At 35.0% G+C, this 115,343-nt stretch carries 104 protein-coding genes (2 of these 104 running past the window's edge); 45 read left to right on the plus strand and 59 right to left on the minus strand.

The genetic code is table 11. The features are described 5' to 3' along the window. The 3 genes in view from Q0L65_RS09085 to Q0L65_RS09095 are tightly spaced (at most 4 nt apart) and all read left to right on the plus strand, a layout consistent with a single transcriptional unit that may run on beyond the window. Positions 1-1,162, plus strand: the 3' portion of a protein-coding gene (locus Q0L65_RS09085) for a dihydroorotase (protein WP_296685519.1). 95 nt of this gene lie to the left of the window's left edge; only the last 1,162 of its 1,257 coding nucleotides appear in the window; its start codon lies beyond the left edge, outside the window; its stop codon occupies positions 1,160-1,162. A gap of 3 nt (positions 1,163-1,165) precedes the next feature. Continuing rightward, positions 1,166-1,495 (plus strand): hypothetical protein, encoded by a 330-nt coding sequence (locus tag Q0L65_RS09090; protein WP_296685520.1) that lies wholly within the window; start codon positions 1,166-1,168, stop codon positions 1,493-1,495. A 4-nt stretch (positions 1,496-1,499) separates the two neighbouring features. After that, positions 1,500-2,150: a phospholipase gene (locus Q0L65_RS09095; protein WP_296685522.1), complete on the plus strand. Its 651-nt coding sequence runs from the start codon at positions 1,500-1,502 to the stop codon at positions 2,148-2,150. An 11-nt stretch (positions 2,151-2,161) separates the two neighbouring features. Here the strand turns inward: Q0L65_RS09095 and Q0L65_RS09100 are convergent, their stop codons facing one another. Both Q0L65_RS09100 and Q0L65_RS09105 read right to left on the minus strand, forming a co-directional pair. Then, positions 2,162-2,662 (minus strand): hypothetical protein, encoded by a 501-nt coding sequence (locus Q0L65_RS09100; protein ID WP_296685524.1) that lies wholly within the window; start codon positions 2,660-2,662, stop codon positions 2,162-2,164. Between the two features lie 8 nt (positions 2,663-2,670). Beyond that, positions 2,671-3,435, minus strand: a complete 765-nt coding sequence (locus tag Q0L65_RS09105; protein ID WP_296685526.1) for an MBL fold metallo-hydrolase — start codon at positions 3,433-3,435, stop codon at positions 2,671-2,673. A 229-nt stretch (positions 3,436-3,664) separates the two neighbouring features. Between Q0L65_RS09105 and Q0L65_RS09110 the strand changes: the two genes are divergently transcribed. After that, positions 3,665-5,125: a TonB-dependent receptor gene (locus Q0L65_RS09110; RefSeq protein ID WP_296685528.1), complete on the plus strand. Its 1,461-nt coding sequence runs from the start codon at positions 3,665-3,667 to the stop codon at positions 5,123-5,125. Positions 5,126-5,186: 61 nt separating this feature from the next. Here Q0L65_RS09110 and bcp read toward each other — a convergent pair whose 3' ends face one another. Beyond that, entirely contained in the window at positions 5,187-5,639 is a 453-nt protein-coding gene (bcp, locus tag Q0L65_RS09115; protein WP_296685529.1) for a thioredoxin-dependent thiol peroxidase, read from the minus strand. Positions 5,640-5,697: 58 nt separating this feature from the next. Between bcp and nth the strand changes: the two genes are divergently transcribed. Further along, positions 5,698-6,348 carry an endonuclease III gene (nth, locus tag Q0L65_RS09120; protein WP_296685531.1) on the plus strand — a complete coding sequence of 217 codons (651 nt, stop codon included), beginning with the start codon at positions 5,698-5,700 and terminating at the stop codon, positions 6,346-6,348. Positions 6,349-6,419: 71 nt separating this feature from the next. On the opposite strand, the gene Q0L65_RS09125 is transcribed toward nth, so the two are convergent. Next, positions 6,420-6,563, minus strand: coding sequence for a hypothetical protein (locus Q0L65_RS09125; protein WP_296685533.1), 144 nt, complete (start codon positions 6,561-6,563; stop codon positions 6,420-6,422). Between the two features lie 50 nt (positions 6,564-6,613). Further along, positions 6,614-7,198 carry a sigma-70 family RNA polymerase sigma factor gene (locus tag Q0L65_RS09130; protein ID WP_296685535.1) on the minus strand — a complete coding sequence of 195 codons (585 nt, stop codon included), beginning with the start codon at positions 7,196-7,198 and terminating at the stop codon, positions 6,614-6,616. A 259-nt stretch (positions 7,199-7,457) separates the two neighbouring features. Here Q0L65_RS09130 and uvrA point away from each other — a divergent pair, with 259 nt between their 5' ends. Further along, positions 7,458-10,241: an excinuclease ABC subunit UvrA gene (uvrA, locus tag Q0L65_RS09135; protein ID WP_296685537.1), complete on the plus strand. Its 2,784-nt coding sequence runs from the start codon at positions 7,458-7,460 to the stop codon at positions 10,239-10,241. Between the two features lie 9 nt (positions 10,242-10,250). On the opposite strand, the gene Q0L65_RS09140 is transcribed toward uvrA, so the two are convergent. The 7 genes from Q0L65_RS09140 to Q0L65_RS09170 form a co-directional block, all read right to left on the minus strand. Next, complete coding sequence (locus Q0L65_RS09140) at positions 10,251-10,544, minus strand: hypothetical protein (RefSeq protein ID WP_296685539.1); 294 nt, start codon at positions 10,542-10,544, stop codon at positions 10,251-10,253. A gap of 116 nt (positions 10,545-10,660) precedes the next feature. Continuing rightward, positions 10,661-12,130, minus strand: coding sequence for an oligosaccharide flippase family protein (locus Q0L65_RS09145; RefSeq protein ID WP_296685541.1), 1,470 nt, complete (start codon positions 12,128-12,130; stop codon positions 10,661-10,663). Positions 12,131-12,151: 21 nt separating this feature from the next. Beyond that, positions 12,152-13,444: a glycosyltransferase family 4 protein gene (locus tag Q0L65_RS09150; protein WP_296685543.1), complete on the minus strand. Its 1,293-nt coding sequence runs from the start codon at positions 13,442-13,444 to the stop codon at positions 12,152-12,154. 2 nt (positions 13,445-13,446) lie between these two features. Further along, on the minus strand, positions 13,447-13,914 hold the full coding sequence (locus Q0L65_RS09155; RefSeq protein ID WP_296685545.1) for a DUF6036 family nucleotidyltransferase: 468 nt from the start codon (positions 13,912-13,914) through the stop codon (positions 13,447-13,449). Positions 13,915-13,918: 4 nt separating this feature from the next. After that, positions 13,919-14,077 carry a hypothetical protein gene (locus Q0L65_RS09160; RefSeq protein WP_296685546.1) on the minus strand — a complete coding sequence of 53 codons (159 nt, stop codon included), beginning with the start codon at positions 14,075-14,077 and terminating at the stop codon, positions 13,919-13,921. Positions 14,078-14,119: 42 nt separating this feature from the next. Next, positions 14,120-16,531 carry a YfhO family protein gene (locus Q0L65_RS09165; RefSeq protein WP_296685547.1) on the minus strand — a complete coding sequence of 804 codons (2,412 nt, stop codon included), beginning with the start codon at positions 16,529-16,531 and terminating at the stop codon, positions 14,120-14,122. A 48-nt stretch (positions 16,532-16,579) separates the two neighbouring features. After that, a complete protein-coding gene (locus Q0L65_RS09170) occupies positions 16,580-16,861 on the minus strand; it encodes a DUF4834 family protein (RefSeq protein ID WP_296685548.1) in 282 nt (93 codons plus the stop codon). Between the two features lie 124 nt (positions 16,862-16,985). Here Q0L65_RS09170 and Q0L65_RS09175 point away from each other — a divergent pair, with 124 nt between their 5' ends. Together Q0L65_RS09175 and Q0L65_RS09180 are read left to right on the plus strand one after the other, a co-directional pair. Continuing rightward, a complete protein-coding gene (locus Q0L65_RS09175; RefSeq protein WP_296685550.1) occupies positions 16,986-17,936 on the plus strand; it encodes a transporter in 951 nt (316 codons plus the stop codon). A 10-nt stretch (positions 17,937-17,946) separates the two neighbouring features. After that, positions 17,947-19,065: a GTP cyclohydrolase gene (locus Q0L65_RS09180; RefSeq protein ID WP_296685552.1), complete on the plus strand. Its 1,119-nt coding sequence runs from the start codon at positions 17,947-17,949 to the stop codon at positions 19,063-19,065. A gap of 61 nt (positions 19,066-19,126) precedes the next feature. Here the strand turns inward: Q0L65_RS09180 and Q0L65_RS09185 are convergent, their stop codons facing one another. The 3 genes from Q0L65_RS09185 to Q0L65_RS09195 form a co-directional block, all read right to left on the minus strand. Next, a complete protein-coding gene (locus tag Q0L65_RS09185) occupies positions 19,127-20,386 on the minus strand; it encodes an aminotransferase class I/II-fold pyridoxal phosphate-dependent enzyme (protein ID WP_296685554.1) in 1,260 nt (419 codons plus the stop codon). 117 nt (positions 20,387-20,503) lie between these two features. Next, positions 20,504-22,108: a DUF1501 domain-containing protein gene (locus tag Q0L65_RS09190; protein WP_296685556.1), complete on the minus strand. Its 1,605-nt coding sequence runs from the start codon at positions 22,106-22,108 to the stop codon at positions 20,504-20,506. 5 nt (positions 22,109-22,113) lie between these two features. Further along, positions 22,114-23,913: a DUF1800 family protein gene (locus tag Q0L65_RS09195; RefSeq protein WP_296685559.1), complete on the minus strand. Its 1,800-nt coding sequence runs from the start codon at positions 23,911-23,913 to the stop codon at positions 22,114-22,116. A 387-nt stretch (positions 23,914-24,300) separates the two neighbouring features. On the opposite strand from Q0L65_RS09195, the gene Q0L65_RS09200 reads away from it, so the two are divergent. Next, the gene (locus tag Q0L65_RS09200) at positions 24,301-24,882 is read left to right on the plus strand and encodes a non-canonical purine NTP diphosphatase (protein WP_296685561.1); all 582 of its coding nucleotides are present in this window, start codon (positions 24,301-24,303) and stop codon (positions 24,880-24,882) included. Here Q0L65_RS09200 and Q0L65_RS09205 read toward each other — a convergent pair. Continuing rightward, positions 24,854-25,465 (minus strand): trimeric intracellular cation channel family protein, encoded by a 612-nt coding sequence (locus tag Q0L65_RS09205; RefSeq protein WP_296685564.1) that lies wholly within the window; start codon positions 25,463-25,465, stop codon positions 24,854-24,856. The two genes, Q0L65_RS09200 and Q0L65_RS09205, sit on opposite strands and share 29 nt — an antisense overlap. Positions 25,466-25,647: 182 nt before the next feature. Here Q0L65_RS09205 and Q0L65_RS09210 point away from each other — a divergent pair, with 182 nt between their 5' ends. The 3 genes from Q0L65_RS09210 to Q0L65_RS09220 all read left to right on the plus strand — a co-directional run bounded on the left by Q0L65_RS09210 (position 25,648) and on the right by Q0L65_RS09220 (position 29,132). Beyond that, entirely contained in the window at positions 25,648-27,537 is a 1,890-nt protein-coding gene (locus tag Q0L65_RS09210) for a DEAD/DEAH box helicase (protein ID WP_296685567.1), read from the plus strand. Positions 27,538-27,623: 86 nt separating this feature from the next. Beyond that, a complete protein-coding gene (locus Q0L65_RS09215) occupies positions 27,624-28,391 on the plus strand; it encodes a carboxypeptidase-like regulatory domain-containing protein (RefSeq protein ID WP_296685569.1) in 768 nt (255 codons plus the stop codon). 3 nt (positions 28,392-28,394) lie between these two features. Then, positions 28,395-29,132, plus strand: coding sequence for a hypothetical protein (locus Q0L65_RS09220; protein WP_296685571.1), 738 nt, complete (start codon positions 28,395-28,397; stop codon positions 29,130-29,132). A 65-nt stretch (positions 29,133-29,197) separates the two neighbouring features. On the opposite strand, the gene Q0L65_RS09225 is transcribed toward Q0L65_RS09220, so the two are convergent. Further along, the gene (locus Q0L65_RS09225; RefSeq protein WP_296685574.1) at positions 29,198-30,661 is read right to left on the minus strand and encodes an aminoacyl-histidine dipeptidase; all 1,464 of its coding nucleotides are present in this window, start codon (positions 30,659-30,661) and stop codon (positions 29,198-29,200) included. Positions 30,662-30,761: 100 nt separating this feature from the next. Between Q0L65_RS09225 and Q0L65_RS09230 the strand changes: the two genes are divergently transcribed. The 3 genes from Q0L65_RS09230 (at position 30,762) to Q0L65_RS09240 (ending at position 33,084) form a co-directional block, all read left to right on the plus strand. Further along, a complete protein-coding gene (locus Q0L65_RS09230) occupies positions 30,762-31,823 on the plus strand; it encodes a DUF3810 domain-containing protein (RefSeq protein WP_296685576.1) in 1,062 nt (353 codons plus the stop codon). A gap of 146 nt (positions 31,824-31,969) precedes the next feature. Next, positions 31,970-32,473, plus strand: a complete 504-nt coding sequence (locus Q0L65_RS09235; RefSeq protein ID WP_296685577.1) for an RNA polymerase sigma factor — start codon at positions 31,970-31,972, stop codon at positions 32,471-32,473. Next, positions 32,470-33,084, plus strand: a complete 615-nt coding sequence (locus Q0L65_RS09240; protein ID WP_296685579.1) for a hypothetical protein — start codon at positions 32,470-32,472, stop codon at positions 33,082-33,084. The genes Q0L65_RS09235 and Q0L65_RS09240 overlap by 4 nt, the downstream gene beginning before the upstream one ends. A gap of 30 nt (positions 33,085-33,114) precedes the next feature. On the opposite strand, the gene Q0L65_RS09245 is transcribed toward Q0L65_RS09240, so the two are convergent. Together Q0L65_RS09245 and Q0L65_RS09250 are read right to left on the minus strand one after the other, a co-directional pair. Continuing rightward, the gene (locus Q0L65_RS09245; RefSeq protein WP_296685582.1) at positions 33,115-33,924 is read right to left on the minus strand and encodes a lysophospholipid acyltransferase family protein; all 810 of its coding nucleotides are present in this window, start codon (positions 33,922-33,924) and stop codon (positions 33,115-33,117) included. Between the two features lie 84 nt (positions 33,925-34,008). Continuing rightward, the gene (locus Q0L65_RS09250) at positions 34,009-34,653 is read right to left on the minus strand and encodes a CoA pyrophosphatase (protein ID WP_296685584.1); all 645 of its coding nucleotides are present in this window, start codon (positions 34,651-34,653) and stop codon (positions 34,009-34,011) included. A gap of 92 nt (positions 34,654-34,745) precedes the next feature. On the opposite strand from Q0L65_RS09250, the gene Q0L65_RS09255 reads away from it, so the two are divergent. After that, entirely contained in the window at positions 34,746-35,186 is a 441-nt protein-coding gene (locus Q0L65_RS09255) for a DUF4268 domain-containing protein (protein ID WP_296685586.1), read from the plus strand. On the opposite strand, the gene Q0L65_RS09260 is transcribed toward Q0L65_RS09255, so the two are convergent. The 11 genes from Q0L65_RS09260 to Q0L65_RS09310 all read right to left on the minus strand — a co-directional run bounded on the left by Q0L65_RS09260 (position 35,187) and on the right by Q0L65_RS09310 (position 47,886). After that, entirely contained in the window at positions 35,187-35,600 is a 414-nt protein-coding gene (locus Q0L65_RS09260; protein WP_296685588.1) for a hypothetical protein, read from the minus strand. A gap of 9 nt (positions 35,601-35,609) precedes the next feature. Then, entirely contained in the window at positions 35,610-36,554 is a 945-nt protein-coding gene (locus tag Q0L65_RS09265; RefSeq protein WP_296685589.1) for a nitronate monooxygenase, read from the minus strand. Positions 36,555-36,560: 6 nt separating this feature from the next. Next, a complete protein-coding gene (locus Q0L65_RS09270) occupies positions 36,561-38,162 on the minus strand; it encodes a S8 family serine peptidase (protein WP_296685599.1) in 1,602 nt (533 codons plus the stop codon). 79 nt (positions 38,163-38,241) lie between these two features. Next, on the minus strand, positions 38,242-39,429 hold the full coding sequence (gene mnmA, locus Q0L65_RS09275; RefSeq protein WP_296685600.1) for a tRNA 2-thiouridine(34) synthase MnmA: 1,188 nt from the start codon (positions 39,427-39,429) through the stop codon (positions 38,242-38,244). 59 nt (positions 39,430-39,488) lie between these two features. Beyond that, positions 39,489-40,190: a hypothetical protein gene (locus Q0L65_RS09280; RefSeq protein WP_296685602.1), complete on the minus strand. Its 702-nt coding sequence runs from the start codon at positions 40,188-40,190 to the stop codon at positions 39,489-39,491. An 83-nt stretch (positions 40,191-40,273) separates the two neighbouring features. Beyond that, complete coding sequence (yidC, locus tag Q0L65_RS09285; protein WP_296685604.1) at positions 40,274-42,178, minus strand: membrane protein insertase YidC; 1,905 nt, start codon at positions 42,176-42,178, stop codon at positions 40,274-40,276. A gap of 44 nt (positions 42,179-42,222) precedes the next feature. Next, positions 42,223-43,836 (minus strand): CTP synthase, encoded by a 1,614-nt coding sequence (locus Q0L65_RS09290; RefSeq protein ID WP_296685606.1) that lies wholly within the window; start codon positions 43,834-43,836, stop codon positions 42,223-42,225. A gap of 149 nt (positions 43,837-43,985) precedes the next feature. Further along, complete coding sequence (locus Q0L65_RS09295) at positions 43,986-44,219, minus strand: DUF3820 family protein (RefSeq protein WP_296685608.1); 234 nt, start codon at positions 44,217-44,219, stop codon at positions 43,986-43,988. A gap of 7 nt (positions 44,220-44,226) precedes the next feature. Beyond that, positions 44,227-45,411: a hypothetical protein gene (locus Q0L65_RS09300; RefSeq protein WP_296685609.1), complete on the minus strand. Its 1,185-nt coding sequence runs from the start codon at positions 45,409-45,411 to the stop codon at positions 44,227-44,229. A gap of 194 nt (positions 45,412-45,605) precedes the next feature. Then, positions 45,606-47,135 (minus strand): glutamine-hydrolyzing GMP synthase, encoded by a 1,530-nt coding sequence (gene guaA, locus Q0L65_RS09305; protein WP_296685621.1) that lies wholly within the window; start codon positions 47,133-47,135, stop codon positions 45,606-45,608. A 58-nt stretch (positions 47,136-47,193) separates the two neighbouring features. Continuing rightward, complete coding sequence (locus tag Q0L65_RS09310; RefSeq protein WP_296685623.1) at positions 47,194-47,886, minus strand: hypothetical protein; 693 nt, start codon at positions 47,884-47,886, stop codon at positions 47,194-47,196. Between the two features lie 217 nt (positions 47,887-48,103). On the opposite strand from Q0L65_RS09310, the gene Q0L65_RS09315 reads away from it, so the two are divergent. From Q0L65_RS09315 to Q0L65_RS09340, 6 genes are all read left to right on the plus strand, one after another. After that, the gene (locus tag Q0L65_RS09315; protein WP_296685624.1) at positions 48,104-48,490 is read left to right on the plus strand and encodes a RidA family protein; all 387 of its coding nucleotides are present in this window, start codon (positions 48,104-48,106) and stop codon (positions 48,488-48,490) included. A gap of 128 nt (positions 48,491-48,618) precedes the next feature. Then, the gene (locus Q0L65_RS09320; RefSeq protein ID WP_296685626.1) at positions 48,619-49,866 is read left to right on the plus strand and encodes a voltage-gated chloride channel family protein; all 1,248 of its coding nucleotides are present in this window, start codon (positions 48,619-48,621) and stop codon (positions 49,864-49,866) included. Positions 49,867-49,936: 70 nt separating this feature from the next. Then, entirely contained in the window at positions 49,937-50,941 is a 1,005-nt protein-coding gene (locus Q0L65_RS09325; RefSeq protein WP_296685628.1) for a bifunctional oligoribonuclease/PAP phosphatase NrnA, read from the plus strand. Positions 50,942-50,944: 3 nt separating this feature from the next. Further along, positions 50,945-51,568: a gliding motility-associated peptidyl-prolyl isomerase GldI gene (gene gldI / locus Q0L65_RS09330; RefSeq protein ID WP_296685630.1), complete on the plus strand. Its 624-nt coding sequence runs from the start codon at positions 50,945-50,947 to the stop codon at positions 51,566-51,568. Between the two features lie 13 nt (positions 51,569-51,581). Next, the gene (locus Q0L65_RS09335; RefSeq protein WP_296685632.1) at positions 51,582-52,700 is read left to right on the plus strand and encodes a peptidylprolyl isomerase; all 1,119 of its coding nucleotides are present in this window, start codon (positions 51,582-51,584) and stop codon (positions 52,698-52,700) included. A gap of 24 nt (positions 52,701-52,724) precedes the next feature. Beyond that, complete coding sequence (locus Q0L65_RS09340) at positions 52,725-53,933, plus strand: peptidylprolyl isomerase (protein WP_296685633.1); 1,209 nt, start codon at positions 52,725-52,727, stop codon at positions 53,931-53,933. A gap of 73 nt (positions 53,934-54,006) precedes the next feature. Here the strand turns inward: Q0L65_RS09340 and Q0L65_RS09345 are convergent, their stop codons facing one another. Next, positions 54,007-54,444 (minus strand): hypothetical protein, encoded by a 438-nt coding sequence (locus Q0L65_RS09345; RefSeq protein WP_296685635.1) that lies wholly within the window; start codon positions 54,442-54,444, stop codon positions 54,007-54,009. A 264-nt stretch (positions 54,445-54,708) separates the two neighbouring features. Between Q0L65_RS09345 and Q0L65_RS09350 the strand changes: the two genes are divergently transcribed. Then, positions 54,709-55,401, plus strand: a complete 693-nt coding sequence (locus Q0L65_RS09350; RefSeq protein ID WP_296685636.1) for a DUF6629 family protein — start codon at positions 54,709-54,711, stop codon at positions 55,399-55,401. 17 nt (positions 55,402-55,418) lie between these two features. Continuing rightward, positions 55,419-56,873 carry a PAS domain S-box protein gene (locus Q0L65_RS09355; RefSeq protein WP_296685638.1) on the plus strand — a complete coding sequence of 485 codons (1,455 nt, stop codon included), beginning with the start codon at positions 55,419-55,421 and terminating at the stop codon, positions 56,871-56,873. Positions 56,874-56,904: 31 nt separating this feature from the next. Here Q0L65_RS09355 and Q0L65_RS09360 read toward each other — a convergent pair whose 3' ends face one another. The 4 genes from Q0L65_RS09360 to Q0L65_RS09375 all read right to left on the minus strand — a co-directional run bounded on the left by Q0L65_RS09360 (position 56,905) and on the right by Q0L65_RS09375 (position 61,708). Further along, positions 56,905-57,261 carry a hypothetical protein gene (locus tag Q0L65_RS09360; RefSeq protein WP_296685639.1) on the minus strand — a complete coding sequence of 119 codons (357 nt, stop codon included), beginning with the start codon at positions 57,259-57,261 and terminating at the stop codon, positions 56,905-56,907. A 50-nt stretch (positions 57,262-57,311) separates the two neighbouring features. After that, positions 57,312-58,490 (minus strand): AIR synthase related protein, encoded by a 1,179-nt coding sequence (locus tag Q0L65_RS09365; protein WP_296685641.1) that lies wholly within the window; start codon positions 58,488-58,490, stop codon positions 57,312-57,314. Positions 58,491-58,688: 198 nt separating this feature from the next. After that, a complete protein-coding gene (locus Q0L65_RS09370) occupies positions 58,689-59,366 on the minus strand; it encodes a hypothetical protein (protein WP_296685643.1) in 678 nt (225 codons plus the stop codon). A gap of 152 nt (positions 59,367-59,518) precedes the next feature. Next, positions 59,519-61,708: a glutamine synthetase III gene (locus Q0L65_RS09375; RefSeq protein WP_296685645.1), complete on the minus strand. Its 2,190-nt coding sequence runs from the start codon at positions 61,706-61,708 to the stop codon at positions 59,519-59,521. Between the two features lie 268 nt (positions 61,709-61,976). On the opposite strand from Q0L65_RS09375, the gene Q0L65_RS09380 reads away from it, so the two are divergent. From Q0L65_RS09380 to purU, 3 genes are all read left to right on the plus strand, one after another. Further along, on the plus strand, positions 61,977-62,993 hold the full coding sequence (locus Q0L65_RS09380; protein ID WP_296685646.1) for a glutamine synthetase beta-grasp domain-containing protein: 1,017 nt from the start codon (positions 61,977-61,979) through the stop codon (positions 62,991-62,993). Between the two features lie 111 nt (positions 62,994-63,104). After that, positions 63,105-63,665 carry a DUF1543 domain-containing protein gene (locus Q0L65_RS09385; RefSeq protein ID WP_296685648.1) on the plus strand — a complete coding sequence of 187 codons (561 nt, stop codon included), beginning with the start codon at positions 63,105-63,107 and terminating at the stop codon, positions 63,663-63,665. Positions 63,666-63,785: 120 nt separating this feature from the next. After that, positions 63,786-64,640: a formyltetrahydrofolate deformylase gene (gene purU / locus Q0L65_RS09390; RefSeq protein ID WP_296685650.1), complete on the plus strand. Its 855-nt coding sequence runs from the start codon at positions 63,786-63,788 to the stop codon at positions 64,638-64,640. Between the two features lie 163 nt (positions 64,641-64,803). Here the strand turns inward: purU and Q0L65_RS09395 are convergent, their stop codons facing one another. From Q0L65_RS09395 to prfA, 3 genes are all read right to left on the minus strand, one after another. Beyond that, the gene (locus Q0L65_RS09395; RefSeq protein WP_296685652.1) at positions 64,804-65,589 is read right to left on the minus strand and encodes an alpha/beta hydrolase; all 786 of its coding nucleotides are present in this window, start codon (positions 65,587-65,589) and stop codon (positions 64,804-64,806) included. 38 nt (positions 65,590-65,627) lie between these two features. Beyond that, positions 65,628-66,440 (minus strand): orotidine-5'-phosphate decarboxylase, encoded by an 813-nt coding sequence (gene pyrF, locus Q0L65_RS09400; protein ID WP_296685653.1) that lies wholly within the window; start codon positions 66,438-66,440, stop codon positions 65,628-65,630. 194 nt (positions 66,441-66,634) lie between these two features. Further along, positions 66,635-67,711 (minus strand): peptide chain release factor 1, encoded by a 1,077-nt coding sequence (gene prfA, locus Q0L65_RS09405; RefSeq protein ID WP_296685655.1) that lies wholly within the window; start codon positions 67,709-67,711, stop codon positions 66,635-66,637. 323 nt (positions 67,712-68,034) lie between these two features. On the opposite strand from prfA, the gene Q0L65_RS09410 reads away from it, so the two are divergent. From Q0L65_RS09410 to Q0L65_RS09425, 4 genes are all read left to right on the plus strand, one after another. Beyond that, positions 68,035-68,814 (plus strand): hypothetical protein, encoded by a 780-nt coding sequence (locus Q0L65_RS09410; RefSeq protein ID WP_296685657.1) that lies wholly within the window; start codon positions 68,035-68,037, stop codon positions 68,812-68,814. 171 nt (positions 68,815-68,985) lie between these two features. Continuing rightward, positions 68,986-69,459 carry a DUF6265 family protein gene (locus tag Q0L65_RS09415; RefSeq protein WP_296685659.1) on the plus strand — a complete coding sequence of 158 codons (474 nt, stop codon included), beginning with the start codon at positions 68,986-68,988 and terminating at the stop codon, positions 69,457-69,459. Between the two features lie 196 nt (positions 69,460-69,655). Continuing rightward, entirely contained in the window at positions 69,656-72,061 is a 2,406-nt protein-coding gene (locus tag Q0L65_RS09420; RefSeq protein ID WP_296685661.1) for a TonB-dependent siderophore receptor, read from the plus strand. A 64-nt stretch (positions 72,062-72,125) separates the two neighbouring features. Next, entirely contained in the window at positions 72,126-72,674 is a 549-nt protein-coding gene (locus tag Q0L65_RS09425) for a PepSY-associated TM helix domain-containing protein (RefSeq protein WP_296685663.1), read from the plus strand. A gap of 69 nt (positions 72,675-72,743) precedes the next feature. Here the strand turns inward: Q0L65_RS09425 and Q0L65_RS09430 are convergent, their stop codons facing one another. Then, entirely contained in the window at positions 72,744-75,377 is a 2,634-nt protein-coding gene (locus tag Q0L65_RS09430) for a valine--tRNA ligase (RefSeq protein WP_296685666.1), read from the minus strand. Positions 75,378-75,595: 218 nt separating this feature from the next. Between Q0L65_RS09430 and Q0L65_RS09435 the strand changes: the two genes are divergently transcribed. The 6 genes from Q0L65_RS09435 (at position 75,596) to lgt (ending at position 81,082) form a co-directional block, all read left to right on the plus strand. Continuing rightward, entirely contained in the window at positions 75,596-75,979 is a 384-nt protein-coding gene (locus Q0L65_RS09435; RefSeq protein ID WP_296685668.1) for a DUF1573 domain-containing protein, read from the plus strand. A 211-nt stretch (positions 75,980-76,190) separates the two neighbouring features. Further along, complete coding sequence (locus tag Q0L65_RS09440; RefSeq protein ID WP_296685670.1) at positions 76,191-77,396, plus strand: pyridoxal phosphate-dependent aminotransferase; 1,206 nt, start codon at positions 76,191-76,193, stop codon at positions 77,394-77,396. 166 nt (positions 77,397-77,562) lie between these two features. Then, a complete protein-coding gene (gene folE / locus Q0L65_RS09445) occupies positions 77,563-78,234 on the plus strand; it encodes a GTP cyclohydrolase I FolE (RefSeq protein WP_296685672.1) in 672 nt (223 codons plus the stop codon). A 121-nt stretch (positions 78,235-78,355) separates the two neighbouring features. Beyond that, positions 78,356-79,834 (plus strand): cysteine--tRNA ligase, encoded by a 1,479-nt coding sequence (gene cysS, locus Q0L65_RS09450; RefSeq protein ID WP_296685673.1) that lies wholly within the window; start codon positions 78,356-78,358, stop codon positions 79,832-79,834. Between the two features lie 40 nt (positions 79,835-79,874). After that, positions 79,875-80,123: a membrane protein insertion efficiency factor YidD gene (gene yidD / locus Q0L65_RS09455; protein WP_296685675.1), complete on the plus strand. Its 249-nt coding sequence runs from the start codon at positions 79,875-79,877 to the stop codon at positions 80,121-80,123. A 41-nt stretch (positions 80,124-80,164) separates the two neighbouring features. After that, entirely contained in the window at positions 80,165-81,082 is a 918-nt protein-coding gene (gene lgt, locus Q0L65_RS09460; protein WP_296685676.1) for a prolipoprotein diacylglyceryl transferase, read from the plus strand. Between the two features lie 170 nt (positions 81,083-81,252). Here the strand turns inward: lgt and Q0L65_RS09465 are convergent, their stop codons facing one another. The 11 genes from Q0L65_RS09465 to Q0L65_RS09515 form a co-directional block, all read right to left on the minus strand. Further along, on the minus strand, positions 81,253-83,361 hold the full coding sequence (locus tag Q0L65_RS09465) for a prolyl oligopeptidase family serine peptidase (protein ID WP_296685678.1): 2,109 nt from the start codon (positions 83,359-83,361) through the stop codon (positions 81,253-81,255). A gap of 110 nt (positions 83,362-83,471) precedes the next feature. Beyond that, the gene (gene secDF / locus Q0L65_RS09470; RefSeq protein WP_296685680.1) at positions 83,472-86,444 is read right to left on the minus strand and encodes a protein translocase subunit SecDF; all 2,973 of its coding nucleotides are present in this window, start codon (positions 86,442-86,444) and stop codon (positions 83,472-83,474) included. Positions 86,445-86,666: 222 nt separating this feature from the next. After that, positions 86,667-87,602 (minus strand): malate dehydrogenase, encoded by a 936-nt coding sequence (gene mdh / locus Q0L65_RS09475; protein ID WP_264532656.1) that lies wholly within the window; start codon positions 87,600-87,602, stop codon positions 86,667-86,669. Positions 87,603-87,656: 54 nt separating this feature from the next. Further along, positions 87,657-89,600 (minus strand): DNA topoisomerase (ATP-hydrolyzing) subunit B, encoded by a 1,944-nt coding sequence (gene gyrB / locus Q0L65_RS09480; protein ID WP_296685688.1) that lies wholly within the window; start codon positions 89,598-89,600, stop codon positions 87,657-87,659. A gap of 181 nt (positions 89,601-89,781) precedes the next feature. Then, entirely contained in the window at positions 89,782-91,383 is a 1,602-nt protein-coding gene (asnB, locus tag Q0L65_RS09485) for an asparagine synthase B (protein ID WP_296685690.1), read from the minus strand. Positions 91,384-91,748: 365 nt separating this feature from the next. After that, positions 91,749-92,072 (minus strand): hypothetical protein, encoded by a 324-nt coding sequence (locus Q0L65_RS09490; protein WP_296685691.1) that lies wholly within the window; start codon positions 92,070-92,072, stop codon positions 91,749-91,751. 176 nt (positions 92,073-92,248) lie between these two features. After that, positions 92,249-92,542 carry a hypothetical protein gene (locus Q0L65_RS09495; protein ID WP_296685694.1) on the minus strand — a complete coding sequence of 98 codons (294 nt, stop codon included), beginning with the start codon at positions 92,540-92,542 and terminating at the stop codon, positions 92,249-92,251. Between the two features lie 258 nt (positions 92,543-92,800). Continuing rightward, positions 92,801-93,253 (minus strand): hypothetical protein, encoded by a 453-nt coding sequence (locus Q0L65_RS09500; protein ID WP_296685696.1) that lies wholly within the window; start codon positions 93,251-93,253, stop codon positions 92,801-92,803. A 202-nt stretch (positions 93,254-93,455) separates the two neighbouring features. Next, on the minus strand, positions 93,456-95,222 hold the full coding sequence (locus Q0L65_RS09505; protein ID WP_296685698.1) for a TonB-dependent receptor: 1,767 nt from the start codon (positions 95,220-95,222) through the stop codon (positions 93,456-93,458). 45 nt (positions 95,223-95,267) lie between these two features. After that, positions 95,268-96,131, minus strand: a complete 864-nt coding sequence (locus tag Q0L65_RS09510; protein WP_296685700.1) for a PhzF family phenazine biosynthesis protein — start codon at positions 96,129-96,131, stop codon at positions 95,268-95,270. Between the two features lie 4 nt (positions 96,132-96,135). Continuing rightward, positions 96,136-99,144 carry a tetratricopeptide repeat protein gene (locus tag Q0L65_RS09515; RefSeq protein WP_296685703.1) on the minus strand — a complete coding sequence of 1,003 codons (3,009 nt, stop codon included), beginning with the start codon at positions 99,142-99,144 and terminating at the stop codon, positions 96,136-96,138. Between the two features lie 168 nt (positions 99,145-99,312). Between Q0L65_RS09515 and Q0L65_RS09520 the strand changes: the two genes are divergently transcribed. From Q0L65_RS09520 to meaB, 7 genes are all read left to right on the plus strand, one after another. Then, positions 99,313-99,996, plus strand: coding sequence for an ATP-binding cassette domain-containing protein (locus Q0L65_RS09520; protein WP_296685706.1), 684 nt, complete (start codon positions 99,313-99,315; stop codon positions 99,994-99,996). Between the two features lie 5 nt (positions 99,997-100,001). After that, entirely contained in the window at positions 100,002-100,787 is a 786-nt protein-coding gene (locus Q0L65_RS09525; RefSeq protein WP_296685708.1) for an RNA methyltransferase, read from the plus strand. An 82-nt stretch (positions 100,788-100,869) separates the two neighbouring features. After that, a complete protein-coding gene (locus Q0L65_RS09530) occupies positions 100,870-103,089 on the plus strand; it encodes a RelA/SpoT family protein (RefSeq protein ID WP_296685711.1) in 2,220 nt (739 codons plus the stop codon). 74 nt (positions 103,090-103,163) lie between these two features. Next, positions 103,164-103,622: a transcriptional repressor gene (locus Q0L65_RS09535; RefSeq protein ID WP_296685712.1), complete on the plus strand. Its 459-nt coding sequence runs from the start codon at positions 103,164-103,166 to the stop codon at positions 103,620-103,622. A 48-nt stretch (positions 103,623-103,670) separates the two neighbouring features. Then, on the plus strand, positions 103,671-104,942 hold the full coding sequence (locus tag Q0L65_RS09540) for an adenylosuccinate synthase (RefSeq protein WP_296685714.1): 1,272 nt from the start codon (positions 103,671-103,673) through the stop codon (positions 104,940-104,942). Between the two features lie 53 nt (positions 104,943-104,995). Further along, positions 104,996-105,577 (plus strand): GDP-mannose pyrophosphatase NudK, encoded by a 582-nt coding sequence (gene nudK / locus Q0L65_RS09545; RefSeq protein ID WP_296685716.1) that lies wholly within the window; start codon positions 104,996-104,998, stop codon positions 105,575-105,577. A gap of 49 nt (positions 105,578-105,626) precedes the next feature. Then, positions 105,627-106,715 carry a methylmalonyl Co-A mutase-associated GTPase MeaB gene (gene meaB, locus Q0L65_RS09550; protein WP_296685720.1) on the plus strand — a complete coding sequence of 363 codons (1,089 nt, stop codon included), beginning with the start codon at positions 105,627-105,629 and terminating at the stop codon, positions 106,713-106,715. Position 106,716: 1 nt separating this feature from the next. Here the strand turns inward: meaB and Q0L65_RS09555 are convergent, their stop codons facing one another. From Q0L65_RS09555 to mtaB, 4 genes are all read right to left on the minus strand, one after another. After that, the gene (locus Q0L65_RS09555) at positions 106,717-106,944 is read right to left on the minus strand and encodes a hypothetical protein (protein ID WP_296685722.1); all 228 of its coding nucleotides are present in this window, start codon (positions 106,942-106,944) and stop codon (positions 106,717-106,719) included. Positions 106,945-106,969: 25 nt separating this feature from the next. Continuing rightward, positions 106,970-107,878: a prohibitin family protein gene (locus Q0L65_RS09560; RefSeq protein WP_296685725.1), complete on the minus strand. Its 909-nt coding sequence runs from the start codon at positions 107,876-107,878 to the stop codon at positions 106,970-106,972. Positions 107,879-107,956: 78 nt separating this feature from the next. Next, positions 107,957-109,330 (minus strand): MATE family efflux transporter, encoded by a 1,374-nt coding sequence (locus Q0L65_RS09565; protein ID WP_296685915.1) that lies wholly within the window; start codon positions 109,328-109,330, stop codon positions 107,957-107,959. Between the two features lie 43 nt (positions 109,331-109,373). Further along, complete coding sequence (gene mtaB, locus Q0L65_RS09570) at positions 109,374-110,702, minus strand: tRNA (N(6)-L-threonylcarbamoyladenosine(37)-C(2))-methylthiotransferase MtaB (RefSeq protein ID WP_296685727.1); 1,329 nt, start codon at positions 110,700-110,702, stop codon at positions 109,374-109,376. Positions 110,703-111,030: 328 nt separating this feature from the next. Between mtaB and Q0L65_RS09575 the strand changes: the two genes are divergently transcribed. Continuing rightward, positions 111,031-111,462 (plus strand): hypothetical protein, encoded by a 432-nt coding sequence (locus tag Q0L65_RS09575; protein WP_296685730.1) that lies wholly within the window; start codon positions 111,031-111,033, stop codon positions 111,460-111,462. 2 nt (positions 111,463-111,464) lie between these two features. Here the strand turns inward: Q0L65_RS09575 and Q0L65_RS09580 are convergent, their stop codons facing one another. The 5 genes from Q0L65_RS09580 to Q0L65_RS09600 form a co-directional block, all read right to left on the minus strand. Next, positions 111,465-112,262, minus strand: coding sequence for a Cof-type HAD-IIB family hydrolase (locus tag Q0L65_RS09580; RefSeq protein ID WP_296685731.1), 798 nt, complete (start codon positions 112,260-112,262; stop codon positions 111,465-111,467). 18 nt (positions 112,263-112,280) lie between these two features. After that, a complete protein-coding gene (locus Q0L65_RS09585; protein WP_229325230.1) occupies positions 112,281-112,499 on the minus strand; it encodes a DUF2007 domain-containing protein in 219 nt (72 codons plus the stop codon). A gap of 17 nt (positions 112,500-112,516) precedes the next feature. Next, complete coding sequence (locus Q0L65_RS09590) at positions 112,517-113,149, minus strand: DEAD/DEAH box helicase (protein ID WP_296685736.1); 633 nt, start codon at positions 113,147-113,149, stop codon at positions 112,517-112,519. A 34-nt stretch (positions 113,150-113,183) separates the two neighbouring features. After that, positions 113,184-114,347, minus strand: coding sequence for a sigma-54 dependent transcriptional regulator (locus Q0L65_RS09595; protein WP_296685737.1), 1,164 nt, complete (start codon positions 114,345-114,347; stop codon positions 113,184-113,186). 74 nt (positions 114,348-114,421) lie between these two features. Next, positions 114,422-115,343: the 3' portion of an ABC transporter permease gene (locus Q0L65_RS09600; RefSeq protein WP_296685738.1), read on the minus strand. Its footprint extends 395 nt past the window's final position; the window shows 922 of its 1,317 coding nt (coding positions 396-1,317); the start codon falls outside the window, past its right edge; the stop codon is at positions 114,422-114,424.

Here is a 115,343-nt window from a genome sequence, read left to right on the forward strand (position 1 = left end):
CAAAATAGGAAATGCATTAGCTAATCCGGAAAATTACCAAGAAATACAATACGATAATTTACACGTTTCACCAGGTTGGTTCGACAGTAGTGTCTCGTTTGGTGAACCCGGTTTTGAAGATCGAGAAACTATCGAGAACGGATTACAAGTAGCTGCAAAAAGTGGGTTCACTGGAATTGCCTTACAACCCAACTCGTTCCCAATTATCGATAATCAATCCCAAGTGCATTTTGTAAAAAGTAAAGCCCAAGGTGCAGCAACCGAATTATTCCCTATTGGTGCCTTAACCAAAGGAAGCGAAGGAAAAGATATGGCCGAATTATTCGATATGAAAAATGCAGGAGCTATTGCTTTTGGAGATTACAATCGAAGTTTGGACAATGCCAATTTGTTAAAAATCGCATTACAATACACACAAGATTTTGACGGCTTAGTGATAGCCTTCTCGCAAGATGAAAAAATCAAAGGAAATGGAGTCGCTAACGAAGGAATCGTTTCAACACGATTAGGACTTAAAGGAATTCCTAATTTAGCCGAAGAATTACAAGTCGCTAGAAACTTATTTTTACTCGAATATACGGGAGGAAAATTACACATTCCAACTATCTCAACTGCAAAATCAGTTGCTTTAATCCAAGAAGCCAAAGCCAAAGGTTTACAAGTAAGTTGTAGCGTCGCGGTACATCATTTGGTTTTAACCGACAAAAAACTAGAAGAGTTTGACACTCGTTCCAAATTAAGTCCGCCATTGCGTACAGAAACCGATCGATTGGCTTTGATAGAAGGTGTTAAAAACGGTACTATTGATATCATTACTTCGGACCACAACCCTATTGATATTGAACATAAAAAAATGGATTTTGACACAGCTAAAGGCGGCACCATTGGTTTGGAAAGTGCTTTTGGAGCGTTAATGACTGTACTGCCTGTCGAAATTATAGTTGAAAAACTAACTTTTGGTAGAATTATTTTTGGGTTAGTAACTCCTTCCATAACTGAAGGTGCTAAAGCCAACTTAAGCTTATTCAACCCTGAAGGAAAAAGTACTTTTACTACCGAAGCCATCCGTTCAAAATCGAAAAACTCGGCCTTTATTGGTACCGAAATCAAAGGAAAAGTATATGGAATTGCGAATCAAGACCAACTGATTCTAAACCACTAAATCATGAACAAAGAAACGATTGAAGCCGGAAAAGCAACCGCCATCACCAGTTATATTTTAGGAATTGGCGTATTCATTGCAATGTCTATGAATGCTGAAAGTAAAAATCCGTTTGCCACTTTTCATATCCGTCAAGGATTAGGATTGACTTTGACTTTCATTTCTTTAGGCTTAATCATTAGCAATTTTGACAGTTTATTGATTTCATTTCCTATGTGGATTTTTATTTCCGTTTTATGGGGGTATGGTATTTTTACTGCCATTAAAGGCGAAATCAAACCCATGCCACTATTAGGAACCTATTTCCAGAAATGGTTATCCAATATTTCTTAACACCATGAATTTATCTTTAGAATACCTCATCAGAGAACCCAAAATAAAAATGGATTCGAATCCGCTGTTGCTTTTATTGCACGGATACGGTAGCAATGAAGCTGATTTATTTTCTTTTGCTTCTGAACTTCCTGAAAACTACTATGTTATTTCAGCACGTGCGCCTTACGATTTACAGTACGGAAGCTATGCATGGTATGCTATCAATTTTGATGCCGACGAAAATAAATTCTCTGACCACGAACAAGCTAAAGTTTCCAGAAATTTGATTAGTACATTTATCGATGAACTACTTGAGAATTATCCTATTGATGCTACAAACATTACGCTAATTGGTTTTAGCCAAGGAGCCATTTTAAGTTATGCAGTAGCGCTTTCTGACCCTCAAAAAATTAAAAATGTAATTGGGTTAAGCGGTTATGTAAGTGAGCCTATTCTAAAAGCAGGTTTCGAAAATAACGACTTTTCTACCTTGGGCATTTTTGCTTCCCACGGAACTGTAGACCAAGTTATTCCTGTGGAATGGGCAAGAAAATCAGATGCATTTTTAACTCAATTAGGCATTGCTCACACCTATAAAGAATACCCAATCGGGCATGGAATTTCGCCTCAAGTGTTTTTTGATTTTAAGAATTGGCTTCAAGCCCACTCGTAAAAAAACTCCTTTTATTTTTGGTATAAAAGCGACTGATTCACTTCAAAAGAGATGGTTTCATCCTCATTTACGAAGTATTTCAATAGTACTTCACCCCAAATTTCGCCATCACTAAAATCGGCGATAATCCATCGGTGATTCAGTATTTTTACTTTATTAATAATGAATTTATTTGCGCCTATTTGGTCTTGACCTGTATACGGATTCCCTTTTGGATTGGAATTATAATCCAATAATTTTTCAGTCACTACCGGAATCAATTTCTCATACTGAATCGTCTTTTGCGTACTTTGGTTATCAAAATAGTTCTGTGCATTTTCATTTTTGGCCAAAGAAAAATAATTGGCATCAGCCAATTGATTCGAAACCAAAGTCAAACTATCCCTCAATTTGGATATTTTCTTTTCGGAACGCTGTTGCTCAAATTTCACTTCACTGCTCAAAAACACATAGGTAAACAAGGTAGTCAAGGCAAAAAGTATCGTTAAATAAAGTAGTAAGGAACGTTTCATAAGGAAAATTAAATAGTGATTTCTAAATTATCATACGCAAGAAAAACATTTTCAGGAAGCTTTTTTTGTACTTCTTCATGAAAACCCAAATGGTGACTAATGTGCGTCAAATACGCTTTTTCAGGCTGTACCAAAGTTATAAAATCTAAAGCTTCTTGCAAATTGAAGTGGGTTTGGTGCGGTTCTTCGCGTAAAGCGTTTACCACCAAAACTTTAAGGCCTTTTAGTTTTTCAATTTCTGACTCTTCAACCGTTTTCACATCAGTTAAATACGCAAAATCATCGATGCGATAACCAAAAACTTGCAAATCGCCGTGCATCACATTAATAGGAATTGCCATTTTATTTCCAACTGCAAAAGGATTATTATTTTGCACTTCAAAAGTAACTACTGAAGGCGCTCCAGGATATTTATTTTCGGTTTCGAATACATATTCAAAACGTCGCTTCAAATTATCAATTACGCGTTGGTGCGCATAAATTGGCATTGCCCCTTGACGAAAGTTAAATGGCCGAATATCATCTATTCCCGCTGTATGATCCGCGTGTTCGTGAGTAAATAAAATTCCGTCTACTTTTTGACAATTGGAAACCAACATCTGTTGCCTGAAATCAGGACCACAATCGAACACAAATGAATGATTTTCCCATGACACCCAAGCCGAAACACGCAAACGCTTGTCTTTTGCATCAGCACTTTTACAAACAGGATGATCACTCCCAATAATAGGGATGCCTTGCGATGTACCAGTACCTAAAAAATATATTTTCAAAAGCGATGTATTTGTGATTGATCTTGAGAATAAAAACTCATTTTAACGCTATCAATAACGAAAAAATCGTGATTCAAAAATAGTAATTCTACATTTGAATGCGCTAAAAATACGATTCAAATAATAATCGCATCAAGATGTCATTTTTTTACAAAAATAAGGTTAAATATCTTTCAACAAACTCCTAATTTGTTAACTTTGTAACATAAAAGCACTTTTGATATAAATAATGCATACCAAAAAGATAAAACTCAAAGGAGATAAAGTAATGGAGCAAATTCCTTCTATCAAGGATAAGGCGCTCCGTATCAACCTTAACGAAAATATTTACGGAACTTTTGCCGAAATTGGTGCCGGACAAGAAACGGTTAGACACTTTTTTAGAGCGGGAGGGTCATCTGGAACTATTGCAAAAGCAATGTCTGCCTACGACAAGGACTTTAGTGACGCCGTTTACGGTATCGAAGAAGACGGTCGTTACGTAACCGAAAGCCGATTGAAAAAGATGCTTTCTCACGAAGTGAGCTTGATTGAAAAGCGTTTGAGTAGAGACAAGCACCCCAACAAAATGTTCTTTAGTTATGCCAATACCGTGGCAACTATCGATTTTGCAAAGCAATTCAAAGGGCATGGTTGGGTTGGAATTAGTTTTCAAATTGAACCTGACGAAGCCTACAACGAAATCATTCTACACATTCGTTTCAAAGAAACCGATTCAAGATTGCAACAAGAAACCTTAGGAATTCTTGGAGTAAACTTAATTTACGGTGCTTATTACAAATACAATGATCCTAAAAAATTGCTGCGTTATTTGTATGACCATTTGGACAAAGACCAACTAGAAATTGACACTATCAACTTCTCAGGGCCTCGTTTTGCGGATGTAGACAACCGTTTAATGAGTTTACAATTGGTAAAAAATGGAATGACAGATGCAGTAATGTTCAATCCTGAAGGAAAAAACATCTTACCAGCGGCGATTTTGTACAAGAAAAACTTATTGGCCTTTAGAGGAAGTTTCCGTCCTGTAACCAAGGTGAATATGGACATGTACGAGAAATCTTTGAAGATGTTCTTGAATGAAAATAAGGTAGAAAAAGAAAATACACTCGTAGTATTTGAAATTACATTGTCTAATTTACGTTCTGACGGAGAAATTGACGAAAGAGATTTCATGGATCGTGCTGAATTACTTTGTTCGTTAGGTCAAACGGTAATGATTTCGAATTTCCAAGAATACTATAAAGTAGTAGAGTATTTCGCTAATTATACCAAAGCCCGTATGGGATTAGCAATGGGGGTTAACAACCTAGTTGACATCTTTGACGAGAAATACTACCGCCACTTAAGTGGAGGAATCTTAGAAGCATTCGGTAAATTATTCTACCGAGACATGAAAGTATTTTTGTACCCAATGATAGGTGAAAATGGAGAAATCATTACTTCAGAAAACTTAAAAGTACATCCACGAATGAAAGAATTGTACAAGTTCTTTAAATTCAATGGAAAAGTGATTGATATCGAAGATTATAATCCTGAAATATTAGAAGTATTCTCTCGCGAAGTACTTAAAATGATTAGTCAAGGAAAAGAAGGATGGGAAGAAATGCTTCCATCTGGAGTAGCCGAAATTATAAAAGAACACCACTTATTTGGATACGAACCCAGTAAGTTCTTAAAAGAAGTTTAGTAAAATTGAAGCATAAAAAATCCCCAATTGAATCAGTTGGGGATTTTTTCATGAAATACTATTACTTTAAAATCTGAGCAGCATGCGCTTTGGTTTTTACATCAGAAATCACATCTGCTATAATTCCGTTTTCATCAATGACGAAAGTCGTTCTATGAATACCATCGTATTCTTTACCCATAAATTTCTTTGGTCCCCAAACTCCAAAAGCTTGAATCACTGATTTGTCCTCATCTGCTAAAAGCGGAAATGGAAAATCGTATTTTTCTTTGAATTTAGCCTGTGCTTTTTGCGCATCTGCACTTACTCCTAATAACGCATAATTATTCGCTTGAAAACGCTCAAAATTATCTCTTAAGTCGCAGGCTTCTGCTGTACAACCTGGCGTATTTGCTTTTGGATAAAAAAACACTACTAATTTTTTCCCTTTATAATCGGCTAATTGATGTGATTCCCCGTCTTGATCCACACCTGAAAATTGAGGTGCTTGATCTCCTATTTTTAATGTTGTCATAAATCTTAGTATTGGATTGTTGGAATTGTTTTATTTTTACAGGAATAAAAATACAAAAATGAACAAACAGGAACGGGTAACATTTGTTATAAATACGTTAAAAGAATTGTATCCCACAATTCCTATCCCTTTAGACCATAAAGATCCGTATACCTTACTAATAGCTGTATTACTATCGGCACAATGTACAGATGTTCGGGTGAATCAAATTACCCCTCTATTATTTGCGAAAGCAGATAATCCCTACGATATGATTAAATTATCCGTAGAAGAAATTAAAGAAATCATCCGTCCATGTGGATTATCACCTATGAAATCAAAAGGAATTTATGGCTTATCACAAATTCTAATTGAAAAGCACAACGGAAAAGTCCCTCAAAGTTTTGAAGCTCTAGAAGAACTACCAGCAGTGGGACATAAAACCGCTAGTGTAGTAATGTCTCAAGCTTTTGGTATTCCTGCTTTTCCGGTAGATACACACATCCATCGTTTAATGTACCGCTGGAACTTAACTAATGGAAAAAATGTGGTACAAACTGAAAAAGATGCCAAACGCATTTTCCCAGAGGAATTATGGAATGAATTGCACTTGCAAATCATTTGGTATGGACGCGAATATTCGCCTGCACGAGGATGGAATTTAGAGAAAGATATCATCACTAAAACGATAGGACGAAAATCCGTTTTAGACGATTACTTCAAAAAATAAATAGTTAGATCATAAAAAACCACCTTCATTAATACATTAACAAAGGTGGTTTAGCAACTAACAATGAATTTTTAATTAGCGATAAGTTCAAAAGTAGCTTGCTCAGTTTTGACTACTTTCAACGCTTTTGAATAGTTCAACAAGAAAGAAACAACTTCTTTCTTTGGTTTCATTTTTGGAGCAACAAATGATTTTTTAGAGTAGATTTTTGCCATAGTTTGCATTTACAATTTACACTACAACGACAAAAATCACAAAATATTGCTTAGTTAGTCAAAATAATTTGGTGTTTATCAATCACTTTTCTCAAATTAAGTAAAGCGTAACGCATTCGTCCTAAAGCAGTATTGATACTTACTCCCGTCGCTTCTGAAATTTCCTTAAAGCTCATATCTTGGTACAGGCGCATCATCAATACCTCTTTTTGATCTGCTGGGAGTTCTTCTACTAATTGACGTAAATCTTTGGCCACCTGATCTGAAATTAATTTATTTTCTATTGTCAACGCATCATCTGTCATAATGGAAAATATGGAGAACTCTTCGGTCTCTCTGTACAAAGGCATTTTTTTATTTCTGCGAAAATGGTCCACAATCAGATTATGAGCAATTCGCATTACCCAGGGAAGAAATTTTCCTTCTTCATTATAGGCATTGGATTTTAAAGTGCGAATTACTTTGATAAACGTATCTTGAAAAATATCGTCAGAAAGATCTCTATCGCCTACTTTGGAATAGATAAAACCAAAAATTTTGGATTGGTGTCTTTTGATAAGAGTTGCTAAAGCAGCTTCATTGCCCGCAATATAATCATTTACTAATGTAGCATCATCAATAGGAGGAATAGCCATAATATACCTTTTAGAGGGTTTGTAATTCTAAATAATGTTCTAAAAAGTAAAAATGTTAAATAGGCTTTTGTTTTTATTTGATGATTATACGTACAAATTTAACTTAATTTTATTGGATTATGCAAACAAAAAAGAAAGAATCTCAAAGTATCAGACTATTTTAGAGGTAAAAAGGAATGGATTGAAGTAGTAATTTGGATATCTTAGAGTAGTAATTCTGAGTCGAAAATTGATTACTTTTGCTCAAAATACACTTTTTATGTCAATTGACCTTTCTACATTAGACCCAAAGAAAAACATCATCATTAAAGGCGCTCAAGTACATAATTTAAAAAATGTAGACGTAGCCATTCCAAGGAACAAACTGGTAGTAATTACTGGTCTTTCAGGTTCTGGAAAATCGAGTTTGGCTTTTGACACTTTATATGCTGAAGGTCAACGTCGCTATGTAGAAAGCTTATCGTCTTATGCGCGCCAATTCTTAGGTCGTTTGGACAAACCCAAAGTAGAATACATCAAAGGAATTGCACCCGCTATTGCTATTGAACAGAAAGTCAATACGACCAATGCACGTTCGACCGTTGGAACCTCAACAGAAATTTACGATTATATCAAATTATTATATGCCCGTGTAGGACGTACTTTCTCACCTATTTCAGGCCAAGAAGTTAAAAAAAATACCGTAACCGATGTTGTGTCGGAGGTGAAAAAATTAGAGCTGGATAGCAAATGGCTCCTCCTCGCTCCTATTCATTTGGAAAAAGGGCGAAAACTAGAAGACAAACTGAACGTCTTGTTGCAACAAGGTTTTGCTCGAATTTTAGTGGATGGCGAAATGGTTCGATTAGACGATTTACCCAAAGGTTTGAGCAAAAAAGAAATCTTTCTGATTGTTGATCGAATTGTAGTCAAAGCCGAAGAAGAATTCTATAATCGCTTGGCCGATGCTGTTCAAACTGCATTTTTTGAAGGAAAAGGGATTTGCTATTTGCAAGAATTAAACTCAGAGAAACGTTTTTCGTATTCCAATAATTTTGAGCTAGACGGGATTTCTTTTTTGGAACCCAATGTGCATTTGTTCAGCTTCAACAATCCTTATGGGGCTTGTCCTGTTTGCGAAGGCTACGGCAATATCATTGGAATTGATGCTGAATTGGTGGTACCAAATACAAGCTTATCCATTTTTGAGAATGCTATTTTTCCTTGGCGAGGTGAAAGCATGAGTTGGTTCAGAGATGAATTGGTGAAAAATGCTTACAAATTTGACTTTCCAATTCACAAACCTTTTTTCGAATTGACCGAAGAACAAAAAGAAATAGTTTGGACAGGAAATGAATATTTTCAAGGGTTAAATGATTTTTTCAAAGAATTAGAAGAGAAAAATTATAAGATTCAAAACCGCGTGATGTTGTCTCGTTATCGAGGCAAAACTAAATGCAACTCCTGTAAAGGAAAACGTTTACGAATTGAAGCTTCTTATGTAAAAATAAACGGCAAAACCGTTTCCGATTTGGTAGATTTACCTATCCTTCACCTAGTTGAATTCTTCAAAAACATTGAACTCAACGAGTACGAAAAACAAATTGCCAAACGACTGCTCATTGAAATCAACAACCGTTTGTCCTTTTTAACCGAAGTAGGGTTGGATTACCTTACCCTAAATAGAAATTCGGCTACACTTTCCGGAGGCGAATCGCAACGTATCAACTTGGCGACATCTTTAGGAAGTAGCTTGGTGGGGTCTATGTATATTTTGGATGAACCAAGCATTGGTTTGCATCCTAAAGACACTGAACGCTTAATTAAAGTTTTGTTGTCTCTACGAGATTTGGGCAATACCGTAATTGTAGTAGAACATGACGAAGATATAATGAAAGCTGCCGATATGATTATCGATATTGGTCCTGAGGCCGGAACCCATGGAGGAAATTTAGTAGCGCAAGGAACGTATAATGAAATTCTACAATCGGATTCATTAACTTCTCAATATTTGAATGGTAATTTGGAAATTTCGGTTCCAAAAAAACGTAGACCTTTCAAAAATCAAATCGAAATCAAAGGCGCAAGAGAAAACAATTTGCAGAACATTGACGTTAGCTTTCCGCTTGACGTTCTAACTGTTATTACAGGAGTTTCTGGAAGTGGAAAAAGTACTTTGGTGAAAAAGATTTTATTTCCTGCTATGCAAAAAAAATTAGATAACGCAGGAGAAAAAGCAGGTCAGTTTACCGAAATGATCGGGTCATTTTCGCACATCAAACACATTGAATATGTAGACCAAAATCCTATTGGAAGAAGTTCGCGTTCTAATCCCGTTACCTATATCAAGGCGTATGATGATATTCGGGATTTGTATGCCAAAGAAAAGCTATCTAAAGTTAGAGGATATCAAGCCAAACATTTCTCTTTTAACGTCGATGGTGGACGTTGCGAAAGCTGTAAGGGAGAAGGAACTATCAATGTAGAAATGGTTTTTATGGCCGATGTACAACTGCATTGCGAAACCTGTAATGGAAAACGTTTCAAAAAGGAAGTTTTAGAAGTTAGTTTTGAAGGTAAAAACATCAATGACATATTAACGATGACTATTGATGATGCTATTGCTTTTTTTGCTGAACATAAACAAACTAAAATAACTCAAAAATTACAACCCCTTCAGGATGTGGGATTGGGTTATGTACAATTAGGACAATCATCTTCTACTCTTTCTGGTGGAGAGGCACAACGCATCAAGTTAGCTTCATTTTTAGTTAAGGGAGCTACCAAAGACAAGGCGCTTTTTGTTTTTGACGAACCTACAACCGGATTGCATTTTCACGACATCAAGAAGTTACTAGCTTCCTTCGATGCGTTAATTGAAAAAGGCCATTCCATCATTGTCATAGAACACAATTTGGACCTTATCAAATGTGCCGATTGGATTATTGATCTAGGACCAGAAGGAGGCGAAAATGGAGGAAAGTTATTAGGCGCAGGAACTCCCGAAGATGTAGTGAAAATGAAAAAATCTATTACCGCTAGCTATTTAAAAGAAAAACTATAAATCGGATTATTAGTAGCATGGTTCCTCAAAGGTTTTACCGTCTTCATCAATTGCAATGAGAATTCTTTTTTCTTTACCATACACAAAAGTCATATACAGCCACCCTATAGACCATAATCCAAGCGTCAAACAAAATAGGGCGAAATTGAGTGTATGATTAATAGATCTTGGTTCTCTAGATAAAATAGCGAAAGGTAATTTATCATTTTTTTCTTTCACGATAAAACCTGCATGGATTCTAGCGCTAACTCTTTTGTAAAAATCTTGAAGACTTTTTTCAGAACTGATGGGATTGTTTTTCATTTGAATTGGGATTATGTTTTTTACAACTATTAGCAAAAATAATTCCATTACATAGTATGCACAATACCAACTTTTAGTGATATTAATAAAGTGTAGATTTCAAAGGATATTCTAAATTACGATTTTAATTTCAGTTTCTTAAAAATATCGTCCAAAAATCGATTTATTTCGACAGAAATAACAAATTTATAGTTCAAATACACATAAAGCACCGTTACTAAAATTGACTTTAAACCAATTCCTATGATAGGATGGAACGGAAATTGCCAAAAATAAAACAATACAAAAAGTACAACGGTAATACTGATTGAATACAATGTCTGTGTTGTAAAAGGATACAAATGCATCCGTTTTACCACAAACATTAGTTTAGCTACACTGTATAGTGTAATTGATAACAAAGTGGCAAATGCAGACCCTATGATACCATATAGTGGAATGAAAATTATATTTAAAACAAACGTAACTAATACCAACATCAATCCTAAAAATAATACCATACGATAGTATTTAGAATTAAAAATGATGGCATTATTATTACCGAGAATTAAATCAAAATATTTAGATAGACCAATCATAAATACAATCCATATTCCACCTGCATAATCTTTTGGTAGCATTTCATACAACTGGTCTATATTCACAAAAATACATAGCATCACAAATCCACCCACTAATTGCAAATTAATAGACGTCTTTTTATACAAATCGTTGAGTTCGTCGTGTTTGTTTTCGTGCATTAATTTGGCCGTAATAGGATACACAATCTGGTGCATCGCACGGCTTGGAACCGAAATCACTAAAGCGATATAAGTCGCCACAGAATAATACGCTATATTTCCAATATCCATGTATTGATTCAACATAATTTTATCGCCATCCAAAAGTAAGTTGGCCACACTACCCGACAGAATAATATAAAACGTGTATTCTAAAATAGCTTTAACATTGTGAGGAATCGAAAATTGGAAAACAGGTTTTTTGACTTTAAAAGCATACAACATCGTCACTAAAAAGGCTACGAAATAAATTACTGCCGTTAAATAAATAAAATCAATAGCCGTAATCCATTTAAAATAAATCCCTAAAAGTCCTACTACCGAAAACAAGCGTAGACCCACTTCTTTAATAAAGTTTCCAAATACAGAATGCATATGTACTCTAGCCCAAGCATAAAAAATCTCAAAGTAAGCCATACATAAACCCATAAATGGAATTAAGTAAATATACTCTTTTACAATTGGATTCTTTTTAGTCAAAAAAGAAACAATATCATCGTAAAAAAACAATCCAATAAAGATCAACGGAATACATAATACAAGAGGAAATAAAACAGTGAATGATAGGAATTGGTTTTCTTCCTTTTCCGTTTTGCATTGAGAATAAAACTTAACTAAGGTATTTTGCATTCCAATAGCAAACAAAGGCATGATCACATTGGCACAAGACAAAATATAATTAGACAAACCGTAATACGTTTTTCCTAAAATGGGAGGAAATAAAAACAACGTACTAACTCCTCCAACGGCAAAACCAATGTAGGTTATGATAGTGTTTTTTAAAGATTGATTTAAAACGATTCCCATAAGTTGGATGGTTATTTTGGATTATTGATGGAGTAATTCCACCAATTGTTTGGTTAGATTTTTTCGAGAATACTGTTGGAGTCCTACTCCATTCGATTGTAATTTACCTTCTAAAAATTGAGTATAATAATCTCGAATGGTTTGTTTTAGTTTCACTTTTTCAGAATACTCAAAAAACACTCCCGTATTGGTATTGGTAATAATTTCTGCAAAATCAGAGTCTTTGGGACCAATGGCTATAATAGGTCGTTCCGAAACCATATACTCAAACAATTTACCTGGCAGTATACTTTTAGTCTCTTCTGAATTGATTTCAATCAACAATAAAACTTGTGATTTACGTTGGTGAGCCACTGCATCTGCATGCGAAACATAACCTAAGTTATTCAAATACGGATTCAAGCCCAATTGCCCAATTGTTTCCAAAACTTCTTGACTTACTGCACCTATTAATTTGATTTCTAAATGGGATTTAAAACCTGGGATTTCCGCACAAAGCTCAATCAAACTTTCCCATAAAATCTTCGGATTTCTTTCCGATAGAAAAGAACCAATATGTGCCAAACTAAATTTAGTGTCCAAAGTTTGTTTTTCAACTTTTTCAACATCAAAACCATTCGTGATAACTTCGATTGGTTTAGTTGTTAAAACTTGAAACTCGGTTTTGGTTGTTTTACTTGTTACAATAATCGTATCTGCTGAATTCAGTACTTGACTTTCTAGTTGTTTGTGCTTCTTAGCTGCATATTGAGATAACCGCAACGATTTATGGTAACCAATAGTGGTCCAAGGGTCACGGAAATCAGCCAACCACTTTAGATTTAATTTTTGTTTTAATTCCAAACCGATTAAATGCAAACTATGGGGCGGACCAGAAGTAACTATCGTATCGATTTCGTTCTCCCGAATGTATTTCTCCAAATATGCAACAGAAGGTTTTACCCAAAAAACACGCGCATCTGGAATAAACAAATTGCCACGTACCCAAAGCATAACCTTCTCTAAAAAAGATTGTTTTTTCTGATTGGGAATAATTCCCGAACTGATTTTTTTGGTCTTATTTTTAGATAAAAAAGAAGCTAATTGATAGGGCTCAAAAATTGGATTTTTTAAAATAATCGCTTTATCCGAAACTTCACTTTCCAAATGGGAATCGACAATTGGATAGGTAGGATTCTCAGGTACATACACAATAGGTTGTACATCAAAATCCGGTAAATATTTAACAAACTTCAACCAACGTTGCACTCCTGGCCCTCCTGCTGGTGGCCAATAATACGTGATGATTAAAAGTTTTTTTTGATTTGGTTCCAAATTTATTGATTAGATTTATTATTGATTTTTTCTAATTCTTCAATATCTAAAATATCTTTTGGGCGATTTGAAGCTTTCTTAGCTTTGATTAAATTATTATAATCTAAAAAGTAAACTGGAGTTTCGCTAATCTCAACAATATAGGCTTGTTTTAAAAGTTGTTCAAAAGAACTATTTTCTAAACCTTTTACAGAGGTCATTATATCTAATCTTAAATTAAAATTCAAAGTAATATCTGTCCAACCTGGAATAAACTGCATCGTATTAATATTTTCAAAATCACCTATTCCAAGTTGTTTTAATGCTTCCCTTAAGTTTTTTCTATTTTCAATTGAGTCCTCAATAAATATATCAATATCACCTGTATTTCTCCCATAGCCATATATACTTACGGCAAGTCCTCCAATAGTCAAATATTTAACTTTATTCAAAGAGAAGTACTTCCAAATTTCAATTATCTGACTATCCATCGAATTACTTAACTATTTTTTTAGCTTTTTTCAACATATAGGAAAGCTCAATTATCGCCATAAACTTTTCAAAACGTTGTTGCGGCGTCATTTTTCTAACCTCATCAATATAACGGGCTTCCATTTTTGAGGGATGAGCATGATTTAATTTGGCTGCCTTCATTTTTATCGAAATTAATGATCAAATTTACAAATTAAACATCAACTATTCACTTCTCTTTTTTCTTTCAAAATAAATTCCACCCATCAAAAGCAATAGTATTCCAATAGAACTTACCAAAGTAATTGTACTTCCTGTTTGCACTACTTGAGGCTCAAACTTGAATTCAACACTATGTTTCCCCGCTGGAATTGGCAAAGCTCTCAAAACATAATCAGCTTGAAGATATTCCACTTTCTTGCCGTCAATATAAGCGTTCCAACCGTTTTTATAATACATTTCAGAAAAAACTGCCAAACCTTCATTAGGATTAATCGAAGTATATTTCAAATCATTGGGTTGATACGAATCCAATGTGATAGTAGCCGAACTGTCTTTGGCGAAAGCCGTCTTTTTGACTTCAAATTCTTTGGCACTAATTACCGCTATATTTTTAGAATCGAATTGATCTAAAACTTTCATCTCTTCGTCAGCAGAATGAACTAATTTCACCTGACTCACAAACCACGCATTTCCATTCGCCTCTGGATTGGCAATCGGAAATTCTTTTCCGTCTTTATCGGTTTGAATCAAATATTTTACATTCAAAAAGTTTAAGGTTTCCAAATTATTTTTAGCAATTTGGTAGTCAAACAATTGTTGCATTCTTCTCGGCTTGGCCGCATGGTAACCACCAATCGATTTATGGAAAAACGAAGCTCTTGCACTCGATAAATTACCATTAATTTCAAAAACTCGGTAATTGCTACTGTCTTTTAAAATTTGCAAATCCACTGGAGTCGCTTGAAAAGGTACTTCTACTTCTCTTTTGCTCACAAAATCTTTATCTGAAACGTATTTTTTATCGACCAAGAACAAGTCAAAAATCATCACTAAACCAATAACAATAATGGTTGTTTGTTGTGCCAATTTATTTTTGATAAACAACCATAAGGCTCCCGCTACAAGTAGAATAAAGAAAGTAGAACGCAATAAATCAGCGCTATACATGGTTTTTCTATCTGCTTTTAAAGCATCGACAAAAGCAGGTCCGTAACTCTTCAAGAAATACTCATCTCCACTTCCCGAAAAGTTAAACATTCCTTTGACTAAAAACAGAATCGCCATAACTCCTACTCCAAAAATAGTCGTTTGCAACAATCCTTTCTTTTGTTGGTCTTGATCCAATTGGAAAAAAGATTGCAATCCCATCACCGCCAATACAGGAAAACACAATTCCAGAATAACTTGGATAGAAGAAACGGCTCTAAACTTGTCATACAATGGGATAAAATCTATGAAAAAATTAGTTACAGTAGGGAAATTTTTACCCCAAGAAAGCACCAAAGCAATCATCGCGCCTCCAAAGAAAACATATTTGATTTTTCGATTGTCTATAAACAACGCTAAAAAAGCTAAAAAGAAAACTACTGCTCCAATATAAGCTGGTGCGGCCACAATCGGCTGGTCTCCCCAATACGTCGGCATTCCTTTTACATAATCTTGTGCTTGAACAGCAGGAACACCTTGACTAATCATAAACTGATACATACTACTATCGGTTCCTAAAGCTTCATTATTAGAACCTCCAAAAAGTCGTGGCGCCACCAAATTGAAACTTTCGGCAATTCCGTAACTGTACTCGGTAATGTAATCGCGAGACAAAGCACTATTTTCGGTTACCTTAGAACCATCGGCATTGAAAGTCAATTCGCTTTTTCCTCTTGTACTGAATTTGGTATATTCAGTAGTGGCTAACAAGTTGGTTGCATTGGCACCAATAGCAAAAATCCCAGCAATGGCAAGCACTCCAAAAGCGCGTCCTAAACCTTTAAAATCTTTTTCTTTAATGAATTGATATGTAAAATAACCTACTAAAACCAATAAGAAAATCAACAAATAATAGGTCATTTGAAAGTGATTGGCATTGATTTCTAATGCCGTAGCAAACAAAGTCAGCAAACCTCCCCAAACATATTTTTTTTGGAACACCAATAAAAAACCAGCAATTACGAGTGGCATATAGGCAATAGCGTGGGCTTTAGCATTGTGTCCCACTCCAAGAATTATTATTAAATAGGTGGAGAATCCAAACGCAATGGCACCAAAGAAAGCCTTCAGAGGATCCATTTTTAGTACCAATAATAAACCATAAAAACCTAAGAAATACAAAAACAAATAATCGGCTGGGCGAGGTAAAAAACGTAACACATCATCCAAAGTACCGATGTAATCGTGAGGGTATTTAGCTCCTAATTGATAGGTTGGCATTCCGCCAAAAGCAGCATTCGTCCAATACGGCTCAATATGAGTAGCAGCTCTAAAATCATTTTGCTCTTTTGCCATTCCGGTATATTGTACAATATCCGATTGGAAGATTTGTTTTCTTTGTAAAACAGGATAAAAGTAAATCAGCGAAATCAGAACAAAACCAATAATGGCAAGCAAATGAGGATAGAACGTATGTAGTTTTTTCAAAGTTGAAATAGTTTGGTTAGAATATGAAAAAGTGGGTTGGAGGCAAATTTAATCTATTTCTTCGTAATCCACATAATCCCCTACTTTTTTGGTTTCACGAGGATTTTTAGAATCTGTTTCTTTGTAAATTATCTCGTCATTATTAGATGCTTTTTTCCAAGCCGCTTCTTGAGTATATTGCTGTTGCTTTTGAAAATTTTCACCTGCTTTTTCTACTGCTTTTTTGACCAAAATTGGCAAAAATATACGCGCTAAAAATTTAAATAAATAATAGAACATCAATATATAGAATACTGTTCTTATAAAATTAGAAAAAGAAGCTTCTTGCATAATCAAATATTTTTTTCAAAAATAATAAATCAAACGCTCAAAATAAAAATATCATTCTTAAATAAATAATAAAATATAGTACATTTGGGAAGCGTTATTACTTTTTAATCCAATAAAGATAACTATGTTTAAAATCAACCATTCTTTGTTATTGGCTCTTTTGCTAATTCCGCTACTGAATTTTGCGCAATACACTGACCAAATTAATTCCAATAGACCTGGCGAAACGATGTCGGCTTTTGCGGTAGGAAAATCAGTAATTCAATTAGAAACAGGCACTTATGGCATTTCTCAAAAACACCATTTACTCAATTATACGACTAATGGATACGGAGTTGACGCTACTTTGCGCTATGGAATGTTTATGGAAAAATTGGAAGTAATTGCCGATATTCAATACCAAAGCCAAGTGTATGAAGCCTTGTACACAAAAACAAATCAAAAAGCGTTAAAACAAACTATATTAGGTGCCAAATATTTGCTTTACGATCCATTTAAAAATCACGAAAAGAAAATCAATGTGTACAGTTGGAATGCGAATCGTAAATTCAGCTGGCGCCAATTAATTCCTGCTGTTTCTGTTTTTGCAGGTGCCAATTTCACTTCTGCTAACAATCCGTATCATTTTTCTCCCAACGCGAGTATTTCGCCAAAAGTCATTTTGATTACTCAAAATCATTTGGGTGACGGTACATGGGTATTTGTCACCAATACTATTGCCGATTATATTGGCACAGAATATCCAAGTTATGGCTACGCACTTACTTTGACCAAAGGATTTAACGACAAATGGTCTGGTTTTGTAGAAAACCAAGGCTATAAAAGTGATTTCTATAGTGATGCTATTGTTAGAGCTGGAGCCGCTTATTTACTTACAGACGACCTTCAAATTGACGCTTCAGCAAGTGCTAGTCTAAAAAACACGCCTTCTATTTTCTATGGAGGACTTGGTTTTTCTTGGCGTTATGATGCTAATTATAACGAAGTACGAATGCCTATTGAAGATCCCAATGTTTTAAAAGCACAAAAAAGAGCCAAGAAAGGCAACAAGAAAAAGAAATTCCTGATTTTTTAGATTATATACGATGATTCAAATTAAAGAAGCGGTTAGCAAAAGTGAATTGACCGACTATATTAAATTCCCTTTTTCCTTATACAAAAACAACCTATATTGGGTGCCACCCATTATTGCTGACGAATTAGAAACCTTTGACAAGACTAAAAATCCAGCTTTTGAAAACGCAGAAGCCTATTTTTATTTGGCCTATCGCAACAATCAAATTGTAGGTCGAATTGCCGCCATTATTAACTGGGAAGAAGTCAACAATCAACAAAAGAAGAAAGTCCGTTTTGGTTGGTTTGATGTAATTGACGATATTGAAGTAACCAAAGCCTTGTTAGAAAAAGTCTATGAATTAGGTCGAAAAAACAATTTAGACTATGTGGAAGGCCCAATGGGATTCTCTAATTTAGACAAAGTGGGGGTGCTTACTGAAGGGTTTGAAGAAATCGGCACGATGATTACTTGGTACAATCATCCGTATTATGCTAATCATTTTGAACAATTAGGCTATGTAACCGAAAAGGAATATTTGGAAAACAAATTCCCTTTTGAAAACGTAAAATTAGACTATTTTGACAAAGCGCAAGAGTTAATCAAAAGGCGTTACCAACTCCGACCTGTCAATTTTAAAAAAACAAAAGACGTGCTTCCTTATGTAGATAAAATGTTTGATTTGTTCAATGCCTCTTATGCTAGTTTATCTTCATTTGTTGCCATTTCTGATGTTCAAAAAGAATATTTTAAGAAAAAATACATCAGTTTTATCAATCCGGAATACATCAAATTTGTAGAAGATAAAGACGGCAATTTAGTTGCTTTTGCCATCGTGATGCCTAGTTTTTCCAAAGCATTGCAAAAAGCAAATGGTAAATTGTTTCCTTTTGGATTCTTACACTTGCTAAACGCGAGAAACAAAAGCAAAGACGTTACTTTTTATCTTATTGGAGTACATCCTGAGTACCAAAACAAAGGAGTTCACGCTATTATTTTCAAAGAATACCACACCACTTTTACCGAAAAAGGAATTGAAAACTGCATTCGAACTCCTGAATTAGCCGACAATCATGCGATTCATTTACTTTGGAAAAACTTTGACCCCAAAATTATTTGTCGCAGAAAAACATTTCGAAAAGAATTGTAAAAAACACAACCATAAAAAAATCCATTCAATTGAATGGATTTTTTTTAATTCAGTTTCTTAATTACGAAACGTCAACTGTCGTTTGCTCAGCAATTTGTTTGTAGGTTCCGTTTACTAATTTTTCACGAATCGCTTCAAAAGCCGCTAATGTTTCGTCGATATCTGCCAAAGTATGCGAAGCAGTTGGAATCATACGCAATAAAATAATTCCTTTAGGAATTACAGGATACACCACAATCGACAAGAAAATTCCGTAATTTTCTCTCAAATCGTTCACCATAATCATCGCTTCCGGAATAGAACCTTCAAGATACACTGGGGTAATACAAGTATTAGTATCGCCAATATTGAATCCTCTTTCTTTTAAACCGTTTTGTAACGCATTCACGTTTACCCACAATTTATCTTTAATCTCAGACGATTGGCGCAATAATTCCAAACGTTTCAATGATCCAATAGTTTGAATCATTGGTAACGCTTTAGCAAACATTTGCGAACGTAAATTGTATTTCAAATAATCAATAATATCTTTATCTGCTGCTACGAAAGCACCAATGTTAGCCATTGATTTGGCAAAAGTCGAAAAATACACATCAATATCGTCTTGAACGCCTTGTTCCTCACCTGCTCCAGCTCCTGTTTTTCCAAGTGTTCCAAAACCATGTGCATCGTCAACTAACAAACGGAAATTGTATTTCTTCTTCATTTCCACCACTTCCTTCAACTTTCCTTGTTGACCACGCATTCCAAAAACACCTTCGGTTATAAATAAAATTCCTCCTCCAGTTTCTTCAGCTAATTTTGTGGCACGTTGTAAGTTTTTCTCCATACTCTCCACATCATTATGACGGTAAGTAAAACGTTTCCCCATGTGTAAACGTACCCCATCAATAATACAAGCATGTGCGTCAACATCATAAACAATCACGTCATTTTTAGTCACCAAAGCATCAATAATAGACACCATTCCTTGGTAACCAAAATTCAATAAATAAGCTGATTCTTTCATTACAAAAGCAGCCAATTCTTGCTCTAATTGTTCGTGGTATTTAGTATGACCACTCATCATACGCGCTCCCATTGGGTAAGCAGCTCCGTATTCAATAGCAGCTTCAGTATCCGCTTTACGTACTTCTGGATGATTGGCAAGACCTAAATAATCATTCAAACTCCAATTCAAAATATCTTTTCCTTGAAATTTCATTCTAGGTCCTAATTCGCCTTCCAATTTTGGAAACACAAAATAACCTTCTGCTTGTGAAGCCCATTTTCCCAATGGTCCTTTATTAGTCTGAATTCTTTCGAATAAATCTTTTACCATGATATATATTGAAATTGTTTATTTTTTTTAACAAGCAGCAAAAATAATTATTTAAAATTTATAAAAGAATTGAAAGACTATTTATTTTGAATGCCTCAGTTTTTGAAGTACTACTTTTTAATTAAACACCGCTTTTTTATAAAAACGATTCCCATTCCAATCTATGCTTAGTATATAAATAGCATCCTGAACAAATCCAGAATAATCCAATCTCAATTCTCTTTGATTTAATTTGAAAATCTCACTCTTAACTAACTGACCGTTGATTGACAATAAGGAAATACTAACATAGTCTTTTACAATATCTGGGAAACGTAAATTTACTATCCCATCAACACTTGGATTAGGATAAAGTAAAATACTTTCATTATCAAAATCGGCAGTACTCAATAATGTCGAACCAAAAATCGGCAACTTAACAAAATTAGTTCCTAAAACCTGTGTTGCTTCTGTTTCTGTCATGCAAAGCCAATCCTGCATTACAGTTGTGTACAATTGTCGGTAATCAAACTGCATTTCGACTTGATCGCTAACTGTTGCATTAGTAGGTAAGTTAGGCGATTTCCCTATCATACCAGGCACAGGATACGTTGTCTTTGTTACTTGAGAAGATGTATTTAACATTGCGCCAAAAAAGAGCACTGGAGCCGCAGCACCGTGATCTGTTCCTTGACTAGCATTACTTTTAATTCTTCTACCAAACTCACTAAATGTCATTCCTGAAACTTGCTCTGATTTTCCCATAAACTCTATTTCCTTTTGAAAGGCTCCAATAGCTTGAGATAGCAAGGTTAAATTAGTTGCTTGAGCTCCTTGAGTTTTATCATTTGCATTGACCTGAGCACTATGGGTATCATGTGAGTTGGGATGATTTACAATATAAACGGGCGTTTTCAAACCACCATTAATCAATTTAGCGACAATTTTTAATTGATCGGCTAATTTATTATTGGAAGGATAGGTTACCGAAGAATTCAGAGTTGCATTATAGGCTTTTTGAATTACTTTAATGTATTCATTGCTTTGATCTTTCATGAGTCTTAAAAAAGTTAATTCATGTCCATAGTCTGAATCTGGCGCTGGGTCAGCAACTCCATTAATTACATTCAACAAAGCATTTGGGTCGGGAGCACTATACCCCATATTGATATGTGGGCCTTGTAAAGAAAATGGTAAGGTTGAACCAATTTGTATCGCCAATGGATCAGGCATATCGGTAGTTGGATACCCATTAGGAAAATTAGGATATTTAATATCCAAAGCTCTGCCTAACCATCCTGTGTCTAAATCGGTGTTACTTCCTGAACCAGTAAACCAAATATCAGTCGCTTTAAAATGACTATATATAGGATTGGGATAAGAAACCCCTTGTACAATGATCATTTTACCATTATCATACAAGTCTTTCATTTCGGTCATAGCAGGATGCAATCCTGTGGTAAGGTTCCCTGAAAGTGGAAGCACTTGACTTTGATTCATCAAAATATTAGCGCGTGCATTGACTAAATTACTCCATTTGTCCAAAGGAAAAACCGTATTCAACCCATCATTACCCCCATTTTGCTGAATAATTACTAATATCCTATCACAATTTAACGCTGCTAATGCCATTTTTTCCAGCGATTGACTTAACAAATCAGAGGAGGCAACTACTGGAATTCCCTTTAATAATAAAGGAATTGATGTAAATGTGGTTTTTTTTATAAAACTTCTTCTTTTCATCTTAATTACATTAGTTGATACTCGGCTAATTGTGCAATTGACACTAACAATCCTTTTAATCTAGTCTTTACAACTGCCGTATATGTTGCATTGGTGGGCGAATTACTATAATTCAACCAAGCTGTTGTCCAATACGAATTAGTTGTTTGATTTGATAACAAATTCTGAACTTTCAAACTATCTTTTACTGATGTACTTATATCAATTGGCAATAAATACTTCACACATTCATTCACTAATTCATCTGGGTCTTGTATAATCGATGATGAAAATTGCATAACCCAAGCAATAACATCTACTTCTATCTTAACTTTTAACCCATTGTATGTAGGATAATACCCATTAAAAATAGTATTGATAAAAGAATATCTTCTTTGAACTGTATTGGAATTAATCCAATACTCATGAAATGAAGGCGCTTGATAAAAAGCATTCCAACCAGAAACATTAGGGACTTCTCCCATTGTTTGTTCCATTGGTTTCATAACGGAGCTATTAAAATAGCGCCATACAGAATATTGTGCATCAAAATTAAATGCATCGGATACATTGTAGTTAATATTAAAAGTACGCAAACTACCTAAAACTAAGTCAAATGGAGATTTTATATAGACTCCTCGATTAGCCATATCAAAAAAATGTTCGCTCTTAAACAATGTATCCAAAACAGGTTTTATCTCCCAATTAGACGCAACAAAAACCCTAGCTAATGGTTGAATTACATTCAATTCTACAGAAGCGTCTATATCATAATATACAAAATACCGATACAGTCTTCTACAAATATATTCAGACACAACCTGTTCTTTACTAAATATCATAGCGATAAAAGTATCTAATTCAGCCGCACCATTTGAATTTATCACTGTATTGTTAAAAAAGGAAGAAAAAGTTTTATTGGAAGTATCATGAAGCGAACTCACAAAAGTAGTTGTCGTTGGAGATTGTGTCAAATTTTGAACTCTCCATCCCGTCAAAACTTTTGCCGCCTGAACTACATCTGATTCTGTATATTGGCTTAATGGATCTTTTCCAAGTGTAAATAATTCCATTATTTCTCGAGCAAAATTTTCATCAGGAGCTGTTTTTGTATTGGCTTGATTGTTCAAATAATACATCATGGCAGGTTGAGTAGCCATATTTCTTATAATTGCTTTAAAGTTTCCTGTAGCATTTATTCTCAAAAATTTGAAATAATCATAGCATATCCTTGCCGAATTCGAACCTGATGCTACCCTAACTGTTTCTAAGTCTATTGGGATAAAGTGATACCAAAACCATAACATCTTTTCCCGTATAGTATTTTCTTGATTTAATGCCTGACCTGTACTCCAATTAGCCAAACTTATATTTCTATAAACATTAGTAGTCCCTCCTACGGCATTACTACTAAAGGCATGTGTTGTCCAATCTGTGCCATACCCTATACCTCCTTCATCATTAAAACCATTCTGATAATTATTTACCGGTGGAGATGGAACTACATTGGTAAAATTCAAAAGTTGATTGACCGCATTATTCATTCCTAATGAAACAAATGCATTTACGTCTCTAATTTTAAATCCAAAAAGTGTTCTTTTTAATAAATGGATAACCTCTTTTTCTGTCCAAACACCTGTATAAGGTGCAATTCCTGAAGTAATATTTATCTTTCTATTGGAGATATCAGAAGTAGAAGTTGGGTCAAGATAACGTCGACCATTATATATTTTCCTTCTATATTTTTCTAATAAAGGATCTAAACCATTCGAACATTTACTTACAAATTTCCTAAATAATTGTCTTCTAGATAGTTTATAACTCATTTGCAAAGAATTAAAAAAATAAAGATACTTTTTTTTCCGATTGATTAAAATTTTAAACAAAATATTTACAGTACCATCCTATTTAATAGAAATTGTATTTTTTCAAACAAAAAAGGAGGACCTTTAGAGTCCTCCAGTTGTTGATTTTGATATACCGTTATCTTACCGATACTTTTTACTCGTAGGGTAGATTATTGAACTGCCAAATCTTCCTAAGGTAAGGAATTCTGACACATCCAAGCACAATCAAAAACACACTTAAAGGTAATTATAATTTAATTTAAAAAATTGAAAATCAATATTTTAACACCAAAATAACATTTGCCGTTTTATCAAAAACAAATGCTAAAATTTCAATATCTTTGAAAAATAAACCAAACCTAAATTATGCAACTCGTTTTCGCTTCCAACAATAAAAATAAAATCAAAGAAATTCAATTACTTGTTCCTTCCACAATCCAAATTTTAAGCTTAGACGATATCGGTTGTACCGAAGATATTGCTGAAACAGCAGATACTATTGAAGGAAATGCGATGCTAAAAGCCAATTATGTAACCGAAAAATACGGCTACGATTGCTTTGCAGACGATTCCGGTCTTGAAGTGCAGGCTCTAAATGGTGAACCTGGAGTTTTTTCAGCGCGATATGCCGGCGAACCTAAAAACGATGAAAACAATATTGACAAATTATTAGCTAATTTAAAGGATTTGGAAAATAAAAAAGCCAATTTCAAAACCGTAATTTGTTTGAACAGTAAAGGAAAACAGCATTTATTTACAGGTATTATAAACGGTAAAATTATTGAAGAACGAATCGGAAACAACGGATTTGGATACGATCCTATTTTTGTAGCTGATGGATACCAAAAAACCTTTGCAGAGCTAACGTTAGAAGAAAAATCAAACATTAGCCACCGTGGAATTGCTGTAAAAGAATTAATTACTTTTTTGCAAAAACAGCACCAATAGGCAGACTCCAATTGTTTTTAAAAGCAATTAAACGAATACTGATGATGAAAATAGCAACAGTTAATGAAATCGCATTCGGTTCCACTTGTAAATCTTGAAGTATAAAAAACAAGACTCCACCCAAAATGCATAGGGTGGCATAAATTTCTTTTCGAAACAAAACTGGAATTTCAGCACACAATATGTCACGAATAACACCTCCAAAAGTAGCTGTTATAGTTCCTAAAATTATACAAACAATCTTATCTAAATGATACTCCTGTCCTATTGCTATACCAATTAAAGTAAAAACACCTAATCCAATAGTATCAAACAAAAGCATAGATGTTCTTAATTGTTCTAAAAAACGGTTAAATACAATGGAGAGTATAAAACCCAAAGTAATAACATACACATATTCAATATGTAACATCCAACCCACTGGAGTCCTACCTATTAATACATCCCGTAAAGTTCCACCGCCTAAAGCCGTAACAAAGGCAATGCAATACACGCCAAACAAATCTAATTTTTTGTATATAGCAGTCAAGGCTCCCGACATAGCAAATACTAATGTTCCAATAGTATCTAAAGCTTCAAACATATCTCTCTTTTTCAGTAAAAGTAGTTTTACTTTTTCACATTTTTAATTTTTGTTTTACTAAAATCCATCTTTTATAAAATACATCAAAATTCAACAAAACGTAATTAACTGAAAATCAATAAATAACAAATTAGCTTATATGGTTTTTTAAACCTACCTTTGCAGACAATTTAAAATAATATATGAACAAATTTGAACAATTAGGTCTGAATGAGTCGCTACTGCTTGCGATCAAAGATCTAGGATTTGAGAATCCATCAGAAGTGCAAGAAAAAGCGATTCCAGTACTATTGGAACAAAACACAGACTTAGTAGCTTTAGCACAAACAGGTACAGGGAAAACAGCAGCTTTTGGTTTTCCACTTATTCAAAAAATTGATGCTGAAGACAGAAGTACACAAGCGTTAATTTTATCACCAACGCGTGAGCTATGCTTACAAATCACCAACGAGATTAAACAATACTCAAAATACGTAAAAGGTTTACATACAGTGGCAGTTTATGGTGGTGCAAGCATTACAGAACAAGCCCGAGAAATTAAACGTGGAGCACAAATTATTGTGGCTACTCCAGGTAGAATGCAAGACATGATCAACAGAGGTCTTGTGAACATTAAAAACATCAATTTCTGTATTCTTGACGAAGCAGATGAGATGTTGAATATGGGCTTTTATGAAGACATCGTATCGATTTTATCCGATACTCCAGACGAGAAAAACACTTGGTTATTCTCTGCAACAATGCCTGCTGAAGTAGCACGTATTGCTAAAAAATTCATGTCAAACCCAGCTGAAGTAACTGTAGGTTCAAAAAACTCAGGTTCAGCTACTGTTTCTCACGAGTACTATTTAGTAAATGCGCGTGATCGTTACGAAGCTTTGAAACGTTTAGCGGATGCTAATCCTGATATTTTTTCAGTAGTTTTTTGTAGAACAAAACGTGATACTCAAGCCGTTGCCGAAAAATTAATTGAAGATGGATACAGCGCTGCCGCTTTGCACGGAGATTTATCTCAAGCACAACGTGATGGTGTTATGAAATCATTTAGAGGTCGTCAAATTCAAATGTTGGTTGCAACTGATGTAGCTGCTCGTGGAATTGACGTAGATAATATTACTCACGTAGTCAATTATCAATTACCTGACGAAATCGAAACCTACAACCACCGTTCAGGACGTACTGGACGTGCAGGTAAGTTAGGAACTTCTATCGTTATTGTAACTAAAAGTGAAATTCGTAAGATTTCTTCAATCGAAAGAATTATCCAACAAAAATTTCAAGAAAAAACAATTCCTTCTGGAATTGAAATTTGCGAAATCCAATTGTTACATTTGGCTAACAAAATCAAAGATACTGAAGTAGATCACGAAATTGACAACTACCTTCCAGCTATCAACGAAGTATTAGAAGGATTATCTAAAGAAGAATTAATCAAGAAAATGGTATCGGTTGAATTCAACCGTTTCATCAACTATTACAAGAAAAACAGAGACCTTTCATCTCAATCTTCAGGTTCAGACCGAAGAGAAAGAGACGGAGCGCCAAGAGAAAACAACAATGGTGGAGCTACTCGTTATTTTGTAAACATAGGTTCAAGAGACGATTTCGATTGGATGCAATTGAAAGATTTCTTAAAAGAAACTTTGGAATTAGGTCGTGACGACGTTTTCAAAGTAGATGTAAAAGAAGGTTTCTCTTTCTTTAATACCGATGCTGAACATACTGACAAAGTAATGGAAGTACTTAACGGATATGACTTAAACGGAAGACGAATCAACGTAGAAATTTCTAAAAATGATGGTGGCGGAAGACGTGACCATAATGGTAGAAATTCTGGTGGATTTGGCGGAAGAAGTTCTGCTCCAAGAAGAGAAGGAAGTTTTGCGCCAAGACGTGAAGGCGGATTTAGAAGCGACAGAAATTCAGCTCCAAGAGAAGGTGGTTTCAGAAGCGACAGAGGTTCGGCTCCAAGAAGAGGTGAAGGAAGAGAAGGCGGAGTTTCTGAAAGAGCGCCAAGACGTTCTGAAAGCTTTGGTGATTCATCAAGACCAAGAAGACCAAGAAGAGACTAACACCTTTTGTTAATTTTCTTATAATTATAGTTAAACTACAAAATATTCCCGACTGATTTATTACTTTTAAAGTCTTAAACCAGTTTATGAAATATTTTGTAGTTTTCTTTTTTATACTACTTTCAGTACATCTTACTGCGCAAGAAGTAGAACCCTCCCAAAGAGTTTCGGGAATTGTTGTCAATGATAATACAAATCAACCCTTATCTAACGTGAACATCATTAACTTGAATAAAGTGCGTGGTGCTACTACAGATGCTAATGGCCGATTTGAAATCAACGTTCAAGTAAACGATACGTTACATTTTACCATTTTAGGATTCCAACCCCTAAGAGTAAGAGTAACCAATGACTGGATCAAAAATAAAAGTACCCGAATTCAATTAACTGAGAAAGCCATTGCTTTGGAAGAAGTGATCATTCGCCCATTTAACTTAACTGGTTATTTGGAAGTCGATTCAAAATTGATTCCTACCAAAGAAAATTTCCGATATAGCATTTCTGGGTTAACTCAAGGTTACGAAGCTGGGGAATATTCGCCAAATGCCTTTGGAAGAGTAATGGGATCTATTTTTAACCCTGCTGATATGTTGTATAATTTCTTCGGGAAAAAGCCTAAAGAGCTCAAAAAACTGAAAGAAATGAAGAAAGATGAAACTGTTCGCAAGCTCTTGGAATCCAAATACGATAGAGAAACCGTTACTGCACTATTGGGTATTGACACCAAAGAAATTTCGGAAATTTTACAACGTTGCAATTACTCGGAATCTTTTATCCAAACGGCAAACGATTTACAAATCCTAGACGCCATTAGCGGTTGTTATGAGGAATATAAAGTTTTAAAAAAGAAATAAGATTTGAAAATTGACCAGAAATTAGAACTCATATTTGAATTTTTAAAATCAAATAGAAAATACAACCATAAACTTCAAGAAAAATTTTATAATTCTGTTGTAAAATCATTTGATAATAATTCTGATAAGATTATTTCGTTGCTTTATCATATAGCTAACACTCAAAGCCAACCGAAAATTGATTCTTTATCAGTCTTCTACAAAAAGATTCACGCTAACTCTAATTGCCTAAATTCTTTTAAAGACTTTGTCGAATTTATAAAGACTGAAAATAAAGTCTCAATAAACTTCAAAGGACTATATTTAGGGATGATGAATCAAAGTGGATGGGGCAAAAAAACTTCCGCATTATTTTCTAAAATTATATTTCATTTACACAACGGAGATTATTCCAATAATTTGAAGATTTGGAATGACGTACCGAAAACAATTGAAGATACAGATGATTTTTTTCTACCTGTAGATTCTGTAATAATTTCTATTTTCAAAAAATTAGATACTGATTCAGTTTGGAATTTTGATAACATAAACAAATTATTAAAGAAAAATTATAATAATTCAGATATTGAAGTTTGGGATGATTTATGGTTTTGGGGATTTATTACACAAAACGGATCTGGAGATAATAGAATATTTGAGTGGAATGAAAACAAATATTGGAATTTAAAAGATACTGACAAAAATGAATTTGCAATCAATGAAATAAAATTAAAAGCTAAAAATTTCTTAAAATTATTATAATATTTTTTTAGTTAATTTAAATTTAAAAAAGCCTCGTTAAACGAGGCTTTTTTATTGGTTATCAATTACTTCACTGGAATAGAAGCTAAAATCTCTACTAAAAATTTCCAAAATTTCTGAGCCGAAGAAATACTTGCTCTTTCATCTGGCGAGTGCGCACCGTGAATGGTTGGTCCAAAAGAAATCATATCCATTTCAGGATAGTTAGCACCTAAAATACCACACTCTAAACCAGCGTGACAAGCTACTACTTTGGCCTTTTCATTATTTTGTTTTTCATAAATCGAAGTCAGCACGTCTAATATTTCTGATTTAGAATTTGGAGTCCAACCCGGATACGAACCTGAAAATTCCACTTCGCAGCCCATCAATTCAAAAGCTGAACGCAACGCATTAGCCAAATCCATTTTAGCTGATTCCACAGAAGAACGCGTTAGGCATTGTACCGAAAGTTGGCCGTTACCTAGCTCTACTTTCGCAATATTATTTGACGTTTCTACCAAATTATCAAAATCAGCACTCATGCGATATACACCGTTAAGAGCGGTGTACATGGCACGTACAAAATAAAATTGAGCTATAGAAGGCATCACTTTTGTAGGGGTTGATTCCATTTTTTCAAAACCAATTTCTAAATTGGGCTCCGTACTTTGCAATTCTGATTTGATTTCATTCACGATTTGTTGCATGTCAAACACAAAAGCTTCGTCATACACCTCTGCAATAATTACTTTTGCGACACTTTCACGCGGAATAGCATTACGCAAACTTCCGCCTTGAATAGACGCAATTTGCAATCCAAAATTATCAAAGCCATCAAACAACAAGCGATTCATAATTTTATTAGCATTCCCTAATCCTTTATGAATATCCATTCCTGAATGCCCCCCATTCAAGCCTTTAACGGTAATGGTATACCCAACAGATCCTTCTGGTGTTGGCTCCTCATCATATTCAGCAGTCGCTGTTACATCAATTCCTCCTGCACAACCAATATCAATTTCATCATCTTCTTCGGTATCCAAATTCAAAAGGATTTGCCCTTGCAAAATACCTCCTTTTAGGTTCAAAGCACCCGTCATTCCTGTTTCTTCGTCGATAGTAAATAAGGCTTCAATAGCGGGATGTGGAATGTCTTTACTTTCCAAAATTGCCATAATAGCAGCTACTCCTAATCCATTATCTGCACCCAAGGTAGTTCCATGCGCGCGAACCCAGTCGCCATCCACATACATATCAATTCCTTGAGTATCAAAATCAAAAACAGTATCCGCATTTTTCTGGTGTACCATATCCAAATGCCCTTGTAGCACAACAGGTTTTCTATTTTCCATTCCTGGAGTCGCAGGCTTTCTTATGATTACATTGCGAATGTCATCTTCAAAAGTTTCTAATCCTAATTGGTTTCCAAAGTCTTTCATAAAGGCAATAACACGTTCTTCTTTCTTAGAAGGGCGCGGTACCGCATTCAAATTGGCAAATTGATTCCAAAGTACTTTAGGTTCTAAATTGCGTATTTCTTGGCTCATATAGTGTATTCGTTTTTAAGTATCAAACGAGCAAAGTTACAAAGTTTAAATTCGTTATGAATTGATATTGTGATTATATTTACATCTTAAAATGCATTTTGTGAAACGCCAAAATCTACTTCCCTATTTTCTTTTGATTCAAATCATTTTGATTCCATTTCTTGGTTTTTTCCCCGAAGTTATGGAACGATGGTACAGTAACGGACTCTATCCAATTGTTTCCAAATCACTTCGAATGCTATTTGGGAATATTCCCTTTTCAGTTGGAGATCTGCTGTATTTTGTATTAATTGTATTCGGAATGAAATGGATTTGGACCAATCGAAAATCATGGAAAACGCACTGGAAAAAAAATATCAATTTACTATTAAGTGGTATAGCTGTATTGTATTTTGCCTTTCATTTACTTTGGGGATTCAATTATTACAGGCAACCTCTTTTTGAGAAAATGAAAATTGAACGAGACTACACTGATGCCGATTTATTGCTTTTTACCAAAAAATTAATTGCTAAAACGAATACTACTCAGTTTCAAATTGCACAAAATAAGAATGCTAAAATTGTATTCCCCTATTCGCAAGAACACGTTTTTCAAATGAATTTGAATGGCTACCGAACGCTTGCAAGCGAATATCCTTTTTTCAATTATTCTGAATTAAGCGCTAAAAAATCACTCTTTAGTTTACCTTTAACTTATATGGGTTTTGGCGGCTATTTGAATCCGTTTACCAATGAAGCCCAAGTCAATTATTTAATGCCAATGTATAATTCGCCCACCACGAGTTGTCACGAAATGGCACATCAAATGGGCTATGCTAGCGAAAGTGAATGCAATTTTATCGGATTTATGGCTTCGGTAAAAAACAACGACTTGTATTTTAAATACTCTGGTTACAGTTTTGCTTTGCGGTATTGCTTAGCGAATTGGCAGATACGAAATAAAGTTGTTTACAAACAATTACTCTTAACTGTTCATCCCGGTATTTTGAAAAATTACGACGAAAGTGATGCTTTTTGGAAAACCTATGAAACTCCTATTGAAACAGGATTCCATCTTTTTTATGATAGTTTCTTAAAATGGAACCAACAAAAAGACGGAATGGAAGGTTACAGCAAATTTGTCAACTTGATGGTGAATTATTATAAAAACAAACCTTTATGAGAATGACAATGTCAAAAATCAAATTCAATATCAAAAATCAAATAATAAAAATCTGCGAATCAGCGGTAAAGAATAAAAAATTGCGTCTTTTTGCCTTTGCGGCAAAATAATGTAACAAAACAAGACAAAACCCTACTAACCCCAATATGAAATCGGACTTAGAACACTCTTTTGTAAAGCGACTTCAAGAGAATCAGAATATAATCCACAAAATTTGTAGATTGTATACTGAGGATGAAGACGCGCACAAAGATTTGTTCCAAGAAATTACAATTCAGCTTTGGAAAGCCTATCCTAAGTTTAGAGGCGATAGTAAATTCTCTACTTGGGCGTATCGTGTCGCTTTGAATACTGCCATTACATTATACCGAAAGACAAAGCGATCGATAAACACAGTAGGCTACGAAGGCAATTCTCACTTTGTCCCCGAAGTCCAATACAATTACGAAGAAGAAGAACAACTCAAATTATTATACCAAGCCGTTTACCAATTGAATGACATAGAAAAAGCCCTCATTTTTATGTATTTGGAAGACAAAGATTACACTGAAATTGCCGAAACCTTAGGAATTAGCGAAGTGAATGCAAGAGTAAAAATGAACAGAATTAAAGGAAAATTAAAAAAACTATTAAATCCTAAAGGAATATGAAAGAGCTGGATTTACTAAAGAAAGACTGGCAAAAGAGTGAGGCCTCTTTTGAACAATTGAGCGAAAAAGACATTTATGCTATGATTCACAAAAAATCATCTTCAGTAGTGAAGTGGATTTTAATTGTGAGTGTTTTAGAATTTGTAATTTTGAATGGAATCGGATTATTATTAAGTGACGATAGAATGAAAGCTATCAGTATTAATCATCCTTACTTGCATATCGTTGACATTACAAATTATATCGTAATAGCAAGTTTTATTTTTCTATTCTATAAGAACTATAAAACCATTTCTTCACTTGATTCATCCAAGAAACTAATTACCGGAATTTTGCGCACTAGAAGAATTGTAACCTATTATATTTTTTGGAATATTATTATTGGGGGAATTGTAGGCGTTTACACTGGGATTGCCTCATTTAATGACGGATACAATTCGGCTAACCCATCACAATACAAAAAAGTATTAGATGAAGATAACTTTTTAGCTATTGGATTTATAATGATTATTACTATGTTAGGAATCTGGTTATTCTACAAACTTCTTTACGGAAATTTTCTAAAAAAATTAAAAACCAATTACGAAGAACTTCAAAAAATAGAATCGTAGAAAAAGAGGCTTTCGCCTCTTTTTTTTATTCTAACATTCCCAATTTCGTAAGGAATTTAAACGTTCTTGTTCTTCAATTTCTTCAGCTGGAATTACTTTCAAGAAAGACGGATGTTGCTCTATCGCATATTCTACTTTTTCAACAATTTCGTCAATGGTATCATTTTCATAATCAATATCTAAAGGCTCTTTGATAATAAATGATTGTAAGATGCCTTTCTTTTTCATTCGCAATCCTTTTTTATCAAAAGAACGTCTGAATCCATCAATCACAATTGGTACCACAATAGGTCTGTGTTCTTTTATGATGTGTGCAGTCCCTTTTCGAACTGGCTTGAACGATTTAGTTGTTCCTTGCGGAAAAGTAATTACCCAACCATCTGCTAACGCTATTTTTATATTCTCCGTATCATTAGGATTGACTTCTCTTTTCTCTGTCACATCAACTCCTTTAGCACGCCAAGTGCGTTCAACTGTAATAGCGCCTACATAAGCGAAAATTCGTGGTAACAATCCCGCCTGCATCGTTTCCTTTGCGGCAACATAATAAATATTCATTTTAGGTTGCCACAAGTACCCTACATTTTTAATTGAATCGGTGCGCCCGCTCAAACTAGCGTTGAACACATGAAACATAGCAACCACATCAGCAAAATAGGTTTGATGATTGGAGATAAACAAAACATTAGTATCGGGTAAGTCCTTAATAATTTCAGAACCTTCAATTTGCAATTCGTTAAATCCTCTGTAGCGTCTGTGAGTCAAACATCCTAAAATTCGGATGAGCCACTTTTTAATAAATAGGATATGACCAAAAGGATTTCTCTTTAACAATCCCATAAATAAGGTGAATTTTAAAAATATTTATGAAACAAACATACAAAAATTATTTTTGGGTACAAATGCACTGCTAACCAGAAAAAATTATAAATTAAAAGTACTCACAAAGACTTCTTTCAACTCACTCAACATCATAGCAGTAGCTCCCCAAACAATATGACTTTCTATTTCAAAAGCAGGAATCACAATTGAATCAGCATACGAAGTCTGCATTTGGGTTTCTACAATTATGGTGTCACTCAAAAAAGTGGCTAACGGAAGTTCAATAATTCCTGCGACCTCCAAAGGATCTGGAGTGAATGTGATTTCTTCATTGCAAATTCCTAAATAAGGATATACCATAAAATTACTCGGCGGAATATACACTTCAGTAAATGATTTTACAATCGCTATTTTGTCGGGATGAATACCCACTTCTTCATAGGTTTCCCGAATCGCAGTGGCTGCAAAATCAGCATCCTCTCGTTCGTACTTGCCTCCTGGAAAAGCAATTTGTGCAGAATGCACGCCTTTATACGAGTTGCGAACAATCAAAACTAAATGGGTTACTCCATTTTTTGGATAACACAGCATCAATACCGCAGCAGTTCTTGGATTCTTGTTTGCAAAAGAAGGGTTTTCCAAATTAGCCAAACGTTCTAAAGGAGCCATTTTAGCATGGGCTGCCGTTGCAGGAAGATTGGCTGCAATTAATTTAGGAACAAACTGTAAAAATTCTTGAAAATCCATAATCAAAACCTATTTTTGCAGGAACAAACAACATATAAATATAGTTTAGAAAAAGCAAGTACGCAAACTTTCTGCTACCAAAACAAAAACCTATGTACAGTAAAGAGGAAGCTCAACGATTGAAACGCGAATTTTGGATTGCCTTCGCCGAAAAATATCCTAGAAAATGGCTGTTGTATGATACCAAAATCAAAGATTTTGCATTTAAATTTTATGTTGACAATAAAAAAGCACAAGTACTTATCGACATTGAGCCTCGCAACGACGAAAAACGTATCGCTTACTTTGAAAAATTGGAAGCCCTAAAAAACATTCTAGAAGAAGAGTTTGTATCTGATTTGGTTTTTGAAAAAAATTACTATTTGGAAAACGGTAAAACCATAAGCCGAATTTGGGTAGAACAAAACGGAGTAAGTGTTAGTAATCGTAATTATTGGGATACCATTTTTGACTTTTTCAACGAAAAAATGGCTGCTCTAGAATTGTTTTATGCCGAATACGATGAATTCATAAAAGATATTGAAATCGCTTAGCTAATTCATATTGAAAATATTGTAGACTATAATTTGGTCACCGTAATTGATATACAACTGTTTCCGGTTGTCTTGTTTTTTGCGGGTAATAATAGATAAGGTACAATCCACTCCATCATTATCTTTACAACTAAAACTGTACACAATATCCGTTTCATTTTCGGTAGCTGGCAGATATTCTACAATTTCAAACAATTGAATCACCTGAGAATAAATTATAATTCTATTCTTATTAGTATCCAAAGAAACCATCATTTTTGACAATTCTAAATCAGACCAATTACCCCATTTTCCTTTCTGATTTTTTTCTAACACACTGAATCCAGAAGTACTAAATTGGTACACCTGCCCATAGGATTGTTGCCATCCTAGACTTAGGAAAAGAAAAAATAGATATCCAATTATTTTATTCATTCGTTAGAATTAAAAAGTCCATTGTGTGCATTCTTTTTGTGCTAATTGAAATTCAGTAATGATGTTTTCAAAAATTTTACTGACAGGTTGTATCTCGTGAATCAACCCTGCAATTTGACCAATCTCTAGTTCGCCATCGTCCAAATTACCTTCAAACATACCTCTTTTTGCTCTAGCTCGACCTAACAATTGGATTAATTCTTCTTTGGTAGCGCCTTTAGCATACAATTCTTGTACTTCTTGGTAAAATTTATTCTTAATCAAACGAACAGGAGCCAATTCTTTGAGAGTCAATTGGGTGTCTCCTTCTTTGGCAGTAATAACCGTATTTTTAAAATTATCGTGAGCCGAAGACTCCACCGAAGCTACAAAACGACTACCCATTTGTACTCCATCAGCACCTAGCACCATAGCAGCAAGCATTCCTCTACCGGTAGCAATTCCTCCAGCAGCAATCAGTGGAATTGTAATTTTTTCCTTGATCATCGGGATCAAAGTAAGTGTAGTAGTTTCTTCTCTACCATTGTGTCCTCCCGCTTCAAATCCTTCTGCTACCACAGCATCTACACCCGCATCTTGAGCCTTTAGGGCAAAAGTAGAGCTACTCACTACATGCACAATCGTTATACCATTTTCTTTCAAATAAGGCGTCCACGTTTTGGGATTTCCTGCCGAAGTAAAAACAATTTTTACTCCTTCATCAACGATAATTTTAAAAATTTCTTCCACATTAGGATACAACATCGGTACATTTACCCCAAAAGGTTTTGAGGTAGCTTTTTGGCATTTCCGAATATGTTCTCTCAATACTTCAGGATACATAGAACCCGCACCAATTAATCCTAAACCACCCGCATTACTCACAGCACTGGCTAATTTATAACCACTATTCCAGATCATTCCACCTTGAATAATAGGGTATTTAATTTTAAAAAGACTTGTAATGCTATTCATAACGAACTATTTTTTAATGATTTTACCCGACTTAGAAAATCCTTCTGATTCGAATGTATAAAAATAAATTCCTTTTGGCAAATCGGCTACAGAAAGTGTAACAAATCGATTAGCCACTTCTTGTGATTTTATTTTTTGTCCCAAAATAGAGTAAATGCCTATGGTTCCAATAGTTTTATTTTCTGGCAAATTAAATTGGATCACATCTGCACTGGGGTTGGGATACACTACAAAATCGTCTTTGGTCAATTGTCCATTGGCTAAAGCCAAACTAAAATCGGGTATTCCATAGCCAAATTGAGTATTTGGGCTACCATATCGATCCGCTGAAGCTTGAACCAATTGTCTAATTTCTTGATTGGTTTTATTTGGAAAAGCTTGCCAAAAACTAGCTATCATTCCCGCCAAAATAGGTCCTGAAAACGAGGTTCCACTGGCCGTGACTATATTCCCATACTCATCTGAAAGCACTGCCGCTTGACCTTGCGCCATAACATTGGGCTTGACCCTACCATCATAAGAAGGTCCAATTGAACTAAAACTGGCCAATACTTTTGAAGCGGTAACTGCACCCACTGCAATTACATCCGTTGCTTCTGCGGGTGCACCTACATGTGGTTCTGAAGTACCACCTTCATTCCCTGCCGATGCCACTACAATCATCCCTCTTGAAAAAGCAATATTAGCACCTTTAGAAATGAAATTTGTATTTCCCGACATATCAGCATAAGTGTGACTATAATTCGGATTGTCATAACCAAAATAACCTAAAGAAGTATTGATTACATCCACACCTAAACTATCAGCTTTCTCAGCAGCTTCCACCCAAAGTGATTCCTCAATGGGATTTTCAGAAGCGGTGTCTTCTGTAATAAACAAATAATAAGACGCATCGGGAGCAGTTCCCACCAAAGCGTTCTCTTTGTAGCCACCCATACTGGAAAGTACCATAGTGCCATGATGATTTCCAGAATAATAATTAGCAGAACGATGTACAAAATCATAACCTCCTAGAATTTTATTATGATCTCGTAAGCGTTGAAAAGGTTGCGCAGTATTCACCCCTGGAAAACCCGCATCCATAATGGCAATAATTTTATCTGAAGCCGTATAATTTTGTTGATGTAAAACTTGCCCATTTAGCATCTGGATTTGATTAGCCGAAGAGCCATAAGCAAAATCGACTTGTGTTTCCAATTTATTGCTAACGGCCTTAAGTTTTGCAGTACTAATCAATTTAGCTGTTGGATTTAACGAACGATTCGCAAATACTACTTTTTCTACAATAGCAAGATTTTTTAAAGCATTGATTGCAGTAACTGTGCCTCGAACATGCAAGGCATTCAACCATTTGGACTGAGCTTTTACCGTAATTCCGTTAGCGGATTTAATTTGGTTGATGTATAATTTAGGAATAGGGACATCTTTAGAGTCCAAAGGAATGTTTTGTCTGACTCTTCTATCTAAAGCTCTTTGCGAAAGCATTTGCAAAGGCGCATCAAAATACGTTTGTGTATTGGGTTTGGCAGTAAAATAAACCCAAGCATCTTCTTGTGAAAATCCTACCGAAGTGGTTAGCAATAAAAGAAATAGATAGACGATTCTCATAGATGACTTCTTTAACCATTCTAACGCAATTATTTTAAATTCGGTATACTAAATCTAAAATTACTACGAAAATACTAAATTAAGAAATTACTCCCGAACCCACTAATTCCTCTCCTAAATGCCAAGCTACGAATTGTCCTTCGGTAATCGCTGATTGTGGTTCTTCAAAAGCGACATACATACCGGTTTCAAATTGGTACAAAGTGGCTTTTTGCAACGCTTGTCGGTAACGAATACGCGCCATTACTTCCATCGATTCGCCCTTGGCCAAAGCCAAATCGGTACGAACCCAATGCAATTCTGAATTAGCAATAAACAACGCTTTTCGGAATAACCCTGGATGTTGACTCGTCAAACCCGTATAAATCGTATTTGTTGCAACATCGGTTGCAATAATAAATAAAGGATCGGTTGTTCCTCCTACATTGAGTCCCTTGCGTTGCCCAATGGTGAAATAATGAGCGCCTTGGTGTTTGCCCACTACTTTTCCCATTTCAGGAGTATATTTGATTTTAGTGGCTTCAAACGCCAAACGTTCTTCTAACGAAAGTCCTTCAGGTTGAATGGACTGATACACGGGATGATTCTTGTCAATTTGAACAATCACACCTTCTTTGGGCTGTAATTTTTGTTGTAAAAATTCAGGTAAACGTACTTTTCCGATAAAACACAATCCTTGAGAGTCTTTCTTTTCGGCGGTAATTAAATCCATCTCCGCCGCGATTTCGCGTACTTCAGGTTTAGTTAAATTCCCGATAGGAAATAAGGCTTTCGCCAATTGCTCTTGCGACAACTGACATAAAAAATAAGATTGGTCTTTATTAATATCGGCACCGGCTTTCAATTGATAAACTTTTTTACCGTCTACCTCTATTTCGCTTTTCTGGCAATAATGTCCAGTAGCCACATAATCAGCATCCAGACTCATCGCAATTTTCATAAAAACGTCAAACTTGATTTCGCGATTACACAACACATCGGGATTTGGAGTACGTCCTTTTTCGTATTCGTTGAACATATAGTCCACGATTTTTTCTTTGTATTGTTCGCTTAAATCGACCGTTTGAAAAGGAATTCCTAGTTTTTCAGCTACTAAAAGCGCATCGTTACTATCCTCTAACCACGGACATTCATTAGAAATAGTCACCGAGTCATCGTGCCAGTTTTTCATAAACAGACCAATCACTTCATAGCCTTGCTGCTGTAACAAATAAGCGGCAACACTCGAATCAACACCTCCTGAAAGACCAACAACTACACGTTTCATTTCTAATATATTAGGATTAAATGGGATGCAAAGTTACGAAACATTTGCTTGAATTGATTTTATTTAGTTGGGGAGATTTTGGATTTTTGAGACAAATCTGAACTGGATTTTTTTACTAATTTACCGTTTTCTAAAACGTCCCAAGTTCCTGTTTTTAAACCTTTGGCAAACATCCCTTTTGCAACAACAATTCCGCTATCATTTCTAAAAATAGCTAATCCGTCGTACTCGTTATTCTTAAAGAACGATTCCTCTAAAACAACCCCACTTTCGGTATACTTTTTATAAGCACCTTGCTTTAGGTTATTCACGTAATTAATTTGTTCGGCTACTTTTCCGTTAAGAAAATAAACCGTTCGTACACCTTCTAATTTTCCGTTTTTATAATTTTCGGTAGTCATTATAGCTGGTGAAGCATAATGATAGTATTTCCACTCTCCTTCAAAAAGTTTATTGACTACTTTTCCTTCGCTCACTTTGTTTTTATTTTGGTCATAAAAAACAGTATAAGCCGAATTGTCTTTGGGGTTAAATTCACGCGTGGCAATTACATCTCCTTTTTGAGTATCATCAAAAAATTGAAAAACACCCACTTCTTTTCCATGTTCAAAAGTCCCTTGGTAACGAGGTCGTTTTGATTCTTCATACACCCCTTTCCAAAGGCCGTGTTTCAATCCTTTAGCATCTAGTTTATTGGACTCAGTTTGAGCGTGTAAAACACTAAAAAGTAAGGAGATCAAAAATACTATTATACTTCTCATATTTTATTTTGTACTACGGAATTATTATACTTAAAATTAGTGTTGCAAAAAAAATCCCGAAATGAATCGAGATTTTTTTGAAATTATTTTTTGTTGCGTTGCGCTTTCTGAGCTTCGGCTTGTTCCATTGCTTCTTGCAATTTTTGTTGGAACTTACTCGGTTTCTTTGGCGCTTTCAATTTGTTCTCTTGAATTTGAGCATGAATTTTATCACTATCGATAAAATACTTTTTGATGACAATCATAATTCCTATGGTAATCAAGTTTGAGATAAAGTTATACAAACTCAATCCAGCTCCGTAACTATTGAAGAAGAACAACATCATCAATGGCGAAACATAAATCATAATTTTCATCATTTTAGCCATATCAGGCATTCCTTCCTGTTGTGGCGCTGCCATTTGTTGGTCACCCGAAGTCATTTTCATGTAGAAGAAAATCGCAATTGCTGCCATAATTGGAAACAAACTAATATGATCTCCATACAAAGGAATACGGAAAGGCAATTGGATTACTTCATCAAATGATGACAAATCATCTGCCCAAAGGAAGCTTTTTTGTCTCAACTCAAAAGCCGATGGAAAGAACTGAAATGAGGCATACATGAATGGCAATTGAATCAAAGCAGGAATACAACCAGCCATTGGATTTACACCTGCTTTGTTGTACAACTTCATCGTTTCTTGCTGTTTCTTCATTGGGTCTTTTTTGAATTTCTCACCCAATTCAGTAATCTCAGGACGCAATACTTTCATTTTCGCTTGAGACAAAAATGATTTAAACGTAATTGGCGACATCGCAATTTTAATCAAAATTGTAAATACAATAATGGCTATTCCATAAGCAATATAGGAACTCAAAAATCCAAATAATGGGATAAAAATAAATTTATTAATCCATCCAAAAATTCCCCAACCTAAAGAAATTATTTTCTCTAAATTCTTATCGTAACTGTGTAATGTTTTATAATCTGTAGGTCCTAAGTACCAATTCATTTTATAATCCAATTCACCATTGGTGAATGCCAAAGGAATTTCAGCTTTAAATTGTTTAGTATAAATGGTATCTACTGCTTCGTCGTGAACTAAATTATTTGATAGTAATTTAGATTTCTCAAAAGGGGTATTGGTTAACAAAATAGTTGAAAAGAAGTGTTGCTTGAAAGCAACATAAGTAGTTTTTTCAGCACTTTCTTCTTTATTTTCACCTTGACCTACATAATCAATTTTACCTTCTTCGTGCTCAAAATACACTTCTGTATATCTGTTTTCATACGAAATACTTTTTTCATTTCGATAGGTTTTCAAACTCCATTCTAAATCCAATGGTTTGGCAGTATTCAATACTTTGTTCAACCCTTGAGAACGAACATCAAAGCCAATCATATAATCGTTTGGTTTCAAAATGTATTTGTATTCCAAATATTCATTAGCTCCCGCTTTCAATTTCATAGAAAGAATTTGATCTTCTCCTACTTTTGATATGCTTGGTTCAAAATACAAATCTTTGGTATTCAAAGATCGGTTATCTGATGTTTGTAGAGTAATGTTCAAATTAGCATTATTATCTTTAATCAACTCTACTAACTGACCTGAGCCTTTTTTGAATTTTTCATATTTCTTCAAAACAGCTTCTACAATAAAACCTCCTTTGTTTGCAATTTTCAATTTTACAAGATCATTCTCGATGGTCGTAAAATCACCTTTAGCAGAAGGTAATGTTGCTGAATAAGCAAAGTTTCCTAATGTTTTTTGCAATTGAGCCAATTGAGTTGAATCGCCTGTAGTAGCAACAGCCACAGCAGCCTTCTCAATTGATTTTTGTGCCAATTCTTTTGCTTTAGCAGCTTGGGCAACCAATTCTTTTTTAGCTTTTTCAGCGGCAATAGCTTTAGGATCAGGTTGATTTTGATACATAATCCAAATCAAGATTCCGAAAATCAATACAAAACCAATGATTGAATTCAGGTCAATTTTTTTTTCTTCCATTTTACTTTTAAAATAGTTATTGTTTTTAGAAACGGGGTATTCTATTATTTTTTCTTTGCTTTTACTGCAGCTGCCACAAAATTCACAAAAATTGGGTGTGGATTGGCTACTGTACTTTTGTATTCTGGGTGGTATTGTACTCCAATGAAAAATGGATGGTCTTCAATTTCTACAATTTCTACCAATCCGGTTTGAGGATTCGTTCCAGAAGCTAGCAATCCAGCTTTTTGCAATTGGTCCAAATACGCACTATTGTATTCATAACGGTGACGGTGGCGTTCTGAAATAGAAGTTGTTCCGTAAATTTTATGAGCTAAAGTACCTGCTTTAATATCACAATTCCAAGCGCCTAAACGCATCGTTCCACCTTTATCTGTAACTGTTTTTTGCTCTTCCATCAAGTTGACTACTGGATTAGAAGTCTTATCATTCATTTCAGTTGAATTAGCATCTGAAAGACCTAACACATTTCTTGAATACTCGATTACTGACATTTGCATTCCCAAACAAATTCCGAAAAATGGAATTTTATTTTCACGCACATAACGAACCGTTTCAATTTTTCCTTCAATACCTCTTTCTCCAAAACCAGGCGCTACCAAAACAGCGTCTAATCCTGCTAATTTTTCTTTAACGTTCAATGCATCAATATATTCTGAATGAATTGAAATTACATTTACTTTGGTTTCATTGGCTGCACCTGCGTGAATAAAGGCTTCCAAAATAGATTTATAACAATCCTGCATTTCTACATATTTCCCAACCAAACCGATATTCACGGTATGTTTTGGATTTTTTAAACGCTTCAAAAACGTATTCCAGTTTTTCAAATCAGGAGCGGCTTTTTTAGGTAAATCTAATTTTTTCAACGCCACTACATCCAATCCTTCTTCTAACATTAAGTTAGGCACTTCATAGATTGTAGAAGCATCGATAGATTGAATAACAGCTTCTCTTTTTACGTTACAAAACAAAGCTAATTTATTGCGAATTTCGTCCGAAATCTCGTGTTCTGTTCTACACACCAAGATGTCCGCTTTGATTCCGCTTTCCATCAAGGTTTTTACTGAGTGCTGGGTTGGTTTTGTTTTCAATTCTCCGGCTGCAGCCAAATACGGCACCAACGTCAAATGAATTACAATTCCGTTATTTTCTCCCAATTCCCAAACCAATTGACGAACCGATTCGATGTAAGGCAATGATTCAATATCACCCACAGTACCCCCAATTTCAGTAATGACAATATCGTAATCACCTGACTTACCAAGCAATTGCATTCTGTCTTTAATTTCATTGGTAATATGAGGAACCACTTGAACGGTTTTACCTAAAAATTCTCCTCTACGTTCTTTTTCAATTACCGAAAGATAGATTCTACCCGTGGTTACATTATTCGCTTGAGAAGTGGGTACATTCAAGAAACGTTCGTAGTGTCCTAAATCCAAATCCGTTTCTGCACCATCATCCGTCACATAACACTCTCCATGTTCATACGGATTTAGCGTTCCTGGGTCCACATTGATATAAGGATCGAACTTTTGAATGGTAGTTCTATATCCTCTTGCTTGTAATAATTTCGCCAAAGATGCCGCTATAATCCCCTTCCCTAAAGAAGAAGTTACACCGCCAGTAACAAAAATATATTTCGTTTGATTCATTCTGTTTTAGTTTGTATTGTAGTTGTGTAAAAAACGTCGCAAAAATACAATTATAAATTGAGAAAATGCGAATTTAAAAATGTGAAAATGTAAAATTTTATACTATTATTTCTCTGCGCTATCAATCCAATAATTTTACTTTTTATTCATCAAATTAGTTTTGGATAACGCTTTTTTATGTTGCGAATTAAATCTTCTAATCCGTTTAATTTTAATTCATACACCAATTGCAATTGTTGTCCTAACTCCCCTTTTGGAAATCCCTTATTGTTGTACCAAACCACATAATATTCCGGCAAATCAATCAAATGCCAACCTTCGTATTTCCCAAAGGGCATTTTAGTATGCGCTAATTTAATGAGTTGTTTTTGGTCGTTTTCCATATCGGATTTACTTTGCTACTTTAACTGTCAAGTCAGCATCGTAATACAAAAGATACAATCCTTTGTTAGCAAAACCTCCCGTTTCATTTTTGAAATAATCAAACTTACTTTCTACTTGTTCCGTTACTTGGGTAGAGGCACTTTCAGAATAGTTATTCGATTGAGACAAACGCATCAACGCATCAAAAGTCACGTCAAAACCTCGAGTAGCAAACGCATTAGGAGTTACCTTATTTTTTAATTTGTAATTCTTTTCGAATATTACAGCTTCCGGACTGTTGTTTTCGCGTGTCATTGATGGATATAGTAATTTTAATTGCATCAAATTAGCAAACTCAATCTCATCGGTATCCAAAGTTTCATTGGGTTCCAGAATCACAAGTTGGATTGCACATTCTTTTAGTTTGGATAAAAGTAGTTTTAATGTTGCTTTAATTAAAACTGTGCTTTCCGTCTCTAGCACAACATAATTTATTCTGTCTTTTTGCAATTTACTCGACAAACTTTCAGGAATTAATGCTCCTATTTCCGTTAAACTTACTAATCGAACGTCTTTTTGATTTTCTACAATGTATTTTTTAACCGATACTTTCTTCTTATCCACCACCGCAATGATATTTCCATTTTTGGAGTGCATAAAATCAAAAATAGCGGAACGAAGTAACGAAGTCGATGTAATCGTTTGAAACAGATTTGGATACGATTTCCCCATTTCTTTTGATAACGGCGAAATAACCACTACTTGATTAGCGCTCAACAATTCGGCTGTTTTCTCTACATTTGTTTGATAAAAAGGCCCTATCACTGCTGAAAAATTCTCTAAATGGTGGTCGGCAATCAGTTTGGCTACATTCGAACTATTTTTGGTTTCTTCCGAATCGAAAACACTAACATCTACCGTAACGCCTAATTGCTTCGCTGAGTCAATCGCTACCAATGCCCCCGAATAAAAATCCAAAGTCATGTTCAAAAACTTGTCTTTTTTTAAGCGGTCTGCAATAGTATTCACAGTATCTCCTTGTACCTTAGCCAAGTTGAAAGGCAACAGCAGAGCCAGCTTCTTCGATTGATTTACCAAAGGTTTTTCTAACTGTAACCTACTATTTTGGATTGGAATTACATTAGTTTCTTGGGCGCTAATTACATTGGCAAACAAAAGTCCAACAATAAGTATTTTGAAAAAACAGTTCATATAAATAAAATATTATTTTTTAACCATTAAGAAATTAAGAAAATTAAGTTGCACTTAATAAAGACAAATCGTTCTAAAAATACACCTCCCTTTATAATCCGTGACAAACTAACTCCTCTAAAACAATCGAACGGTATCAAATTTATGACAAAATCTGATACCGTTTCAATTACAACTTTCAATTTAAGTGCTAATTATTCCCACTCAATTGTGGCAGGTGGTTTTGAACTAATATCATATACCACACGGTTCACTCCTTTTACTTTATTAATGATTTCATTCGAAATTTTCATCAAGAAATCATACGGTAAATGTACCCAATCCGCCGTCATACCATCAGTAGATTCTACGGCACGAAGCGCCACTACTTTTTCGTATGTACGCTCATCACCCATTACTCCGACACTATTTACTGGCAACAAGATAGCTCCCGCTTGCCAAACCTTATCGTACAATCCCCAAGATTTCAATCCTTCGATAAAAACTGAATCTACATCTTGTAAAATTTGTACTTTCTCTGGAGTAATATCCCCTAAGATTCGGATGGACAATCCTGGCCCTGGGAAAGGATGTCTTCCTAATAATTCTGGATCAATTCCTAAAGTAGCCCCTACTCTTCGTACCTCATCTTTGAAAAGCATACGCAAAGGTTCTACAATTTGTAATTTCATATAATCAGGTAATCCACCCACATTATGGTGTGATTTAATCGTAGCCGAAGGTCCTTTTACTGAAACTGACTCGATTACATCTGGATAAATTGTTCCTTGCGCTAACCATTTTACATCTTCAATCAAATGCGATTCATCATCAAAAACTTCAATGAATACACGTCCGATGATTTTACGTTTAGTTTCTGGATCACTCACTCCTGCCAATTCTGACAAGAAACGATCTCCAGCATCTACTCCTTTTACATTCAATCCCATTCCTTTGTACTGATTCAATACATTTTGGAATTCGTTTTTACGAAGTAAACCGTTATTAACAAAAATACAATACAAGTTTTTACCGATAGCTTGGTTCAATAAAACCGCAGCAACAGTTGAATCTACTCCACCAGAAAGACCTAAAACTACTTTGTCATCTTGTAGTTTTTCTTTCAGTTCGGCTACCATATCCGTAACAAAAGTGTTAGGAGTAAAGTTTTGAGGTACCTCAGCAATGTTAACCAAAAAGTTTTCTAACATTTTTGTTCCTTCTGTCGAATGGAATACTTCTGGGTGGTATTGAATGGCATAGGTAGTTTCACCTTCAATTCGATACGCCGCAAATTCTACATCGTGTGTACTAGCTAATTTAACTCCGTTAGTAGGCAAAGCTTTAATACTATCACTATGACTCATCCAAACTTGGCTGTTGGGAGAAATTCCTTGAAAGAAAACTTCATCTTCTTTGATAAAAGACAAATTCGCTCTTCCGTATTCTCTTGTATTAGAAGCAGCAACTTCTCCACCACTAAAGTGGGCTAAATATTGCGCTCCATAACACACCGCTAACATAGGTAATTTACCTCTGATTTGAGATAAATCAGGGTGTGGCGCATCTTCTGAACGAACAGAAAAAGGACTTCCACCTAAAATTACGGCTTTGTACGGTGATAAATCTGTTGGAAAATTGTTGTAAGGAAAAATTTCGCAGAATATATTTAATTCGCGAACTCTACGCGCAATAAGCTGTGTGTATTGCGACCCGAAATCTAAAATAAGTACGTTGTGTTGCATGCGCAAAAATACTTTTTAAATTCGGAATTGAAAAATGGATTTTGAAAAAAATATTTTTTTATTCTTTGACCAATAAAATCGTTGCTTTAAAGCCTGTCCCAAGGTTCCATTGGCTTGCCGAAATCAAACTTCCTTTATCATCATACACCCTAAATTCAGCTGTATTAGGACCTGAAGTTCCTTGATTTAATGCTTCGAAATCAATTTTATTAAATCCTTTTTCAAGCACAATTTCAAAACCTTTAAAAGCACCTTCTAATGTTACCTGACTCTCAATAACTTTATCATTCAAATAGACTCGAATTACATCACCATCTACATATTCGGCATCACGATACATCACACGTGCTTTATCGGCTTTGGTTTTAAAATCTCCTAAATTTTGATTTCTTCGGTACACAATAGCACCGGGATCTTCGTCTTTTTTATTCAAACGCGCTTCCACTTCTGCTCCAGGTCTAATAAACTCATTTTTTGGCACCATCGAAAAAGTATTCGACTGTCCTAATTGATAGGTTTTGGCAGGAGAAGGTTTATTCACCATCGCATCCGGACTATTGAAAACGTTCGGTGCTTTAATAGAAGGGATATCCGAATTAGGTGGTGCTACTTTTTTAGGTTCGGCTGTCTTTTTAGGGGTAATCGGAAACTTTCCTACAGGAATTGCTCTGAACTTAGCACTAAACTCAGCCTGAGCTTGTCCTTGCCATGCCCATCCCATAATTGCAATACATAATAGTAATTGTTTCATTATAAACCGAACTGATAAACTTGTGTCCACAAAAATAGTATAAATACCTTTTGTGACTCACGTATTAGAAATTTCTTAACAAAATCTAGGTTGAAATTTCTAACAAATGATTTAAAAACGTGACATTATATAACCTCTTTTGTCAAAAAATCGAATTCCTAATTCATCCTATTATCGTAAATTGCACCACATAAATTATGTATTAAAAACATTCAAAATGAAAAGAGAAAATATCTTGACAGGCTCACCATGGGAAGATAAAATGGGATATTGTCGTGCCGTTCGCATTGGAAATATCATTGAAGTATCTGGAACTGTCGCTATTGTAGATGGCGAAAAAGTAAAAGCTGACGACGCACATGCACAAACCTTAAATATTTTAGAACGTGTAGAAAAAGTATTGGAAGACCTAAACGTAAGTATGAAAGACGTCATTCGTACTCGCATCTTCACGACTGACATCAACACATTTGAAGCAGTTGCGACTGCACACGCTACTTTTTTCAAAGACATTAAACCTACTACTGGTTTTTATGAAATCAGTAAATTAGTTGCTCCAGAATATTTGGTAGAAATTGAATTTACAGCAGTCGTTGCTGAATAATATAAAACGTACTTGCTAAAAAATAAGAAGCCGTAACTAATTTGGTTACGGCTTTTTTTATGCCGTTTTTTCAATGATTACTGAATTTAAACTATTTTTGAACCACATTTAATTCACTAAGCCAGAATATGAACCTACAAAAAACACTTCGCCTTTCACTGCAATGGTTGGTCATTTGTGCTTTGATAGGACTTTTTTCAGGTTCGGCATCGGCTTTCTTTTTAGTGGCGTTAGAATGGGTCACTCAAATTAGAGAACATCACGCTTGGATCATTTGGTTATTGCCACTCGGAGGTTTAATCATTGGTTTGTTATACCATTATTATGGAACTTCGGTAGTCAAAGGCAACAATTTACTTTTAGAAGAATACGAAAATCCGCAGCAACCCATCCCTTTCAAAATGGCACCTTTGGTACTTATTGGCACTTTAATCACACATTTGGTTGGAGGTTCAGCGGGGCGAGAAGGTACCGCAGTACAAATGGGCGGCGCTATTGCCGACCAATTTTCAAGGTGGTTTCAATTGGATAAAAACGACCGAAAAACCATTCTTATTTTAGGGATTAGTGCGGGATTTGCTTCCGTTTTTGGAACGCCTTTAGCGGGGGCTTTGTTTGCTTTGGAGGTGGTCTACTTTAGTAAAATCAATTTCAAAAGTGTGATTTTGTCTTTTGCAGTAGCATATGCTGCTTATTTTACGGTGGAATTTTGGCAAGTAAAACATACGCATTACACTATTGCTACCCTTCCTGAAATGAATGGAATATATTTACTTTGGACCATCGGAGCAGGAATTCTTTTTGGCTTAGCCGCCTTGTTATTTTCCAGAACAGCCCATTTTTGGAACCGATTATTTTCAAAATACATTCCATACGCGCCGATTCGGCCCCTAATTGGCGGAACTGTTTTAGCGGTAATCCTTTTTTTCATCGGGACAACAAAATACATTGGACTAGGAGTTCCCGAAATCGTGAAAGCCTTTTCAACCCCGAACGAGTCGTATGATTTTCTCTTAAAAATACTCTTTACTGGTTTTACATTGGGCGCTGGTTTTAAAGGAGGCGAAGTAACGCCGCTTTTCTTTGTGGGAGCTACTTTAGGAAGTGCTTTGTCTGTTGTAATTCCTTTGCCAATTGCGCTATTAGCAGGCATGGGATTTGTTGCCGTTTTTTCTGGGGCTACCCACACCCCTATTGCTTGTACGGTTATGGGAATGGAATTGTTTGGAATTGAAGGTGGTATTTTTATAGGAATTGCTTGTGTCGTAGCTTATTTTGCTTCGGGGTCTATTGGAATATACCATTCGCAAATTGTGAAAGGACCTAAATACCATTTGTACCAAAAAATAAATCGCTTTCGATTGGATCTTTTCTAAACATGTGAAAATTAGGTTAATTATTTAAATGATTTTTCGTTTAAATTAAAAAAATGTAATTTCGCAATCTATGAAAACACAAGACATTCAAGCGATTCAGGAGTTATTATCCACTCCTAAAAAAATTGCGATAATTCCACACCGCGGACCCGATGGAGATGCCATGGGTTCTACCTTAGGTTTGTACCATTTTTTACTTAAAAACAACCACCAACCTACTGTGATTTCTCCTAACGAAATGCCTCATTTTTTAGAGTGGCTTCCGGGAGCTAACACCGTAAAAATATATGAAAAAGACAAAGCCTCTTGTACCCAAATTTTAGAAGAAGCCGAAGTCATTTTCACTTTAGATTTTAATGCTTTGCACCGTACCGGAGAAATGGAAACTGTGCTAAGCACACTTACAGCTCCGTACATCATGATTGATCACCATCAATTTCCTCATGATTATGCTACCTACACCTACTCTGATACTAATTTTGGTTCTACTTGCGAAATGCTGTACAACTTCATTTCTTTTTTAGGCAAAAAAGCAGACATTGACGAAAACATTGGTACTTGCATTTATACTGGAATTTTAACCGATTCAGGTTCGTTTCGTTTTCCAAAAACCACTGGAACTACCCACCGAATCATTGCTGACCTAATTGATTTAGGGGTAAAAAACACCGTGATTCCTACCTTGCTTTTTGACAATAGTTCGTTTGGACGTTTGCAAATTTTAGGTCGCGCCTTGCAAAATATGAAAGTGTATACCGAGCATAAAACAGCTTACACTTATTTGACACAAGACGAGTTGGATTCGTTTGACCACGTGAAAGGTGATACTGAAGGTATTGTCAATTACGGATTGAGCATTAAAGGAATTATTTTTACGGCGATTTTCATCGAAAATAAAGACGAAAAAATCATTAAAATATCCTTCCGTTCACAAGGTGATTTTGATGTGAATCAATTTGCCAGAGAAAACTTCAATGGAGGCGGACACATCAATGCTGCCGGAGGAAAATCAGAAAACTCCATGGAAGATACCATTCTAAAATTTGAAGATTTAGTCAAAAACTTACCCATCTAAATCATGAGAAACTTAAAAAAAACAGTAGCCATAGCAGTACTTCTATTGCTAACAGCAATCACAAGTTGTCAAAGCAAACAAGAAGCAAGAAAACCCATTTCTCACGCCTCAGGGACTTTTATGAAACAATCTGTGAATCGCAACAAAAAATTAATTGCGGGAGAAGAAGCTGAGATTGCACGGGTTATACGACAAAACAAAAAAATTAAATTCATTGCATCCTCAAAAGGTTTTTGGTATTCTTATGCAACTGTCAACGTTGAAGATACATTAACTCCTAAAAAAGGAGATGTAGCCTTATTTGACTACGAAGTGAAAGATTTAAAAGGACATGTAATCTATTCCAAAAGCGAATTAGGACCTCAAACCTATTTTGTTGACAAGCAAAATATTATGACTGGTTTGCGTGAAGGAATTAAATTAATGCACCGCAAGGAAAAAGTCAATTTCCTTTTTACCTCACACATGGGATACGGCTATCACGGTGACAATAAAAAAATTGGAACAAACAAACCGCTTTTGTGCATTGTTACCCTTCGTGATTTTATGTCGGAAGCCAATTACGATCAAAAAATGAAAGCCGATACTAATCCCGTTTCCCAAACTCAAAACGATTCTTTAAACTAAATACTAATTTGAAATGAAAAAAAGCTTTTTATTTGCCTTAGCCATTATTGCTTCTTTTTACTCTTGTAAGGAAGAAAACAACAATTTACCTGATGGTTTGTATGCCAAAATTGAAACCAACAAAGGAGAAATTATTGTTCAATTGGATTATGAAAAAGCGCCAATTACTGTAGCTAACTTTGTAACACTTGCAGAAGGTAAAAATGATTTTGTTACCAATGAAAACATCAAAAACCGACCTTTTTATGATGGTTTGAAATTCCATAGAGTTATAGAAAACTTTATGATTCAAGGTGGAGATCCTCTTGGAACAGGTTCTGGCGATGCGGGTTATCGTTTCAAAGATGAAATTACCGATTTGCGTTTTGACAAAGGTGGTGTTTTGGCCATGGCCAATAACGGTCCTGCAACGAATAGCAGTCAATTTTTTATCACCCATATCGAGACGCCTTGGCTAGATGGAAAACACACTATTTTTGGTCACGTAGTTGGCAACGGAATGGAAGCTGTAAACAAAATTCTTCAAGATGATTATATGAGTAAAGTAACCATCATTCGAAATGGAGATGCCGCTAAAAAGTTTGATGCAGTAAAAGTATTTCATGATTACTTTACCGCTGAAGCCGAAAATCAAAAGAAACAAGCCGCTATTGACGCAGAGAACAAACGCATTTTTAACGAAAAATACAAAACGGTTATCGATGCCAAAGTAAAATCCTTTGCTGCTTTAAAAGCCAAGGCTACCAAAACTAAGTCGGGCTTAAAATTTGTAATTACTAAAAAAAGTGGTGGTGCCAAACCTAAAGCTGGAACAGGAATCTTTATCCATTATGCAGGCTTCTTGGAAAACGGAACCCTATTTGACAGCAGCATTGAAAGTGTATGCAAAACTTTTGGAACATTTGATCCGAACAGAGCTGCACAAAACGGCTACCAACCTATCCCTTTTCAAGCAGGTAAAAAAGACGGCATGATTCCAGGATTTATCGAAGGAATTGAGCAACTTGCTTTTGGAGACAAAGCCGTAATTTTTATCCCATCGAAATTAGGATATGGAGAAGCGGGTGCCGGAGGTGTGATTCCGCCCAACGCCAATATCATTTTTGAAATTGAATTACTAAAAGCACAATAAATAGACTTAATACAATCAGACCAGATGAAATTTAAATTTTTAGCATTCTTATTTTTAGGAATTATAAGTGTACAAGCACAAAAATTAAAAAAAGGACTTCCAGCAAAAAAACCTGCTATTTCACAAATGGCGAGTCCAAAAACTATAGAGGGAATTTTTGCCAATATTGTAACCAATAAAGGAACTATTGTAGTACAATTGGAATACCAAAAAACGCCTATTACTGTAGCCAACTTCATCAGCTTAGTAGAAGGGAAAAACACTTTCGTAACCGATGAAAAATTAAAAGGAAAACCATTTTATGATGGTTTAAAATTTCACCGAGTAATTAAAGATTTCATGATTCAAGGAGGTGATCCTGTTGGAAATGGTTCAGGAGGTCCAGGTTATGCCTTTAAAGATGAAATCACTGATTTAAAACACAGTAAAGGAGGAATCCTTTCTATGGCTAATTCAGGCCCTGCTTCTAACGGAAGTCAGTTTTTTATAACTCATAAAGATACTCCCTGGTTAGACGGAATACATACTGTTTTTGGTCATGTTACTCAGGGAATGGATGTTGTCAATAAAATAGAGCAAAACGATGTTATCACTAAAGTGACTATTAGTAGAAAAGGCGCTTTAGCTGCTAAATTTAATGCGGTTAAAGTATTCACTGATTACTATGCAAACAAAGCAGATGATGCTAAAAAACAAACCGCTATTGACGCAGAAAACAGAGCCAAACAAGCGGCTATTCAGGCAGAAAATAGACGAATTTATTTAGAAAAATACGGCAATGTCATTAAAGAAAAAGCAGCTTATTTAGCAGCTACTAAAGCTACGGCTACTACCACTGCTTCAGGCCTGCAATATGCTCTTTTACAAAAAGGAACTGATATAAAACCAGTTGCGGGAAGCACTATTTATTTCAAATATGCTGGTTATTTTGAAGATGGAAACTTATTTGATAGTAACTTCGAAGACGTTGCTACAACTTTTGGACAATTCAACCAAGCACGTGCCAATCAAAATGGTTACCAAGCTTTTCCTTTTGAAGCAGGTAAAAAAGACGGTATGATTCCTGGATTTTTAGAAGGATTGAGTTTAATGAACATTGGCGATAGAATGTTATTGTTCCTTCCTGCTAAATTGGCTTACGGTGAAAGAGGTGCTGGTGGAGTAATTCCGCCCAATACTAATTTAGTTTTTGAATTGGAAATTTCAGATAAGGCTCCTACTCCTAAACAATAACCTTTTTACAGGGACAAAATAAAAAATCCTCAACAAATTGTTGAGGATTTTTTATTGCAATCAATTTGTACTATTATTTTCCAAATTTCCAATCAAACTCATCTTTCGCATTGATGATGGCTCCGATTTCAAACTTCACTACTTCTTCAAACTCAGTTTGAAAAATAATCCAATGCTCTTCGTTGAAATAGTTTTCAAACGTATCAAATTCTTCTTGAGTGAATTTGGTAATATTTTTTGCCGCCAAATCTTTTTTAACTTCCGTTATTTTTTTGCCAATAATGGTGTTTCCAAACAATTCCAAATCAGCTCCAGAAGCCACAATATATCCCAATCTAAAATCTTCTTCTTGATAAAAAGTCAAACGTGCTTTTAGTTTATTGTATACTAAAATCTGATTGTCGTCTTCGTCTTTATAATTGCGGTCTGGCTTTCCGTAAATGGCTTCCACATCTTTTTGTTTCATTCCAAAAAGTAGTTTATCAATGCCGTTTTTTAGATTTATTTTCATGTTTTGATATTTTGGTGCAAAGTTCGGGAAGTTTTATTCAAATTAATACAAATTGTCTCAATTAAAATAAATCAATTATAAAATACTGATTTCCAATTGTTAAATTAAAAAACAATTCTTATCTTAGTTGTTGTATTTGAATCTAAAAGGATCAAATTCACCCCAAATTTGTTCTCATTTATTTTCAGAAAACCCTACTAATTGGAGCATTGATACAACAATGTATTCAATACAACTTTTATTTAATTATTTAAGTCAATAAGTATGTGTTTTTCAGCCAATGCAAGTTTCGGAGCAGGTGTCGTTTTAGCAGCGATCGGGATAGCTTCTGTCAAAAAAGTACAACAAGCTCCACAAATTTATTTTGCTACTATTCCCCTTATATTTTCAATACAACAAATTAGTGAAGGGTTCGTTTGGCTTTCGCTAACCCATCCTGCATTTCAATTTATTCAAAAGCCATCTACCTATATATTTCTCTATTTTGCACAAGTTATCTGGCCTATTTGGGTACCACTTTCTATTATGAAATTAGAGCATTTTAAGAAAAAACAACGCTTGCATTATGCATTTGTAACTATCGGTTGTTTGATTGCTTTTTATTTAGGATTTTGTATGATTACTTATCCTGTTCAAGCTAAAATAATTGGATATCATATTACATATATCCAAGAATATCCTATTGCATTTAGAGGATACGGCGAATTCCTTTACGGTTTGGCTAGCATTGTACCTGCTTTTCTTTCTAATGTCAAACGAATGTGGATTATTGGAGTTACTATTATCACATCGTATCTAATCACAACCTTTTTCTACGAAGAATATATCATCTCTGTTTGGTGTTTTTTTGCAACAATAATAAGTGTTGTCGTATTTTTTATTTTGGAAAACATCAAAAAGAAGACAGAAGGATGGAATGGATATCTTAATCCTCAAGTTCAGATCACTCACCATTAACCTATAATTATTATATCATGAAAATTACTTTTGAAAACAAAATACTGTTCGGTTTTATAGTCAACTTACTAGTTGTAATTGCTTTAGTATGGTCTTATACTACTAGGATTAAAAATCAAGGCAATGATAATTTAAATCAGATGTTAGATTGGGCAATTGGATTCTTATTTCTTCTTTCAATAGTACTATTGAGTGTAGTATACATTATCATTCGAACTCAACTTAGAGTCAAAAATATTTCACAAAAATTACTATTTGAAAACCAACAATTGTTACAATCTATAATTGACAATGCTTCTAGTCTAATCTTTATAAAAAGAATCAATGGGGAATATCTTTTAATTAACAAACAATTCGCTTCTTTATATCAAGTAAATAGTAGTACTATCATTGGCAAAACAGATGCCGACTTTTTAGCACCCGAATTAGCCTATGCTAATCGAAATTCGGATATGGAAGTAGTTAAAGCTTTAAAAGAAATTAAAATCGAAGAAACCGTAGAACAGGAAGATGGAGAACATACTTATTTAGCTATAAAATTTCCTTTATACGATTCAACTGGAAGGATATACGCTATTGGAAGTATTGCTACAGATATTACTGAAAGAAAAAAATTAGAAGAATCATTAGCTTCTTCTGATAAACTCTTCAATATGTCAACTGAGATGATGCTAATTGCAACGTTGGAAAAATTTATAAAAGTCAACCCAGCCACTTCCAAAATATTAGGATATTCTGAAACAGAATTATTGAACCAACCTTTTCTCAATTTTGTACATCCGGAAGATAAAAACAACACCAAACAAGAAGTTACAAAATTGAAAGGAGGAGATATAACAACGCAATTCAAAAATCGATACATCTGCAAGGATGGATCTACAAAATGGCTTCAATGGTCTACTTCTCCCGATACTTCAACAGGATTATTATATGCGGTAGCCCAAGACATCACAGCTTTAATTGAATTGGAAAACGAACAAAAAAACACCATTAACCAACTATATGAGAATGAAGAAAAACTACGTATCATCCTTGAAAACATTAACGAAGGAATCTTAGTAGCTAATACTGATAAAAAAACCATTTTAGCTAATACAATGGCTAATGAGTTATTTGGGATTGAAGAAGATGAGAAGATATCCCCCAATTTAATCAACCATTTTGAATTGTATTATCCCGATGAAAGAACAATTTTCCCATCACAAAACTTACCGATGGAAAGAGCATTACTCGGAGAAGAAACAAATGACATTGATTTAGTGCTTTGGAATCCTAATACCCAAGAAAAAAGAAGACTCCTTATTAGTGGCAAACCACTAATTGATCAAGACAATAAGGTGGTCGCAGCAATTATTACCCTAAAAGATATTAGTCAATACAAACAACTAGAGGCTGAATTAAAAGAAACAGAATCAAAATACCGACAATTAATCGGGTTTAAAAAAGGAGAAGAAAAGGGAAAAGAAGAATAATAAAACTATCATTCGCATTTATTTCTTAACCTTATTCATTCATTTCGTCAAAACGAATAGGGACTTGAGGATCGTAACAAGGACATTTGAATTCTTCCAAAGTAGCAGCCAATAATTCCATTGTTTTTCCTTCGGTTCCATAACAGTCAATTTGAATGCTTTGTGAAGTAGTCTTCACTTGAAAAGCACCTTTTCCTTTGGAATTTTTCCAACTGTTATCGTCTACTTTTTCCCAACTAGAAAAAACACTGGCGATACGATTGAGTATCACAGTTACAGGTAATTCTTCCAAACCCTCAACCATTTCTTGTTCTATCAAAGATTCGTAAACCAATTGATGGTTCAAATAAATCCCTTCCTGATACTGCCAAAATACTAATTCGTACATTTAAATAGTTTAAAGTTTATGGTTTATTAGTTTAGAAATAATAAACTAATTTAGTACTCAAACGTACCGTATTCGCTAGAAATAGTTAATTTTTTAGTCTCTGAAGCTTCCACTCTACCTACAATTTGGGCATCAACATTAAACGATTTTGAAATGGCAATAATATCTTGGGCCACTGCTTCAGGAACATACAATTCCATTCGGTGACCACAATTGAATACTTGGTACATTTCTTTCCAGTCGGTTTTAGATTGCTCTTGAATCAATTGAAACAATGGCGGAACTGGAAACAAATTATCTTTTATAATGTGTAGATTATTTACAAAATGTAAAATTTTAGTTTGCGCTCCTCCACTGCAATGTACCATTCCGTGAATTTCTTTTGAAGAATAGTTGTCTAAAATTTTCTTGATAATCGGCGCATAGGTTCTGGTTGGCGAAAGCACTAATTGCCCTGCGTCGATAGGAGAATTTTCAACTGCATCTGTTAAGTTAACCTGACCCGAATAAATCAATTCTTCAGGCACAGCCGAATCAAAACTTTCTGGATATTTTTGTGCCAAATACTTCCCAAATACATCGTGACGTGCCGAAGTTAAACCATTACTTCCCATCCCTCCGTTGTAACTTTTTTCGTAAGTGGCTTGTCCAAAAGAGGCTAAACCTACAATTACATCTCCCGCTTGAATGTTGGCATTATCAATTACTTTAGTGCGTGGCATTCTTGCTGTAACCGTTGAATCAACAATAATAGTACGAACTAAATCGCCTACATCAGCCGTTTCCCCACCTGTAGAATGAATGGTTACTCCAAAAGAATCCAATTCTTTAATCAACTCCTCGGTTCCATTGATAATAGCCGAAATGACTTCTGCTGGAATTAGGTTTTTATTTCTTCCAATAGTAGAAGAAAGCAAAATATTATCCGTAGCTCCCACACACAACAAGTCATCAATATTCATAATCAACGCATCTTGCGCAATGCCTTTCCATACTGAAATATCGCCCGTTTCTTTCCAATACATATAGGCCAAAGACGATTTAGTACCTGCACCATCAGCATGCATAATCAAACAATACTTGGCGTCTTGGGTTAAATAATCGGGAACGATTTTACAAAAGGCTTGCGGAAACAATCCTTTGTCAATATTTTTAATAGCGTTATGCACATCTTCTTTAGATGCCGAAACACCGCGTTGTGCGTATCTTTTTGAAGTATCTGAACTCATGTAGTTAGTGGTGTAGTCTGCCTTTCGGCAAAATGTATTTTCGGCAAAGATAATTATTTTTTTGGCTTTTGCCTAAGTAGAATTTTCAAGTGATTCATCTATTTTTCCCTCCGCTCCCGATAGCTCGGATTTGCAAATCCGCGCCATCCGTTGCGGTAGGGAAACAAATTAAAAATATTTTTAGTATCTACAGAAAAATTAGTTTAAAAGCAATGGCACTTTATTTGATTTTAAACTTCCAGTAAAAATTTTATAGCCTTGATTTTCAATAGAATCGATTTTATGTTTAGAAACATACTTATTTATATAATTCTGTTTTATAAAATACTCTATTCGTCCTTTATATTTTTTAGATTTATCTATTTCATAATAACTATGAACATTATCTTTTAGATACTCAACAACTAAATGAAAAGGAATCTTTAATTTAAATGATTTACCTGCTCTAACTTTATAAAAAGTTAATGTATTATTAAATCGTCCTTTTTTATATAGTTTTGAATATAAATTAAATTCATTAACTATTAAAGTATCTGACCTCTTGCTTAAAAAATTATTTTTATTAAAATAAATAGTATCATTATGAAATCCAGAATCTTTAATTTCCCAAATTACACCAAAACTCCTATTTGAATCATCATATAATACAACTTTAGGATTTTGAAATTTATTTCTATTAAAATAAACATCTCTATTGTAGTAATTTGCATCAATTAAAAAACAATAATTATATTTAGTATTGTTTTTAAATTCAATTAATATTGTATCTCCATTTTTTAGATTTGAATTCAAAATCTTAATCTCCATATTTGGATTCTTATCTATCCCATTAATAAGAAAAAAAATGGTAATTAGATTAAAAAGTAAAATTTTCATAATAAGATTATATAAATTGAGAAAATTTATTCCATAAATATTGCTCCCGCTGCGCAAAACCTCCTAACTTTGGACTTAATCAAATATAATAAAAAACTTAAAAAAAGCCTCCCTAAAATAGAGAGGCTTTTTTTTTAAAATATATCCAATTATTATTTAGTAAACAATAATTCTCTGTATTTTGTCAGCGTCCATAATTCGTTATCGACTAACAATTCCAATTTGTCACAGTGATTTCTAATGATATCAAAGTACGGTTTTACTTTATTGCAATAGGCTTCGGCCATTGCTTGAGCATCTGTTAAACCATTTGCTTTTTTTCTTTCATCAGTCATTTCTTCCACCTTGGTATTGATGCCTTCAATATGAGCTGAAATTTGTTTGATAATCGCGATTTGCTCTTTAGAAACGCTTTCAAAATCTTTTCCAAAAATTTCTTTCAAACCACGAACGTTTTCAATCAAGGTATTTTGGTAACGAATTGCTGTTGGAATCACATGATTACGAGCTATATCTCCTAAAACACGACCTTCAATTTGGATTTTTTTAGTGTATTCTTCCAACTCGATTTCGTAACGTGCCTCTACCTCAACATGATTCATAATTCCTAGTTCAGAGAACAAATCCAAGGCTTGTTTAGACGCTCTAGCTTTTAAAGCTTCTGGAGTCGTTTTGTAATTACTCAACCCTCTTTTAGCCGCTTCTTGTTCCCAAGCATCGCTGTACCCATCACCTTCAAACAAGATTTTTTTAGATTGCTTGATGTATTCTCTTAAAACGTTGAAAATAGCATCATCTTTTTTCATGCTTTTTTCATCAATCAAAGTGTCTACTTCTACTTTAAAATCACGCAATTGTTTCGCCACAATAGCATTCAAAGTAGTCATAGCATTGGAACAATTGGCAGAAGAACCCACCGCTCTAAACTCAAATTTATTTCCGGTAAAGGCAAATGGAGACGTTCTATTTCTGTCGGTATTATCCAACATTAAATCTGGAATTTTACCTACCACATTCAATTTTAAATCTGTTTTTTCTTCAGGAGATAATTTTCCAGTTGTAACCCCTTCTAATTCAGCTAAAACTTTAGTCAATGAATCTCCAATAAATACTGAAATGATAGCTGGAGGTGCTTCATTAGCTCCCAATCGATGGTCATTACTTGCCGTCGCAATAGAAGCTCTTAGTAAGGATTCATTATCATTTACCGCCTTAATTGTATTGATAAAGAAAGTCAAAAACTGCAAATTACTCATTGGTGTTTTACTTGGACTCAACAAGTTCACGCCAGTATCAGTAGCCAATGACCAGTTGTTGTGTTTTCCTGAACCATTAACTCCTTTGAATGGTTTCTCGTGGAATAAAATTTTGAAATCATGACGCTCTGCCACTTTTTCCATCACATCCATTAACAAACAGTTGTGGTCTACCGCCAAATTCGTTTCTTCAAAAATAGGCGCCAACTCAAATTGGTTTGGTGCCACTTCGTTATGACGAGTTTTAACCGGAATTCCTAGTAACATACACTCTTGCTCTAAATCTCTCATGTACGTCAACGCACGCGTAGGAATAGAACCAAAATAATGATCATCCAATTGTTGTCCTTTTGCTGATGTATGTCCTAACAACGTTCTACCTGTCATCATTAAATCAGGGCGCGATTTTGCTAAAGAACGATCCACCAAGAAATATTCTTGTTCCCACCCTAAAGTAGCCGTTACTTTCTTAACATTTTTGTCAAAATATTTACAAACTTCGGTAGCCGCATCATCCATTACAGTCAACGCGCGCAACAAAGGTGTTTTATAATCTAAAGCTTCTCCTGTGTACGAAATGAAAACGGTTGGAATACATAAAGTAGTTCCAAAAATAAACGCTGGAGAAGTTGGATCCCAAGCGGTATATCCTCTTGCTTCGAAAGTATTTCTAATTCCGCCATTTGGAAAACTAGATGCATCTGGTTCTTGTTGTACCAATTGCGCTCCGCCAAATTTTTCTACAGGATCACTTCCATCATACGAAGTCTCAAAGAAAGCATCGTGCTTTTCAGCCGTAGTACCCGTTAATGGTTGAAACCAGTGCGTATAATGAGTTACTCCTTTAGAAAGTGCCCATTCTTTCATTCCCATTGCTACATAATCAGCAATCTTTCTATCAATTTTAGTTCCGTGTTGAATAGCACCTTGAACTGCTTTATAAGCCTCAGAAGTCAAATACTGCTTCATCGCTTTGGCATTAAAAACATTAGAACCGAAAATAATTGATTTTTTTTCAGTCTCTTCAAAGTGTAGTGGCTTTCTAGTAGAGGCTTCTCTCAAAGCTTGAAAACGTAATGTTGACATTTTGACAATTTTAAATTATTAAATACTCATTTTCACTAAGTAAAGCAAAGATAAACAATAATAAATAATATAAAATCAAGAGAGACCATTGCGAAATTATTTTTTATAAGTACAAAAAATTGATATTTTTTAAATATACCCCCAATAAAATGCAGTTCTGTGAAAAGTAACTTATTGCATTATAAAAAACACCCCCTTTTTTTTTAGCACTGAAAAAATATTTTAAATTTGTACCAGAATTTGAATCACAAAATAAATTTATATTATCATGGCTAAAATTAAATTAGAGTACCTTTGGTTAGATGGTTACGAACCAACTCAAAATCTTAGAAGTAAAACTAAAGTGGAAGAGCACGAAAACTTTCAAGGAACTTTAGCAGAAATTGGAAACTGGTCTTTTGACGGGTCTTCAACAAAACAAGCTGAAGGTGGATCTTCTGACTGTTTATTAGTACCAGTTGCAATCTATCCAGATCCAACTCGTATCAATGGATATTTAGTAATGTCAGAAGTTATGTATGCTGACGGAACTCCACACCCTTCTAATGGTAGAGCAACTATCGACGATGAGGATGATGATTTCTGGTTTGGTTTTGAGCAAGAATATTTCATCATGGATACTAAAACTTTATTGCCTTTAGGATTCCCTGTTGGAGGTTACCCTGCACCACAAGGTATGTACTACTGTTCAGTTGGTGGAAAAAATACTCACGGAAGAAAATTAGTTGAAGAGCATGCTGATTTATGTATTGCTGCTGGAATTAACTTCGAAGGAATTAACCAAGAAGTGGCTTGTGGACAATGGGAATTCCAATTGTTTGCTAAAGGAGCTAAAAAAGCAGGTGATGAAATCTGGGTTGCTAGATATTTATTAGACCGTTTGACTGAAAAATATGGTTACTATATTGAATACCACCCAAAACCACTTGGTGATACTGACTGGAATGGTTCTGGTATGCATGCTAACTTCTCTAACAATGTTTTAAGAACATGTGGAGATCAAGCTACTTACGAAAGAATTTGTGAAGCGTTCCGTCCTGTAACTAAAGAACACATTGCTGTTTATGGTGCATACAACGACCAACGTTTGACTGGTAAACATGAAACTGCATCTATCCACGATTTCTCTTACGGAGTATCTGATAGAGGAGCTTCAATCCGTATTCCATTAATCACTGTTCAAAAAGGATGGAAAGGATGGTTGGAAGACAGAAGACCAGCTTCAAATGGAGATCCATACAAAATTGCTGCTAGAATTATCAAAACTGTAAAATCAGCTTTGTAATCTAATTCCAATTATATCAAATGAGTGTCTTCCAAAAGAAGACACTTTTTTTTGCAATAAATTCACAACTCCTTTCATTTCAGATAGTAAAAAACCCTTATTTTTGTTTTTATGACAAATACACTAAAACTTTATATGGTCATGTTGGGTTGTACTCCCGAAGGCCGATATACCGAACAACACGATATTTTTTTCGGAATAGGAAATTCTTTAAAAGAATTAATTCCGCAAATGGATGCTTTTTGGCCTGAAGCCAAAGGAAAATTTCATATCGATGCTTGGCGCGAAGTAACAGCAGTTGACAACTTTTCCATTACAATCGAGCCTAAAAACATAATCGAAAACAACGAAAAATTATTCTTCATTAATTTAGGAGGCTATAAAGAAAATGAATTTGAAGAGTACCATTACAAAACATTGGCAGTAGCCGAAAGTTTAGGTTTAGCCGCTAAAGTAGCTAAAGCCACTACTTTCTATAAGCACTTTAGTTTTGAAGGAGCCGTCTCTCATATTGATGATAAATACGGCATCGATGTAGATGATATTTACAATGTTAATGATATTTTAGCTCCAATTTTTAAAGAGAACTATTCAATACAAATTACACCTTCTGAAGTTCCTTTAAAAGACGACCCATTTCATATTGGCTATTTAAAAATTGACAAAATTTAAACCCAATTTTCTAAAACAATTCCACTTCAGATTGTTTTAAAAATGAGGTGATTCAATTGAAAAATAAGTTTAGATTTGAAACCAGATTAACAATTAACAACGAGTTCCAAAATAAAATATATGCAACGAATTACGATACTTATTCACTGCGAAGACCAAAAATCGATTATTGCCACAGTTACCAATTATATTGCCTCGATTGACGGAAATATTACCTACTTAGACCAACACGTAGATGCAGATGAAAATGTATTTTTTATGCGTTTAGAATGTGAGTTTAGTGCTAAAGATTGGAATTTAGAATCGATTAAATCGCATTTTGAAACTCATTTAGCCAATCCATTCAACATGAATTGGGAAATTTATTCGCAGGATCAAAAGCCACGTATGGCATTATTTATTTCTAAATACGACCACTGTTTGTATGATATTTTAGGCCGTTATAGTGCTGGCGAATTGAATCTTGAAATTCCTTTAATTATAAGTAACCACGAAGATTTAAGATCAGTAGCAGAACGTTTTGAAATTCCGTTTGAATACGTTCCTTTCACTAAAGAAATTAAAGCTCAAGGAGAACAACAACAATTAGATTTATTAGCAAAGCATCAAATTGACTTTGTAGTACTAGCACGTTATATGCAAATTATTACACCGAATTTGATTGCCGCTTATAAAAATAAAATCATCAATATTCACCATTCATTTTTACCTGCATTTCCAGGAGCAAAACCGTATCATTCGGCTTTTAAACGTGGCGTAAAAATTATTGGAGCAACGAGCCATTATGTAACCGAAGAATTAGACGAAGGTCCAATTATTGAACAGGACATTACACGTGTTTCCCACAGTCATTCTATTGAGGACTTTATCATGAAAGGACGCGACTTGGAACGAATGGTTTTAGCTAGAGCCATAAAACTACATTCTGAACGTAAAACGATTGTGTACAACAACAAAACAGTAGTTTTTTCTTAGTTGTAAAAAACTTAACGAAGCTTCAACAAACTAATAACAAAACCTTAACACTACTACTATCAATCATTTATGATATTTGCAGTGATAATAAACTGGTTATTTATTATTTTGGTTTTGGTTAGTTATGAAAATGCCGATAGCTTTAAAAAGTTATCGGCATTTTTTAATGGTTTATCTTAATAAAGGAAAGCACCTCGGTATTAAACAAAATAGGCTGCTCTACATTGACCACATGTCCTGAATTTTGTATCACACACAGTTTAGAGCTTCGATAATGACTTTCAACTACTTTACGAACTGCGGGTAAAAACATATAATCTTCCTCTCCCATTACATACAAGGTAGGGATATTCAATTCTACTTGACGAAACCATCGCAACACTGGATTAATTTCGGCAGTCAATTTGAACCATTTAATGAATTCTTTTTGGTACAACTTCTTCGCTTCGTTGATAAAGAGGATTCGGGATTGCTTGTGATTTTTATTCGGCATAATAACAAAGGCAAAAAAGCGATACAATACCAAGTAAGGCAAAACATATTTGAATACATTCCCCACAAACATTAAGATTTGAGAGCGAAAATTCATTTTCAAAATAGCACCCCCCATAATCATACTTTGCACGCGTTCTGGGTACATTTCGGCCAACTGGCGAATTAAAATTGTACCTAACGAAATCCCTACAAAATGCGACTTCTGAATTTGCAAATAATCCAACACTTCTAAAATGTCATTGGCTAAAGCCGAAAAAGTATATTTTTGTTTGAAAGCCTTTTTTAAATTGGTTTTCGACTCTCCATGCCCTCGCAAATCCAATAATAATACGTTGTATTCTTTTTGAAAATCACGAATTTGCTTGAACCAAATAGACGAACTACCACCAGCCCCATGAACAAAAGTCACCCATTGGTCGCTGTCTTTGTTTTCGTAAATGGTATAATTAATCAAGGGGTCTTTTTTTTGTAAATATAGAAATTAAAACTACGTTAGCTCAAAATAGCCTGCATTTTTTGCTGCATTTGCAAAGCTTCAGCTCTTGCTTTTTCGGCAAAATCCGTCCCATTAGAAGCATAAATAATAGCTCTTGACGAATTAATCAACAAGCCTACATGGGCATTCATTCCGTATTTACAAACTTCGGATAAACTTCCTCCCTGCGCTCCTACTCCAGGAACTAATAGAAAACTATCAGGAACTATTTTCCGAATTTCCGTAAAATATTCTGCTTTGGTTGCACCCACAACATACATCAAGTTGTGACTGTTTTTCCAAGTTTTAGATGTTTCTAAAACTTGCTTGTACAATTCCGTTCCATTGACATTCAAAGTTTGAAAATCAAACGCACCTTCATTCGAAGTCAACGCCAGCATAATCGTGTGTTTGTCTTCAAAAGCTAAAAATGGCTCTACCGAATCTTTACCCATATACGGCGCTACGGTTACCGAATCAAAATTCAAATCCTCAAAGAATGCTTTGGCATACATCGAAGACGTATTCCCAATATCGCCTCTTTTAGCATCGGCAATGGTAAAAATAGCGGGGTAGTTTTCGTTAATATAACGAATTGTTTTTTCTAAAGACAACCAACCTTTAATTCCGTAAGCTTCATAAAAAGCCGTATTGGGTTTGTAGGCAACTGCTAAATCGTGCGTAGCATCAATAATGGCTTTGTTGAATTCAAAAATAGGATCTTCTGTTTCCAATAGATGTTTCGGAATCTTATTCAAATCCACATCCAAACCTACACATAGAAATGATTTTTTAAGTTGGATTTGGTCAATTAATTGTTGTGTTGTCATTGTTGTATATTTAACCGCAAAGTTCGCAAAGTTTTTCGCAAAGTTCGCAAAGTGTTAAAAAAAATGCCAAACTTAATTTAAGTATGGCATTTGATTTATTTTAAATTTAATGTTTTTTTGCCACTGATTGCACCGATTATAACATATTATTTTAAAATCATCCTAATCCTTTAATCTGTGGCAAACCAACTAGACTAAAAAACTTCGCTAGCTTCTTTTAGTTTCTCCGTATTGTTAACCAATTGCAATTCGTCAACAATTTTCTGAATATCACCATTCATGATGTTACCCAAATCATATAATGTCAACCCAATGCGGTGATCTGTTACACGACCTTGCGCATAATTATAGGTACGGATTTTAGCAGAACGGTCACCTGAACTTACTTGAGAAGTACGCTTAGACGCATCTTCTTCTTGTTTCTTTGCCAATTCCATTTCGTACAAACGAGAACGTAAAACAGTTAACGCCTTATCTTTATTTTTATGTTGCGATTTCTGATCTTGACATTGTGCCACCAATCCAGTTGGAATGTGTGTCAAACGAACGGCTGATTTAGTTGTATTTACCGATTGACCACCAGGCCCTGACGAACAGAAGAAATCCACACGAACATCATTCATATCAATTTGCACATCAAATTCTTCTGCTTCTGGTAAAACCATTACTGTAGCGGCCGATGTGTGTACACGTCCTTGTGTTTCTGTTTGTGGTACACGTTGCACACGATGCACTCCTGCTTCAAACTTCAAAGTTCCGTATACATCTTCTCCGGTAACCTCAAAAATAACCTCTTTAAATCCTCCCGAAGTACCTTCGTTCATATCCACCACAGAGGTTCTCCACCCTCTTCCTTCACAATATTTCGTGTACATACGGAACAAATCACCAGCAAAAATACTCGCCTCATCTCCACCTGTTCCTGCACGAACCTCTACCATTACATTCTTAGCGTCTTCAGGATCTTTAGGAATCAACATGAATTTGATTTCTTCTTCTAGTTCTGGCAAGCGCTCTTTAGCTTCATCTAATTGCATTTTAGCCATTTCTACCATTTCAGCATCAGATCCATCTGTAATAATTTCGTTGGCTTCATCAATATTCGCCATTAACAAAACATACTCGTCGCGTTTTTCGGCCAAGGCTTTCAACCCTTTATATTCTTGATTCAATTGCACATAACGCTTCTGATCTGAAATCACATCGGGTTGAATAATCAAATCCGAAATCTCATCAAAACGTTGCTTTACTATTTGAAGTCTATCTAACATCTTATTTTTCCTTTATTTGGACGGCAAAAATACAAAAAAGATTGCAGAATTAATTTCCGAAGCTCAGATTTTTTGGAGCTAGTTCCAGCTGTACGCTATATCTTTTTATTTTTTTGCGCTTCGACAAGCTACGCTGCAAAAAAAATAAAAAGGATGCCGCTACCATCTGGGCTAAGAGTTTGGATTTTCAGTTGAAAATTTCTAATTATAAATAAATTCCTTATTCATACACTTTTAAAGGTTAATATAGAATTTTTGTATATTTGAAAAACTAGATATGAGTACATCTAAAACAAGCCCCTTATAAACTTAAGTAGAATTCTATGAAAAAATATTTGACCCTATTTTTAATTTCAATTACATCATATTCTTATTGTCAAGAAACTTTTAGTTTTACAAGTAAAATACATCCTAAAAAAACATATTCACTTCAAATGGATATTTCTTCAATTAACGAAACAACAATTAATAATAAAACCACAAAAAGTTCAAGTATATCGAGAATTACAAGAGTAACAAATACTGAGAATGCTAACAGTAATGGATTATTTCCAACAACAATGAATTTTGGTGAAGTAATAGTTTCTGGTGCTGGAAAAGAAGTATTGAGTCCAATATCTAAAACAATTATTAAAGGCTTATTATCTGAAGATAGTAAATTCAAAATAGACACTATTATAAATCCTAATCTTGACCCACAGATAAAAAATGCACTAAAATCCGTTTTTAAAGATTTAAAACCAGACATTGATTTCCCTAAAAACCCGCTACAAATTGGTGATAGTTTTGATTATAAAATTCCCATGAATATTCCAACAAATGGAGAACAAATTAAAGTCTTAATAACCAAAAAATTTACGTTGAAAAGTGTAACAAATAATCTTGCTAAATTTACAGTAGATGAAATTGTTTCTTTGAATATGGAGAGCCAAAATATAAAAGCAATTGGAGATGGAAATGGTTTTGTAGAATTTAACATTTTGGAAAATCAAATAGTAAAAGACAAATCTCATTTTACAATTGATATTACTATAAAAAAAGAAAAAAACAATATTAGAGGTGTAATAACTTCCGATTCTGAAAAAACATTAAAAATCCAATAAACAAAAAGCAAAAGCAGTTTTTACGTAGACTATACTTGAATAAAATTCAACAAAATCAATTTATAATTTGACATAAACTACAGCAGAAAAGCACATCATAGATATCTTAGTTTAATTACCAACTTTTTCCTAATATTGTATTCGTTTCAACAACACTTTAAATTCAACAAAATGCGTCAATTCATTCTTTTTTCATCACTAAGTTTGCTACTATTTTCTTGTACTACTACGTCTAAAAACGAAAAACTAAAAGCAAATGAATGGCTTATCGGTCAATGGGAGAATACATCAGAAGAAGGAATCCTAACTGAAAATTGGACCAAACCAAACGACAGCACTTTAGCGGCGGGTTCTTTTTTCATCAAAGAAAAAGACACCTTGCATTTTGAAGCTATTCGTTTAGTAGAAAAAGAGGGAGAGTTAGTGTATGAAACTACTATCAAAGGACAAAACAACGACAAACCTATTTTGTTTCCATTGATTTCAGAAACGGAAAATGAATTAGTTTTTGAGAACCTCCAAAACGACTATCCACAAAAAATCAAATACCAACGCAATTCAAAAACAGTTATTACCATTGCTATCTCAGGAACTCAAGCTAAAAAAGTAGTTTCGGAGCAATTCAAAATGACGAAAGTAAAATAAATCAACACCATTTTATACCAAACACATCAAACCTTGCTCCAAAAAGCAAGGTTTTTTATTTCCTAAAAAACTGATTTTCAACACCACAAAAAATCTTTTAAAAATATTATTAAGATTTAATCTAAATAAACTTTGATAATACAAATGTTGCTTTTATATTTGCATCGTTATTTTTAATTATTCCAAATAAACGATTATGAAAAAGCAAATTAACATTCTATTTATTGTATTAATTACAACTATTTTTTGCAACGCTCAAGAAACAGGTGTTATTGAAGGTAAGATTATTTCTAAAGATGGCTATCCTCTTTCGGGAGTTTCCATTAAATTAGGGAAGAAAACCTCAATCTCTAAAACCGATGATAAAGGTATGTTTCGATTTGACAACTTTCCTGTTGGTTTACACACTATTACCATTGAAGCGGATGGTTTAAAAAAACAAACACAAGACATAAAAGTAGTCGCCAATGAAATTAACAAAGTGACATTTACCTTAGAAGAGCAAATGGAAACACTCAAAGAAATCGTAATCGTAATAAAAGAAAGTCCGAACAAACGAAAAGTAAGTGCTGTCCGTTCTGGTTTGAAACCAATGGATATTCCGCAAAGTATACAAATCATTGATAATGAAATTATTGTACAACAACAAGCCATTCGCTTGAGCGAAGTAATTAAAAATGCGAATGGTGTCTATGTGGGTTCTGCTCGGGGTGGCGCACAAGAATCGTTTTGGTCAAGAGGTTATGATATGTCGGCCAATAATATGTTCAAAAACGGATTTCGATACAATTCAGGCTCCATTCCAGAAGTTTCTTCTCTTGAAAAAGTAGAATTCTTAAAAGGAGGTTCAGCATTATTGTACGGAAACGTAGCTCCTGGAGGAATCTTAAATTTGGTAACCAAAACCCCTTCATTCAGAAAAGGAGGAGAAATTGCTATGCAAATAGGAAGTTATTCGTTTTACAAACCTTCTATTGATTTTTACGGCCCCTTAAACAAATCTATTGCTTACCGATTTAATGCTTCTTATGAAAATTCTGAAAGTTTTAGAAATGTGGTCAAAAGAGAACGCTATTACATCAACCCTTCTTTCTTATTTAATTTGAATGCAAAAACACAGCTTACCGTACAAGGAGATTTGATGAACGATAATTGGACACCTGATTTTGGGACAATACTCATCGGAAAGCAAATTTTTGAAGTAACAAGAAGCAATTATTACGGAGCATTATGGTCCAACGGAAATACCAAGACTGCAAGTGCTTCTGTAGTATTGAATCATTCGTTTAATAAAAATTGGAAACTGAATTTCAATTCGTCATATCAAAATTATGACCGTGAATGGAAAGGGACAGAGCGTATTCAAATTACCAATACCAATGGAACTTGGAGCCGTCCACTAGGTCAAAATAAAAACGTAGAAGCTATTTTAGGGGAACAAATCAGTTTGCAAGGTTGTTTCAAAACCGGTACAATCAAACACCAAATCTTTTCTGGAATTGATTATGAAAATTCGGTTGCTACAGCTCACACTTTTGTATTCTCACCTGTAAATTACGACACCATTAATGTCTTTAGTTTTAATCCAGACAATCAAATAACTACAGAACCCAATGCTACGAATACCCAAAAAGTAGTTACTACTACCAACCGTTTTGGGATATATACCCAAGATTTAATTTCGTTTACGGAAAAATTTAAAATGTTAGCAGGAATTCGTTGGTCTTGGCAAGAAGCAGAAGCCGCAACTCATAAATTAACTGTCAATCCAGTTACTATTACAAAAGGCACAAAACTAAAAGACAAGGCTTTTTCTCCAAAAATTGGTTTCGTTTACCAACCTGATAAAAATTCGTCTGTTTTTGCCAGTTATTCTAATTCGTTTACGCCAAATACAGGAACAACAGCCGATTTAAAACCAATCGCCGCATCCATTATTGATCAATATGAAATAGGTGTTAAAAAAGATTTTTGGAACGGAATATGGAGTACCAATGTTACGGTGTATCAAATAACCAATAGTAATTTAGCACAAACCGCCGAATTCAAAGCCGATGGAATTACACCAAATACCGACACTACTATAAAAGTTTTAAACGGCGAAACCAAGAGTAAAGGAATCGAAATTGACATTGCCGCAAAACCAATAGAGGGATTAAATATTGCAGCTGGATACAGCTATAACGACAGTCGCTATTCTAAAACCAATAAAGTCAACGGTGGTTTTATAGAAGGCGACAGATTGGTAAGAACTCCAGCCAACACAGCCAATTTGAGTTTCTTTTATAACATTCCTACAGGAAAACTAAAAGGACTTTCTATTGGAGCTATTGGAAACTATATTGGAGATCGTTTTGGTGGTTGGAACGATCAATATGTGGTTAACGCTACAACGGGCGCAATAACCATCAACGACAGAGATATTCCGTTGCAAGGATATACCACCATCGATATATCTACAGGTTACGCTTGGAAAAAATGGAGTATTTTATGTAAACTTTCTAATATCACAAACGAACTAAATTACACTGTTCACGAAAATTATAGCGTTAATCCAATTGCTCCTCGCCAAATTATGACGAGCATAAAATACAAATTCTAATTAAACCTTTTCATATTAACCTAGTCTATATTAAAGTGATTAAAAAAATTAAAACCATAATACTATGAAAAAAATCAATTGGAGAAACTTACACCGTGACTTAGGCTATTTTTATATCGGACTAATTGTTTCCTTTGCCTTTTCTGGACTTCTAATGAATCACCGTGAAATGTGGCACCCTGAAAAATATACTATTGAAACTAAAGCCATTGAAGTTAAATTACCCGCAGAAAGTGATATCAACGAAAAATATGCCGAAGATTTAGGCAAACAACTAGGTATAGAGGGTAAAATGAGACGACATATGGTTAAAAAAGGAGAATTCAGAATGTCTTTCGAAAACCAAGATGTAGAAATTGACCTCAAAACAGGTAAGGGTGAAATTATCTCATTCTTCAAAACACCAATTATTAGTCAAACTATGCAATTGCATAAGAACACCTCAAATTTTTGGATTTACTATTCAGATATATTTGCAATAAGCCTAATCATTATTGCCTTAACTGGAACTATTATGATCAAAGCAGGTAAATTCAGCTGGAAACAGCGCGGTTGGAAACTAGCCGTTGCAGGAATTATTTTTCCTCTACTTTTCTTATTTTTATTAGGTTAATTTTTGCTATAATTCATAAAAAATCCCGTTCTGATTTAGAACGGGATTTTTTTATTCCAAAGACAGAACTTATTTCAATCCTGCTAGACTTTGTTCAATCGTTGCAATTTTTGCCAAAGCATCCGCTTCTTTCTTGCGTTCCATTTCGATTACTTTTTCTGGCGCACCTGCCACAAATTTTTCATTCGATAATTTTCCTTGTACGGATTTCAAGAATCCTTTGGTGTAATTCAGCTCCTCAGTCAATTTAGCAATTTCTTCTTCTACATTGATATTTCCAGTAATTGGAATAAAATATTCATTTGATTTCACACGGAAAGATAACGCTCCATCCACTTTATCCGACACATAGTCCAAAGCGGTGATGTTACCTAACTTACTTACTACTGCATCAAAATAAGTTGAAGCTTTATCGTTATTCACCACCTTCAATTCAATGGTATCTTTGAACGGAATGTTCTTGTCTTTACGAATCGTTCTAATGCCCGAAATCACTTCGATAGTGTTGTCAAAATCAGTAATCAAATTGGCATTAAATGGTTTCATTGTTGGCCAAGTCGAAACAATCAACGCTTCTTCTTTAGTTCTTTCAGCCAATAATTGCCAAATTTCTTCTGTCAAGAAAGGCATGAATGGGTGTAATAATTTCAAATTGTTTTCCAACATTTCAATGGCTTTCGCCAAAGTCAGACTATCAATTGGTTGTTGGTATCCTGGTTTGATCATTTCCAAAAACCAAGAACAGAAATCGTCCCAAACCAATTTATAAATACCCATTAAAGCGTCTGAAATTCTATATTTTTCAAAATTATCTTCAATCTCTAAAAGGGTTTGCTGCAATTTGGCTTCATACCATTCAATTGCTACTTTAGACGATTCCGGTTGCGGAATAGCATCTGATACTTCCCAACCATTAATCAGTTTGAATGCATTCCAAATTTTATTGGTAAACGCTTTTCCTTGGTTACACAATTCTTCATCAAACATAATGTCGTTTCCTGCCGAAGCGCTCAACAACAAGCCCACACGAACACCATCAGCACCAAATTTATCAATCAAATCCAAAGGATCTGGAGAGTTTCCTAATGATTTAGACATTTTACGTCTTTGTTTGTCACGTACTAAACCCGTTAAATACACATTCGTAAATGGTTTTTTACCCGTGTATTCGTAACCTGCAATAATCATTCGCGCTACCCAGAAAAACAAAATATCCGGTCCGGTTACCAAATCATTCGTTGGATAATAGTAGTTAAAATCTTCGTTTTCAGGATTCATAATACCTCCAAAAACCGCCATTGGCCACAGCCAAGAAGAAAACCAAGTATCTAAAGCATCGACATCTTGAGTCAAGTTGTCTGTTGTCAGTTGTGGGTTGTTGGTTCTTTGTTTTGCTAACTCAAGCGCTGCTTCAATGGTTTCGGCAACTACAAAATCTTCTTTTCCATCACCATAATAGTAGGCCGGAATTTGTTGTCCCCACCACAATTGACGTGAAATATTCCAATCGCGAATATTATTCAGCCAATGCGCATAGGTATTATCAAAACGTTTTGGATGCAATTTAATTTCGCCATCTTCTAAAACCGCTTTGATGGCTGGTTTTACCAAATCCTCCATTTTTAAGAACCATTGATCGGACAAACGGGGTTCAATTACCGCTTTGGTACGTTCCGAAGTGCCTACTTTATTCAAGTGGGTTTCGGTTTTAGCCAAAGCACCAACTGTTTCTAATTCTTTGGCAATAGCCTCACGAACTACAAAACGATCTTGTCCTTGGTAATGCAAACCAAAGCTATTTAAAGTCGCATCTTCATTGAAGATATCAATAATTTCTAAATGGTGTTTCTCTCCTAAGGTTTTGTCGTTCATGTCGTGTGCAGGTGTCACTTTCAAACAACCAGTACCAAATTCTACATCGACATACTCATCTTCAATGATGGGTACTACTCTACCGCAAATTGGCACAATAGCTTTTTTACCTTTCAAATGAGTAAAACGCTCATCGTTTGGATTAATACAAATGGCTGTATCTCCAAAAATAGTTTCCGGACGTGTTGTCGCCACCGTCAAGAAGTCGTTACTTCCTTCAATTGTATAGTTAAGAAAATACAATTTCCCTTGTTGTTCTTCATAAATCACTTCCTCGTCAGACAAGGTCGTTTTCGCTTCTGGATCCCAATTCACCATTCGGTAACCGCGATAAATCAAGCCTTTGTTGTACAAATCAACAAACGAGCGAATTACAGACGCCGACATGTCTGGATCCATCGTGAATTTAGTACGTTCCCAATCACAAGAAGCACCCAATTTTTTCAATTGGTCCAAAATTACTCCACCATATTTATCGGTCCATTCCCAAGCATGTGCTAAAAATTCCTCACGAGTCAAATCGTTTTTATTGATTCCTTCGGCTTTTAGTTTAGCCACCACTTTGGCTTCGGTAGCGATAGAAGCATGATCCGTTCCTGGCACCCAACACGCATTCAATCCTTTCAAACGCGCTCTACGAATCAGCACATCTTGAATCGTATTGTTCAACATATGCCCCATGTGCAACACTCCAGTTACATTAGGTGGTGGAATTACAATCGTATAAGGCGTTCTGTGGTCAGGTTCCGAATGAAAATAGTTGTTTTTCATCCAGTAGTCGTACCACTTTTGTTCAATTGTTTTGGCGTCGAATTGTGCAGGAATTGTCATTGTATAGTAAATTCGTTTAATCGTTATGTAGCGTTTATTTTCAGGTTTGAGACATTGTATGTCAAATTCAGAAATAACGCTTTATGATTTGGCCTACATTTTGTAAGCTAAATAAGCAACAAAAGTAAATAATTAAGTACACTATAAAAAGCGAAATAAAAATTTGTAGAGTAAATAAAAGAAACTAACTTTACTAAACATTTAAATCATTTTTGAAAATGCAAAAAATAATCGCCCTCCTTTTATTCACGTTGTTTAGCAACATCAGTTTTTCACAAAGTGCTAAAATTGAATTTTCTGCTAAAGAAAACACGATTGATTACGGAAAAGTGACCAAAGCCACTGATTCAGGTATTCGCGTTTTTGAGTTTACTAATACTGGGAACGCTCCTTTAATCATAACCAATGTACTTTCTACTTGTGGATGTACAGTCCCTACAAAACCTGACGCACCAATTCTACCTGGTAAAAAAGGAAAAATTGAAGTAAAATACAATATGGCCACTGGCCCCATTCGCAAAACGATTACTGTAGAATCAAATGCCGCCAATTATGAAGGCGGAAGGATTGCTCTAAAAATAAAAGGAGAAGTTGTTGAATAAATACGCTTCGACATCCATTAGAGAACGCCTTTTGAATTCAAAGGGCGTTTTTTTTATTTTTAAACGCTTTACAATTCACTTCAAAGATTCCATTTAACCTATAAATACCTAAAAAATATAACATTTTAAGGCGTTTTTATGAGCAAATACACTTATATATTCTAATAACTTAAGAAAAAAAATTGCAAATTTGCAATTCAAGATTGAAAACATGCCAAAACTATCCACCCGAGGACACTCCATGCCAGAATCGCCAATTAGAAAATTGGCTCCTTTTGCTGATATGGCAAAGAAAAAAGGACACAAAGTGTACCATTTAAATATTGGACAACCCGACATCAAAAGTCCTGAAATAGCTATTAACGCTATTAAAAATATTGATTTAGACGTTATCGAATATGGCCCTTCTGCTGGTTATGAAAGTTACCGAAAAAAGTTAGCCCAATTCTATACCAACCAAAACGTAAACGTAAACACCGAAGATATTTTAATCACTACTGGTGGTTCTGAAGCCTTGTTATTTGCTCTAGGGAGTATCATGGACCCTGAAGACGAGTTGATTATACCTGAGCCATTTTATGCGAATTACAGTGCTTTTGCTGCCGAATCTGCTGCCAAAGTAGTTCCAGTTAATTCGGGTTTTGAAACGGGTTTTGAATTACCTTCCATTGCTGATTTTGAAAAATTAATTACACCAAAATCAAAAGCGATTTTGATTTGTAATCCGAATAATCCAACGGGGTATTTGTATTCGGAATCCGAAATTCTTCAGTTGGGTGAATTAGTAAAAAAACACGATTTGTTCTTAATTGCCGATGAAGTGTACCGCGAATTCATTTACGGAGACGATATTCATTATTCGGTAATGAATTTAAAAGAAGTAGAACAGAATGTCATTATGATTGATTCGGTTTCGAAACGTTACAGCATGTGTGGCGCTCGAATTGGCTGTATGGTGACCAAAAATAAAGAAGTAATTGCTGCCGCAATGAAATTTGCACAAGCACGACTTTGTCCACCTACCATTGAGCAAATTGCTTGCGAAGCGGCTATTGACACCCCTAAAAGTTATTTTGACGAAGTAATCTCCGAATACCGCGAACGAAGAGATACTTTAATTAGCGAATTGCAAAAAATTGAAGGGGTAAAAGTAAGTACTCCGAAGGCGGCTTTTTATTGCATTGCCGAATTACCGGTGGACAATACGGATGATTTTGCACAATGGCTATTAGAAAGCTATAATTTGAATGGCGAAACCGTAATGGTAGCCCCTGCTGGTGGATTTTACTCTACACCCGGTATGGGATTGAACCAAGTGCGCATTGCTTACGTATTGAAAAAAGAAGATTTAGTTCGTGCCGTAGCGGTATTGAAAGAAGCAATTCCTGCGTATAACGCAAGTAGAACAGCAAAATAAATAAGCTAACTTCACTTTAAGATATAAACTAAAGCAATACTCAAAAAGTATTGCTTTTTGCTTTTAGTGGAAACAATGATTAAATCCGAAAAGGGCTTCCTTTTTTTGCATTTTATTAATTATCTTTACCGCTTGAATTGACATACCCTTTATAACAATAGCTTTAATGATAAACAACGAAGAATTTCAAGACGAAATAGGAAACAATCATATTAGTACCAATGCGAAAAATCCGTTAAGGGATGATGCTTTTGCTATTGCTGACGACGAAAAAATTGAACGAATTAAAAAGGACGTAGAGAATATCCTAACCACCCTAGGTATGGATTTGACCGATGACAGCTTGAAAGGCACTCCTAACCGAGTGGCAAAAATGTTTGTCAAAGAGATTTTTGGAGGATTGAATCCTGCCAGAAAACCAAAGGCTTCTACGTTTGATAACAACTACAAATACGGCGAAATGCTGGTAGAAAAAAACATTACGGTCTACTCTACTTGCGAACACCATTTACTACCTATCATTGGAAGAGCGCACGTGGCGTATATCTCGAATGGTACCGTAATTGGTCTTTCTAAAATGAACCGAATTGTAGAATATTATGCCAAAAGACCTCAAGTCCAAGAGCGTTTGACCATGCAAATTGTACAAGAATTACAAATGGCTTTAGGTACCGAAGACGTTGCGTGTGTAATTGATGCGAAACATTTGTGTGTGAATTCAAGAGGAATTGGTGATATTGAAAGTAGCACCGTAACTTCGGAATTTGGAGGTAAATTCAAAGAGGCACAAACCAAAAGAGAATTTTTGGATTACATTAAATTAGAAACTCGATTTTAAAGAAATAAACAGCTTTAGCAACAGAAAACCCTAGCCCTGATGGAAGCGGCATCCTTTACTGCCGGTGTTCGGCAGGAAAGATACAGCGAACAGCAGGATAAAGCTCCTAAAAAAAATAGAAATGCCATTATATAAAAGTCAACCACTGAAAATATACAATTCTCTTTCGGGAGAAAAAGAAGTCTTTACTCCTATTCACGAAGGAAATGTTGGGATGTATGTTTGCGGCCCAACGGTGTACAGCAATGTGCATTTAGGGAACCTGAGAACTTTTATGTCGTTTGATGTGATTTTTAGGTATTTCCAACATTTGAATTACAAAGTGCGTTATGTTCGTAACATTACCGATGTGGGGCATATTGTGGACGATGTGGATGAAGGCGAAGATAAAATTGCTAAAAAAGCGCGTTTGGAACAACTGGAACCCATGGAAGTAGTACAACGCTACACCGTGGATTTTCACGAAATTTTGAGTGCTTTTAATTTTTTACCGCCCAGTATCGAACCTACAGCTACGGGACATATTATTGAACAAATTGAAATCATCAAGAAAATAATCGAAACTGGAATTGGTTACGAAGCCAATGGTTCGGTGTATTTTGATGTGGTAAAATTTAACGAAACCAATCATTACGGGCGTTTGAGTGGCAGAAACATTGAAGATATGTTAGCCAATACCCGTGATTTAGACGGTCAATCGGACAAACGAAATCCGCAAGATTTTGCTTTGTGGAAAAAAGCCGAACCGCAACATATTATGCGTTGGCCTTCGCCTTGGAGTGATGGTTTTCCGGGTTGGCACTTGGAATGTACCGCAATGAGTACCAAATATTTGGGCAATCATTTTGACATTCATGGTGGAGGAATGGATTTGAAATTCCCGCATCACGAATGTGAAATTGCACAAAATGAGGCCTGTACAGGACAAACTCCTGTTAACTATTGGCTTCACGCCAATATGTTAACGCTGAATGGCAAAAAAATGGCCAAATCGACTGGAAACAACATTCTGCCAAGAGAGATTTTGACCGGTGAAAACACGATTTTAAGTAAAGCTTTTTCGGCTTCTGTAACCCGTTTCTTTATGTTACAGGCGCATTACCGAAGTATCTTGGATTTCTCAGATGATGCTATTGTCGCGGCTGAAAAAGGATACAAACGTTTGATGGAAGCGATGAGTGGTTTAGAATCAATTCCCGCTGCTACTCAAAGTACATTGAACATTGCCGAATGGAAACAGTTGTGCTATGAGGCTATGAACGACGATTTCAATACACCTATCTTAATTGCACAATTATTTGAAGGTGTTCGTTTTGTAAATGTACTAAAAGAAGGCAAAGAGACTTTGACTGCCGAAGATTTGAAAACTTTTGCTGCCGCAATGAATGCTTTTGTTTTTGATGTTTTAGGCTTAGAAGACGAAAAGGTTGCTGATGGAAACAACGACAAATTAGAAGGTACGGTAAACCTACTTATCGAAATGCGTAAACAAGCCAGAGAGAATAAAAACTTTGCTTTGTCTGACCAAATTAGAGATCAATTATTGGCTTTAGGCATACAATTGAAAGACGGCAAGGAAGGAACCACTTTTAGTTTGTAATAGCATTGCAGTTTTTGCGACTCATTCAAAAAATACAACTATGTTTTCTAAAATTCTCATTTTTCCTTTTTTGATGTTGGTTCGCTTTTACCAAGTGGCTATTTCTCCGTTCACTCCGGCTGCTTGCCGATTTGAGCCTACTTGTTCTTCGTACATGATCGAAGCATTGAAAACACACGGTTTATTTTACGGCTTGTTTTTAGGTACTAAACGGATTTTGAGTTGCCATCCTTGGGGTAGAAGTGGTTATGATCCTGTTCCTTCCAAAAAATGCCAACACAAACTATAGATTCAATTAAATCCTTATTTTTACGCTAAATAAAAACACAAATGACACACGCTTCAGCACTTGTTTGGAATCCATCGGAAGGAATTGATTTAGGTTTTTTCATGATTCGTTATTACAGTTTAATGTTTGTAATTGCCTTTGGATTGGGTTGGTACATCATGAAACATATATTCGTTCGCGAAGGTGAAACCATTGAAAAACTAGATTCATTATTCATTTGGACGGTGTTAGCTACTTTGGCTGGCGCACGTTTGGGACACGTTTTCTTTTACGATTGGGAGTATTTCAGAAACAATTTATTGGAAATCTTACTGCCGGTTAAATTCGAGCCTAGCTTTCATTTTACAGGATTTCAAGGATTAGCGAGCCATGGTGCTGCTATCGGAATTATATTGGCCATGTATTTTTACAGCAAAAATATTTTACAAAAACCACAATTGTGGATTTTAGACCGAATTGTGATTCCAGTAGCGAGCGGGGCTATTTTTGTTCGAATTGGCAACTTCTTTAATTCAGAAATTATAGGAAAAGAAACTTCGTCATCTTTTGGAATCAAATTCATCCGAGATTATTTCAGCCCAAGAGATGCTGTCAATGCTACTCAAATTACAGATCCAAACGAAGCCTATAAAGCCATTGCTACGGATCCGAAATTTGCAACCCTTTTAGAACAAGTTCCTGCCAAACACCCTACACAATTGTACGAGGCATTCTGTTATATTTTTGTTTTTGCTATTTTGTTTTTCTTGTATTGGAAAACCGAAGCGCGTAGAAAATCAGGCTATTTATTTGGATTGTTTTTAGTGTTATTATTTTCGGTTCGAATTGTAGTCGAATCTGTTAAAGAAAGTCAAGGCGGCTTTGAAAATGCTTTAGGACTATTATCAACAGGACAATGGTTGAGTATTCCATTTATTTTGACTGGTTTTTATTTTGTATTTACTGCAAAAAAAGTTTAATTAGAAGAACTATTCTCGATACCATTTCCTCTCCAAAACTTTGGAATAAAATCATTCGAACTGACGAAAAGCAATTAATTAAAATCTGCAAATCTGCGGTTGAAATTTAAAATAGAAAAGGCTGTCCAATACTACGGACAGCCTTTTCTGTTTTTATAAAAAGATACTTTTTATTTTATTGGCAATCCTTTCACTCCCATATTATATAAAGTGAAGGCTTGCAAATCAGCCGCTTCTTCAATGGTTTTTGAAACGGGTTTTCCTGCTCCATGACCTGCATTAGTTTCAATTCGGATTAACACTGGATTAGCACCTGATTGTTTGGCTTGTAATTCAGCAGCAAACTTAAAACTATGTGCCGGCACCACTCTGTCATCATGATCTCCTGTTGTTACTAATGTTGCTGGATATTGCGCTCCTACTTTCACATTATGCACTGGAGAATAGCCTTTGATATAGTCGAACATCGTTTTAGAATCTTCAGCAGTTCCATAGTCATACGCCCAACCCGCGCCTGCGGTAAAAGTATGGTAACGCAACATATCCATTACGCCTACTGCAGGCAACGCCACCTTCATTAAATCTGGTCGTTGCGTCATTGTAGCACCAACCAATAAACCTCCGTTAGAACCGCCTTTTACGGCTAAAAAATCAGATGAAGTATACTTTTGAGCAATTAGGTATTCTGCTGCAGCGATAAAATCGTTAAATACATTTTGCTTTTGCATTTTGGTTCCTGCATCGTGCCATTTTTTTCCATATTCGCCTCCTCCTCTTAGATTGGCAACAGCATAAATTCCGCCCATTTCTAACCAAACGGCATTAGCAATACTAAAAGAAGGTGTCAAACTAATATTGAATCCACCATAGCCATATAAAATAGTTGGATTCTTACCATTTAAAGATATTCCTTTTTTATAGGTGATAATCATCGGTACTTTTGTTCCGTCTTTAGAAGTATAAAAAACTTGTTTGGAAATATAATTGTCGCTTACAAAATCCACTTTGGGCTGCACATAAATAGAAGACTTTCCCTCGACAGGCAAAAATTTATAGGTAGTTGTTGGCGTCACGTAATTAGTAAACGAAAAATACAATGCTGTGTCCTCACTCTTACCACTAAACCCTGTAGCCGTTCCCAATCCTGGTAATTGGATTTCGCGTACTAATTTACCATTATAATCAAATTGTTTTACTACCGAAACGGCATCTTTCATATAATTGGCAAAGATAAAACCAGCACCAATTGAAGGCGAAAGCACCTGTTCTGTTTCAGCAACACAATCTTTCCACTTGGATACTGAAGATGCATTGACATCAACGGTTACAATGCGTTTATTTGGCGCTCCTAAATTAGTAATCAAATACAATTTACTTCCAACGTTATCCAAAACACGTACGTCATATTCAAAACCAGAATGGATGGATTTAATTTCGCCATTCAGCTGAGTTAAATCTTGTACATACAATTCATTTCCTGAAGTGGAATTAGCGGCAGTAATAAACAAATAATGATTATCCTCAGAAACGTTTCCTCCAACATAACGACGTCTTTCTTTGTCTCCAAAAACTAAAACATCTTCTGATTGGTTAGTGCCTAGTTTATGAAAATACAATTTATGTTGTTCGGTCTTAGCGGACAATTCACTCCCTTTTGGTTTGTCATAACTTGAATAGTAAACCCCTTCATTACCTTTCCATGACAAGCCACTGAATTTTACATCTATCAACTTGTCTCCTATACTTTGTTTGGTTTCGGCATTCATAAAAGTTACTTTTCTCCAATCACTACCTGCCTCAGAAATAGAGTAAGCACAAAGCGAACCATCTTTAGAAAAACTTACCGCATCTAACGAAGTCGTGGCATCTTTTGAAAACGTATTGGGATCCAAAAACAATTCTTCTTTTCCAGAAGCATCTTTTCGATACAAAACCGATTGATTTTGCAATCCATTATTTTTGTAGTAATAGGTATATTTTCCTTCTTTGAATGGTGCAGATACCTTTTCGTAATTCCATAATTTTTCCATACGGTGTTGAATCGCATCTCGAAATGGAATAGTCGACAAATAACCAAATGTTACTTGATTTTGAGCTTTCACCCAATCAGCAGTTTCAATCGATCTATCATCTTCCAACCATCGATATGGATCATCAACTTGGGTTTCAAAATACAAATCAATTTTATCACTTTTTCTAGTCAAAGGATATTTTATTTGCTCTTGACCAAACGAAACTATTGTTGAAGACATAAGTAGTGTTGTAATTATTTTTCTCATTGCAAACAATTTTATTTTACCAAAAATACATAAATTATTTATTGAATTTTGTTTATAAAAAAAGGATTCAACTTTCGTTGAATCCTTTTTGAAATATAGGCTATTGAAAATTAAGCTTCTTTATGCTCTTTTTCAATTTGATTTTTATCTGATCTTGAGATCGTATCTACTAATACTGGAGTTGCGATAAATAATGAAGAATAAGTTCCCACTACAATACCAACTAACATCGCAAAGATAAATCCTCTGATTGATTCTCCACCGAAGATAAACATTGTTAATAAAACAATAATCATCATTAATGAAGTATTCAAGGTTCTTGACAAAGTAGTATTAATAGACGCATTTACGATATCTTCAAAAGTACCCTTACGTTTACCCATGATAAATTCTCTAATTCTGTCAAATACAATTACAGTATCGTTCATTGAGTAACCAATAACCGTTAAGATAGCCGCAATAAAGTGTTGGTCCATTTCCATGTGGAAAGGCATGAATTTATAACATAAAGAGTAAATTCCTAATACAAATATTACGTCATGCGCTACCGCTGCAATCGCTCCTAATGAATACTGCCACTTACGGAATGAAATCATTAAGTATAAGAAGATTACTGCCATGGCGCCTAAAACAGCCCAATATGAGTTTGTTTTGATATCTTCAGAGATAGAAGCACCTACTTTTGAAGCTTGCAATACCCCTACTTTTTTACCATCATACGAATTAATGAATTGATCGTAAGTAATACCAGTATAGTATTTTTGTAACGCTTTAAATAATTTTTCGTTTACTTCTTTATCAACATCTAAACCTTCTTCAGTAATTTTATATTTAGTCGTAAGTTTCAATTGATTGTCTGAACCAAAAATCTTTGCTTCAACCGTAGTACCAAATTCTTTTGATAATTCTTCAGATACAACAGATGCGTCAATTGGTTTTTCAAATTTCACTTGAAAAGTTCTTCCTCCAACAAAATCTACACCTTGATCTAATCCATTAACAAAAAAGATAGAAACTATACTTACAATGACTACAATTGAAGAAAAAATGTAAGTGAATTTTTTAATCTTAATAAAATCAAAGTGGAAATTAGTAAACCAATTCTTCGTGATTGAAGTTGAAAAAGTCAAATTACTGTTTCTTGCAATATCTCTATCGATAAAAATTCTTGCAATAAAAATAGAGGTAAACAATGAAGTTACAATACCAATCAATAATGTCAAGGCAAAACCTTTAATCAATCCTGTCCCAAAAGTAAACAAAATAGCACCTGTCAAAATGTGAGTTACGTTAGCATCAATGATTGAACGCATGGCACCTTTCCATCCATAAGAAGCAATTACCGTTTCAGATAATGATTTACCTTCTCTCAACTCTTCTTTTGCTCTTTCATAAATAATGATGTTCGCATCAACCGCAGTACCTAATGTTAAAACGATACCTGCAATACCTGGTAATGTCAATACAAAACCAAAACTTGCCATAATTCCGAATAAGAACAATAAGTTCAACAATAAAGCTAAATTAGCATACCAACCCGCTTTACCATAATAAAACACCATCCATAAACAAACTAACAAGAAACCTACTATTGAAGAGATCGTACCTGCATCAATAGCAGCTTGTCCCAATGATGGCCCAACTACTTCTGATTGAATAATATCTGCTGAAGCTGGTAATTTACCTGCTTTTAAAACATTCGCTAAATCTTTAGTTTCAGTTACATCAAAGTCACCAGAAATCTCTGATCTACCACCTGCAATTGGTCCACTAGATACTCCCGGAGCAGAATATACAACATTATCCAAAACAATAGCGATATTGCTTTTTTGAGTATACGCTTTTCCTGTTAATTCTTCCCAAGCTTTTGCTCCTTTACCGTTCATTTGCATAGAAACTGCTGGTTTTCCTAACTGATCAAATGTATCACTTGCATCAGTAACTACACCACCACTCATTGCAGCAATATTATCTCTATTTCCCTTTAAAGCATACAATTCAACTGCATCAATTTCATTTGATTTTGCATCCTTAATTTTTGTTGGTTTTCCCCAAACAAATTTAGCATAACGTTGATCACCTGCTAATAAAATTCTGATGTCTGGTCTTCTTAAATATCCTCCAACAACAGCTGTATCTTTTGGAGCAAAAATACCTAAAATTGGTCCACCACCTTGAGCAATAATTTTGTCCAACAAAGGATTGTTCCCTTTTTTAGTAGCAGCTGAATCTTTGGTATCAGCCAATAAAGAACTCAATGAGTCTTTAACTACTTTTTTAGGAGCTACTTTATTAATTTCTGTTTTTTTCAATGACTCATTGGCAGCCATCAAGAAATTACCAATTTCTTCTATCTTATACGTTTCCCAAAACTCTAATTGAGCCGTACTTTGTAATAATTTTTTAATTCTATCAACATCTTTAGCACCTGGAAGTTCTACAAGAATTCTACCTGACTCTCCTAATTTCTGGATGTTGGGTTGTGTTACACCAAATTTATCGATACGTTTTCTCAATACGCCAAAAGCACTTTCTACAGACTCATCAACTTTTCTTTTGATTACTTTTTGAACTTGTGCATCAGTCATTTGGAAATCTACCCCACCTTCTCCTTGTAAACTTCTGTTTGCAAAAATATCAGGCGACGCTAATTTTACTGTTCCTTTTGAGTTAGCCTCAAAAGCTTCAAAGAAAGCATCAATATAGGTTTGATTTCCTCTTTGATTAGCAGTTGCATCAGCTAAAGACTTATTAAATACTGGATTTTTAGAGTTATTCGATAATCCTTTCAAGATGTCTTTTACAGAAACTTGAAGAATTACGTTGATTCCTCCTTCTAAGTCAAGACCTTTATTGATTTGTTTGTCTTTTACTTCGTTAAAAGTAAAATCAGAAAAACCAAGGTTAAAGACTTTCTCTTTACCAATAGAATCTAAATATTTTAATTCTTTTTCAGGATTTCCTCCTGCAAAAGCTTTAGCATCACTTGCTACTTTATTAGCTACGAAAGTGAAAGAAAGTTGGTAAATACTTACCAATGCAAATAGAATTGCGAAAAATTTAATGAGGCCTTTATTCTGCATTATTACTAAAAATTAATTATTCTTTTATTTTAATTGTACTTAAACCACTGTTAAACAGTGATTAAAATCGCTTATCGAGACAAAAAATGCCTCAAAAAGCAATCCTTCTTTTTTTAAACCGAGCAAATATATAATTTAAGGTTAAGATTAACCAATTTATTTGTCAATTAATCTCATAAAAAAGACTGCAAAAAAGCAGTCTTTTCAATTTATATGAAAAAATTATGCTAAAACCGATTTTAAATCGGCATTCATATTTCTAACAGCATCCGCACTTTTAGCAAATAATGCTTTTTCTGCATCATTCAATGTAATATCAACGATTTGCTCCACTCCGTTTTTACCAATAATACAAGGAACACCAATACAAATATCGTTTTGTCCGTATTCTCCTTCCAAGAAAACAGAACAAGCAATCATTTTCTTTTGGTCATTCAAAATACTATCTACCAAGTAGGCTACTGAAGCTCCTGGCGCATACCAAGCTGAAGTTCCTAAAAGCCCTGTTAAAGTAGCACCTCCAACCATAGTTGATGCAGCCACTTTTTCTAATGCTTCTTGCGAAAGAAATTCAGAAACTGGAATACCATTGTAAGAAGCTAAACGAGTTAACGGAATCATAGTGGTATCACCGTGACCTCCAATTACCATAGCAGAAACATCATTAGATGGTTTATCCAAAGCTTGTGACAAATAGTATCTAAAACGAGAACTATCTAAAGCACCTCCCATTCCAATAATTCTATTTTTAGGCAAACCTGTTGATTTCAATGCCAAATACGTCATCGTATCCATTGGGTTTGACACTACTACTACAATTGTATTAGGAGAATGAACTAAAATATTCTCAGCAACTGTTTTCACGATGCCTGCATTAATTCCAATCAATTCTTCACGAGTCATTCCAGGTTTTCTTGGAATACCTGATGTAATTACTACCACATCACTATTCGCTGTTTTAGAGTAATCATTAGTCACCCCAATTACTTTGGTATTAAAACCTGTATTCGTAGCACATTGCATAATATCCATAGCTTTACCTTCAGCAAAACCTTCTTTAATATCCAATAAAACTACTTCGCTTGCAATGCCTCTATAAGAAATAACATCCGCACAGGTTGCTCCCACATTCCCTGCTCCTACAATTGTAACTTTCATATTTTTATATTTTAAAAATTATTTTATTTTCTAAAATTAGAATGAAGCTCTAAGTTACGCATCAATATTGGCATACACCGCATTTTTCTCGATAAATTCTCTTCTTGGCGGAACTTCATCCCCCATTAACATAGAGAAAACTCTGTCGGCTTCAACCATATTATCAATTGTTACTTGACGTAAAGTTCTGAAATTTGGATCCATTGTAGTTTCCCACAACTGCTCTGCATTCATCTCTCCAAGACCTTTATAACGTTGAATAGCAGCACTTCCTCCCATTCTTTCGTTAGCTAAATCTCGTTGATCTTCTGTCCAAGCATATTCTTTTTTATTTCCTTTTTTAACTAAGTACAAAGGTGGTGCTGCAATATACACATGTCCTCTTTCGATTAATTCTCTCATAAAACGGAAGAAGAACGTTAATATTAAGGTAGCAATGTGACTTCCATCGACATCGGCATCACACATGATAATTACTTTATGGTAACGTAATTTTTCAATATTCAACGCTTTACTATCTTCTGCAGTACCTACAGTTACACCAAGTGCAGTAAAAATATTTCGAATCTCTTCACTTTCAAAAACTTTGTGGTGCATCGCTTTTTCCACGTTCAAAATCTTACCTCGTAATGGTAAAATCGCTTGAAAATTTCGGTCACGCCCTTGTTTTGCAGTTCCACCTGCCGAATCTCCCTCGACAAGATATACTTCGCATTTTTCTGGATCTTGTTCCGAACAATCGGATAATTTTCCTGGCAATCCACCGCCACCCATAACGGTTTTACGTTGCACCATTTCACGCGCCTTTTTAGCAGCGTGACGGGCTTGAGCAGCTAAAATCACTTTCTGAATAATGATACGAGCATCATTTGGATTTTCTTCCAAATAATTCTCTAACATTTCTCCAACAGCTTGACTCACTGGAGAAACTACTTCTCTATTTCCTAATTTAGTTTTTGTTTGTCCTTCGAATTGAGGCTCAGAAACTTTAACCGAAATAATTGCAGTCAATCCTTCACGGAAGTCATCCCCTGCAATTTCGAATTTTAGTTTATCCAACATCCCAGAAGCATCGGCATATTTCTTAAGCGTTCTTGTCAAACCACTTCTAAAACCTTGTAAATGCGTTCCTCCTTCGTGTGTATTAATGTTATTTACATAAGAAAAAATATTCTCTGAATAACTTGTGTTATAAATCAACGCTACCTCAACTGGGATTTCACCTTTTTCGTGATCCATAGAAATTACGTGCGCAATAATTGGCTCACGATTTCCATCTAAGTAACGAATGTACTCTTTCAAACCTTCAGTAGAATGAAATACTTCTGAAAGAAAGTTGCCGTCTTTATCTACTTCTCTTTTATCTGTGAAAGTGATTTTTATTCCTTTATTCAAGAAAGACAATTCACGCATACGCGCTGACAAAGTCTCATAAGAATACTCCGTAGTTTGTGTAAAAATGGTTGGGTCTGGATAAAAAGTAACAATTGTTCCTCTTTTAGTCGTATCTCCAATTTGTTTTACTGGATACAGTGCCTTACCTCTTTCGTATTCTTGCTCGTAGATTTTTCCATCACTACTATGAACCGTTGCTCTTAAGTGAGATGACAAGGCATTCACACAAGAAACACCTACACCGTGTAAACCTCCAGAAACTTTATACGAATCTTTATCAAATTTACCTCCAGCACCAATTTTGGTCATTACAACCTCTAAAGCCGAAACCCCTTCTTTTTTATGAATCCCAACAGGAATACCACGACCATTATCTTCAACAGAAATTGACCCATCTTCATTTATAGCAACACTGATAGTATCACAATGACCACCCATAGCCTCATCGATGGAGTTATCTACCACCTCATAAACCAAATGATGCAATCCTCGTACTCCAACATCTCCAATATACATGGACGGACGCATTCTTACGTGCTCCATTCCTTCTAATGCCTGAATACTATCCGCTGAATAATTATTCTTGTTAATTTCCTCACTCATATTTTTAATCTAAAATGTAAAATTGTATAACAAGCAAATATATAAAAACAGGGGATATTTGAGAAGGAAATTGCCCTTTATAAATGTTAAGTTATCAACATTTGTTTATATTTTAAACAAAAAAAGACGTTCTTCTTACGAAAAACGTCTTTTTATCAACATTATTTGAACTAATCTAATCTTATTTAGCAATCTCAACATCCGCTTGAACGTGAGCAGCATTGGCTCTACCACTTGGATCTTGGTTCTCTTGCCATTTCGGAATCCATTTTCTTACTGTTTGTGCAGCACTTACTTGTGGATAGTATTTATGAAATATCGATCTGTAGAAATACGCTTCTTTAGTCGTTGGCGTGTTGTACGGAAACTCAGCCTCTGCACCCGCTAATTGCTCGTCAGTAACTTGAGACGAACAGTATTCAATCAATTGATCAATCCAGTTGTACCCTACACCATCAGAGAATTGCTCTTTTTGTCTCCACAATACCTCATCTGGTAAATACGGATTATCTGGCGTATCAAATGCTTTTCTTAAAATATATTTCTCTCTACCTTCATAGGTCTTCGGCATTTTTTCTTCCGCTTTAATACGAACTGCCATATCCAAGAACGCTTTATCTAAGAATGGAACCCTAGCCTCTAAACCGTGAGCCATCGTTGATTTATCTGCTCTTAATAAGTCGGCAGTAAATAATTTTTGAACTCTCTCAATCGTTTCTTTTTGGAAATCTTCTACCGTTGGTGCATTTCTAAAATACAAATACCCTCCAAAAATCTCATCAGCACCTTCTCCTGAAAGCACTACTTTAATTCCCATATCGGTAATGGCTTTAGACAAGAAATACATTGGCGTACTTGCACGAATAGACGTTACATCATACGTTTCTAAATGCCAAATCAATTTGTCTAAGATTTCGATACCTTGCTCAATAGTAAAATGTACTTCGTGGTGTTCTGTTTCTAAAAACTCCGCTACTTTTTTAGCTGCTTTAGCGTCTGGCGCATCGGCATCTAAACCAATTGAAAACGAATGTAATTTTTTACCACTTTCTTTCAATAATCGTGAAGCGATTGAAGAAGTCAAAGACGAATCCAAACCTCCTGAAAGCAGTACTCCAATTGGCACATCACTCATTAAACGTTTGCGAGTTGCCTCAGTTAAAGTCTCTCTAATTAAATCCAAATCTAAATCTTGATCTGCTTTAGTATAATCTTCGTATTCTGGTTGGTAGTATTTTACAAAACCAGTGTTAGGTGTATAATAATGTCCTGGAGGAAATGTTGAGAACGTTTTACATTGGTCTGCAATAGGTTTCATTTCAGAAGCAAAATAGATTCTTCCTCTATCATCCAAACCGTAGTACAATGGCTTCACTCCCATTGGGTCTCTACCTGCAATAAAATCATCTCCATCAACCACAACAAAAGCCCAATCTCCATCTAACATGTTACAGAAATCGTATTTGAATTCTTCATACAAATGAACAATTACTTCTGAATCGGATTTGGTTCTGAAAGTATGCCCTTTCAAAACTCCATCTCGCAATGCTTGGTGATTGTAAACCTCTCCATTATGCACCATCCAAGCAGTTGAAGTCCCCTGAATAGGTTGACGTCCTGAATGCAAGTCAATAATTGACAAACGCTCATGACTTAAAATATGTCCATTCTCTGTAATATGCAAATCACTTTCATCTGGACCACGGTGTGTCATTCTTTTTGAAAGTTCTCTCACTAATTGTTCATCTTTTCCTTTTCCTATGATGGCTAATATTCCGCACATAATCTTAAAAATTTACTTTTTGTTATTTTGATACGGCAAAGATGGTTTAAAAGTTACGATTGAAAAACATAAAATCTATTTTTAGTTATAAAATAAAACCAAATAATTAATTTTATAGCAAAAATGTAATTTAAAGTAAAAGAAATTGAAACCTAAAGTTAAAAACTGTAAAAAGGGAAGTTTTTTTAGTGGTTCTTGAGGTTATAATAGTGAAGACTGTTTGGTCTTGTTGACAACGTTATTCCACTTTGCGATGGCTAGAAGTTCGTAACCCTCAATATTCAACTTAACGAAAACGTGATGCAAAACGGTAATTCTACTAAATTCCAGCTAGCTCAAATGACTATTCCAAGAGTTTTTTTTTATTACTCCACGGTTTCCAGGTGTCTCCATTCAACTGGGTAAACTACAAATTCTAAATCATTTATTATTTCTATCAGATAGGTGTTGAATATTCCGTTTTTATTATATCGTGGATATATTTTTCCGAATTTTTTAATCATAGCTTCTTTATTATCGATTCTCCATTGTTTTTCTAATTTTTCTACCTCTTCAAAACTTACCGTAGTGTAATTTTTTAATTTGCAAATTGACAAAGTATCGGATTTGTTTTGCCACAAAAAACTTCCTCCTGTTTCACAAAAAATGTTAAAAACTATCCCATTTTCATCTTCTTTATAAAATTTCATATTTCTGGGACACTTTTTATCAATTTTAAATTCTAGATATATCGGCTTTTTCTCTATTTTTTGTCCATAAATATTGAGCATAAAAAGTAAAAAATAACTATTAATTAAAATACGGTTCATCTTGATAAATTTTTTGAAGTGAATTATTTATTTGATCTCTTTGTGCTTGTGATAAATTAGTCCAAGCGGAAGTTACTTTTTATCCAGCTATTTATTACGCTTCCATATTCCAAAAACAAAAATATTAGAGCTATATTTGTTACAATTATAGCAATCACAACTTTCAAAGTTTCAATATTTTTACTTCTGTACAGCAAAATCCCATTTATAATTAACTGTAAAAGAGCAAACATACAATTGAACATAACTATAGCAATATCTCCACCGGAAACACCTACATTCAAATAGAATATTAAGCAAAACATTAAAACGCTTAATATTACATTTCCCAAAATCCATTTTGTTTGCATTGTAAATATTTTTATTATAAACCCGAGTTGTAAAGAAGGGATGGAATTATCACTAACCTGTATATAGACAAAACAAACCTTTGCAACACACCCGTTTTCAAGTAGATAAGCGAAGGTTTGTTTCGCTTTGTTATATTCTCAAATATATTAATTTTTCTCACCAATCATTAAAGAGAATTCTGGCGCGACAAAGTTCATTACAAATCCAAAGGCTTAGCTATCATCTAAAAGTTCGTAGTAATAGATAAAACAGCATTTTTATTCAATGCTCTCAATACAATAGTGAGCCCCATTAATCTCAAAAGTAAACCCTATTGGATTTCCCATCAACTTACTACCCAAAGGCGATTGTGGCGACAAGGCGATTACATTAACCCCTTCAATAGCAACCTTAGGCAAAGCGACACTGAGGTACAAATAAATGCCATTGGCTTTGACCAAACTCCCCAAAGCAATCGTTTCTGTTACTTTTAATGGATTCATTTTATCTAAAATAGCTTTTTGAGCTAAGACTTCGCTCAATTTATGATTCAATTTTTCTTGTTCGATATGCATCATCGACAAAGCCGTTTCGTGCTTATCGCCTGCAGAACCTTTGGCATCGTTTTTAGAATCTTCCGTCAATGCCGAAATCATATCCCGAAAGACATCAATTCGATCTTGAACCAACTGTAAGTAATAGGTGTGCGTTTTTTGTTTGAAAGTGGTCAAAATAGAATCGTATTAAAAGCCGTTAGCTGAAATTATCAAAAACGTCAGTTCGAGTGTTTTTTGCATAATGAAATGAAGCAAAAAATGTATCGAGAACCGTTTTTGATGATAAATTTTCTTGTTCTCGATACGATTTTCTAACGAAAATCACTCGAACTGACGAAAATTTACAATCTAAAAACAATTTCATCCAACGTGTTAATTAAAAATCAAATTTATAATTCGCACCCAATACCACTTGAAATCCTTGAACGGGGTAGTTCAACCATTTTTGATACGCCTGATTAGCAATGTTATTGGCTTTCAAAAAGGCAGTCAATCGTTCACTGTGTTTGTACCCCACATGAGCATTCAAATCAATATACGATTTCAAAGTCGTTGGAACATACGTTGGCGGATAAACATAAATCAAATCATTATTGATTTGTAAATCTTTTCGGGAATCCACAAAAAACACATCCGCACCAACGTACCATTTTGTATTTATGGTATAATCTACATTCGCATTCAATTGTATCGCTGGCAAATTCCATGCTTCTGCTTGTGTTTTTGTGTTGTAAACAGACAACGTACCATTGGCACCAAAACTAATTGCTTCGGTAATATCGGCTTTCAATTCACCAAAGAAGCGTACCGTTTTGACATTATCATAGACCACTTGTAGCGAATTTCCATACGCATAGGGTCCGTAGTTGAAATTGGCCGAAAAATCATTGCTTTTGAATAGGGCTTTGTTATTCTCATCTATGAACGAACCTCTAATATTATAGCTTATATTGTCTGCCAATTTACCTTTTAAACCGGCAAAAACATCATACTTTTTATTGGTTGGCGCAATTTGCAAAGTAGGCGACAAAAACGGATTTTCGTCCACAAAATTCAAATAGGAATTTTGGTCTAGTCCACCTTCAGCTCCGGTATAGAAAATCATTAAATCACCCACTATTTTATGAGAGGCTGTAACTTGTGGATACCAAAATAACTTGTTGTTACTGTTTTTAGTATCTAAACTATAGTACAATCCCAAACCTAAATGCATGGTCCAATTGTCTTTTTCCAATTCATAACTTGGAGAAAGTCCGAAATTAGTATATCCATATTCTAGTGGTTCCGTATTCGTTCGGGTGAAATTATGATCGAATTTACCTCCCAAATAATCCACGATAGCATTCAATTGTATGTCTTTGCCAAAAGCAGCAAATTGAAACGACGGTTTGGCATAAAATCGATTTTCAGAAGAACCAAATGCATCTGAAAAATGAGCAAATTTAAAACTTGAAGCCTCCAAAATACTCTCATTAAATTCTATTTTAGAGTCTAATGTAATGGTATTATAAGATTGTTTTGGATTGATTCCTGCCACCAAAATATCATGAGCAGAAGGCAACAATGTATTCATGAATGCTGTTGGCAATCCATACCAATGATAAATCTGATTTTGATAGCCTAAATTAATATTCCAAGACAATTCTTTTGCTTCGGCACCATAGGTTACATCCAAAGAAGTATCGTAAAATGAACTATTCAATTCTGTTCCTTTAATACCGCCTTGAGAAGAAAGATGACGCAACATTCCCGCCACATATTCTTCTGAATTCAAATCTTGAGTGGCAAACAACTCTGCATTCAATGTCCCGAAATTCCCTCCTCCAAAAGTGGCATAACTTTTATAAAAACGACCTAATTCTTCCTTATCAACGTCTTCAGCACCGCCCTTTGAAGGTGTAAAAGTTGAAGCCACTGGGAAAGAAAAGATACTGTACTTCACCGTTTCTTTTGCAGTGGTTCCTTCCTCATTTAAAGCAGGCGTTTCTTTTATTTTAAACGCATCCGAAATAGTTGGCGTATATGATTTTACCACATTTACTTCTTCCGTTCGCATTTTTTCTTGTTTTTTTTGTGCCAAAGCCAATGAACTCCATGCTAAACTAAGCGCAAACACTGTATATTTTAAACTATTTTTTTTCATATTATTTATTATTAAACCAACTGTAAATAGCCGTTTTATTAAAAATTAAACCTCCCATTCCCCTTTTGCAATGAACTGTGTTTTCCCTCCAATTTTAATTTCGAAATGATCTTGACTCCGTTTTCCATCAAAATATATTCTTGAAGGGCGTCCAATATAATCTCCCTGCTGGTTTATTATTTGTAAATCAGATTGATAATATTTCAACAAAAATGCCTGTAAACAAGTGCTCGCACTCCCCGTGGCAGCATCTTCCTTCAATTGATTGTTTTCCAAATACAACATTCTACTGAACAAATTTTCGTCTTCCAAACAAAAAAAGTACAACGCTCTAAAATTGGTTTTACAATTCAAATGCAACCATTCGTTCATTTTGGCTGTATTCAATTCCAAGTTGGCCAAAGCTTCTTTATTTTGAAGCGGGACAATTACAAAGGCACTTCCTGTGCTTACTTCTTGTATTGGAAAACCCGTAGAGAAATCAGCTCTATTTAAATTACTAAACTCTAAAAAACCTTCTGGTTGAAACGTGTCAAAAAACTCCGGTTGGGCCGATTGCAACCACACCAAATCTCCCTCTTGAGAAACCGGAATAGTCCCCACCGGAACGCTAAGGTTTATTTTTTTAGGATTAGCGGAATTAATCCTATTCATAAGTACCCATGAGGTTCCAATAATGGGGTGACCTGCAAATTTCATTTCAAACTCTGGGGTAAATATTCGAATCTCAGCTGTATTTTTTTCAGAATCTAATTGCGTGATAAACGTACTCTCGGCAAAATTAATTTCACTAGCAATAGCCTGCATTTGTTCTGTAGTCAAGTTGTGAGCATTTTCAAAAACAGCCAACTGATTTCCAGCATACTTATTTTCGGCAAAAACATCTACTATGTAAAACGGTAATTTCATAGAATTAATTAGTGATTGACGAATTGGTTTTAGACTCCTCAGCTTTTATCGTTTCCAAATCTTTTTGGGCTTGAGCCACGACCTCAGGAAAATCCGTAAAGTTTTTAATGATAGTTTCCAAAATAAATGTCGCTTGATAACTATCTTTTAAAGCATAAAAATTAGACGCCATTAACAACAATCCTTTGGCTCCAAAATATTTATAATCTGAATAGTTTTTTGCTAATTGTTGCACTACTACATTCGAGTCCTCAAACTTCCCTTCTTTGTTTTTAAAATAAGCATCATAATACAGCGCTTCTGCTCCAAGCTCTCCTTGTGCAGTCATTAATTTCCCGTACCCTGCTTTGGCTTTGGCTTCATCGCCTGTTTCCATAGCAGAACGAGCCACTACAATCTGAGCATCACTTTTAACGTCAGCCTCTGCTTTAGGATTTTCTAACACTTTTTCAGCATACACCACTGCGTTAGCAAAGTCCTTTTTATCGTAATATAATTTCATCAAATTGGCTTGTGCAAACGTTTTATTTTGCAACAAATCCGCTTCAGTTTCAATTCGAGATAAAACTACAATTGCTTTTTCTACTTCTTTTGCTTTCAAGAAAATCTGTCCCAAACGAACCAACGAAGGCTCTGTAAATTCATTTCGCGGCTCCGCAATTACATATTCGTAATTCGCTACTGATTTTTCTTCTGCCCCATTTGAATATTGTGATTGTGCCAAATAAAAGTGAGCTTGTAAAGCGTGAATTCCTTTTGGAAAAGCAGTCAAATACGCTCCAAATCCAGTGATTGCTTGACTAGTGTTACTTTGTTGGTATTGTTTTTCGGCAGACTCATACGTGTCATTATCCAAATCAGCATCTGAAACAGCTACAAAGTCCAACGTTCGAACCCAAGAAGCATATTCATTCACTTTACCATTCTCAACATAAATCAGTCGAGCTGTTGAAACTGCTTCCAAAGCCTCCGAAGATTTAGGAAACTCAGCTACTACTTGCTTGAATTTCACTAACGCTTGCGTATCTTTATCTGCATTATAATACACCAAACCTTGTCGCAAAATGGCTTTAGAAACAAACGAACCATTTTCAAACTCTTTAATCAATTGATCGTAGGTTGTAATGGCTTGTTCGTCTTTGTTTTCAGCCACGTAGGTATTTCCTAATTCAAACAACGCATCGTCACGGTATTCTGATTTTGGATAGTGTTGTAAAAACGATAATAAGTTCTCGATTTTTTTCTCATTTTTACCTACAAAACCATACGAAATGGCTCTTTGATAAAAAGCATAATCAGCGTCGACACTTTTTTGTTCAATCACTTTAGCATACGCCTCCATGGCTGCCCCATACTTCGAAGTCACAAATCGGCAATCCGCTAAACGCAAATAGGCATCATTCATACGCACTTTATCAGTCCCTTTTTCGATTTGTTTTTGAAAATAATTCCCTGCTTGATCGTATTCTTTCATTTTGAAATAGGCATAGCCAATATTATAATTGCAGTTTTTAAATTCAGGCGTATTGATCGCTTCACCAAAACCGATAAACTGTTTGAATGTCAACAACGCATTTTTAAAATCATCCAATACAAATTGTGTTTCTCCTTTCCAAAACATAGCTCTTGCGGTAATCAAAGCATCTTTTTGTTGGCTAACCGCTTTTTCAAATTGTTTCAAAGCGTCTTGATATTCTCCATCTGTAAAAGATTGCAAACCACTATAAAACAACACTTTTTGATAGGCTAACTTGTTTTCTTGGCTTCCATTTTTTTCTAAAATAGTTAACGCTTCTTTATAGTTTTTTGAAGATAGATACGAATCAATTACTAATTTTTCAATTTCCGATTTGCTTGAATTTTGAGGGTACTGCTCCAAAAAAGCCGTTAAAATAGCTGGAACACTTTCATACGAATTCCCTATCTCATAACTTAATTTAGCATAATTCAAACTTGATTCTTCTTTTAAAGAAGCGTCAAAATCCATTTCAGAAGCATTTTTAAAAGCATTCAGCGCTTCTTGTTTTTTGTTCAAATTCAAATAACTCTGACCTAAATGATAATAACCGTTTTGCGCTACAAAATCCTTTCCATCAATAATTTTATTGAACTGCGAAACTGCATTTTGAAATTCTTTTTGTTGGTAATACGCATAACCCAGTTGATAAAAATCAGTATTTGACCATTTCCCATTTTTACCCTCGTATAATTTAAGGTACGGAATTGCTTTGGTGTATTCTTTCAAATTAAAATAACTTTCGCCAATGATTTTATTCAATTCCGATTGTTCAGCAGCTGTCGATTTTGGCATCGCCTGTTCTCCTAAATCAATCGCTTTTTGGAAATTACCCAATTTAAAATTCATGTCCGATTGGTAATACGACATGCGTTCTTTGTATTTTCCTTCGGCTGAAACCGCATCAAAATATTGAGTAGCTTGCTTGTAATCATCTCCTTCATACGCCATAAAACCCAAATAGTATTTGGCTTGAGAACCATAATTTGGAGTATTCAATACCTTATTCAAATAAGTTGACGCTTCTTTTTTGTTTTTAGCAATAAAAAAACTGTATCCTTTTTGGAAATTGTATTTCTCGCTTTCGTTAGCTCCTAAATACATTTCGTCCACCTTTTCATACCAAGACAAGGCTTTTTCATAATTCTCTTGTTGAAAATAAAAATGACCTACTTCAACACACCCTTGATTTCTTTTAGTACTCGTTGGAAAATCCGAAACAAAGCGTTCCATCAAACTCCCTGCATTAGGTTGGCGTTCGCGAATAGCGCACATAGCAGTGTAATACAAACAATCGGATTGTATCTCCTGACTCACCGAATTGGTTTTTACGCGATCCAAAACAAACTTGGCAGAAGCGTATTGCCCTGCATTGTACAACGAAACCGCTGTTTCGAAATCTTTTAAATTAGAATTGTATATAGTTGATTTTTGAGCTGAAACCGACAAAGTTCCCCAAAAAAATAGGGCGAATAAAATCCCAGAAAGTCTACGCATTGTGATTTTTTGTTTAAAATTCAAATGTATCATATTATACGGTGTATAACGAAATGGTTTAAGTATTTATTATGAACAATTGTTTTAACAAAAATTAAAAAAAATTGCGTTTGATAATTGATAATTGCCAATTGATAATTACTTTTACCACATAAACAAATGCAAATTATGTCACAATCCATTTTATCTTTACGAAACGCTACTATATATCAAGAAGGAAAAACCATTTTATCTGACGTAAACCTTGAAGTAAATCAAGGCGAATTCATTTATGTAATTGGAAAAACAGGCTCAGGTAAAAGTAGTTTGTTAAAGACTTTATATGCTGATTTAGAGCTAAAAGAAGGCGCTGGACATATTGTAGATTTTGATTTAGCTACTTTAAAAGAGGACGATATTCCCTTTTTAAGAAGAAAAATTGGAATTGTTTTCCAAGATTTTAAATTACTTCCAGACCGTACCGTAAAAGACAATATGCTTTTTGTTTTAAAAGCGACAGGTTGGACTGATACTGCTGAAATGCTTCAAAAAATAGACGAAGTATTGGACAAAGTGGGTATGAAAGATTTTGCCAATAAAATGCCACACCAACTATCCGGCGGAGAACAACAACGTGTTGCTATTGCAAGAGCCTTGTTGAATGACCCTGAATTAATTTTAGCCGATGAACCAACAGGTAACTTGGATCCACAAACCAGTGCCGAAGTGTTGGAAGTGCTTCGTAAAATTAATGCAAATGGGAAAACCGTTTTGATGTCAACTCACGATTATGCTTTGTTGGTTAAATTTCCTTCTAAAACATTAAAATGTGAAGACGCTAAAATTTTTGAAGTAGTTCAAAAAACGGCTTAATTCCAATGAAGCAAATTAGCTCCGTACAAAATCCATTTATCAAATCATTGGTGTTATTGCAGGAAAAAGCAAAAGCACGCAAGCAAACAGGCACTTTTTTAATTGAAGGACAACGCGAAATAAGCATTGCGATTAAAGGTGGTTACCAAATCGAAACGGTACTTTTTTTACCTGAAATCTGTACTGAAAAAGAAGCACATCAATTGGATCCCAATGCCGAATTAATAGAAATCAACAAAGAGGTTTTTCAAAAATTAGCCTATCGCGATACTACCGAAGGGATTTTGGCTGTAGCCAAAACCAAATCAACCTTGTTATCTGATTTACAATTATCCGAAAACCCATTAATTTTAGTAGCCGAAGCTCCTGAAAAACCAGGGAACATCGGTGCTTTATTGCGTACCGCTGATGCTGCAAATTTAGACGCCGTGATTATTGCTAACCCCAAAAGTGATTTGTACAATCCTAATATAGTTCGTTCGAGCGTAGGCTGTTTGTTCACCAATCAAATTGCCACTGGAAGCACTGCCGAAATCATCGCTTTTCTGACAGAAAAAAATATCCATTTTTATTGTGCTACCCTACAAAATTCGAATGGATACCATTTAGAAAATTATACTACACCCACTGCGCTCGTGGTTGGAACCGAAGCTACTGGTTTAACCCAAGAATGGCGAGATGCTGCCACACAAAACATTATTATTCCAATGCAAGGCGAAATCGATTCTATGAACGTTTCTGTTGCTGCAGCTATTTTAATTTTTGAAGCCAAAAGACAAAGAGGTTTTTAAATTATCAATCCAAAATATTCTCTTAATTCACTTGTGTAATTAGTCGGTTTTTTCTATTTTTAGAAATTGAACCCCGCCTACCATGACAGAAATAGATATCGAGAAAGAAAACAAGGCCATTGCCCAAGAATACAAGGAGTTACTTCGAATTAGCTACCAAACACTAACCGATAGCGACAAGAAATTGATTCGTAAGGCTTTTGACGTTGCCGTTGATGCACACAAAGATCAAAGAAGAAAATCAGGTGAAGCCTATATTTTTCACCCCATTGCTGTGGCTAAAATTGTAGCATCTGAGATTGGCTTAGGCGCTACTTCTATTGCTGCTGCCTTATTGCACGATGTTGTCGAAGACACACCAATTACTGTTGAGGATATTGAACGTCTTTTCAATCCGAAAGTGGCACAGATGGTAGAAGGATTGACAAAAATTTCGTTGGTTCAAAAAGATTTAAACGCTTCTATTCAAGCAGAGAATTTCCGAAAAATGATTCTAACACTCAACGATGATGTTCGAGTAATTTTAATCAAACTCGCCGACCGTTTGCACAATATGCAAACTATGGAATCTATGCGAGAAGACAAGCAAACCAAAATTGCCTCAGAAACCTTATATATTTACGCCCCTCTCGCTCACCGTTTAGGCTTGTACAACATCAAAACCAAACTAGAAGATTTAGGGTTAAAATACACTGAACCTGCTGTTTATAATGATATTTTAAGCAAAATTAAAGAAACTAAAGAGGAACAAGACGCCTATATCAAAGACATTTCGGATGTTCTAAAAAAATCATTAGACGAAGAAGGGGTTGAATATGTTATTAAAGGGCGTCCAAAATCCATTTACTCTATTCGCAGAAAAATGAAGGCGCAAGGAGTTAGTTTCGACGAAGTCTACGACAAATTCGCTTTGCGAATAGTGTATAAATCAAATCCGCACGACGAGAAATTTTTAGCTTGGAAAATCTATTCCATTGTAACCGACCATTATCGTCCAAGTCCGAGTCGTTTACGTGATTGGATTTCGTCACCAAAGTCAACCGGTTACGAAGCCTTGCATATTACCGTAATGGGACCTAAAGGACGCTGGGTAGAAATTCAAGTTCGAAGCGAACGTATGGACGAAATTGCAGAAAAAGGCTATGCTGCGCATTACAAATATAAAAATGGAGCAACCGAAGAAAGTGGACTAGATGTTTGGCTGAATTTATTGCGAGAGGCCTTAGAAAATGCCGAAACGAATGCAGTAGATTTTGTAGAAGATTTCAAGATGAATTTGTATTCCAAAGAAATCTTTGTGTTTACCCCAAAAGGAGATATCAAATCGCTACCCAAAGGTGCTACTTCTCTTGATTTTGCTTTTGGCATTCACTCTGAAATTGGAATTCGTACCAGAGGAACTCGGGTTAATGGAAAATTAGTCCCTCTTAATTACGAGTTGAAAAGTGGAGATCAAATTGAAGTCATCACTTCTCCAAACCAAAAACCAACAACACACTGGCTTGATTTTGTAACCACAGCAAGAGCTAAAACTAAAATAAAAAACGTTCTTAATGAGGATATCAAAAAAATTGGCGAAGAAGGAAAAGAACTGTTAACTCGTAAATTAAAACATTTAAAAATAACTTTAAACGAGAAAACCGTTAACGAATTAGTCAACTTTTTTAAACTAAAAACAAGTTTAGATTTATTTTACCGCGTTGGTATTGGAGCAATTGAAAACCAACAACTCAAAGACTATGCTGCCCAAAAGAGCAATACGTTTATTAGTTTCTTCAAAAATAAAATCAAGCGAAATAACGCTACTCCAGACGAAGAAATCAACAAACCTATTGTCAACAGCAATTACGACATGCTCGTTTTTGGAAAAGAACACGACAAATTAGATTATAAGTTCTCTCCTTGCTGTAGTCCAATTCCAGGGGATGATGTATTTGGCTTTGTTACAGTAAACGAAGGAATTAAAATTCACAAAAGCGATTGCCCTAATGCCATTGGATTACAATCCAATTATGCGTACCGAATTATGGCTGCCAAATGGATTGATTCTACTCAAGAAGAATTCAAAGCCATTATCAAAATTACCGGTATGGATTCTTTAGGATTGACTAATCAATTGACTAAAGTGATTTCGAATAATATGCATGTGAATATTCAAAGTATTTCATTGAGTACAGATGCAGGGATTTTTCACGGACAAGTCACTGTGGTGGTGCAAAACAACACCATTTTGAAAAAGTTAATCAACAATATCCGTAAAATTGAAGGTATCGAAAAAGTGAGTCGAGAATATTCTTCCTAATTGATTTTTCAACAAAAGGCAAACTTATCAACTGAACTTTAGAGATTAAACAAAAAAAATTATCTTTGCAGGATATGACACTCATTTCCACAGACAATAATAAAAATCAAGAGATTGTAAAGAACGTTTTTACATTGTATCTTGAAAAGAAAGGACATCGCAAAACTCCAGAGCGTTATGCTATCCTTCAGGAAATTTACGAAAGTGAAGAACATTTTGATATAGAAAACCTGTATATCAAAATGAAAAATAAAAACTACCGTGTCAGCAGGGCAACTTTGTACAATACTATCGAATTACTTTTGGATTGTGCTTTAGTTCGCAAACATCAATTTGGGCAAAATCAAGCCCATTACGAAAAATCCTATTTTGACAAACAACACGATCACATCATCATGACTGATACTGGAGAAGTGATTGAATTTTGTGATCCAAGAATTCAAACCATAAAAAAAACCATCGAGGAAATTTTTGATATTGAAATCACCAATCACTCTCTGTATTTATACGGAAATAAAAAAACAACTAATTAGAATTAGCAGTAGTGCTACCAAATATAAACAACACAAATAACACACAGAATGACCATAGATTTACTATTAGGACTACAATGGGGAGATGAGGGAAAAGGAAAAATTGTTGATGTATTAACTTCTAACTACGACATTATTGCTCGTTTTCAAGGAGGACCCAATGCAGGACATACTTTAGAATTTGACGGAATTAAGCACGTTCTTAGAACTATTCCTTCTGGAATTTTCCACAAAACTGCAGTGAACATCATTGGAAACGGAGTAGTAATTGACCCAGTAGTTTTTCAAAAAGAAATTGAAGGTTTAGAGAAATTCAATATTGATATCAAAAGCAAATTGATTATTTCTAGAAAAGCGCATTTAATCTTACCAACACACCGTTTGTTAGACGCAGCTTCAGAAACTGCAAAAGGGAAAGCAAAAATTGGTTCGACTTTAAAAGGTATTGGACCAACGTATATGGACAAAACCGGTAGAAACGGTATTCGTGTAGGAGACATTGAATTAGCTGATTTCAAAGATCGTTACCGTGCTTTGGCTGACAAACACGAAGAAATGATTAAATTCTACGATGTAGCGATTCAATACAACTTAGCCGAAATGGAAAAAGAGTTCTTTGAAGCTATTGAAGAATTGAAAAAATTAGACTTCATCGATAGTGAAGAATATTTACACCAAGCGCAAAAAGCAGGAAAATCAATTTTATGCGAAGGAGCTCAAGGTTCATTATTAGATGTTGATTTTGGAACCTATCCATTTGTAACTTCATCTAATACTACAGCAGCAGGAGCTTGTACAGGTTTAGGAATTGCGCCAAACAAAATCAAAGAAGTATACGGAATTTTTAAAGCATACGTAACTCGTGTAGGAAGCGGCCCTTTCCCAACCGAACTTTTTGACGAAGATGGTGCTACAATGGCTAAAATCGGAAATGAATTTGGTTCAGTAACCGGAAGACAAAGACGTTGTGGATGGTTAGACTTAGTCGCTTTAAAATATGCGATTCAAGTCAACGGAGTTACGCAATTAATGATGATGAAAGGCGACGTACTTTCTGGATTTAAAACTCTTAAAGTATGTACTGAGTACAACTACAAAGGACAAAAAATTAGTCATTTCCCTTACAACATTGAAGAAGAAAACGTAACGCCTATCTACAAAGAATTCAAAGGATGGGAAGCCGATTTAACAGGTATGACTACTTACGATGAATTACCAAAAGAATTGAAAGAGTACATCGAGTTCATTGAAAAAGAAGTAGAAGTGCCAATTAAAATTGTTTCAGTTGGACCAGATAGAAAACAAACTATCTTAAAATAATTAACTAAAAAACGCTCTGAAAATTCAGGGCGTTTTTTTGTAAACACACAATTATGCACAATCCCAAAATCAACATCATAAAAACAGAAGTACTTTCCAAACAGAAGTTTATTCTGAAAAAAATCACTTATGATTATACAAAAGAAGATACAACAGTCGAACAACAAACTCGTGAAATATATTACCGCGGAAATGGCGCCGTTATTCTATTATACAACATTACCCACAAAACAATTATTTTAACTCGCCAATTTCGTTTACCCACCTATCTAAACGGAAATACATCGGGAATGCTAATAGAAGCTTGTGCGGGAATGCTAGACGAAGACAATCCTATTGATTGTATAAGAAGAGAAACAGAGGAAGAAACAGGTTACCGACTATCATCAGTAAAAAAAGTGTTTCAATCGTATATGTCTCCTGGTGCTGTTACTGAAATATTACACTTTTTTATTGGTGAATACCAATCCGAAATGAAAGTTTCGGAAGGTGGCGGACTTGCAGAAGAACACGAGAATATCGAAGTTCTTGAATACCCATTTAATGAAGCCTACCAAATGATAACTTCGGGCGAAATAACTGATGCCAAAACCATTATGTTATTGCAATATGCTAAAATAAATCTGCCTTTGTAAAGTAGACGCAAGTATATTTTAGTATTTTTACTCTTCAAATCCTTTTGACTTGACTTCTAAGAAAGCACATTCTTCGGCATTACAAGAAAAAGCTGGTATTTCGCAACCCGAAAGTATCAGTAGTCAGTCTGTAGAACATATCCAACACTCTCGAAAAGTACAGCCCTCAGCCGAGGAACTCGTTGAAGGAATTCTATCTGGGAACATAACCGCTTTAAGTCGTGCTATTACCTTGGTTGAAAGTACCAATCCGATTCATTTGGCAAAAGCCAATACCATCATCAATAGTTGTTTGCCTCATGCGAATCAATCGGTACGAATTGGTATCACAGGAGTTCCAGGTGTGGGAAAAAGTACGTTCATTGAAGCCTTTGGAAAACACTTAACAAGCCTTGGAAAGAAAGTAGCCGTTTTAGCCGTAGATCCAAGTAGCACGATAAGTCATGGGAGTATTTTGGGAGACAAAACCCGAATGGAAGAGTTAGTCAAAGATCCCAATGCGTTTATTCGTCCATCAGCCTCTGGAGAAACATTAGGAGGAGTAGCTCGAAAAACTCGTGAAACAATCACGCTTTGCGAAGCGGCTGGATTTGATACTATTATCATTGAAACGGTTGGTGTAGGACAAAGCGAAACAGCGGTTCATAGCATGGTCGATTTCTTTTTACTCTTAAAAATAGCTGGAGCTGGAGATGAACTTCAAGGTATTAAAAGAGGTATTATGGAAATGGCAGATGCAATTGTTATCAACAAAGCTGATGGAGACAATATCAAAAAAGCGCAATTTGCCAAAGTTGAATTCAATCGTGCATTGCATTTATTCCCAGCCAAAAAATCAGGATGGACTCCTAAAACAGCTACTTGTAGCGCTCTTACTTCCGAAGGTATTCCTGAAGTTTGGAACACCATAACTGAATTTCTAAACGTAACTCAATCCAATTACTATTTCTTTGAAAAGCGCAAAGAACAAAACCAATTTTGGATGTTAGAGACCATTAACGACCAACTAAAATCGAATTTTTATAGCGATTTTGAAATTCAACAATTGCTTGAATCCACAAAAAAAGCGGTGCAAAATGATGAAATTTCACCCTTTGCAGCCGCCACTTTATTGTTAGAAAAGTATTTTACTAAATAGATTATTCTTCGTATCGACCAATTTCTCGATCATAAAATTCATTGGCAGCTACAATCAAAGCTTCCATTTCTGCATTCAACTCCGCTTCATCTAAGTCTTCGGCTTCTTCCATAAATTCCACCTCATCGTCTTTCAAATTAATGATGAAACGAGGGTAATCTAAATGAATGATAAAAATATCATCTGGAAAATCGGTATTGTCGCCTAATAAAAATTTTGGTAATTCCATTGTATGTGTTTAAACGTTAATCTAATTATTTATCCGAAAGAATTACAGGTGCATTGCCTTTACCGTTCATAAAAATGATTTTGGTATTTGGCGAAGACGCTAATTCTTTTTGTGCTTTAATTTGTTCGTATTGCAATTGTTTGTCTGACAATCCTGTTGAAATAATTCGTTGGTAATCCGCAATACCTTGCGCTTCTACTCGTTTACGTTCTGCTTCTTGTTTTTCTTTTTGCAAAACGAACGTCATTTTTTGAGCATCTTGTTCGGCATTAATCTTACTTTCGATAGTAGTTTTTACAGAAGTTGGCAAATTAATATTTCGAATCAACAACTGTTCTAAAACCAACCCTCTGCTTTTGAAATCAGCTTCAATGGTTTTGAAAATACGTTGTTGAAATTCATTTCGTTTGGTAGAATACAAGGCCACCGCATCATAATAAACTGCGTTGTCACGAATACGTGTTCTAGTAACTGGTCGAACAATTTTATCCGCATAATTTACTCCAATTTGTTTGAAAATCTTTGGTGCTAATTCAGGAGAAATTCGGTATAAAACCGTCAAATCAATCACTACTTCCAATCCGTCGTTAGATAATACTCGGATGGCATCGTCACCTTCTTGAGCGCCCTCCCCATGAATCGCTGACATGGTGTAATTTTGAGTTTGAATATCAAAATCGGTAACATCCAAAAGTGGATTGATAATATGCAGTCCGCTTTCTAAAACATCAGGATCAACATTTCCATATAATGATTTTACACCTACTTTCCCTGCGTCAATTTGTTTGAACATCGACGAAAAAAGCCCCAGAGCAATCACCACGAAACCGAATAATTTAAGAACATTTGAATATTTAGAAAAAGGGGTACTGTTGTTTTTCAATGAAAAACTCAACAATAACAAGATAATTCCAAGAATAATAAATACGATCATTTTTTTTGATTTAGGAAGGTTAAACTATTGTATTGGTCTAAAAACCAAAACTAAAGTTACACATTTAAAGTTGTAAAACTAATTTTCAGTAACTAATCGTTTCGAGATTCTCGCAAAGCGAATATACAAAAATAAAGCCGCCGCTGACAATCCTGCCAAAAGTCCTATCCAAATTCCCACCGCTTTCAACTCAGTGTAACGGCCTAGATAAAATGAGATTGGAAACCCAATCAACCAATAGGCAACAAAAGTAATATACATGGGAATTTTCACATCTTGCAATCCACGCAATGCGCCTAAAACAACTACTTGAATTCCGTCCGACAATTGGAATACTGCCGCTACTAAAAGTAACTGAGCCGTAATGCCTATAATTTCTTGATTATCTAAATATTGAGCTGAATCGCTCATATTTAAAAACAAATGCGGCAAATAATTATGAAATGCCACAAATACAATTCCGAATATCGTTTCTAAAATAATAGCTAACAAAAAGATAGAACGAGCTACAATAATCATATTTTTAAAATCAGCCATTCCTTTACTATGACTCACGCGAATCATGGCTGTAACACTCAATCCCATGGCTACCATAAAGGTAGAGGACGCTAAAGTCAATGCAATCTGGTTCGCCGCTTGATTGTTTTTTCCCAAAGAACCCGAAAGCCAAATGGCAGCCGTAAACAATGTTACTTCAAACAACATTTGCATGGCAGAAGGCAATCCCAAATCGATAATTTTTCGTAGCATTGACTTTTTAATTTCTCTAAAACTAAAGTTTTTGAAGTATTTTCGAAATTTCTCATTATGTCTCAACAACAAATGAAGAAAAACTACCATCATAATTCGGGAAATAACGGTACCTAAAGCAGCACCTAAAACACCCATTTTAGGAAAAACCCACACGCCATAAATCAAAACATAGTTGAAGAAAATATGCACCACATTGGCCATAAAAATAGCATACATAGAATATTTTGTTTCAGACAATCCATCCGCAAATTGCTTGTAGCCTTGGTACATAATCACTGGAATCAAGGAAAAAGCTACCCAGTCAATATACGGAGCTGCCATATCGGCCACAATTTTAGGTTGATGCATTAAATACATGATGGGTTTAGACAAAACCGTTACAATGAATAAAGCAACTCCCAAAACCGTACACAACAACAAGCCGTGATGAAAGGTAGTTCTGATTTTTTTATCGTCTTTTTCAGCATCTGCTTCGGAAATCAAGGGCGTAATAGCAGTCGAAAAACCAATCCCTAACGACAACGCAATAAAAATAAAACTGTTACCTAACGAAACCGCCGCCAATTCAGTAGAACCTAAATTCCCCACCATAAAATTATCTACGATTCCAATCAGGGTATGTCCCAACATTCCTAAAATAACGGGATAGGCTAATTTAATATTATAAGAGAACTCTTTGGTATAAGTAGCTAATTTCAAAATAGGTTGAGGGTATTTAAAAGGCAACTGCCTATGATTATAATTAAGCCAAAGTTTCCACAAACTGAACACGAACACTTCCGTCTTCGTCAATATGTGTCAACTGAATTTTGCGTAATGTATTGGCCAATTGCGGATTCCAAGGCGCTTTCACTTTGACATAATTTTCAGTAAACCCGTGAATATAGCCTTCTTTATTTTCCGTTTCAAACAAAACAGTTCTTTCCGTTCCTAACTGACTTTCATAAAAAGCACGACGTTTTTTTACCGATAACCCTCGAAGCATCTTACTGCGTTTAGCACGCACATTAGCAGGAACAACTCCTTCCATTTCGGCAGCTTCAGTATTGTCCCGCTCCGAATAGGTAAACACGTGCAAATACGAAATATCCATTTCGTTCAAGAAATGATAGGTTTCCAAGAAATGTTCGTCTGTTTCGCCTGGAAAACCAACAATCACATCCACACCAATACAGGCGTGAGGCATCACTTCTTTGATTTGATTGACTCTGTCGGTATACACTTCACGCAAATAACGGCGTTTCATTAATTTCAATATGTCATTACTTCCGGATTGCAACGGAATATGGAAATGAGGTACAAAAGTCTTGCTTTTGGACACAAAATCAATCGTTTCGTTTTTTAGCAAATTCGGTTCGATTGACGAAATTCGCAAACGCTCAATGCCGTCCACTTGGTCCAAAGCTTGCACCAAATCTAAAAAAGTATGTTCGTGTTTTTTATTCCCAAATTCCCCTTTACCATAATCGCCAATATTCACTCCAGTCAACACAATTTCCTTGATGTTTTGTTCCGAAATTTCTTTGGCATTTTGCAAGACATTTTCTAAGGCATCACTTCGCGAAATACCTCTTGCCAAAGGAATTGTGCAATAGGTACATTTGTAATCGCAACCGTCTTGTACTTTCAAGAAAGCACGAGTTCGGTCGCCTATAGAATAACTACCCACATAAAAATCAGCTTCGGCAATCTCGCACGAATGTACTTCGCCAAAATCATTTTTAGATAAATCGTTTACATAATCGGCTAATTTGAATTTTTCTGTCGCCCCAAGTACCAAATCCACTCCATCTACAGCGGCTAATTCTTCCGGTTTCAATTGCGCATAGCAACCCACCGCAGCCACAAAAGCCTTGTCGTTCAACTTCATCGCTTTTCGCACCACTTGCTTGAACTGTTTATCGGCATTTTCAGTTACAGAACAGGTATTAATTACATACATATCTGCCACTTCTTCAAAATCCACACGATCAAAACCTTCGTCTTGTAAATTGCGTGCAATAGTCGAAGTTTCCGAAAAATTCAGTTTACAACCCAGCGTATAAAAAGCTACTTTTTTTCTTTCTGACATTCTTTTGATTTTTTTGGGCGAAACCCCAGGCAGATTATCCAATGGGTAAAACCCATTTATCCCAGCCTGTGGTCGGGCTATTCGCTGTATCTTTTGCTTCGCTATCGCTTCACAAAAGGATGCCGCTGCTATCCCTTTCGCGGGACAAAAATACGTACAAAAAACAACATATAAAACAAGACTATATTAGTAGATTAGAAGCAGATAAATTTATCAATCTAAATATCTAATTCTATTTTTACGTTTCTTTATTCTTTTAATTAAATACTCAAACAATTAATTACAAAAAATAAATTATATATTTTTGATTTACTTTTAAAATTTTTACATGAAAAAAATCCTACCAAGCATTATATTCTTAACATTTATTTCTTGCAATCCTTTTAATGAAAATAAAGTTTTAAAATATAAAGACAATTTGATGTTTTTAGTTTCAAAATTTAATAAATATGACACCGGAACATATGATAAAGATGAATTTGATGAGTTTATAATCAACGATATTGAGTCATTAAATATTGATATAGTTGTAAAAAATGGGAGTAAAATAAATCTGGACTATTCCGGATTTATTGAAGAAAATGATAGTCTTATTATATTTATAAAAAAAGCAGATAATACATTTGATTTAGAAAAAAGAATAATTTATGATTATAAAAAACAACCAAGAAATTTTGGAAATAAGAATATAATTAACGCTTCATACAAAATAATACAATTAGACGAAAGATTATATTATTCTGAAACAGGGTTCGATTAGTTTTATCTCAAAATAAAACGTCTCACTACCTCAGCTACACCATGATCATTGTTTGAAGCCACAATGACATCAGCACGGTCACGCAATTCAGGAGTTACATTATCTACCCAAACGCCTAAACCAGCATATTCCACCATAGTTAAATCGTTTCCAGCATTGCCCACCGCAATAATTTCTTGCTGATGAATATTCAATTTATCGGCTAAAAACCGAATACTAGCGGCTTTATCAATCCCGTTTTGTGCTACTTCCAAAAAGAAAGGTTTGGACATACACACACTCAAATGTGGCATAGCCAGTTTTAAATGGGTTTCCACATTTTTCAAATACTCAGGATCTTCCAGCAAAATACATTTTATCGCGGAACTTTGCACTTCGGCCTTAAAATCAGGGACTTTATTGTGTGCTAAACCCGTAATGTTTTTTTCAATATCAATATATTGTGAGTCGGTTTCACTCACAATTTGATTATTCACATACGTGATAATATGCGTTTTGTGCTGTACACTATAATCGTACAGTGCATGAATTTGTTCTTGGGTTAAGGTTTGCTCAAAGATAATTTCATCATTGGATAAATCCGTAATCACAGCTCCGTTATAGGATATCATATACGAATCATCCAAATGCAATTCTTTGGCATAAGCCGTCATGGCAGGCGTTGGTCGTCCAGAAGCCAAAATTACATATACCCCTAAATCCTTGGCTTGAGCCAACATTTTTTTATTCTCTTCAGAAATGGTATGGTCATCGGTCAACAAGGTGTCGTCCATATCTAAAACCAGCATTTTGTATTTCATCTCTATACTGTTTCGAAATTAAATACTCATTCTGAATTCTTCAATCACCGGATTGGCTTTGGCAAAATCGGTTTCCTGAATAAACAATTCCACCGCTAAATCAGCATTACCAAAACCTCCCAATCGTGCCGATTGAATATTGTCTTTCTTCATAGTAGTAACCCCTGCTTCTTCTAATTTTTCCTGCAAGCCCATTGCTAATACTTCGCTTCCAGAAAACACTTTCATTAATCCCATAATTGTTTTTCTATTTTTTATTCTTCTTCCTCTTCGTATTCTTCAAAATCAAATTCATACGGTTCCAACAACATTTTGTCGGCCAAAATAGCCACACGTTCAGTGTATTGTTCTGTAAAAATAATACGTTGTGTTTTGGCTATACTATTCGAAATACGCATAATTTTAGTATCATGACGCAATTTTAAAATCGGGTCGGCATCATCTAAAATAAATAGTTTCAAACGATTGACATTGTAGCCCGCAGTAGAAAACATATCACTTAATTTATTGGGCGTGCCAATCAAAACGTCAATCCCTGTAGAAATGTAATTTTTATCATAATCCATATCACCTTTGTCGTGAACACCATATACCTCTAGCGGGTCATATTTCCCATATTCTTCAAACAAAGCTTCCATTTCAAGCACCTTCGCTTTATCTTCAACAATGATTAGCGCCCGTGGCGATTCTTCTTGTTTTCCTGCTAATTGCTGAATCACATTCAGAACAATCGTAGTCGTTTTGCCACTACCCTTTGGCGCTACAATCAAACAATCGGCGCCGCTTTTAATCGTAGAAAATGTTTCTTGTTGCAACGCATTGGCTTCGGTTAAACCACTTTCGATTAAAGCATTTTGAAGGGCTTCGTTTATTTTTTTTAGTTTCATTTTCTGTTATTAAGAGTACATTTTACTCGCTTTTTTATTTACTCGCAAAGAGTGTCACATCATTCTCAGAAATTTCATTTCCTCCCAGAATAATCAACCGCTCCACTACATTACGCAATTCTCTTATATTTCCTGTCCAATCGTATTCTTGCAATAACTGAATCGCCGCTTTTGAAAACGTCTTAACCGCAGTGCCTTGTTCGGAAGCAATTTTTTCTGCAAAATGAGCAATCAAAACTGGAATATCGTCTCTTCTATCATTCAAAGCCGGCACTTTGATTAAGATGACTGCCAAACGATGGTACAAATCTTCACGAAAACGCCCTTCGGCAATTTCTTTTTTCAAATCTTTATTCGTTGCCGCTACCACACGTACATCGACTTTGATGTCTTTGTCGGCACCCACTCGTGTAATCATATTCTCTTGCAAAGCGCGCAATACTTTGGCTTGAGCCGAAAGACTCATATCGCCAATTTCATCTAAGAAAATCGTCCCTTTATCAGCTGCTTCAAACTTACCCGCGCGGTCTTTCACCGCCGAAGTAAAAGCGCCTTTAACATGACCAAACAATTCGCTTTCAATCAATTCAGATGGAATGGCGGCACAATTCACTTCTACCAAAGGAAAATTAGCGCGTTCACTTTTCTCATGCAATTGATGGGCTACCAATTCTTTTCCGGTCCCGTTAGGTCCTGTAATCAAAACACGGGCTTCGGTTGGCGCTACTTTTTCAATCAGCAATTTGATATGGTTAATTGCCTCGCTTTCGCCAATCATTTCGTAGTTCTTGCTGACTTTTTTCTTCAGAATTTTGTTTTCGACTACCAATTGCTTTTTGTCCAAGGCATTTCGAACTGTATTCAATAATCGGTTCAAGTCAGGTGGTTTTGAAATGTAATCAAAAGCCCCCAAACGCATGGTATTTATTGCAGTTTCCATATCGCCATGACCCGAAATCATGACCATCGGAATTTCAGGTTTTATTTTTTTGACCGCTTCGAGTAATTCGACACCATCCATTTTTGGCATTTTGATGTCACACAAAACCAAATCGTAATCGGTATTTTTTATCTTTTCATAACCCGCAGCACCATCTTCAGCTTCTTCTACAACATAAGTCGTATTCTCTTCCGAAAGAATTTTAACTAAAACTCTTCGGATAGCGGCTTCGTCTTCTATGATTAATATTTTACTCATTTTTGAACAGGTTATATGTTGATTTGGTTATTTGGTTAAACTTTTAAACCCATAACCTTTTAAACTCATACACATTAATACTTCAGCCATCGATACAATTCTTTCCAAGTTGGTTTTTTACCGTACATCAAAATTCCTACACGGTAAATTTTGGAAGCAAACCAAACCACTAAAAAGAAAGTGGCAAATAATATAGCAATTGAAAGTGCAATTTGCCACAAAGGTACACCAAACGGAATACGCATCAACATCACAATAGGCGAAGTCAGCGGCACCATTGAAAAGACAGTTGCGACAGTTCCATGTGGATCGTTCACTACGGTAAAAAATCCAATGTAAACCCCTAACACCAAAGGCATAATAATGGGTAATAAAAATTGTTGCGAATCGGTTTCATTATCCACCGCAGCACCAATTGAGGCATAAAAAGAGCTATACAAAAAGTACCCACCAATAAAGTAAATGACAAAACAACTTAAAATCGTCGCAATAGGTAGATTCAAGATTTCAGCAATATACATTTGAGCCGTACTCGCCAACTCTTGTTGTGCAGATTGCATCATTTCGGGTGGAATTTGATTGGCTGCTCCCACATTGGCTCCTAAAAATACCGAAGCCGAAAACAACAAACTCAAACCAATAATAGCCCAAATAAAGAATTGTAAAATTCCCGCTAATGAAGTTCCAATGATTTTTCCCATCATTAATTGGAACGGTTTTACCGATGAAATAATGATTTCGATAATTCGGTTGGTCTTTTCTTCAATCACAGAACGCATCACCATATTACCATAAATGATGATGAACATCATAATCAAATAACCAAAAGCGCCACCAATAGCAATTTTAATCTCGTTCAAGCCTTTCAAACTTTGTTCTCCAGAAGCTTTCTTCAAATTAATAGCAACTTTGGCTTCTGCCTGATGAATGGCTAAGGTGTCCAAATGCGCTGCTTCTAAATTAGTCAAGGTCATTTTTTTAGCAATGACTTCTTGT

The organism is Flavobacterium sp. (assembly GCF_024642105.1).
In the GTDB taxonomy this organism is placed as follows: Bacteria; Bacteroidota; Bacteroidia; order Flavobacteriales; family Flavobacteriaceae; genus Flavobacterium.

Bases quoted from the DNA above. Each gene is read 5' to 3' on its own strand.
- Q0L65_RS09090 (WP_296685520.1), top strand. From the start codon at position 1,166: ATGAACAAAGAAACGATTGAAGCCGGAAAAGCAACCGCCATCACCAGT.
- Q0L65_RS09095 (WP_296685522.1), top strand. From the start codon at position 1,500: ATGAATTTATCTTTAGAATACCTCATCAGAGAACCCAAAATAAAAATG.
- Q0L65_RS09100 (WP_296685524.1), bottom strand. From the start codon at position 2,662: ATGAAACGTTCCTTACTACTTTATTTAACGATACTTTTTGCCTTGACT.
- Q0L65_RS09110 (WP_296685528.1), top strand. From the start codon at position 3,665: ATGCATACCAAAAAGATAAAACTCAAAGGAGATAAAGTAATGGAGCAA.
- bcp (WP_296685529.1), bottom strand. From the start codon at position 5,639: ATGACAACATTAAAAATAGGAGATCAAGCACCTCAATTTTCAGGTGTG.
- nth (WP_296685531.1), top strand. From the start codon at position 5,698: ATGAACAAACAGGAACGGGTAACATTTGTTATAAATACGTTAAAAGAA.
- Q0L65_RS09125 (WP_296685533.1), bottom strand. From the start codon at position 6,563: ATGGCAAAAATCTACTCTAAAAAATCATTTGTTGCTCCAAAAATGAAA.
- Q0L65_RS09130 (WP_296685535.1), bottom strand. From the start codon at position 7,198: ATGGCTATTCCTCCTATTGATGATGCTACATTAGTAAATGATTATATT.
- uvrA (WP_296685537.1), top strand. From the start codon at position 7,458: ATGTCAATTGACCTTTCTACATTAGACCCAAAGAAAAACATCATCATT.
- Q0L65_RS09140 (WP_296685539.1), bottom strand. From the start codon at position 10,544: ATGAAAAACAATCCCATCAGTTCTGAAAAAAGTCTTCAAGATTTTTAC.
- Q0L65_RS09145 (WP_296685541.1), bottom strand. From the start codon at position 12,130: ATGGGAATCGTTTTAAATCAATCTTTAAAAAACACTATCATAACCTAC.
- Q0L65_RS09155 (WP_296685545.1), bottom strand. From the start codon at position 13,914: ATGGATAGTCAGATAATTGAAATTTGGAAGTACTTCTCTTTGAATAAA.
- Q0L65_RS09160 (WP_296685546.1), bottom strand. From the start codon at position 14,077: ATGAAGGCAGCCAAATTAAATCATGCTCATCCCTCAAAAATGGAAGCC.
- Q0L65_RS09170 (WP_296685548.1), bottom strand. From the start codon at position 16,861: ATGCAAGAAGCTTCTTTTTCTAATTTTATAAGAACAGTATTCTATATA.
- Q0L65_RS09175 (WP_296685550.1), top strand. From the start codon at position 16,986: ATGTTTAAAATCAACCATTCTTTGTTATTGGCTCTTTTGCTAATTCCG.
- Q0L65_RS09180 (WP_296685552.1), top strand. From the start codon at position 17,947: ATGATTCAAATTAAAGAAGCGGTTAGCAAAAGTGAATTGACCGACTAT.
- Q0L65_RS09185 (WP_296685554.1), bottom strand. From the start codon at position 20,386: ATGGTAAAAGATTTATTCGAAAGAATTCAGACTAATAAAGGACCATTG.
- Q0L65_RS09190 (WP_296685556.1), bottom strand. From the start codon at position 22,108: ATGAAAAGAAGAAGTTTTATAAAAAAAACCACATTTACATCAATTCCT.
- Q0L65_RS09195 (WP_296685559.1), bottom strand. From the start codon at position 23,913: ATGAGTTATAAACTATCTAGAAGACAATTATTTAGGAAATTTGTAAGT.
- Q0L65_RS09200 (WP_296685561.1), top strand. From the start codon at position 24,301: ATGCAACTCGTTTTCGCTTCCAACAATAAAAATAAAATCAAAGAAATT.
- Q0L65_RS09205 (WP_296685564.1), bottom strand. From the start codon at position 25,465: ATGTTTGAAGCTTTAGATACTATTGGAACATTAGTATTTGCTATGTCG.
- Q0L65_RS09210 (WP_296685567.1), top strand. From the start codon at position 25,648: ATGAACAAATTTGAACAATTAGGTCTGAATGAGTCGCTACTGCTTGCG.
- Q0L65_RS09215 (WP_296685569.1), top strand. From the start codon at position 27,624: ATGAAATATTTTGTAGTTTTCTTTTTTATACTACTTTCAGTACATCTT.
- Q0L65_RS09225 (WP_296685574.1), bottom strand. From the start codon at position 30,661: ATGAGCCAAGAAATACGCAATTTAGAACCTAAAGTACTTTGGAATCAA.
- Q0L65_RS09235 (WP_296685577.1), top strand. From the start codon at position 31,970: ATGAAATCGGACTTAGAACACTCTTTTGTAAAGCGACTTCAAGAGAAT.
- Q0L65_RS09240 (WP_296685579.1), top strand. From the start codon at position 32,470: ATGAAAGAGCTGGATTTACTAAAGAAAGACTGGCAAAAGAGTGAGGCC.
- Q0L65_RS09245 (WP_296685582.1), bottom strand. From the start codon at position 33,924: ATGGGATTGTTAAAGAGAAATCCTTTTGGTCATATCCTATTTATTAAA.
- Q0L65_RS09250 (WP_296685584.1), bottom strand. From the start codon at position 34,653: ATGGATTTTCAAGAATTTTTACAGTTTGTTCCTAAATTAATTGCAGCC.
- Q0L65_RS09255 (WP_296685586.1), top strand. From the start codon at position 34,746: ATGTACAGTAAAGAGGAAGCTCAACGATTGAAACGCGAATTTTGGATT.
- Q0L65_RS09260 (WP_296685588.1), bottom strand. From the start codon at position 35,600: ATGAATAAAATAATTGGATATCTATTTTTTCTTTTCCTAAGTCTAGGA.
- Q0L65_RS09265 (WP_296685589.1), bottom strand. From the start codon at position 36,554: ATGAATAGCATTACAAGTCTTTTTAAAATTAAATACCCTATTATTCAA.
- Q0L65_RS09270 (WP_296685599.1), bottom strand. From the start codon at position 38,162: ATGAGAATCGTCTATCTATTTCTTTTATTGCTAACCACTTCGGTAGGA.
- mnmA (WP_296685600.1), bottom strand. From the start codon at position 39,429: ATGAAACGTGTAGTTGTTGGTCTTTCAGGAGGTGTTGATTCGAGTGTT.
- Q0L65_RS09280 (WP_296685602.1), bottom strand. From the start codon at position 40,190: ATGAGAAGTATAATAGTATTTTTGATCTCCTTACTTTTTAGTGTTTTA.
- yidC (WP_296685604.1), bottom strand. From the start codon at position 42,178: ATGGAAGAAAAAAAAATTGACCTGAATTCAATCATTGGTTTTGTATTG.
- Q0L65_RS09290 (WP_296685606.1), bottom strand. From the start codon at position 43,836: ATGAATCAAACGAAATATATTTTTGTTACTGGCGGTGTAACTTCTTCT.
- Q0L65_RS09295 (WP_296685608.1), bottom strand. From the start codon at position 44,219: ATGGAAAACGACCAAAAACAACTCATTAAATTAGCGCATACTAAAATG.
- Q0L65_RS09300 (WP_296685609.1), bottom strand. From the start codon at position 45,411: ATGAACTGTTTTTTCAAAATACTTATTGTTGGACTTTTGTTTGCCAAT.
- guaA (WP_296685621.1), bottom strand. From the start codon at position 47,135: ATGCAACACAACGTACTTATTTTAGATTTCGGGTCGCAATACACACAG.
- Q0L65_RS09310 (WP_296685623.1), bottom strand. From the start codon at position 47,886: ATGAAACAATTACTATTATGTATTGCAATTATGGGATGGGCATGGCAA.
- Q0L65_RS09315 (WP_296685624.1), top strand. From the start codon at position 48,104: ATGAAAAGAGAAAATATCTTGACAGGCTCACCATGGGAAGATAAAATG.
- Q0L65_RS09320 (WP_296685626.1), top strand. From the start codon at position 48,619: ATGAACCTACAAAAAACACTTCGCCTTTCACTGCAATGGTTGGTCATT.
- Q0L65_RS09325 (WP_296685628.1), top strand. From the start codon at position 49,937: ATGAAAACACAAGACATTCAAGCGATTCAGGAGTTATTATCCACTCCT.
- gldI (WP_296685630.1), top strand. From the start codon at position 50,945: ATGAGAAACTTAAAAAAAACAGTAGCCATAGCAGTACTTCTATTGCTA.
- Q0L65_RS09335 (WP_296685632.1), top strand. From the start codon at position 51,582: ATGAAAAAAAGCTTTTTATTTGCCTTAGCCATTATTGCTTCTTTTTAC.
- Q0L65_RS09340 (WP_296685633.1), top strand. From the start codon at position 52,725: ATGAAATTTAAATTTTTAGCATTCTTATTTTTAGGAATTATAAGTGTA.
- Q0L65_RS09345 (WP_296685635.1), bottom strand. From the start codon at position 54,444: ATGAAAATAAATCTAAAAAACGGCATTGATAAACTACTTTTTGGAATG.
- Q0L65_RS09350 (WP_296685636.1), top strand. From the start codon at position 54,709: ATGTGTTTTTCAGCCAATGCAAGTTTCGGAGCAGGTGTCGTTTTAGCA.
- Q0L65_RS09355 (WP_296685638.1), top strand. From the start codon at position 55,419: ATGAAAATTACTTTTGAAAACAAAATACTGTTCGGTTTTATAGTCAAC.
- Q0L65_RS09360 (WP_296685639.1), bottom strand. From the start codon at position 57,261: ATGTACGAATTAGTATTTTGGCAGTATCAGGAAGGGATTTATTTGAAC.
- Q0L65_RS09365 (WP_296685641.1), bottom strand. From the start codon at position 58,490: ATGAGTTCAGATACTTCAAAAAGATACGCACAACGCGGTGTTTCGGCA.
- Q0L65_RS09370 (WP_296685643.1), bottom strand. From the start codon at position 59,366: ATGAAAATTTTACTTTTTAATCTAATTACCATTTTTTTTCTTATTAAT.
- Q0L65_RS09375 (WP_296685645.1), bottom strand. From the start codon at position 61,708: ATGTCAACATTACGTTTTCAAGCTTTGAGAGAAGCCTCTACTAGAAAG.
- Q0L65_RS09380 (WP_296685646.1), top strand. From the start codon at position 61,977: ATGGCTAAAATTAAATTAGAGTACCTTTGGTTAGATGGTTACGAACCA.
- Q0L65_RS09385 (WP_296685648.1), top strand. From the start codon at position 63,105: ATGACAAATACACTAAAACTTTATATGGTCATGTTGGGTTGTACTCCC.
- purU (WP_296685650.1), top strand. From the start codon at position 63,786: ATGCAACGAATTACGATACTTATTCACTGCGAAGACCAAAAATCGATT.
- pyrF (WP_296685653.1), bottom strand. From the start codon at position 66,440: ATGACAACACAACAATTAATTGACCAAATCCAACTTAAAAAATCATTT.
- prfA (WP_296685655.1), bottom strand. From the start codon at position 67,711: ATGTTAGATAGACTTCAAATAGTAAAGCAACGTTTTGATGAGATTTCG.
- Q0L65_RS09410 (WP_296685657.1), top strand. From the start codon at position 68,035: ATGAAAAAATATTTGACCCTATTTTTAATTTCAATTACATCATATTCT.
- Q0L65_RS09415 (WP_296685659.1), top strand. From the start codon at position 68,986: ATGCGTCAATTCATTCTTTTTTCATCACTAAGTTTGCTACTATTTTCT.
- Q0L65_RS09420 (WP_296685661.1), top strand. From the start codon at position 69,656: ATGAAAAAGCAAATTAACATTCTATTTATTGTATTAATTACAACTATT.
- Q0L65_RS09425 (WP_296685663.1), top strand. From the start codon at position 72,126: ATGAAAAAAATCAATTGGAGAAACTTACACCGTGACTTAGGCTATTTT.
- Q0L65_RS09430 (WP_296685666.1), bottom strand. From the start codon at position 75,377: ATGACAATTCCTGCACAATTCGACGCCAAAACAATTGAACAAAAGTGG.
- Q0L65_RS09435 (WP_296685668.1), top strand. From the start codon at position 75,596: ATGCAAAAAATAATCGCCCTCCTTTTATTCACGTTGTTTAGCAACATC.
- Q0L65_RS09440 (WP_296685670.1), top strand. From the start codon at position 76,191: ATGCCAAAACTATCCACCCGAGGACACTCCATGCCAGAATCGCCAATT.
- folE (WP_296685672.1), top strand. From the start codon at position 77,563: ATGATAAACAACGAAGAATTTCAAGACGAAATAGGAAACAATCATATT.
- cysS (WP_296685673.1), top strand. From the start codon at position 78,356: ATGCCATTATATAAAAGTCAACCACTGAAAATATACAATTCTCTTTCG.
- yidD (WP_296685675.1), top strand. From the start codon at position 79,875: ATGTTTTCTAAAATTCTCATTTTTCCTTTTTTGATGTTGGTTCGCTTT.
- lgt (WP_296685676.1), top strand. From the start codon at position 80,165: ATGACACACGCTTCAGCACTTGTTTGGAATCCATCGGAAGGAATTGAT.
- Q0L65_RS09465 (WP_296685678.1), bottom strand. From the start codon at position 83,361: ATGAGAAAAATAATTACAACACTACTTATGTCTTCAACAATAGTTTCG.
- secDF (WP_296685680.1), bottom strand. From the start codon at position 86,444: ATGCAGAATAAAGGCCTCATTAAATTTTTCGCAATTCTATTTGCATTG.
- mdh (WP_264532656.1), bottom strand. From the start codon at position 87,602: ATGAAAGTTACAATTGTAGGAGCAGGGAATGTGGGAGCAACCTGTGCG.
- gyrB (WP_296685688.1), bottom strand. From the start codon at position 89,600: ATGAGTGAGGAAATTAACAAGAATAATTATTCAGCGGATAGTATTCAG.
- asnB (WP_296685690.1), bottom strand. From the start codon at position 91,383: ATGTGCGGAATATTAGCCATCATAGGAAAAGGAAAAGATGAACAATTA.
- Q0L65_RS09490 (WP_296685691.1), bottom strand. From the start codon at position 92,072: ATGAAATTTTATAAAGAAGATGAAAATGGGATAGTTTTTAACATTTTT.
- Q0L65_RS09495 (WP_296685694.1), bottom strand. From the start codon at position 92,542: ATGCAAACAAAATGGATTTTGGGAAATGTAATATTAAGCGTTTTAATG.
- Q0L65_RS09505 (WP_296685698.1), bottom strand. From the start codon at position 95,222: ATGAAAAAAAATAGTTTAAAATATACAGTGTTTGCGCTTAGTTTAGCA.
- Q0L65_RS09510 (WP_296685700.1), bottom strand. From the start codon at position 96,131: ATGAAATTACCGTTTTACATAGTAGATGTTTTTGCCGAAAATAAGTAT.
- Q0L65_RS09515 (WP_296685703.1), bottom strand. From the start codon at position 99,144: ATGCGTAGACTTTCTGGGATTTTATTCGCCCTATTTTTTTGGGGAACT.
- Q0L65_RS09520 (WP_296685706.1), top strand. From the start codon at position 99,313: ATGTCACAATCCATTTTATCTTTACGAAACGCTACTATATATCAAGAA.
- Q0L65_RS09525 (WP_296685708.1), top strand. From the start codon at position 100,002: ATGAAGCAAATTAGCTCCGTACAAAATCCATTTATCAAATCATTGGTG.
- Q0L65_RS09530 (WP_296685711.1), top strand. From the start codon at position 100,870: ATGACAGAAATAGATATCGAGAAAGAAAACAAGGCCATTGCCCAAGAA.
- Q0L65_RS09535 (WP_296685712.1), top strand. From the start codon at position 103,164: ATGACACTCATTTCCACAGACAATAATAAAAATCAAGAGATTGTAAAG.
- Q0L65_RS09540 (WP_296685714.1), top strand. From the start codon at position 103,671: ATGACCATAGATTTACTATTAGGACTACAATGGGGAGATGAGGGAAAA.
- nudK (WP_296685716.1), top strand. From the start codon at position 104,996: ATGCACAATCCCAAAATCAACATCATAAAAACAGAAGTACTTTCCAAA.
- Q0L65_RS09555 (WP_296685722.1), bottom strand. From the start codon at position 106,944: ATGGAATTACCAAAATTTTTATTAGGCGACAATACCGATTTTCCAGAT.
- Q0L65_RS09560 (WP_296685725.1), bottom strand. From the start codon at position 107,878: ATGATCGTATTTATTATTCTTGGAATTATCTTGTTATTGTTGAGTTTT.
- mtaB (WP_296685727.1), bottom strand. From the start codon at position 110,702: ATGTCAGAAAGAAAAAAAGTAGCTTTTTATACGCTGGGTTGTAAACTG.
- Q0L65_RS09575 (WP_296685730.1), top strand. From the start codon at position 111,031: ATGAAAAAAATCCTACCAAGCATTATATTCTTAACATTTATTTCTTGC.
- Q0L65_RS09580 (WP_296685731.1), bottom strand. From the start codon at position 112,262: ATGAAATACAAAATGCTGGTTTTAGATATGGACGACACCTTGTTGACC.
- Q0L65_RS09585 (WP_229325230.1), bottom strand. From the start codon at position 112,499: ATGGGATTAATGAAAGTGTTTTCTGGAAGCGAAGTATTAGCAATGGGC.
- Q0L65_RS09590 (WP_296685736.1), bottom strand. From the start codon at position 113,149: ATGAAACTAAAAAAAATAAACGAAGCCCTTCAAAATGCTTTAATCGAA.
- Q0L65_RS09595 (WP_296685737.1), bottom strand. From the start codon at position 114,347: ATGAGTAAAATATTAATCATAGAAGACGAAGCCGCTATCCGAAGAGTT.